At 68.2% G+C, this 113764-nt stretch carries 99 protein-coding genes (2 of these 99 running past the window's edge); 46 read left to right on the forward strand and 53 right to left on the reverse strand.

The window, feature by feature from the left end; translation table 11 throughout:
• A protein-coding gene (locus tag M673_RS17765) for a LysR family transcriptional regulator (RefSeq protein ID WP_061978047.1) crosses the window boundary here: on the reverse strand, positions 1-535 show its 5' portion. It extends 362 nt beyond the left edge of the window; only the first 535 of its 897 coding nucleotides appear in the window; its start codon is at positions 533-535; its stop codon lies beyond the left edge, outside the window.
• A 102-nt stretch (positions 536-637) separates the two neighbouring features.
• Between M673_RS17765 and M673_RS17770 the strand changes: the two genes are divergently transcribed.
• Positions 638-1507, forward strand: a complete 870-nt coding sequence (locus tag M673_RS17770) for an SDR family oxidoreductase (RefSeq protein ID WP_061978048.1) — start codon at positions 638-640, stop codon at positions 1505-1507.
• A 207-nt stretch (positions 1508-1714) separates the two neighbouring features.
• Here M673_RS17770 and M673_RS17775 read toward each other — a convergent pair whose 3' ends face one another.
• From M673_RS17775 to M673_RS17795, 5 genes are read right to left on the reverse strand one after another with little or no spacing between them, the layout of a single operon-like run.
• Positions 1715-3721 carry a CocE/NonD family hydrolase gene (locus tag M673_RS17775; RefSeq protein ID WP_061978049.1) on the reverse strand — a complete coding sequence of 669 codons (2007 nt, stop codon included), beginning with the start codon at positions 3719-3721 and terminating at the stop codon, positions 1715-1717.
• 53 nt (positions 3722-3774) lie between these two features.
• Positions 3775-5385, reverse strand: a complete 1611-nt coding sequence (locus tag M673_RS17780) for an ABC transporter ATP-binding protein (protein ID WP_061978050.1) — start codon at positions 5383-5385, stop codon at positions 3775-3777.
• Complete coding sequence (locus tag M673_RS17785) at positions 5382-6197, reverse strand: ABC transporter permease (RefSeq protein ID WP_187301352.1); 816 nt, start codon at positions 6195-6197, stop codon at positions 5382-5384. Before M673_RS17785 ends, M673_RS17780 begins: the two co-directional genes overlap by 4 nt.
• Before the next feature lie 5 nt (positions 6198-6202).
• Positions 6203-7150 (reverse strand): ABC transporter permease, encoded by a 948-nt coding sequence (locus M673_RS17790; protein WP_061978052.1) that lies wholly within the window; start codon positions 7148-7150, stop codon positions 6203-6205.
• Entirely contained in the window at positions 7150-8715 is a 1566-nt protein-coding gene (locus M673_RS17795; protein ID WP_061978053.1) for an ABC transporter substrate-binding protein, read from the reverse strand. Before M673_RS17795 ends, M673_RS17790 begins: the two co-directional genes overlap by 1 nt.
• 171 nt (positions 8716-8886) lie before the next feature.
• Here M673_RS17795 and M673_RS17800 point away from each other — a divergent pair, with 171 nt between their 5' ends.
• A complete protein-coding gene (locus M673_RS17800; RefSeq protein WP_061978054.1) occupies positions 8887-9135 on the forward strand; it encodes a CBU_0592 family membrane protein in 249 nt (82 codons plus the stop codon).
• A gap of 53 nt (positions 9136-9188) precedes the next feature.
• On the opposite strand, the gene M673_RS17805 is transcribed toward M673_RS17800, so the two are convergent.
• Positions 9189-10076 (reverse strand): LysR family transcriptional regulator, encoded by an 888-nt coding sequence (locus M673_RS17805; protein ID WP_061978055.1) that lies wholly within the window; start codon positions 10074-10076, stop codon positions 9189-9191.
• A 137-nt stretch (positions 10077-10213) separates the two neighbouring features.
• On the opposite strand from M673_RS17805, the gene M673_RS17810 reads away from it, so the two are divergent.
• Positions 10214-11611, forward strand: a complete 1398-nt coding sequence (locus M673_RS17810; protein ID WP_061978056.1) for a GntP family permease — start codon at positions 10214-10216, stop codon at positions 11609-11611.
• A gap of 330 nt (positions 11612-11941) precedes the next feature.
• On the opposite strand, the gene M673_RS17815 is transcribed toward M673_RS17810, so the two are convergent.
• Together M673_RS17815 and M673_RS17820 are read right to left on the reverse strand one after the other, a co-directional pair.
• Positions 11942-12751 (reverse strand): CpsD/CapB family tyrosine-protein kinase, encoded by an 810-nt coding sequence (locus tag M673_RS17815; protein ID WP_082639807.1) that lies wholly within the window; start codon positions 12749-12751, stop codon positions 11942-11944.
• A gap of 49 nt (positions 12752-12800) precedes the next feature.
• Entirely contained in the window at positions 12801-14354 is a 1554-nt protein-coding gene (locus tag M673_RS17820; protein WP_061978058.1) for a GumC family protein, read from the reverse strand.
• A 485-nt stretch (positions 14355-14839) separates the two neighbouring features.
• Here M673_RS17820 and M673_RS17825 point away from each other — a divergent pair, with 485 nt between their 5' ends.
• Positions 14840-16231 carry a polysaccharide biosynthesis/export family protein gene (locus M673_RS17825; protein WP_061978059.1) on the forward strand — a complete coding sequence of 464 codons (1392 nt, stop codon included), beginning with the start codon at positions 14840-14842 and terminating at the stop codon, positions 16229-16231.
• Positions 16232-16524: 293 nt separating this feature from the next.
• Positions 16525-18072, forward strand: coding sequence for an O-antigen translocase (locus M673_RS17830; protein WP_061978060.1), 1548 nt, complete (start codon positions 16525-16527; stop codon positions 18070-18072).
• A gap of 83 nt (positions 18073-18155) precedes the next feature.
• Here M673_RS17830 and M673_RS17835 read toward each other — a convergent pair whose 3' ends face one another.
• From M673_RS17835 to M673_RS17845, 3 genes are all read right to left on the reverse strand, one after another.
• On the reverse strand, positions 18156-18971 hold the full coding sequence (locus tag M673_RS17835) for a LuxR C-terminal-related transcriptional regulator (RefSeq protein WP_148640178.1): 816 nt from the start codon (positions 18969-18971) through the stop codon (positions 18156-18158).
• Positions 18972-19577: 606 nt separating this feature from the next.
• Positions 19578-19838, reverse strand: coding sequence for an acyl carrier protein (locus tag M673_RS17840; protein ID WP_061978062.1), 261 nt, complete (start codon positions 19836-19838; stop codon positions 19578-19580).
• Between the two features lie 10 nt (positions 19839-19848).
• Positions 19849-20487: a hypothetical protein gene (locus tag M673_RS17845; protein WP_061978063.1), complete on the reverse strand. Its 639-nt coding sequence runs from the start codon at positions 20485-20487 to the stop codon at positions 19849-19851.
• A 311-nt stretch (positions 20488-20798) separates the two neighbouring features.
• Between M673_RS17845 and M673_RS17850 the strand changes: the two genes are divergently transcribed.
• Genes M673_RS17850 through M673_RS17865 form a run of 4 tightly spaced genes read left to right on the forward strand, consistent with a single transcriptional unit; the run spans position 20799 to position 25444 of the window.
• Positions 20799-21668, forward strand: coding sequence for a hypothetical protein (locus tag M673_RS17850; RefSeq protein ID WP_244493123.1), 870 nt, complete (start codon positions 20799-20801; stop codon positions 21666-21668).
• 30 nt (positions 21669-21698) lie between these two features.
• A complete protein-coding gene (locus M673_RS17855) occupies positions 21699-23276 on the forward strand; it encodes an acyl-CoA ligase (AMP-forming), exosortase A system-associated (RefSeq protein ID WP_061978064.1) in 1578 nt (525 codons plus the stop codon).
• Entirely contained in the window at positions 23273-24499 is a 1227-nt protein-coding gene (locus M673_RS17860; RefSeq protein ID WP_061978065.1) for a pyridoxal-dependent decarboxylase, exosortase A system-associated, read from the forward strand. Before M673_RS17855 ends, M673_RS17860 begins: the two co-directional genes overlap by 4 nt.
• Before the next feature lie 24 nt (positions 24500-24523).
• Positions 24524-25444 carry a hypothetical protein gene (locus M673_RS17865; protein WP_148640179.1) on the forward strand — a complete coding sequence of 307 codons (921 nt, stop codon included), beginning with the start codon at positions 24524-24526 and terminating at the stop codon, positions 25442-25444.
• Here the strand turns inward: M673_RS17865 and M673_RS17870 are convergent, their stop codons facing one another.
• The gene (locus M673_RS17870; RefSeq protein ID WP_061978067.1) at positions 25445-26503 is read right to left on the reverse strand and encodes a glycosyltransferase family 2 protein; all 1059 of its coding nucleotides are present in this window, start codon (positions 26501-26503) and stop codon (positions 25445-25447) included.
• Positions 26504-26718: 215 nt separating this feature from the next.
• On the opposite strand from M673_RS17870, the gene M673_RS17875 reads away from it, so the two are divergent.
• Positions 26719-27498, forward strand: a complete 780-nt coding sequence (locus tag M673_RS17875) for a glycosyltransferase family A protein (protein ID WP_061978068.1) — start codon at positions 26719-26721, stop codon at positions 27496-27498.
• On the opposite strand, the gene M673_RS17880 is transcribed toward M673_RS17875, so the two are convergent.
• The gene (locus M673_RS17880) at positions 27481-28725 is read right to left on the reverse strand and encodes a rhamnosyltransferase WsaF family glycosyltransferase (protein WP_061978069.1); all 1245 of its coding nucleotides are present in this window, start codon (positions 28723-28725) and stop codon (positions 27481-27483) included. The genes M673_RS17875 and M673_RS17880 overlap by 18 nt on opposite strands.
• A gap of 232 nt (positions 28726-28957) precedes the next feature.
• On the opposite strand from M673_RS17880, the gene M673_RS17885 reads away from it, so the two are divergent.
• The gene (locus M673_RS17885; protein WP_187301353.1) at positions 28958-30403 is read left to right on the forward strand and encodes an O-antigen ligase family protein; all 1446 of its coding nucleotides are present in this window, start codon (positions 28958-28960) and stop codon (positions 30401-30403) included.
• Between the two features lie 43 nt (positions 30404-30446).
• On the opposite strand, the gene M673_RS17890 is transcribed toward M673_RS17885, so the two are convergent.
• From M673_RS17890 to M673_RS23745, 5 genes are read right to left on the reverse strand one after another with little or no spacing between them, the layout of a single operon-like run.
• Positions 30447-31304, reverse strand: a complete 858-nt coding sequence (locus M673_RS17890; RefSeq protein ID WP_061978071.1) for a glycosyltransferase — start codon at positions 31302-31304, stop codon at positions 30447-30449.
• Between the two features lie 12 nt (positions 31305-31316).
• Complete coding sequence (locus tag M673_RS17895; protein WP_244493122.1) at positions 31317-32054, reverse strand: polysaccharide deacetylase family protein; 738 nt, start codon at positions 32052-32054, stop codon at positions 31317-31319.
• Between the two features lie 10 nt (positions 32055-32064).
• On the reverse strand, positions 32065-33021 hold the full coding sequence (locus M673_RS17900) for a glycosyltransferase (RefSeq protein ID WP_061978072.1): 957 nt from the start codon (positions 33019-33021) through the stop codon (positions 32065-32067).
• Positions 33018-33920, reverse strand: a complete 903-nt coding sequence (locus tag M673_RS17905; RefSeq protein ID WP_061978073.1) for a glycosyltransferase — start codon at positions 33918-33920, stop codon at positions 33018-33020. The genes M673_RS17900 and M673_RS17905 overlap by 4 nt, the downstream gene beginning before the upstream one ends.
• Positions 33892-35340: a glycosyltransferase family 4 protein gene (locus M673_RS23745; RefSeq protein ID WP_082639813.1), complete on the reverse strand. Its 1449-nt coding sequence runs from the start codon at positions 35338-35340 to the stop codon at positions 33892-33894. The genes M673_RS17905 and M673_RS23745 overlap by 29 nt, the downstream gene beginning before the upstream one ends.
• 402 nt (positions 35341-35742) lie before the next feature.
• Between M673_RS23745 and M673_RS17915 the strand changes: the two genes are divergently transcribed.
• Genes M673_RS17915 through M673_RS17935 form a run of 5 tightly spaced genes read left to right on the forward strand, consistent with a single transcriptional unit; the run spans position 35743 to position 41776 of the window.
• Positions 35743-36774, forward strand: coding sequence for a Gfo/Idh/MocA family protein (locus M673_RS17915; protein ID WP_061978074.1), 1032 nt, complete (start codon positions 35743-35745; stop codon positions 36772-36774).
• On the forward strand, positions 36771-37892 hold the full coding sequence (locus M673_RS17920) for a DegT/DnrJ/EryC1/StrS family aminotransferase (RefSeq protein ID WP_061978075.1): 1122 nt from the start codon (positions 36771-36773) through the stop codon (positions 37890-37892). Before M673_RS17915 ends, M673_RS17920 begins: the two co-directional genes overlap by 4 nt.
• On the forward strand, positions 37876-38904 hold the full coding sequence (locus tag M673_RS17925) for an NAD-dependent epimerase/dehydratase family protein (protein WP_061978076.1): 1029 nt from the start codon (positions 37876-37878) through the stop codon (positions 38902-38904). Before M673_RS17920 ends, M673_RS17925 begins: the two co-directional genes overlap by 17 nt.
• Positions 38901-40127, forward strand: a complete 1227-nt coding sequence (locus M673_RS17930; RefSeq protein ID WP_082639815.1) for a DegT/DnrJ/EryC1/StrS family aminotransferase — start codon at positions 38901-38903, stop codon at positions 40125-40127. The genes M673_RS17925 and M673_RS17930 overlap by 4 nt, the downstream gene beginning before the upstream one ends.
• 32 nt (positions 40128-40159) lie before the next feature.
• Positions 40160-41776 (forward strand): GMC oxidoreductase, encoded by a 1617-nt coding sequence (locus M673_RS17935; protein WP_061978077.1) that lies wholly within the window; start codon positions 40160-40162, stop codon positions 41774-41776.
• A 6-nt stretch (positions 41777-41782) separates the two neighbouring features.
• On the opposite strand, the gene M673_RS17940 is transcribed toward M673_RS17935, so the two are convergent.
• Both M673_RS17940 and M673_RS17945 read right to left on the reverse strand, forming a co-directional pair.
• Positions 41783-42523 carry an acyltransferase gene (locus M673_RS17940; protein ID WP_061978078.1) on the reverse strand — a complete coding sequence of 247 codons (741 nt, stop codon included), beginning with the start codon at positions 42521-42523 and terminating at the stop codon, positions 41783-41785.
• Between the two features lie 4 nt (positions 42524-42527).
• The gene (locus M673_RS17945) at positions 42528-43043 is read right to left on the reverse strand and encodes an acyltransferase (RefSeq protein WP_061978079.1); all 516 of its coding nucleotides are present in this window, start codon (positions 43041-43043) and stop codon (positions 42528-42530) included.
• A gap of 395 nt (positions 43044-43438) precedes the next feature.
• Here M673_RS17945 and M673_RS17950 point away from each other — a divergent pair, with 395 nt between their 5' ends.
• Positions 43439-44206: a sugar transferase gene (locus tag M673_RS17950; RefSeq protein ID WP_082639816.1), complete on the forward strand. Its 768-nt coding sequence runs from the start codon at positions 43439-43441 to the stop codon at positions 44204-44206.
• Positions 44207-44277: 71 nt separating this feature from the next.
• Here the strand turns inward: M673_RS17950 and M673_RS17955 are convergent, their stop codons facing one another.
• The 6 genes from M673_RS17955 to M673_RS17980 form a co-directional block, all read right to left on the reverse strand.
• Entirely contained in the window at positions 44278-45396 is a 1119-nt protein-coding gene (locus tag M673_RS17955) for a LacI family DNA-binding transcriptional regulator (RefSeq protein WP_061978080.1), read from the reverse strand.
• A 21-nt stretch (positions 45397-45417) separates the two neighbouring features.
• Positions 45418-46434: a succinylglutamate desuccinylase/aspartoacylase family protein gene (locus M673_RS17960; RefSeq protein WP_061978292.1), complete on the reverse strand. Its 1017-nt coding sequence runs from the start codon at positions 46432-46434 to the stop codon at positions 45418-45420.
• Between the two features lie 92 nt (positions 46435-46526).
• On the reverse strand, positions 46527-47309 hold the full coding sequence (locus tag M673_RS17965; protein ID WP_061978081.1) for a transporter substrate-binding domain-containing protein: 783 nt from the start codon (positions 47307-47309) through the stop codon (positions 46527-46529).
• A gap of 37 nt (positions 47310-47346) precedes the next feature.
• On the reverse strand, positions 47347-48081 hold the full coding sequence (locus M673_RS17970) for an amino acid ABC transporter ATP-binding protein (protein WP_061978082.1): 735 nt from the start codon (positions 48079-48081) through the stop codon (positions 47347-47349).
• On the reverse strand, positions 48068-48718 hold the full coding sequence (locus M673_RS17975) for an amino acid ABC transporter permease (protein WP_061978083.1): 651 nt from the start codon (positions 48716-48718) through the stop codon (positions 48068-48070). The genes M673_RS17970 and M673_RS17975 overlap by 14 nt, the downstream gene beginning before the upstream one ends.
• 11 nt (positions 48719-48729) lie before the next feature.
• Positions 48730-49398 (reverse strand): amino acid ABC transporter permease, encoded by a 669-nt coding sequence (locus M673_RS17980; protein ID WP_148640180.1) that lies wholly within the window; start codon positions 49396-49398, stop codon positions 48730-48732.
• 219 nt (positions 49399-49617) lie between these two features.
• Here M673_RS17980 and M673_RS17985 point away from each other — a divergent pair, with 219 nt between their 5' ends.
• The 8 genes from M673_RS17985 (at position 49618) to M673_RS18020 (ending at position 58370) form a co-directional block, all read left to right on the forward strand.
• Positions 49618-50685 (forward strand): ABC transporter substrate-binding protein, encoded by a 1068-nt coding sequence (locus M673_RS17985; protein WP_061978294.1) that lies wholly within the window; start codon positions 49618-49620, stop codon positions 50683-50685.
• A 25-nt stretch (positions 50686-50710) separates the two neighbouring features.
• Positions 50711-52237 (forward strand): sugar ABC transporter ATP-binding protein, encoded by a 1527-nt coding sequence (locus M673_RS17990; RefSeq protein ID WP_061978084.1) that lies wholly within the window; start codon positions 50711-50713, stop codon positions 52235-52237.
• On the forward strand, positions 52234-53187 hold the full coding sequence (locus tag M673_RS17995; protein ID WP_061978085.1) for an ABC transporter permease: 954 nt from the start codon (positions 52234-52236) through the stop codon (positions 53185-53187). The genes M673_RS17990 and M673_RS17995 overlap by 4 nt, the downstream gene beginning before the upstream one ends.
• A complete protein-coding gene (locus M673_RS18000) occupies positions 53184-54131 on the forward strand; it encodes an ABC transporter permease (protein ID WP_061978086.1) in 948 nt (315 codons plus the stop codon). Before M673_RS17995 ends, M673_RS18000 begins: the two co-directional genes overlap by 4 nt.
• Complete coding sequence (locus tag M673_RS18005) at positions 54128-55084, forward strand: amidohydrolase family protein (RefSeq protein WP_061978087.1); 957 nt, start codon at positions 54128-54130, stop codon at positions 55082-55084. Before M673_RS18000 ends, M673_RS18005 begins: the two co-directional genes overlap by 4 nt.
• Positions 55081-56391, forward strand: coding sequence for an alanine racemase (locus tag M673_RS18010; RefSeq protein WP_061978088.1), 1311 nt, complete (start codon positions 55081-55083; stop codon positions 56389-56391). The genes M673_RS18005 and M673_RS18010 overlap by 4 nt, the downstream gene beginning before the upstream one ends.
• A gap of 17 nt (positions 56392-56408) precedes the next feature.
• Complete coding sequence (locus M673_RS18015; protein ID WP_061978089.1) at positions 56409-57590, forward strand: hypothetical protein; 1182 nt, start codon at positions 56409-56411, stop codon at positions 57588-57590.
• 363 nt (positions 57591-57953) lie between these two features.
• Positions 57954-58370 carry a MarR family winged helix-turn-helix transcriptional regulator gene (locus tag M673_RS18020; RefSeq protein WP_061978090.1) on the forward strand — a complete coding sequence of 139 codons (417 nt, stop codon included), beginning with the start codon at positions 57954-57956 and terminating at the stop codon, positions 58368-58370.
• A gap of 25 nt (positions 58371-58395) precedes the next feature.
• On the opposite strand, the gene M673_RS18025 is transcribed toward M673_RS18020, so the two are convergent.
• From M673_RS18025 to M673_RS18065, 9 genes are all read right to left on the reverse strand, one after another.
• Complete coding sequence (locus M673_RS18025) at positions 58396-60000, reverse strand: GMC family oxidoreductase (RefSeq protein WP_061978091.1); 1605 nt, start codon at positions 59998-60000, stop codon at positions 58396-58398.
• Positions 60001-60014: 14 nt separating this feature from the next.
• The gene (locus M673_RS18030; protein ID WP_061978092.1) at positions 60015-60311 is read right to left on the reverse strand and encodes a putative quinol monooxygenase; all 297 of its coding nucleotides are present in this window, start codon (positions 60309-60311) and stop codon (positions 60015-60017) included.
• A 9-nt stretch (positions 60312-60320) separates the two neighbouring features.
• On the reverse strand, positions 60321-61835 hold the full coding sequence (locus M673_RS18035; RefSeq protein ID WP_061978093.1) for an amidase: 1515 nt from the start codon (positions 61833-61835) through the stop codon (positions 60321-60323).
• 83 nt (positions 61836-61918) lie between these two features.
• Positions 61919-62620 carry an ABC transporter ATP-binding protein gene (locus tag M673_RS18040; RefSeq protein WP_061978094.1) on the reverse strand — a complete coding sequence of 234 codons (702 nt, stop codon included), beginning with the start codon at positions 62618-62620 and terminating at the stop codon, positions 61919-61921.
• The gene (locus M673_RS18045) at positions 62620-63348 is read right to left on the reverse strand and encodes an ATP-binding cassette domain-containing protein (protein WP_061978095.1); all 729 of its coding nucleotides are present in this window, start codon (positions 63346-63348) and stop codon (positions 62620-62622) included. Before M673_RS18045 ends, M673_RS18040 begins: the two co-directional genes overlap by 1 nt.
• A 1-nt stretch (position 63349) precedes the next feature.
• The gene (locus M673_RS18050) at positions 63350-64399 is read right to left on the reverse strand and encodes an ABC transporter permease subunit (RefSeq protein WP_061978096.1); all 1050 of its coding nucleotides are present in this window, start codon (positions 64397-64399) and stop codon (positions 63350-63352) included.
• The gene (locus tag M673_RS18055; RefSeq protein ID WP_061978097.1) at positions 64399-65265 is read right to left on the reverse strand and encodes a branched-chain amino acid ABC transporter permease; all 867 of its coding nucleotides are present in this window, start codon (positions 65263-65265) and stop codon (positions 64399-64401) included. Before M673_RS18055 ends, M673_RS18050 begins: the two co-directional genes overlap by 1 nt.
• Before the next feature lie 58 nt (positions 65266-65323).
• Positions 65324-66562 (reverse strand): urea ABC transporter substrate-binding protein, encoded by a 1239-nt coding sequence (locus tag M673_RS18060; RefSeq protein WP_061978098.1) that lies wholly within the window; start codon positions 66560-66562, stop codon positions 65324-65326.
• A gap of 122 nt (positions 66563-66684) precedes the next feature.
• Positions 66685-67728, reverse strand: coding sequence for a substrate-binding domain-containing protein (locus tag M673_RS18065; protein ID WP_061978099.1), 1044 nt, complete (start codon positions 67726-67728; stop codon positions 66685-66687).
• 360 nt (positions 67729-68088) lie between these two features.
• On the opposite strand from M673_RS18065, the gene M673_RS18070 reads away from it, so the two are divergent.
• Positions 68089-69045 (forward strand): sugar-binding transcriptional regulator, encoded by a 957-nt coding sequence (locus M673_RS18070; RefSeq protein WP_061978100.1) that lies wholly within the window; start codon positions 68089-68091, stop codon positions 69043-69045.
• A 51-nt stretch (positions 69046-69096) separates the two neighbouring features.
• Here the strand turns inward: M673_RS18070 and dhaL are convergent, their stop codons facing one another.
• The 10 genes from dhaL to M673_RS18120 form a co-directional block, all read right to left on the reverse strand.
• Positions 69097-70875, reverse strand: coding sequence for a dihydroxyacetone kinase subunit DhaL (gene dhaL, locus M673_RS18075; RefSeq protein WP_061978101.1), 1779 nt, complete (start codon positions 70873-70875; stop codon positions 69097-69099).
• 21 nt (positions 70876-70896) lie between these two features.
• The gene (locus M673_RS18080) at positions 70897-71901 is read right to left on the reverse strand and encodes an ABC transporter permease (RefSeq protein ID WP_061978102.1); all 1005 of its coding nucleotides are present in this window, start codon (positions 71899-71901) and stop codon (positions 70897-70899) included.
• The gene (locus M673_RS18085; RefSeq protein ID WP_061978103.1) at positions 71891-73420 is read right to left on the reverse strand and encodes a sugar ABC transporter ATP-binding protein; all 1530 of its coding nucleotides are present in this window, start codon (positions 73418-73420) and stop codon (positions 71891-71893) included. The genes M673_RS18080 and M673_RS18085 overlap by 11 nt, the downstream gene beginning before the upstream one ends.
• Positions 73421-73497: 77 nt before the next feature.
• Positions 73498-74445, reverse strand: coding sequence for a substrate-binding domain-containing protein (locus tag M673_RS18090; protein ID WP_061978104.1), 948 nt, complete (start codon positions 74443-74445; stop codon positions 73498-73500).
• 794 nt (positions 74446-75239) lie between these two features.
• Entirely contained in the window at positions 75240-76601 is a 1362-nt protein-coding gene (locus M673_RS18095; RefSeq protein ID WP_061978105.1) for an LLM class flavin-dependent oxidoreductase, read from the reverse strand.
• Positions 76602-76613: 12 nt separating this feature from the next.
• Positions 76614-77867, reverse strand: a complete 1254-nt coding sequence (locus tag M673_RS18100; protein ID WP_061978106.1) for an SfnB family sulfur acquisition oxidoreductase — start codon at positions 77865-77867, stop codon at positions 76614-76616.
• Positions 77858-79069, reverse strand: coding sequence for an SfnB family sulfur acquisition oxidoreductase (locus tag M673_RS18105; RefSeq protein ID WP_061978107.1), 1212 nt, complete (start codon positions 79067-79069; stop codon positions 77858-77860). Before M673_RS18105 ends, M673_RS18100 begins: the two co-directional genes overlap by 10 nt.
• Positions 79066-79719, reverse strand: coding sequence for a methionine ABC transporter permease (locus M673_RS18110; protein WP_061978108.1), 654 nt, complete (start codon positions 79717-79719; stop codon positions 79066-79068). The genes M673_RS18105 and M673_RS18110 overlap by 4 nt, the downstream gene beginning before the upstream one ends.
• Positions 79712-80875, reverse strand: a complete 1164-nt coding sequence (locus M673_RS18115) for a methionine ABC transporter ATP-binding protein (RefSeq protein WP_061978109.1) — start codon at positions 80873-80875, stop codon at positions 79712-79714. Before M673_RS18115 ends, M673_RS18110 begins: the two co-directional genes overlap by 8 nt.
• 25 nt (positions 80876-80900) lie before the next feature.
• Positions 80901-81704, reverse strand: a complete 804-nt coding sequence (locus M673_RS18120) for a MetQ/NlpA family ABC transporter substrate-binding protein (protein ID WP_061978110.1) — start codon at positions 81702-81704, stop codon at positions 80901-80903.
• Between the two features lie 529 nt (positions 81705-82233).
• On the opposite strand from M673_RS18120, the gene M673_RS18125 reads away from it, so the two are divergent.
• The 5 genes from M673_RS18125 to M673_RS18145 all read left to right on the forward strand — a co-directional run bounded on the left by M673_RS18125 (position 82234) and on the right by M673_RS18145 (position 86832).
• Entirely contained in the window at positions 82234-82782 is a 549-nt protein-coding gene (locus tag M673_RS18125; RefSeq protein WP_061978111.1) for a flavin reductase family protein, read from the forward strand.
• A gap of 44 nt (positions 82783-82826) precedes the next feature.
• On the forward strand, positions 82827-84002 hold the full coding sequence (gene ssuD, locus M673_RS18130; RefSeq protein ID WP_061978112.1) for an FMNH2-dependent alkanesulfonate monooxygenase: 1176 nt from the start codon (positions 82827-82829) through the stop codon (positions 84000-84002).
• The gene (locus M673_RS18135; RefSeq protein WP_061978113.1) at positions 83999-85456 is read left to right on the forward strand and encodes an FAD/NAD(P)-binding protein; all 1458 of its coding nucleotides are present in this window, start codon (positions 83999-84001) and stop codon (positions 85454-85456) included. The genes ssuD and M673_RS18135 overlap by 4 nt, the downstream gene beginning before the upstream one ends.
• 135 nt (positions 85457-85591) lie before the next feature.
• The gene (locus tag M673_RS18140; protein ID WP_061978114.1) at positions 85592-86383 is read left to right on the forward strand and encodes a DUF1684 domain-containing protein; all 792 of its coding nucleotides are present in this window, start codon (positions 85592-85594) and stop codon (positions 86381-86383) included.
• A gap of 257 nt (positions 86384-86640) precedes the next feature.
• Positions 86641-86832, forward strand: coding sequence for a hypothetical protein (locus tag M673_RS18145; protein ID WP_061978115.1), 192 nt, complete (start codon positions 86641-86643; stop codon positions 86830-86832).
• Between the two features lie 77 nt (positions 86833-86909).
• On the opposite strand, the gene mqo is transcribed toward M673_RS18145, so the two are convergent.
• Entirely contained in the window at positions 86910-88592 is a 1683-nt protein-coding gene (mqo, locus tag M673_RS18150) for a malate dehydrogenase (quinone) (protein ID WP_082639870.1), read from the reverse strand.
• Between the two features lie 383 nt (positions 88593-88975).
• Positions 88976-90016 (reverse strand): HWE histidine kinase domain-containing protein, encoded by a 1041-nt coding sequence (locus tag M673_RS25125; protein ID WP_274534678.1) that lies wholly within the window; start codon positions 90014-90016, stop codon positions 88976-88978.
• 557 nt (positions 90017-90573) lie between these two features.
• Here M673_RS25125 and M673_RS18160 point away from each other — a divergent pair.
• The 6 genes from M673_RS18160 (at position 90574) to M673_RS18185 (ending at position 97678) form a co-directional block, all read left to right on the forward strand.
• Positions 90574-92361 carry a chloride channel protein gene (locus tag M673_RS18160; protein ID WP_061978118.1) on the forward strand — a complete coding sequence of 596 codons (1788 nt, stop codon included), beginning with the start codon at positions 90574-90576 and terminating at the stop codon, positions 92359-92361.
• Between the two features lie 410 nt (positions 92362-92771).
• The gene (locus M673_RS18165) at positions 92772-93719 is read left to right on the forward strand and encodes an ABC transporter permease (protein WP_061978119.1); all 948 of its coding nucleotides are present in this window, start codon (positions 92772-92774) and stop codon (positions 93717-93719) included.
• Positions 93716-94570 carry an ABC transporter permease gene (locus tag M673_RS18170; RefSeq protein WP_082639817.1) on the forward strand — a complete coding sequence of 285 codons (855 nt, stop codon included), beginning with the start codon at positions 93716-93718 and terminating at the stop codon, positions 94568-94570. The genes M673_RS18165 and M673_RS18170 overlap by 4 nt, the downstream gene beginning before the upstream one ends.
• A complete protein-coding gene (locus tag M673_RS18175) occupies positions 94570-95394 on the forward strand; it encodes an ATP-binding cassette domain-containing protein (RefSeq protein ID WP_202814311.1) in 825 nt (274 codons plus the stop codon). Before M673_RS18170 ends, M673_RS18175 begins: the two co-directional genes overlap by 1 nt.
• Positions 95391-96248: an ATP-binding cassette domain-containing protein gene (locus tag M673_RS18180; RefSeq protein WP_061978121.1), complete on the forward strand. Its 858-nt coding sequence runs from the start codon at positions 95391-95393 to the stop codon at positions 96246-96248. The genes M673_RS18175 and M673_RS18180 overlap by 4 nt, the downstream gene beginning before the upstream one ends.
• Positions 96248-97678 carry an amidase gene (locus tag M673_RS18185; RefSeq protein ID WP_061978122.1) on the forward strand — a complete coding sequence of 477 codons (1431 nt, stop codon included), beginning with the start codon at positions 96248-96250 and terminating at the stop codon, positions 97676-97678. Before M673_RS18180 ends, M673_RS18185 begins: the two co-directional genes overlap by 1 nt.
• Before the next feature lie 13 nt (positions 97679-97691).
• On the opposite strand, the gene M673_RS18190 is transcribed toward M673_RS18185, so the two are convergent.
• On the reverse strand, positions 97692-98354 hold the full coding sequence (locus M673_RS18190) for a GntR family transcriptional regulator (RefSeq protein WP_244493118.1): 663 nt from the start codon (positions 98352-98354) through the stop codon (positions 97692-97694).
• Positions 98355-98689: 335 nt separating this feature from the next.
• On the opposite strand from M673_RS18190, the gene M673_RS18195 reads away from it, so the two are divergent.
• Genes M673_RS18195 through M673_RS18215 form a run of 5 tightly spaced genes read left to right on the forward strand, consistent with a single transcriptional unit; the run spans position 98690 to position 104906 of the window.
• Positions 98690-99964, forward strand: coding sequence for an NRAMP family divalent metal transporter (locus tag M673_RS18195; protein WP_244493117.1), 1275 nt, complete (start codon positions 98690-98692; stop codon positions 99962-99964).
• Between the two features lie 22 nt (positions 99965-99986).
• The gene (locus M673_RS18200) at positions 99987-100757 is read left to right on the forward strand and encodes a LamB/YcsF family protein (protein ID WP_061978124.1); all 771 of its coding nucleotides are present in this window, start codon (positions 99987-99989) and stop codon (positions 100755-100757) included.
• On the forward strand, positions 100754-101554 hold the full coding sequence (locus tag M673_RS18205) for a putative hydro-lyase (protein WP_061978125.1): 801 nt from the start codon (positions 100754-100756) through the stop codon (positions 101552-101554). The genes M673_RS18200 and M673_RS18205 overlap by 4 nt, the downstream gene beginning before the upstream one ends.
• A gap of 11 nt (positions 101555-101565) precedes the next feature.
• The gene (locus M673_RS18210) at positions 101566-103182 is read left to right on the forward strand and encodes an urea amidolyase family protein (protein ID WP_061978126.1); all 1617 of its coding nucleotides are present in this window, start codon (positions 101566-101568) and stop codon (positions 103180-103182) included.
• Complete coding sequence (locus M673_RS18215; RefSeq protein ID WP_061978127.1) at positions 103179-104906, forward strand: acetyl/propionyl/methylcrotonyl-CoA carboxylase subunit alpha; 1728 nt, start codon at positions 103179-103181, stop codon at positions 104904-104906. Before M673_RS18210 ends, M673_RS18215 begins: the two co-directional genes overlap by 4 nt.
• 528 nt (positions 104907-105434) lie before the next feature.
• On the opposite strand, the gene M673_RS18225 is transcribed toward M673_RS18215, so the two are convergent.
• Positions 105435-106358 carry a LysR family transcriptional regulator gene (locus tag M673_RS18225; protein ID WP_061978129.1) on the reverse strand — a complete coding sequence of 308 codons (924 nt, stop codon included), beginning with the start codon at positions 106356-106358 and terminating at the stop codon, positions 105435-105437.
• Between the two features lie 114 nt (positions 106359-106472).
• Here M673_RS18225 and M673_RS18230 point away from each other — a divergent pair, with 114 nt between their 5' ends.
• From M673_RS18230 to M673_RS18245, 4 genes are all read left to right on the forward strand, one after another.
• On the forward strand, positions 106473-107540 hold the full coding sequence (locus tag M673_RS18230; protein WP_061978130.1) for an aromatic ring-hydroxylating dioxygenase subunit alpha: 1068 nt from the start codon (positions 106473-106475) through the stop codon (positions 107538-107540).
• The gene (locus M673_RS18235; protein WP_061978131.1) at positions 107537-108649 is read left to right on the forward strand and encodes a 2Fe-2S iron-sulfur cluster-binding protein; all 1113 of its coding nucleotides are present in this window, start codon (positions 107537-107539) and stop codon (positions 108647-108649) included. The genes M673_RS18230 and M673_RS18235 overlap by 4 nt, the downstream gene beginning before the upstream one ends.
• Positions 108650-108809: 160 nt before the next feature.
• The gene (locus M673_RS18240; protein WP_061978132.1) at positions 108810-109934 is read left to right on the forward strand and encodes an aminotransferase class I/II-fold pyridoxal phosphate-dependent enzyme; all 1125 of its coding nucleotides are present in this window, start codon (positions 108810-108812) and stop codon (positions 109932-109934) included.
• Positions 109934-111367 (forward strand): FAD-binding oxidoreductase, encoded by a 1434-nt coding sequence (locus M673_RS18245; protein ID WP_061978133.1) that lies wholly within the window; start codon positions 109934-109936, stop codon positions 111365-111367. The genes M673_RS18240 and M673_RS18245 overlap by 1 nt, the downstream gene beginning before the upstream one ends.
• 222 nt (positions 111368-111589) lie before the next feature.
• Here the strand turns inward: M673_RS18245 and hutC are convergent, their stop codons facing one another.
• The 3 genes in view from hutC to M673_RS18260 are tightly spaced (at most 26 nt apart) and all read right to left on the reverse strand, a layout consistent with a single transcriptional unit that may run on beyond the window.
• Positions 111590-112315 (reverse strand): histidine utilization repressor, encoded by a 726-nt coding sequence (gene hutC / locus M673_RS18250; protein WP_061978134.1) that lies wholly within the window; start codon positions 112313-112315, stop codon positions 111590-111592.
• 26 nt (positions 112316-112341) lie between these two features.
• Positions 112342-113148 (reverse strand): amino acid ABC transporter ATP-binding protein, encoded by an 807-nt coding sequence (locus M673_RS18255; RefSeq protein ID WP_061978135.1) that lies wholly within the window; start codon positions 113146-113148, stop codon positions 112342-112344.
• Positions 113145-113764, reverse strand: the 3' portion of a protein-coding gene (locus M673_RS18260; RefSeq protein ID WP_061978136.1) for an amino acid ABC transporter permease. Its footprint extends 43 nt past the window's final position; 620 of the gene's 663 nt are visible here — the last part of the coding sequence; the start codon falls outside the window, past its right edge — the gene reads right to left on this strand; the stop codon is at positions 113145-113147. Before M673_RS18260 ends, M673_RS18255 begins: the two co-directional genes overlap by 4 nt.

Below are 113764 nucleotides of genomic sequence, written 5' to 3' on the forward strand. Positions count from 1 at the left end.
CGGGCGATCCCGCCGCTTGCGCCCGCAGGGTCGGGCTCGCCACGACCACCAGCCGGTCGCGCAGGAAGATGCGCCCCACGAGACTGTCGTCCGGCTCCGGGTTCACCCGGATCACGAGGTCGAAGGCTTCCTCCACCATGTCCACGGCGCGATCCTCCGTCGTGACCTCGAGCCGCACCTCGGGATGCTTCAGCGCGAACCCAGCGGCGAGCTTGCCCATGGCGGTCTGCGAAAAGAGCAGCGGCGCGCTGATGCGCAGCCGCCCGCGCGGCCGATGCCCGCCCGAGGCGATGGCGGACGCGGTCTCCTGAAGGTCGGTCAAAAGCACGGCCGTCCGCTCGAACAGGGCTCGCCCTTCCTCCGTCAGCTTCAGCGCGCGTCCACCGCGTTCGAACAAACGCAGGTCCAGGCTGGCTTCGAGTTCGGACACCCGGCGCGAGAGCGTCGCCTTCGGACGCCCCGTCGCGCGCGCGGCCCGGCCGAAGCCTTCGTGCCGGGCAACAAGGTTGAAATCGGCAAGCGCGAGAAGGTCCATCTGTTCCACCAGCGAGACGGCGTGTCCAAAAGCGGCGTCTATCGGGAGCTTAGTGGATCACCGATCTTGCGTCTGTCGTCAAATGCAAACCGGAGCTTTCCCATGACCATCCTCGTTACCGGCGCCACGGGCACCGTTGGCCGCAACGTCATCGAGCAACTCATCTCGCGAGGGGCCGATGTTCGCGCCCTCGTCCGCGATCCCGCAAAGGCCAATCTCCCCTCGAACGTCGATCTCGTGCAGGGCGACCTTCTGGATGTCGACGCGATCCGGCGTGCGCTGCGGGGCGTCTCGACGCTGTTTCTCCTCAACGCCGTCGTGCCGGAGGAATTCACGCAGGCGCTGATCACTCTCAACCTCGCCCGGGACGCGGGGGTCGAGCGGCTCGTTTATCTCTCCGTGATCCATAGCGACGTCTATGTGAACGTGCCGCATTTCGCGGGCAAGTTCGGCGTCGAGCGCATGATCGAGGAGGCCGGCTTCGGCGCGACCATCCTGCGCCCGGCCTATTTCATGAACAACGATCTCACGATCAAGGACGTGGTGACCGGCCATGGCGCCTACCCCATGCCCATCGGCGCCAAGGGCCTCGCCATGGTCGACGCGCGCGACATCGGCGAGATCGCGGCCATTGAGCTGATCCGCCGCGAGCGGTCGGCGCAGGCGCTGCCGCTCGAACGCATCAACGTCGTCGGCCCCGACACGCTCACTGGCCCGGATGTCGCCGGGATTTGGACCGAGCTGCTGGGCCGCCCGATCGCTTACGGCGGCGACGATGGTGCCGGGTTCGAGCAGAACCTGCGGCAGTTCATGCCGGGCTGGATGGCCTATGACATGCGCCTGATGGCGGAGCGCTTCGTGACCGACGGCATGGTGCCGCAAGCCGGCGACGTCGATCGCCTGACCGCGCTTCTCGGGCGCCCGCTGCGCACGTATCGCGACTTCGCGGCCGAGATCACGGCGACGGCCTGAGCGCTACCGTCCTGATAAAACCAAGCCAGGCATGCTGCCTTTCCCCGCCGATCGGTAGAACCTGCCGATCGGCGCGCCGTTACGCACGGGACTTGGATGGGGACCCCATCCGCCTTTTCTCGACCAGCCCGCAATCGGAGTCCAGGAAACCCGGTCAAGAAGAGACATGCTCGCAAGGGAGCCGATGCCGATCGGCGGTGCGGAGCCCTACAGATGGTCCCGGGCGATACGCTCGTCCCAGTCGCGCCGGTGGACCTCCTGACCGTTCTCGAAGGCCACATGCTGTCCGGTGAGGTGGAAGGTCTCGCGATCGGATGTGAGTTCGCAGCGGGTTTCGGTTCGCGTGCGCCAGCCCTCGCGGCCCATCTCGTAGCTTTGGGTCAGCACGTAGCGCGCCGAGAGCGGGTCGTCGTCGCGGATGGTCAGCTCGCGCCGCAGCGCGTGCGAGAGCTCGGTGCCGATCTCGTCGAAGCGCAGCACGCCTTCGCCGAACAGGCCGCCGACGCCCTCGGTGACATAGAGCGTCTCGCCGGTGACGTGATCCTGCGTCGACCAGCGACGCACCGAGCCGGGATCGAGCTGGGTGGTCGGCGTCGCCGATCCGCGCTCGGGCGGTGGGAAGGTGGGCGAAACGTCGTCGTCCCGCTCGCGCCGGGGCAGCTCCAGCCGGCTGGCGCCCGTGTCCACCGTCAGCGTCGCGGCATAGGGCGCCGGCCAGACCAGCGGCCAATAGGCCGTGGCGACGGCGAGACGGATACGGTTGCTGGCGGCGAAGCGATGCCCGCAATCGTTCAGCTTGATGCGGACATCGACCCACTCGCCGGGCGTCAGCGCCTCGGGCGCCTCGTGCCCGTCGCGATGGGCGAGGTTCAGCACCTGATAGGAAACGCGCACCGCTTCGCCGCCGGGCAGCACCTCGGACAGGCGCACGGCGATCTGCGCCTGCGGCGCGTCGGCCTTGAGGCGCAAGTGGAGAACCGGCGCGCCGAGAACCGGCAGGGCTGCCTCCAGGGGTGCCGTCTCGAACAGGAGCGCGCCGCCATCGTCCAGCCGCTGGTCCACCGGCATTTCGCCGACGCAGCCCGTGCCCATCCATTCGCCGCCGGCGCGGCCATGGCTCTGCGGCGAGCGGATGGAGCGCTCGCCCGCGATGGAGGTGCCGTCGAGGCGCAGCGAGCCGTCCGGCGCAAGGCCGAGGGCGAGCGGGCGGATCTGGGGCGAGGGGAGGGCGGGCTCGCCGACCCAGCGGCCCGGCGTCTCCCCGCGCGTGCCGTCCGGGGGGTAGGAGTCCGAGAGCCAGGCGCGCAGCATCGGCTCCCGCATGATGCCGCGATCCTGGCCTTTCAGCCAATGGTCCCACCAGCGCACGGCCTCCTGCAGGAAGCCGATGGCGGGGCCGGGCACGCCGTCCTGCGGATAGATATGGCCCCAGGGGCCGATGATGCCGAGGCGCGGCACACGGAGCTTTTCCAGAAGCCGCGGCACGGCATTGGTGTAGCTGTCGGCCCAGCCGCCGATGGCGAGCACCGGGCACTCGATGGCCGACCAGTCCTCCTGCACCGAGCCATGCTTCCAATACTCGTCGTAGCGCTGGTGGCGCATCCAGAGCGCGGGAAAGAAGGGCAGATGGTCGAGCCGCTTCAGCCAGCTTTCGCGCCAGGACGGGCCGACGATCTCGGGATCGAGCGGGCGCGACTGGTAGGCGAGCATGATCGCCCCCCACCAGAGATTGTCGTTGAGCAGGCACCCGCCCATGTAGTGGATGTCGTCGCGGAACCGGTCGTCGGTGGAATAGGCGGTGATGATGGCTTTGAGCGCCGGCGGACGGCGCGCGGCGACCTGCAACCCGTTGAAGCCGCCCCAGCTCTTGCCCATCATGCCGACCGCGCCCGAGCACCAGGGCTGCTCGGCGATCCAGGCGATCACCTCCAGCGCGTCGTCCTGCTCCTGGAGGAGATATTCGTCCTCCATCAGCCCGTCGGATTCGCCGGTGCCGCGCATGTCGACACGCAGCGCGGCATAGCCGTGCTCGGCGAAATAGCCGTGCATGGGCTCGTCGCGCCCGCGCGTGCCATCGCGTTTGCGATAGGGAATGTATTCCAGAATGGCCGGCACGGGCGCGGCCTCGGCCCCTTCGGGCAGCCAGAGGCGCGCGCCGAGGCGCGTTCCGTCGATAAGCGGAATCCAGAGATGCTCGATGGTTTGAACGGCCATGCTGGGACCTTGCGACCAGGAATGCGGTAGGGAATGTCGGTGATCGGGGCGGATCAGCCCCCAGTGGCGGCGCGTCGCGCCGTGAGCTCGTCGAGCCAGTCCGTTCGCAGTTCCGGGATGGAGGCGACGAGCCGTCCCGTATAGGGCTCGAAGGGCGGCTCGAAGATCGCCGCCGTGGGGCCGGTCTCCACCACCTTGCCGAGTTGCATGACCATGGTCCGGTCCGCCAAGCGGCGCACGACGCCGAGATCGTGGGTGATGAAGAGATAGGCGACCTTGAGTTCGTCCTGCAGCGCGCGCAGAAGGCGCAGCATCTCCTCGGCCACCAGCGGATCGAGCGCCGAGGTGACCTCGTCGCAGATGATGAGATCGGGCTTGGCGGCGAGCGCGCGGGCAAGGCACACGCGCTGCTTCTGGCCGCCCGACAGGGCGGAGGGCAGGCGGTCGGCGAACTCCACTGGGAGGCCGATCTGGCCGAGCAGCCGCTCGACCTCCGCCGCCAGCGCCTTGCCTTTCAGGTCGAAATAGAAGCGCGCCGGGCGGCCGATGATCTCGCCGACGGTCTGGCGCGGATTGAGCGCGACGTCGGGCAGCTGGTAGACGAGCTGGATGCGGCGAAGCTGGTCCTTGCTGCGCTTGCGATAGTTCGGCGCCAGGGCCTCGCCGGCAAAGCGCACTTCGCCCTGCGAGGGCGTCAGGAGGCCGGTGACGACGCGCGCCAGGGTGGACTTGCCGGAGCCGGATTCACCGACCACCGCCAGCGTCTCGCCCCGCGCGAGGCGGCAGGAGACGTCCCCCAGCACGGTCGTCTTGCCGTAGCCCGCCGTCACACCGGTGACTTCGAGCAGTGGCTCGCCCGCCTGATGCTGCGCGCCGGTGCCGGCCAGCGCCGCGCCACGCTCGGCGACGAGACGACGGGTGTAATCGGCCGTTGGCGCCGAGATCAGCCGCGCGGTCTCGCCGGTCTCCACGAGCTTGCCGTGGCGCAGAACCATGAGCCGGTCGGCCACCTGCGCCACCACGGCGAGATCGTGGGTGATGTAGAGCCCGGCCGTCCGGTAGCGCGCGATCAGGCGCTTCAGGAGCGCCAGAACCTCGATCTGCACGGTGACGTCGAGCGCCGTGGTCGGCTCGTCCAGCACGAGAATGTCGGGGCGGCAGGACATGGCCATGGCGATCATGGCGCGCTGCAACTGGCCGCCGGAAACCTGATGCGGATAGCGCTGGCCGAACGTCTCGGGCGAGGGGAGATCGAGCGCGCGAAACAGCTCCAGCATCCAGCTCTCCGCCTCGCGCCGGTCCATGATGCCATGGCGCAAGGGGCCTTCGATCACCTGCGCGCCGATGCGCATGGCGGGGTTGAAGGCGTCGGCCGCGCTCTGCGCGACATAGGCGACGCGGGCGCCGCGCACGCTCTCGCGCACGGCGCGCCCGCCCGACATGAGATCCTGCCCGCCGACCGTGATCTCGCCGCCGGTAATGCGGCAGCCGCCGCGACCGTAGCCGAGCGCGGCGAGACCGATGGTCGACTTGCCCGCGCCGGACTCGCCGATCAGGCCGAGCACCTCGCCGCGCTCGAGCGCCAGATCGATCCCGTCCACCAGCACCGCGCCGTTCGGCGCCTCGACGCGCAGGCCCTTGATCGCCAAAATCGTGTCGCTCATCGCCCTTCGCCCTGGATGCTGGTGCGGTTGGCTAGCAGCCAGTCCACCACGAGATTGACCCCGACCGTCAGAAGCGCGATGGCGCCGGCGGGAAAGAGCGGCGCATAGAGGCCGTAGAGAATGCCCTGCTGGTTGTCGCGCACCATTCCGCCCCAGTCCGCGAAGGGCGGCTGGACGCCGAGGCCGAGGAAGGAAAGGCCCGCAACGAAGAGGAAGGTGAAGCAGAAGCGCAGGCCGAACTCGGCCACCAGCGGCGCGAAGGCGTTGGGCAGGACCTCGCGGCGGATCAGCCACCAGAAGCCCTCGCCGCGCAGCCGCGCGCTCTCGGCATATTCCATCACCGCGATGCCCTCGGCCAGGACCCGCGACAGGCGATAGACGCGTGTGGAGTCGAGAAGCGCGATCGTGACGATCAGCACGGGAAGCGAGGAGCCCAGCGCCTGCAAGACGACCAGCGCCGAGATCAGCACCGGCACGCACATGACCGTGTCGACGAGGCGCGAGAGAACCGTGTCGAACCAGCCGCCGACCAGCGCGGCCAGGAAGCCGAGCGGAATGCCGATCGAGAAGGAAAGGAGCGAGGCCGCCAGCGACACGCCGATCGACATCTGGGCTCCGGCCAGGACGCGCGAAAGCATGTCCCGCCCGTTCTGGTCGAGCCCCAACCAATAGTCGGCCGAGGGCGGGTCGAAGGGCATGCCGACGATCTGCTCCTCGCCATAGGGGGCGAGGATCGGGCCGAAGAGAAAGGCGAGGAGATTGGCGGCCAGGATGAACAGGCCGATCCACGCGGTGACGGGAATTTTCTTCATGGAACTCAGCGGGGATGGCGCAGGCGCGGGTTGAGCGCGATCGCGGCGATGTCGGCCACCATGTTGAGAAGCACATAGACGGCGGCGAAGACCATGGCGGCGGCCTGGACGAGCGGGAAGTCGCGCTTCGACACGGCGTCCACCAGGAAGCGGCCGAGGCCGTTATAGTTGAACACCGCCTCCACCAGCACGACGCCGGTGATGAGATAGGCGACGTTGAAGGCGACGACGTTGGCGATCGGCGCCGCTGCATTTGGCGTCGCGTGGCACAGCACGACGCGGCGCGTCTGCAGGCCTTTTAGAAAGGCCGTCTCGATATAGGCGCGGTCCATCACGGCCAGCACCGCCGTTCGCGTCATGCGCATCATCTGAGCGACGGTCACGAGAAGCAGCGTCAGCATGGGCAGGGTCGTCGCCTCGATCCAGGCCGAGAAGCCCATGCCGGGATAGGTGTCGGCCAGACTCGGCAGCCAGTTGGTCTGCACCGAGAAGACCAGGATCAGGAGCAGGCCGAGGAAATATTCCGGCAGCGAGACGGCGGTCAGCGCCAGGACGTTGGCGGCCCGGTCGAACAGGCTCCCCCGGCGCACCGCCGTCAGGATGCCGAGCCCGACGGCGAGCGGCACGCCGATCGCGGCGGCATAGGCGGCGAGCGCCATCGTGGCCCAGAAGCGCGGCCAGAGCAGAGCCGAGACCGGCTGGCCGCTGGCCAGACTCTGTCCGAGATCGCCGGTCGCGAAGCCCTTCAGCCACTGAAGGTAGCGGACCACCGCCGGAGCATCGAGCCCGAGTTCGGTCCGCAGCCGGGCGAGCGATTCCGGCGTCGCGTTCTGTCCCAGGATGGTGGAGGCGATGTCGCCGGGCAGGAGCTGCGTCCCGGCGAAGATCAGCACCGAGACCAGCCAGAGCGTGACGAGGCCGAGGCCCAGCCGCTTCAGGATCAGTTGGGTCATCAGGCGTCCAACCAGACCTTCTCGGCCAGACGCGCGCCCATGAAGTTGAACATGGGATGGGGCGTGACGCCCTTCACCTTGGTCGAGACGGCGTCGAGATAGTCGCCGAACATCGGGATGACGGCGCCGCCATCGTTGGAGATCAGCTCCTGCAGATGGGCGTAGATCTCGCCGCGCTTGGTCTGGTCCAGCATGGCGCGCGCCTCGACGAGAAGCTTGTCGAACTCCTCGTTCTTCCAATGCGTGTCGTTCTGCGAGGAGGAGGACTGGTAGGCGATGGACAGCATCTGGTCCGCCGTCGGCCGCCCGCCCCAATAGGACATGCAGAAGGGCGCCTTCATCCAGACATTGTCCCAATAGCCGTCCGCCGGCTCGCGCTTGATGGAAAGGTCGATCCCCGCTCCGGCCGCGGCCGTGCGATAGACCGCCGCCGCGTCCACCGCGCCGGCAAAGGCGGCGTCGGAGGCCGAGAGCGTGACGGGCAGCGAATCCAGCCCCGCCTGCTTCAGATGGTACTTCGCCTTGTCCGGGTCGTAGGCGCGCTGGGCCAGATCCTTGGCGAAGAACGGATCGGTGGAGGGGATCGGATGGTCGTTGCCGATCCGGCCGTAGCCGCGCAGCGCGGTCTGCAGAAGCTGCTGGCGGTCGATGCCGTATTTCAGCGCAAGGCGGATGTTGTTGTCGGTGAAGGGCTTCTGCGTGCAGTCCATCAGGAAGGTGAAATGCTGCCCGCCGGCGGACTGGACGACCTGCAGGCGCGGGTTGCGCTTGAGAAGATCCACCGTCTTGAAGTCGACGCGGTTGATGGCGTGAACCTGGCCCGACATCATCGCGTTGGTGCGCGCCGAAATGTCGTTGATGACGATGACCTCGACCGCGTCGACATTGGCGCAGTTCGGCTTCCAGTAGCTCTCGTTGCGCTTGAAGCGCGAGCGAACGCCGGGATCGTAGGTCTCGAAAACGAAGGGGCCGGTGCCGACCGGCTTGGTCCAGTCGGTGAACCCGTCCGGCACGACAAGGAAGTGATAGTCCGACAGGACATAGGGAAGGTCGGCATTGCCGTCCTTCAGCGTGATCGCGATCTGCCGATCCGAAAGCTTCTTCACGTCCGCGATGCCGGCGGCCACGGCCCGCGCGGCGGAGGAGGTGTCGCCGCGATGCAGGTTGATGGAATAGATGACGTCCTCGACGGTCAGGGACTTGCCGTCGTGGAAGGTCACGCCCTGGCGCAGGTCGAAGACCCATTCCGTGGCGCCGGGCTTGGCCTCCCAGCGCTCCAGGAGTTCGGGAACGGCCTTGTTGTCCTTGTCGATCTCGACCAGCCCGTTCATCAGCATGAAGGCTTGGTTCACAGGAACCCAGTCGGTCAGCTTGCGCGGGTCCAGCGTGTCGGAGGTCGAGCCGCCGCCGATGCCGAGCTTCAGGACGCCGCCCTTGCGGGGCGTCGCCTCCTGCGCCCGCGCGCCGGGCAGGCCGGCGGGCAGGAGCAGCCCGGCGCCGAGGGCGGCGGTGGAGGCCAGGAACGCGCGGCGATCGAGAGTGGAGGTGAAGGGGGAACGGGCCATGGGTGATTCCTGCCGGGCGAGCGACTGCGGGCTGAGACGTGCAAACAGTTAAAGCAATGTCCAAAAAGAGGGCAATGCTTTCTATGCATATCCCCATGCCAAATCGTCGGCTCCCGGCCTTCCCCGAATCCGCTTATGGGGCTCGCCTCAGCATCCAGGAAAGCTCTTCTCATGACCGTCGCAGATCTCATCGGCTTGACTGGTGTGGCGGCCTATCTCACAGCCTATGCGCTCCTGCAGCTGCGCACGCTGGCGGTCGACGATCCGCGCTATCTCGGGCTCAACGCCTTTGGTGGTGTGACGCTGCTCTACTCCTTGATTTTCAACTTCAATCTGGCAGCGTTCGTGACCCAGACCCTGTGGCTCGCCTTCACCGCCATCGGCTACTTTCGCGGCCGCCGCCTGCGCTCTCTGGCCTGAGGCCGAGAGCGGGCGGGAAGTCCTACCGGCGCGTCACAAGCGCTGCGTGTCGCTCAATTCTCGGTGGCGTTGGAGGCGATCAGCCAGTCCTCCAACTCGCGCACGATCCGTCTCGTGTGGCGATGCGCCGAGCGAATGACGTAGAAGCCGCCGTCCGTCCGAAATCGATAGGAATGGGCGGGAACGAGGCGCCCTTCCGCGATCTGCTGCCCGATGATCCAGGTCCAGCCCAGCGCGATGCCGATGCCCTCGGCAGCCGCCTCCACCGCGAGCCGATAGTCGCCGAGGCGCCAGTGGCGCGTGTCGTCCGGCATGGCGAGACCGGCCCCGGCGCACCAGTCGGTCCAGCCCATCCACTCGCGGCGCGGGTCCTCGATCGAGAGAAGCGTCGGCGGGCGCCACTCGTCCAGCGGCAACCCGCCGGGGAGGGTGACCGGGACGATCTCCTCCTCGCCGAGTTTCACGGCATGGACGCCGCTCGGGCGGTGGCGCCGGTAAAAGATGGCGAGGTCGAACTCGTCGAGGCGCAGATGGTCGAAATCGTCGGTGACGCGCAGGCGCAGCTCCAGCTCCGGGATCTCGGCACTCATCCGTTTCAGCCGGGGCATGAGCCAGAGATCGCCGATGCCGCGCGAGCAGGCCAGCGTCACCTGGCGCGGCCCGCTCCAGGCCCGCACGCTGTCGGTGACGCCGGCCATCTCGTTGAGAAGCCGGACGATTTCCACCGCGTAGGTTTCGCCCGACGAGGTGAGGTGGACGCCGGACGGCGTGCGCACGAATAGGCTGGTGCCGACGAAGGCCTCGAGCTTGGCGATCTGCCGGCTCACCGCGCTCTGCGTGAGGGCCAGTTCGCGCCCGGCCCGCGAGAAGCTCCCGACACGCACAACGGCTTCGAAGACGACAAGCGCGTCGAGGGGAGGGAGGCGGCGGCCGAGAATCATGACGGGTCTGTCGCAAATCGCGGGTTGGCGCGCAACGATCCCTCTTTCCCACCGTGCCGGGCTGAGGTCCCTTCGCTTGACCGCGAACTGGCTCTATACGCTCGCTCGTCGAGCCCTCAACCCATCGCAGGCACGCCATGACCTCTGTCGATATCCAGCTTCTTGCAACGGCCGCCGGCGGGGTGCTGCTGCTGGTCGTTCTCATCGTCTCGCGCAGTCGGCTGCATCCGCTTCTGGCGCTCCTGATCACCTCGCTCGGCGTCGGGCTCGCTGCGGGAATGCCGAGCGAGACGGTTCTGAAATCCATCGAATCGGGCGCGGGCCATACGCTGGGCGCCGTCGGCCTCGTGGTCGCGCTCGGCGCCATGCTCGGCAAGATCCTGGCCGATGCGGGTGTCACCGAGAGCATTTCCGAGCTGATCCTGCGCAAGACCTCCGTCCGCCTCCTGCCTTGGGCGATGGCCGGCGCCGCGTTCGTGATCGGCATTCCCATGTTCTTCGAAGTGGGGCTTGTGGTTCTCCTGCCGCTGATCTTCGGCGTCGCGCGCAAGCTCGACGCCGCGTCGAGCATCAAGGGTTCTGCCTATGTCTATGTCGGGGTGCCGGTGATCGCCGCGCTCGCCGCCATGCACGGTATGGTGCCCCCGCATCCCGGCCCTCTGACGGCGATCGCGGCGCTGAACGCCAATGTCGGCGCGACCATGCTCTATGGTTTCATCGCCGCCATTCCCGCGATCGTCCTCGGCGGTCCGCTCTACGGCGCCCTCGTCACGCCGCGCATGAGCGTCACGCCCGACCAGACCCTTCTCGACCAGTTCGTGGCCAAGCGGGCGAGCGACGATTTCGGCGCGTCGCTGCCTCGGCCAAGCCTCGGCCTCGGTCTCCTCGCCACGCTTCTGCCCGCGCTCCTCATGCTGCTGAACGCGATGGCGGAGCTCGTCTTCGCCAAGGATTCGGCGATCGTTCACGCCACGGGCTTCATCGGTCACCCCGTGATCGCGATGCTTCTCGGCGTCTTGTTTGCGTCCCTCGTGCTGGTGCTGCTACGGGGCGGCGCGTCCGAAGCCCTGCGCGGCGCCCTGTCGGCCAGCGTCAAGCCGATCGCCAACGTGCTTCTCATCATTGCCGGCGGCGGCGCCTTTCAGCGCGTTCTGACCGATGCCAAGGTCGGCGACGCGATCATGCACATGAGCCAGCAGCTTTCGCTTTCCCCGCTCATTCTCGGCTGGATCATCTCCATGCTCCTATCGGTGTCGACGGGCTCGGCAACGGTCGGCATCGTCGGCGCGTCCGGGCTTCTCGCCCCGCTGGCCGCCAGCGGCGTGGCGGTCAACGCGCCCTTGCTGGCCTTGTCGATCGGCTGCGGATCGCTGTTCTTCAACTACGCCAACCATGCCGGCTTCTGGCTGGTGAAGGAATCCTTCGGCATGAGCATGGGAGAAGCGACCGCCACGATCTCCACCATCCAGTCGATCGTCTCGCTGGTCGGGCTCGCGATGGTGCTTCTCATGAACCTTCTTCCGCCGCTGGCCTGACGCGGCGAAGCAAGGCGTCTTCGCCCGTCAGTTCCGGCCGAGGAACCTCCACAGCACGACGATGCCCGCCAAGGCCGAAACCCAGCTGAGGGCGATCCAGCCCAGCATTCGGTATCCCTTGGGAACCCGATGCGAGCGGCGAGGGGAGACGCGCGGTCTGGCCTTTCTGGAGGAGAGCGGATCGGACGTGGCGCGTCTCCCATGGCGGTCCGGCCGTCCCGCCGGGGGACGGGCATTAAGGGTTGCGCCCATCTTATCCCCGGAACGTCCGGGGTCGAGAGAGAAATGGGCGTCCCGCTCAACCTGCGGCGGGACTTTCTCGGCCTGGGCTCACCGCCCGCCGGGCTCGTGGCATTTGTTGAGAACGACCCCCAGGAGATGGCTCTCCTCGTCCAGTTCGCGCTCGCAGGTGTCGATCTCGTATACCGTGCTGACCCCTGCCGCCGCGACGAGCAGGATGCAGTCGAGATGGGGAAGGAAGGCGAGCAACTCGTCGCTGGTGCGCTGGGGCGGCAGGTCGATCAGCATGATGTCGGGTTCCAGCGTCCGCTCCAGCGTTTCCAGCGCGCTTCCCGTCTGCCGCCCGTGCAGGATCTCCGTCGTGAAGCTCTCTGTGCAGCCATTGAGGCCGAGCGCCAGATTGTCGGCATGGCGCAGGAAGACGTCCTCGACCGCGCTTCTCCCCTGGAGAAACCGCGCCATGCTCGGCGCCTGGCCGACGCCGAACAGATCGGCGAGGCTGGTCCGGCTGAGATCGAGATCCAGAAGCGCGACGCGGCATTCCAGATGGTGGGCGAGGCTGAAGGCGAGATTGGCGCAGACCATCGTCTTGCCGCAGCCGGCGGTCGGGGAGGTGACGCCGACGCGCCGCCAGTTGTTCTCGCCCATGGTCTTGAGCATCCGGGTGCGCATGATGTCGAAGGCGACATGCGCGGGGTCGCGGCGCTCCAGCGTGACGATGCGCCGATCCGACAGGCGCGATGGTTCGAGCGGGATCGACCGCAGAGCCCGCCAGGCTTGCCGGACCTGCGCTTGGCCGGTGTCGGTCCGATCGACGCTCCCTTCCTCGTCCATGGCAGGGGCGGGAAGGAGACCCCGGGGCCGTGCCTTCAGGAGATTGGTCCGGGGACTGTCCATCATATTCGCCTCGCGGGGCACCAGAGCAACGAGCGGAAAAGAGCGGTCTCGATCAGCCGTAACCCATGCGGAACAGGATGCGGCTGGAGGCGGCGTCGATGATCTCGCGATGCGCCTCGATGGCGTAGAGCGCGACCGGGAGAACGGCGAGCAGCACCATGAGCGAAAGGGCCATGCCGACGCGCCGGCTGAAGCGCTCCTGCCGGGTGCGGATGAACGGGATCACCGCAAAAGTCTCGATCTCGGTTGCCTGTGCCAGTTCCAGGGGGCGGCGGACGCTCCGGTTGGTCATTTCCAGAAGCACCAGCAGGCCGAGGGAGAGGCCCATCCCGGCCGCGAAGCTGCCGAAGGCGATCTTGAGCCGGTTGGGCCTGATCGGATCGTGCGGCTGGACGGGAGGATCGACCAGCGCCAGCTTTTCGCCCTTGGCGCGCAGTTCGATCTGCTCCCCCGTGCTGGCGGCCGCCAGCCGGGCGACGGCGGAATCATACTCCGTCTGCGTGTTCCGGCTGGTGCGCTCGAGCGCGTTCAGGACCGAGGCGTTGCCCGGTGTGGCGACGATGGAGCGCGACAGTTCTTCGAGGGCGCTCGAAGTGGAGGCCCGCTCCTTGGCGATGAAGTCGAGCTGCCCGTCGATATCGGCCAGTTGCAGCGCCGTGGAAGAGGGCGGCGAACGGCCCTTGTCCGGGCTGGGATTGCCGAGGCGCTGAGCGCGCACCGCAGCTTCCAGCGCGGCGATCTGGCTCTGGAGGGACCTTATGCCGGGGCTGGCGTCCGTGAACAGCGCGCGCTGCGCCAGAAGGGTTCGCCGGTACTGGTCCAGCAACTGCTCCTCGGGCGTCAGGGCGGCGGTGGGGCCGAGGCTGGGTTCGGCCATGTCGGCGAACTGCTGGAGATTGGTGCGCCGGCTTCGCAAGGCCGCCGCTTCTCGTTCGAGCTGCAGGAGGCGCTCCTGCAGGGCGCCCTGCTCCTGGCGGCGGAAGTCCAGACTGTCGGGCAGCGCGTTCCGGTGCTCGTTCTTGAAGTTCAGGATGCGGCTTTCCTGGCCGCTCAGCACCGCGTCGAGCCGCTTCACCTCGCCCTGGAAGAAGGCCATCGTGTCCAAGGCGCGGTCGGTCCGGGTCCGGCTGTTCATGCGCAGGATGCGATCCACCAGCTCCTCGACGACCTGGAAGGCGATCTCGGGGCGGGCGGCGTCGAACGAGACGGCGAAGCTGATGGCATTGGAACCGGCCGCGCCATCCAGTCCGACCGGCTCGATCCCGGCGCGCGAGCGCATGTCGGCGACGATATCGAGCGCGGTCAGGTTGCCCCGATCGGGATAGATGTCGAAGCGATCGGCGAGGGCGAGGAGGCTCGGCCCGTTCAGAACTTGTTGCTGAATGATCTGCAACTGACCGGCCGTGTTGGGCGGGACGGTGGAGGGGGCGAGCGTTTCGGAAATCTGCGGCGGCTCCACCATCAGCGTCGCGGAGGAGCGGTAGGTGCGCGGCAGGAGATGGGCGATCGTGACGCCCAGCGCCGTGACGAGGCAGACGATGGCGACGATCATCGGCAGGCGCCGAAGAAGGATCGACAGGTAGAAACGAAGATCGAGATCGCCCATCGTCGCGTTCCAGCCTCGAACGCGGGGCCGCTCGCCCCGCTTGCCGCGGATCGGCAGACCGGGCTCGCCGTGTGGCGCGTCCGGTCTGCCGGGAGAAGCGTAGTCGCGGCGCGGGGTGCTGTATATCGACCCGGCGGGTCATCAATAGGAGGTAGGGCAGATTACGCCGCTCCCTCTTTTCGCGGGGGAGGCGACACGCCGGAGACGGGTCACGGGCTGGCGCGGCGCTGTTTTGAGGCGATCGCGCGGGCGCTAGAAGAGGGTGGCCGCGAGGCTGGAGGGGAGGGGGTGGCCTTCGCCGAAAGGCTGAGGCCGTCGCTAAAAGGTGGACCCCGCAGCCGTTTTGGCAGGGGCCCGGTCGATTGCCACGCGGCGCCGCCCGTCGCCATACTTCGCGCGTCTTCCACTTGATCGGGCATGGGACGATGCGTTCGACTTCGATGGCATCGGGCAGGCGATGGCCCCTTCTCGGCGGGTTACTCTGCATGGCGCTCCTGGCCGGCGCAGGAAGCGCTCCGGCCTATCCCCTGCCGCCCCAGACCAGGATTCGCCTCTCGGTGGTTCAGTGGAACCCGGCGCGGGGCGACTATGCCCGGTGGGACGCGGTCAGTGGCGACTATGTCGTCTCAGCGAACGAGACGATCCTGCTGCCCCTGATCGGCACGCTTGAGACCAAGGGTCTGGACGAAGCGGCGCTGGCCACCGAGATCGAGGCGCGGCTGAAGGACAAGGTCGGCCTCGTCGCCCTGCCGGATGCCCGCGTCGAGATCGCGGACTATCCGCCGTTCTACGTTCTGGGCAGCGTCGCCCAGCCCGGCGCCTTTCCGTTTCGGCCTGGGATCGACGCTCTCCAGGCCGTGGCCGTCGCGGGCGGCCTGTATCGGGCACAAGGCGAGGCGGGCGCGAGCGACGAGATCGGGCGCCTCGGCGACCTGCGAACCATGAAGGACGACATCCTGCGCATGCGCGGGCGGCTCGCGCGGCTTCAGGCCGAACGGGCGGGCGCCAAGGACATCACCTTTCCGGCCGAGCTGACCGACGGGTCGGGCGGGCCGCTCGCCGACGAAATTCAGGCGCAGGAGCGGCTGATCTTCACGACGCGCGCCAGCGGGCTGGAGCGCCAGCTGACCACGCTCGACGAGTTGAAGACGCTGTTCGCGGCGGAGATCGACGTGCTCGGCCAGAAGGGCCGGGCGCTGGAGCGCGCGCTGGAGACGATGCGGCGGGACCTGACCAATGTCGAGCGCTTGGTGGAACAGGGCGTCGCGACCGCCGGGCGGCGCTCGGACCTGGAGCGGGCCGTTTCCAGCCTGGACGCCGAACGCCTCGACCAGGTGACCGCGACCATGCGCGCGCGCCAGAGCCTCAACCAGGCGACGCGCGACGGGCTGAGCCTGCGCGACAAGCGCGCCACCGACATCGCCAGCGATCTCCAGAGCGTGCAGGCCGACATCCAAAGACTGCAGACGCGGCGCGACGTCGTGGAACGGCTGCTGTTGGCAAGTGCGCTGGAGTCCAGGGTGGGGGAAGCCGAGGGTCAAGCTCCGACGCTGCGCTACATCGTGGTGAGGAAGTCGGCCGACGGGACGCGAGAGATCGCGGCAGACGAGGCCACCGCGCTTCAGCCGGGCGATGTTCTGAAGGTCGATCTGGTGCCGCCGGCACGCGGCAACGGGCGCGGGAGCGGGCCGGTGGCACAGCGAGCCGCCCCGCCTCGCGAAGCGCCGGGCGCACGCGTCGAGGCCGACCTGGGCGGCCCGACGCGCCCTGCGCCCGGTCGTGGGACTTCGGCCGTCGCGATGTCCGGAACTGGCGGGGAGGCCTCGTTCACGACTGGCTTGCCTGAAGCTCGAATGGCGGCCGGGCTCGCGCCGTAGAAACACCTCTACGGCCGGGGCATCGTTCCTCGCTCGTCGCCATGGCGGGTACCTGCGCCCTGATGCGAAAAGCTGGCGTGTCGGGGGTTGGGAGCGCTCGGCTACAGGTCTGGGGGCTGGGTTGGCCGGGTTCATCGCCGGACCTTGTCGACGGCCGATCCCTGCCACCGGCATTGGGAGGGCGTCGCTCCCTGACCAAGGCCCCTCCTCGCCCGGGTCTTGCCGGCCCTTCTCGATCGACGTGGGCCGGCCTCCCCCACACACAGCTCCGACCCGCAGAAAAGGTCCGATCGATGAACCCGCAAGCGCCGCCGATCGATCGCCGGACCTATGGGCAGATCCTCAAGTCCACCGTGCTGATCGGCGGGTCGTCCCTCGTCAACATCCTGCTCGGCATGCTTCGGGCCAAACTCTTCGCCCTCCTCCTGGGGCCGGGCGGTGTCGGGCTGATGGGTCTCTACATGGCGGTGGTGGATCTCGCGCAGACCCTGGCCGGACTCGGCGTGCAGAGCAGCGGCGTTCGGCAAATCGCGGAAGCGGCCGGCTCGGGCGACCGGGCGCGGATCGCCCGCACGGCCCTCGTCCTCAAGCGCCTGTCCCTGGGGCTGGCCGTCGGCGGCGCCGGCCTGCTGGCGCTCTTCTCAGGGCCGGTGGCGCAGATCACCTTCGGTGATCAGACCCATGCGGGCGCCATTGCCTGTCTAAGCCTTGCAGTGTTCTTTCGTCTCGTGTCCGGGGCGCAGGCGGCGGTGATCCAGGGGCTTCGGCGCATTTCCGATCTGGCGCGGATCGGCGTTCTCGGCACGCTTCTCGGCACGCTCGCCACGATCCCGCTGATCTACGGCCTTGGCGAAAGGGGCATCGTTCCCTCGATCATCGCCATGGCGGCGGCCTCCGCCCTCGTGTCCTGGTGGTATTCGCGGCGGATCGATCTCGGCGCCTGCGAGCCCTCCGCCCTTCCAGTTCGCGGGGAAGTCGCAAGCCTCCTGAAGCTCGGCTTCGCCTTCATGGCCAGCGGATTCCTGACGATCGGCGCCGCCTATCTCGTGCGGATTCTAGTGGTGCAGCACGAAGGGGTCGCGCAAGCCGGCCTTTATCAGGCGGCCTGGACGCTCGGCGGGCTCTATGCCGGCTTCATCCTCCAGGCCATGGGCGCCGACTTCTACCCCCGGCTCACCGCCGCTGCGCAGAACAAGGACGAATGCAATCGTCTCGTCAACGAGCAGGCCGAGATCAGTATTCTCATGGCCGGCCCGGGCGTTCTGGCGACGCTCACCTTCGCGCCCCTCATCATGACCGTCTTCTATTCCGCCGAGTTCGGGCCGGCGGCCGGACTCCTGCGCTGGGTGTGCCTGGGCATGACCTTGCGGATCGTGGCTTGGCCGGTCGGTTTCATCTTTTTGGCGCGCAACGCGCAGGCGGTCTTCTTCTGCACCGAACTGGCGGCAGCCGTGGTTCACGTCGCGCTGGCCTGGCTCCTGATTTCACGGATCGGCCTCGACGGGGCGGGGCAGGCCTTTTTCGGTCTCTATGTCTGGCACACCGCCGCCGTCTATCTCCTTGCCCACAGGATGACGGGGTTTCGCCTGTCGGCCACCAACCGGCGGCTCGGCTTGCTGCTGATCCTCTCGATGGCGCTCGTCTTCGCCGCGTTCGAGCGCCTGCCGCTCTGGCCCGCCACATTCGTGGGAACGGCGGCCGTCCTCGCCAGCAGCCTCGTGTCCTTCCATGTCCTGATGCGGATCGTCTCGCCCGACGCCCTGCCGCCCATGCTGCGCGACCGCCTGCCCCGGCGCCTGTCGAACGCGCATCGGCGCATCCATTCAGGGCGGATCGGCTGACGGAAGGCGCGAGCAGAACACAAGGAAACGGCGCCGGCCGTTGCGACAGCCGACGCCCTCCAAGGCGATCTCTTCATCCCGCGTCAGTGCCCGCTCGAAAGCCGGGTCGGAGCTGAGACGACGAGGTCTTCGTCCGCGAACAGGGCGTTGGTGCGGAAGGCGACTTCCGTCCGGTTGCGGGCGTTGAGCTTGCGCATGATGTTGCGCACATGCACCTTCACCGTGCTCTCGCGCATGTTCAGTTCATAGGCGATGCGCTTGTTGGCCATGCCCTGCCGGAGCGCCCGGACGACCGCCGCCTGACGGTTGGTGAACAAGGCGTCGGCCTCGAAGCGCAGGTCCTTGGGCAGAACCGGCTCCGGCCGGTGATAGGACGAGATGCAGCTGGCCGGAATGAACATTCCCCCCGCCCTCACCATCTGCAGCGCCTCGACCGCCGCGCTGAGCGCCATATTCATGGCGATGTAGCCCTGCGCGCCGGCGTCGATGGCGAGCTTGATGCTGTCGATCCCGTCGCCTTCGGCAAGCACCACGAGGGGCACGGAAAGCCGGCTTTTCAGAAAAGCCATTTCCTCGCGCGTGGTGTCTTCTCCGCTGGCCCGGTTGCCCATGTAGAGCAGGATCAGCGCGTAGGGCGAAGAGGCGGTCAAGTCCGCGGCGAACTCGTCCACGCTCTCGAAGCATTGGATCTCGATATTGGGCGCCCTGACCCGAAGGGCCTGTTCGAGGCACTCCTGAAAGATCCTGCATCCATGGATCATGGCGATCGGCAGGTTGGCATCGCGGGGACCGACGCTGCCGAAAGGGGGCACGCTCTGGGTGCGGCTACTCAGGCTTGCGGAGGCTGTCGTGCCTACGGTGCCGTTGCTGTAATGCAGGTTCGACTGATGACTATTCACGCTGTCCTCCCGAATTAGGTTCGATGCTTCAAGATGATCGCCGCCCTGTATGGTTAAACATTTTTAACGATTTATCTATCCATATCGAAGGGTGTACCCCCATTTGCGTCGTCTTATGAAAATATCGTGTCGGGTGCTGTTGCTATTTAGCTGAGAATATAAAATTCGTTTGACCGATATCAGGTAGTAAACTTCCGAGCATTTGAATTCGCGGCGTGTCGGACTTTTCCCTACTTGAGATTCATTTTTCTATCGTTAGGTAAGAAAATAGTGATGCAGAAGCTTTAATACAATCATAGGTTGATTGCACAGAGCGGAAGGCCGCCGCATGTCGATGACGGTTTCTGCGGTGCGGAAAATTTTGGAGTGATGGGCGAAGGGTGGGCCGCGTCGCTCGCCTTGGAACGACGAGACAGCGAAGCGAGCAGTCTCGATCGGCGTCGAACGCCTGTCTCCTGCTCGCGAAGCGCGGAAGCCGCCCTCTCGTCGGAACAGCTGCGAGCCATCCGCTCTCTTGCGACGGCGCTTGACCCTGCCCCTATCAGGGACGCGGCGAACGATCGTGGCTGTCCGCCATGGAGAGGCCCGTGAAGCCTTGCGCGTTCGTCAATGCCGCTTGGCGTCGATGACGTCGGCGAGGTTGCCGAGCGTGTCGAAGGTCTCGGTGGTGAAGTCGTCGTCCTCGAGCTGGATGCCGAAACGCCGCTCGATGGCCCCGGCCAGTTCCACCACGCCGAAGGAGTCGAGCTCCGGCAAGCTGCCGAACAGGCGCGTGGAGGGGTTGGGGGGGCAGGCGTCCTGATCGATGCCCAGCGTGTCGACGACGACCGCGCGCACCTCCCACAAGATCTCTTCCGAACGGCTCATGGCGTGATCCTCAGCGCGAGTGGTGGAAGGCGACGCCATGCTCGGCGCCGCCGATCTGCTTTTCCCAGCGGTCGAAGGGTTGGAGCCAGGAATGGCGGCGGAAGACGTCGTCCTGGGAGGCGTCGGGATTGGCGAAGGCGAGACGCAGCGGCTGGCCGTCCCGATCCGCCCGAAGCTTCTCGAGGACGCGGTCCAGCGTCGAAGCGCCGAACGGATTGAACAGGAAGACCACCGTCGCGCGGGAATAGTCGAAGCTCTCGGCCAGGCCGTTGTGGACGGCGATCGCGGTCCTGCGCCCGCGCAGGCTTTCGGCGTTGCGGCAGGCGTCGCGGCACAAGTCCGGCGCGTATTCGATGCCCACCACCGAGCGGCAGGTTCGCCTTGCCGCGCAACACAGGACGCGGCCGCGCCCGCTTCCGACATCCACAAAGACGTCGTCCGGCCCCAGCGACAGAGCATCGACGATGCGCCCCACGAACCGATAGCCCATCGTCGCGTAGTGATTGGCGTCCGGCTTGGTCGTGGCGACGACGCCCCGCGTGCGAATGCCGAGCTGCCAATCCCATCGCAGATTGTCGAGACGATCGAGAAGATCTCGGGCCTTCGGGACGGTGGGCAGGATCGGGGCGGCTAGGAAATGGGACGGCAAGGCGACCTCCCGGCGTCGTAGGCTGACGGGCGGCCCGGGGCCGCGTTCGAGACCGGCAAGGGCGCCGGCGGCACGCCGTCAGGCTAGCCGACGGCGCGCGAACGGGTCCATCGGCCCATTCCGGCATCCCCTCATGCTTTGGGTGGAACGCCTTACGCCCATCGTCGGACGGACAGGCTCCGCCTTCCTCTTCGGAGGGCCCGAAGCCGTCGTTTTCTCGTCTTTCACGTCGGTTTTCTCGTCCCTAGCATAGGGCTCGAGAGGCCGGATCGCCCATTCCATCCGCCCATTCCATCCGAGGAGCTTTCTCCGTGCAGCCGAGCCGCGCCGCCCAGTTGCGCCCGATCGGGGAATCCGACCTTCCCGAGGTCGGCCGCTTTCTCCACGAGCATATGAACGCGCGCATTCCGGCGGAAAGCTGGGCCAGGGCGGCGAGGCCCACCTGGGCGATCGAGGCGCCGAATCACGGCTTCATGCTGGTCTCGGACGGGCGCATCGTCGGGGCGCACCTCGCCTTCTATTCGGAACGGCGCTCGGGCGAGAGCGTCCGACGCATCTGCAATCTTGCGGCCTGGTGCGTCCTCCGGGAGTTTCGCTTCGAGGGGCTACGGCTTCTCAAGACGCTGCTGTCGCAGCCGAACTACGAGTTCACCGATCTTTCGCCGAGCGGCTATGTCGTGCCGTTGAACGCGCGCCTTCAGTTCAAGCCGCTCGACACGGCCACCGCGCTGGTGCCGAACCTGCCCTGGCCGGCCCGGCCGGGGCGGGTGCGCATCGTGTCCGATCCCGCCGAGATCGAGCCGCTGCTGGAAGCGCGGGACCTCGACATCTTCCGCGACCATCGCCACGCCCAGGCCGCGCACCATCTGGCGATTCAGGCGCGCGGGCGAAGCTGCTACGTCATTTTCCGGCGGGATCGGCGCAAGAACCTGCCGCTCTTTGCCTCCATCCTCCATGTCGGCGAGCCCGCCCTGTTCGCGCAGGCCGGGCGGCATGTGTTCTCGCATATGCTCCTGCGCCACGGCATTCCAGCGACGCTGGCGGAACTGCGCGTAATCGGCGGCCGGCCCTGGCCCTCCGTCATGCTGCGCGCGCCCCGCCCCAAGATGTTCCGCAGCGAAGCGCTGGGGGCCGACCAGATCGACTATCTCTATAGCGAGCTGACCTGCGTCGCCTGGTGAAACCGTTCTCGGCAGAAGGTGCGTTCGATCATGCGGCTGTGTCTCCATCACCTGATCGAGGAATCGGCGGCCCGGGACGGCGCGGCGCCGGCGCTCGTCTATAGGACCCGGACCCTGTCCTATGCCGAACTCTGGCAGCAGGCGCGGGGCTTCGGCGCTGCGCTCGGCGCGCTCGGTCTGGAGCGGAGCGAGCGCGTCGCGATCTATCTGGAGAAGCGGATCGAGACCGTCGTCGCGATTTTCGGCGCCTCGGTCGCCGGCGCCGTCTTCGTGCCGGTCAATCCGCTGCTGCGGCCGGCGCAGGTCGGCCACATCCTCGCCGATTGCGACGTGCGCGTTCTCGTCACCTCGCCTGACCGTCTCGCCCAGCTGCGCGAGGCGCTGGGTGACTGTCCCGCGTTGGACCATGTGATCCTCGTGGACGAGGAGGCGGGCGACGGCGCGGCCGCCCGGCATGTGCCCTATGCGCTCCATGGCTGGGGCGAGTTCGGTCCCCGGGGAGACGCGGCGTTCCAGGCGCCCGCCCGCATCGATCTCGACATGGCGGCGATCCTCTACACCTCGGGCAGCACGGGAAAGCCCAAGGGCGTGGTTCTCAGCCACCGCAACCTTCTCGTCGGGGCCGAGAGCGTCAGCCATTATCTCGGCAACACGAAGGACGACGTCATCCTGTCGGTGCTGCCTTTGAGCTTCGACGCGGGTCTCAGCCAGTTGACCACCGGTTTCAGCGCCGGGGCGCTCGTCGTTCTCGCCAATTATCTTCTGCCCGGCGACGTCGTGAAACTCTGCGCCCGGCACGGCGTCACGGGCCTGACCTGCGTGCCCCCGCTCTGGGCGCAACTGGCCGCGCAGCGCTGGCCGGAGGAGGCGAGCGGCCGCCTTCGCTACTTCGCCAACACGGGCGGGCGCATGCCGGGAGCCTTGCTCGCCCGGCTGCGAGGGCATTTTCCGAAGGCGCGGCCCTTTCTCATGTACGGGCTCACCGAAGCCTTCCGCTCGACCTATCTCGACCCGGCGGAGATCGACCGGCGGCCGGATTCGATCGGCAAGGCCATTCCCAATGCCGAGATCCTGGTGCTGCGCCCCGACGGCTCGCCCTGCGAGGCGGGCGAGGAGGGCGAGCTGGTCCATCGCGGCGCGCTGGTGACGCTGGGCTATTGGAACGACCCCGTGCGCACCGACGAGCGCTTCCGGCCCTTGGGGGGCCAGCCTTCTGGGCTCCACGCCGAGCGGGCGGTGTTTTCCGGTGATGTCGTGCGCGCCGACGCGGATGGGTTCCTTTACTTCGTCGGCCGGCGCGACGAGATGATCAAGACCTCGGGCTACCGCGTCAGTCCGACCGAGATCGAGGAGGTGGCCTATGCCACCGGGCTGGTGCGCGAGGCCGCCGCCTTCGGCGTGGAGGACGAGGAGCGGGGCCAGCGCGTCGTGCTGGTGGCAAGCCCCACGGACGCGGGGCCGCTGGACGAGGCGGCGCTGCTGGTGGCGATGAGGCCGCATCTGCCCCATTACATGCTGCCCTCGCGGGTGATCGCGCGCGACGGGCTACCGATCTCGCCCAACGGTAAGTTCGACCGCGCGCAGCTGCGCATGGAGCTGGCGCCATGACGCTCCGCCCCGACAGGACGGGTTTCGACGAGGCGGACGGGCGCCTCGCTATCAGCGGAATGACGATCGACCGATTGGCCGAGCGGGTCGGGAGCACGCCCTTCTTCGCCTATGACCGGCGGTTCCTGACGGCCCGCGTCGGCCTGCTCCGTTCGATCCTGCCGAGGGGCATTCATCTCAACTACGCCGTGAAGGCCAATCCGATGCCGGCGATCGTGCAGCATCTGGCCGGCCTGGTGGACGGGTTCGACGTCGCCTCCGCGCAGGAAATGCGCACCGCGCTCGACACGCCGATCGACGCCGCGCATGTCGGCTTTGCCGGCCCCGGCAAGACGGATGCCGAACTCTCCCAGGCGGTGGCCTCCGGCGTGACGATCGAACTGGAGTCCCGAACGGAATCCCTGCGCGTCGCAGCAGCCGGGGAAAGGCTCGGCCTGCGCCCCCGGGTCGCGATCCGCGTCAATCCGGACTTTCGGATCAAGGGGTCGGGCATGCGGATGGGAGGCGGGCCGCAGCCTTTCGGGGTGGATGCGGAGGGCGTTCCCGCGCTGATGGCGGATCTCGCCGGTCTCGATCTCGATCTTCTCGGCTTCCATGTCTTTGCCGGATCGCAGAACCTCCATGCCGAGATCCTGTGCGAGGCGCAGCGTCGCACGGTCGATCTTCTGTTGGCGCTCGGCCAGCGGGCGAGGGTGCCGATCCGGTATCTCAATCTCGGCGGCGGCTTTGGCATTCCTTATTTCGAAGGGGATGCGCCGCTTGATCTGGACCCGATCGGCGCCAATCTGGCCGAGCTGATGGAACGGTTCATCCGGCCCGGGATGCCGGACGCTCGGGTGGTGATCGAACTCGGCCGCTATCTCATCGGCGAGGCCGGGATCTACGTGACCCGCATTCTCGATCGCAAGGCGTCGCGCGGGCGAACCTATCTGGTGGTCGACGGGGGCCTGCACCATCAGCTCGCCGCGTCCGGCAATTTCGGCCAGGTGATCCGCCGCAACTATCCCATCGCCCTGGCGAACCGGATGGGCGATCCGGCGGAGGAAACGCTGAGCGTCGTCGGGTGCCTCTGCACGCCGCTCGATCTCCTGGGCGATCACGTGCCGCTGCCGCGCGCCGAGATCGGGGATCTCGTCGTCATCTTCCAGGCCGGCGCCTATGGCCCGACCGCGAGCCCCACGGGGTTTCTCGGCCATCCGCCCGCCGTCGAAGTGCTTGTCTGAAACTCCATCGAGGAGGAAACACCGATGCCAGGTTCGTCACCAATCAGCCAGAAGGCCGGCGGCTGTTTCACTGGTCGATGGATCGTCGCCCTCGCCGGCCTGTGCGCGGTCTGCGCGCCCGCGCAAGCGCAGGGAAACGGTCCAAAACCCTTCCCCAACGCCGCCACGGCGGGCGTGCCGCCGGGCTGGCAGCCCAGGGACATCCGCGAGGGCGACGTGGTCGTCAGCCAGCCGGGCGCGGTGGTGGAGGATCTTCGCATCGTGGACGGCAATCTCCTGGTCGACGCCGAAAATGTCACTGTGCGGCGGGTGGAGCTTCTGGGCGGGCGCATCGTCAACGACCCCGCCAGCGCCTGCCGAAACGGGCTCACCATCGAGGACACGTCGATCCTTCCCTCGCCCGACAAGGGGAAGGCGAGCGAATATCCCGCGATCACCACCGGCGGCTACACTTCGCGCCGGGTGAGGATCGACGGTGTGGCGGAAGGGTTTCGCGTTGGGGGCGTCAGCCATGGCTGCGGGCCGGTGACGATCGAGGACAGTTTCGTGCGCGTCGTCTCGCCCGAGCCCTGCGGCGATTGGCACGGCGACGGCATCCAGGGCTATGACGGCCCGCCCCTGACGGTGCGCAACGTGACGCTGCACCTCGACGAGCGCCCCGGCTGCGGCGGCACCGCGCCCTTCTTCTATCCCGACAAACAGGGCAACACGTCCGCCCGGATCGACGGCCTGCTCGTCCAAGGCGGCGGCTACCTGTTTCGCCTCGGCGTGCCCGCATCGGTGCGGGGCCTCAGCATCGTGGCGCAGTCCTGGGGCTATGGGCCGATCGACGTCAAATGCTCGGCGGTCGGGACCTGGGAGGCTGAGATCGTGACGGCCGATGCCGACTACCAGCCCAAGGCCATCCTGCGCTGGCAGCGCTGCGACACGGAAGCGGGCAATTGATCAGGCCGGATGGGTCCCGGCCGCAGCCTTTCCCCGCGCGGAGGGCTTGCCCCGTGCGGAGGAAAGCGCGCCCTGCAACAGGCGCCAGCCGCGCGGGCCCGCCAGCCGCTTGGCCCCGAGCTTCAGCCAGGGCAGCGAGGTCCGCAGGCGCGGGTCGAGCGTGGCGGCGAAGCTCGACAGGGCCCACGAGGCGGAAAGATCGCCCGTGTTGAAGACCGAGCTCGCCCTTGTGACGGCGACCCTGGCGAGGTCGCGGTAGAGATGGGCGCGCCAGCCTTCCGGGTTCGCCAGAGCGTCGGCCTGCCGTTCCACGAACAGGTCGATCGCGAGCTTTCGCTGCTGGAGATCGGGCAGTCCGCCCGCCGTGTCGTAGCCCTGCGACATGTTGCGGTCGTGGCGGCGATAGACGCCTTGCGTCTCGTCCGTGAAGCCCACCGACCCATGGACGGCCAGTCGAAACCACATTTCCATGTCGCCGCTATGCGGCAGTTCGGGGAGATAGCCGCCGAGCCGCTTCTGCAGCGTGGTGCGGACCACGGCCGTCGGCGTCGGAACGATATTGGTCGCCCCGCAGCGCCGGATGAAGGTCTCTCCGCCGAACACCTGAGGCCCGCTGGGCGCTCCGCCGCCGAGCGGGCGCACCAGCTTGAGCGAGCCGTCCTCGAACAGCGAAAGGCAATTGCCGAAGCTGAAGCCGACCTCGGGACGGCGATCCATAAGCTGTGTGGAAAAGCGAAGCGTGTCCGGCACCAGCGCGTCGTCGGCCGACAGAAGCAGGAGGTAATCCGCCTCTGCCCATTCGATCCCTTCGTTGTAGGTCGCGATCGCGCCCTTGTTGGTGGCGTGGCGCACAAAGGTGACCGCCGCGTGCCGGCGCGCCAGCTCGGCGCCGACCTCCGCCGAACCGTCGGGCGAGGCATCGTCGATCACGATCGCGCGCGTCGCGACGCCCGCCTGCGCCAGGATGCTGCCCACGCACTCCTCCAGAAAGTGGCCGTAGCGGTAGCAGGGCACGATCACGTCGACCGATGCCGTCCTAGCGGGGTCAAGGAATGCCATGGCGAAAATCCCACGCGTGTTGAGCCTGTCGCGGGTCTGGCGCTTGCAGGTCGTGCCGGCGACAGGTTGTTTTATAGTAACCGTTGGTTGCGCGAGGGCGAGTGGCAAATAGGGGGATGCAGGATGCAGCCTGATACTGAAGACTTAAGGCCCGTCTCCCTCTTTCGTCGGACTGGGCAGACACGAAAGTGGGCCGCGAAAGGCGGTGGCGAGCCATGAGTTACTGCGCGCTCATCCGCACCTTCAATTCGGCCGGGACGCTTCCCGAGACCTTGGCCTCGCTGAGCCGGCAGAGCGTGCCGCCCCTGCGGCACGTCTTCGTGGATTCGGGCTCGAGCGACGGCACCCCGGCGCTCTTCCCGCCGGGGTCGGTGTCGCATCGCTATATCGGCGCGGCGTTCAACTATTCCGAGGCGCTGAACCAGGGGATCGGTTTCGTCGACACGCCCTATGTCCTCGTCGTCAGTTCGCACACCTCGCTCGCCAACGAGCAGGCGATCGGCTTCGCGCTCGATCTCCTGGCGCGGGACGATCGGCTCGGAGCGGCCTATTTCCTGCTTGGCCCCCCCGGTCCCTTCTCGTACGAGCGCGTGGACGGCGAGAGTTTCCATGGTTTCAACGGCGTCTGGAACACCTGCGCCCTCTATCGCACGGCGCTCTTGAAGCGGCGCGGATTTCGCCCCGAGGTCTTTTCGGCCGAGGATCAGGAATGGTCGCGCTGGCTGTTCGAGACGGAAGGACTGGGCATCGCGCGCATATCCGGAGGCGGCATGATCTATGACAGCCCCTTGCGCTATCCCTTAAGCAAATGGCTGCGCGAATATCTCGCCGTGGCAATGTACGCCAAGCCGTCGCTCCTCGGCTGGCGCGCGATCGCGCGGGTTGCGGGCCGGGTGGTCAAGCCGCGCACGACCGTGAGGGCGCGATGGTTCAACGCCGTCCTGTTCGCCTATTTCGTGCTTCACCGTCTTCGCGGGTCACGCCGTCGGGCTTGAGACCTGGGAGGCGGCAAGCGAGCGGCGGATGATCGCGTCCACCCTCGCGCCGGCATCGCTCCAGGTCAGACCCTCGACGCTCGCCGCCGCCTGCCGGGAAAGAGACGCGAAGTCGGGCGCAGAGACCACGGCCTCAAGTTCCGCCGCCAGTTCGTGCGGCGAAGGGGGCGCATAGCGAATATGCGGATTGCCCAGCACCATCCGGTTGTGGAGCGCGTCGTTCATCACGGGAATGCAGCCCGCCGCGAGCATTTCGAGCGGAACCAGCGAGACATTGGTCAGGGATAGGCTGAGTCCGGCGAAACACTGGTTGTAGATCGCGTTCAGCGCGTCTGGCGTGACCAGCCCGTGGTCCACGAACGGGAAGGGAAGGCGGCCGATCGTATCGCCATAGAGGTGGATGGTGATGTCGGGCCGGCGCCGGGCGAAGAGTTCCAGTGCCATGAGGCCGAGTTCGAAGCCCCGGCGCGTCGCGTTCGGCCGGGCATAGAAGGCGATGCCGGAGCGCGCCCTGTCGCCGATCCGCCTGTAGCGGGCGGTGTCGCAACTGAAGTCGAAATGATCGGCCTCCATCCCGTAGTCGCCGCGCAGCCGCTCCGCCAGCCAGCGCCCGGCCGTGATGGCGTGGAAGGGCATGCGATAGGTGTTCTCCGCCAGGATGCTGTCGCTGCTGGTCGCGTGGAACATCGGCTCGAAATCCTGGACGAGATAGAACCGCTTGCCGGCCGAGCGCGCGTTGAAGACGGGATAGGCGGTGGACCAGGTCGTGGCGACGATCCCGTGCGCATCCGCCATGCCCTCTTCCACCGGCGCGACGAGGCCGGCAAACCCATAGGCGTCGTGAACGATCTCCTCGTAGTATCGATGGTCGCCGCGATAGGGATCGTAGAAATAGACCCGGTTCCGGTAGCCGTTGGCCTCGAGATGGCGGATCAGGCGAAACAGCGTCGTGTGGCCGCCCGACCCCCTGGAGGGCGGCGACATCACCCAGTTGAGAGCGACGGGTTCGCCCTCCCGTAGCGGAGGCATGGAGACCCGTCGCGGATGGTGAAGATCGGCGGCCACGACATCGGCGGGGCGCACGGGCGACACGGCGATCTTCGGCCGGATGCGGTCGGCCAGCGTCGTGCGGACCCGGTCCGCGACCCAATAGGGCCCCTCCTGCCGCCAAGTGGAACGGACCTGCCGCGCCCGGCGCATGATCTCCCCCTGCCAATGGCTGTTCATCTTACGCCTTTCGAATAGAGGGACCTTGGTAACGGTGCGAAACCTCCGTCTTTGAGCGAAGCTTTCGTGGAGATGATCAGTCGAAGTAACGCTTAATGCTGGCCGGCCTGCCGTGTTGTTGCATTGATTTGGGCCCCGCGAACGCGGACTCTGCTGCCCGAGCAGTGTGGATGCTTTGGCAGGCCGCGCAAGTTCTCCCAAAGGCGAGGGGGCTGCGAGATCGCGAATGTCGGTGGACGCGCCAACGTATGAAGACCTCGATCGCGCCCGACTTCGACGTCGGCGCCCGCCGGGCCACGGCGCCCGCGCGCCCGAGCGCGCCGTCCGGCCGCCGCGCGGGCGCGGGCGGGTCGCGCCCCAGCCTCTGGAAGCGCGGCGCTCGCTCGCCTGGCCGGTGGTTCTTTTCCTCGTTTCGCTGACGATCCCTTGGATGATTCTGATCGGGCCGCTGGCCATGTCGATCCCGAGGGCGATCCTCGTCGTCCTCGTCGGGCCCTGCTTCCTGCGCTGGGTCCGAGGCCGGGCCGGGCCGATCCGGGCCGCCGATCTCTGCCTTCTCGCCTTCTGGGCCTGGTGCGCGCTGAGCCTTGCCGTGGTCCACGGGCCGGGCTTCGCCGTCCAGCCCAGCGGCATCCTCTTCGTGGAGACGATGGGCGCCTTTCTTCTGGCGCGCTGTTACATTCGCGATGCCGACGACTTCCTCGCGCTGGCGCGGCTTCTGTTTCGGATCGTCGCCTTTCTCATGCCCTTCGCGCTTTTCGAGGCGTTGACGGACCGCGACATTCTCCTCCAGTTCTTCGCCTCAATCCTCCCCTCCTACGCCGATGCGGGGGGCGACATGCGAGCCGGGCTCTACCGCGTTCAGACGGTCTTCGAGCACCCGATCCTGTTCGGTATCTGCACCGGCAGCGCGCTGGCGCTGACGCATCTCGTGCTGGGGCGGGGCCTCTCCGGCGTCTCGCGCTGGTGGCGCTCGATCGTGGTAGGGGGGACGGCATTCCTGTCGCTTTCCTCCGCGCCGATGGCGGCGCTTCTGGCGCAGGTCTTCCTGATGGTCTGGGGCTGGAGCCTGCGACGAAACCCGGCGCGCTGGAAGCTCCTCTGGGCTTTGGTCGCCGCGTCCTATCTCGTGGTCGCGGTCGGCTCCAACCAGACCCCGGTCCAGTTCTACATCTCGCGCTTCACCTTCGACCCGCACACGGGCTGGCACCGCCTCCTGATCTGGCAGTACGGCTCGGCCTCGGTTCTCCGGCATCCGCTCTTCGGGATCGGGTTCGGCGAATGGGTTCGCGAAAGCTGGATGTCATCGAGCGTCGACATGTTCTGGCTGCTCAACGCGATGCGGCACGGGCTTCCCGCCGGGCTGCTGATGCTCGGCGCGTTCCTTTCGGCGGTGCTGAGGGTCGGCTGGCGCAAGGGCCTGGACGATCGGCTGGCTGCCTATCGCACGGCCTATGTCATCGTGATGACCGGCTTCTTTTTGGTGGGATGGACCGTCCATTTTTGGGGCGTGTCCTACCTCTGGTTCATGTTCCTCCTGGGCAGCGGCCTGTGGCTTCTGGATGCGTCGGCCGAGGCCTCGCAAGCCCCCTCGCCCCGCCGGAGGGCGCGGGGCGAAGCTTCGCCGGACCGGTCTCGCCTGCGGCGCGGATTTGAGGAAACGAGGCCGAACGGGTGAGGACACGACGAAATTTCGCGCCTCCATGCTTTCATAACTGCCTCTAGCGCGACGCCCAGATCAGCTTGGCCCGGGTCAGGCCTTCGCGGCCGAGAACGCCCAGCGCCGCGCGCTTGACGGCGTGTCGGCCGGCCTCCCGAAGGGCGCGGATCGGCAGCGCCAGGAAAAGATCGAAGACGCGCTCGCGTGCCGTCGGCTCGGCGAGGTCGTCGACCAAGCCGGGAAAGCGGCACCTGTAGCACGAGGGTCGGGTGCGGGTGCCGCGAACCCTGTTGCTGACATTGCGGCCATGGATGACCTGGAGCCATCCCGGCGCACCGCCGAGCTCGATCACCGGCATGGATTGCCCCAGCATCGTGTGCCAGTCCGACCAGCAGGTGACGGGCGCGTCCCAGGGCTCGCGCACCGAGCAGAAAGCGTTGTGCGGATCGCGAAAGCGGTAGAGGCGCCGGCCCTGCCTGACGAGGCCCTGCGTGAGATAGATCGCCGTTCTCTCGCCCGCACGCCCCGACGCCTGGATGCGGGCCAGGGCATCGGCGGCGAGGCCGTCGTCATTGTCGAGATTGGTGGTGACGAGCTCGTCGCAGCCTGGCCCCACGACGTCGCGTATGTCGCCGCGCAGCTCCTCCCGGCTGACGGAGGCGCGAAAGATCGGCTGATAAAGGCCGAGCGCGCGATGCTCCTCGATCCGCGTCTTCAGCCAGTCCGGGCTTTCCGGGTCGAAATAGATGATCCAATGGACACCCGTCGCCGTCTGCGCGCGGACCGAGGGCAGGCAGTAGCGCTCGAACAGGGCCACGCGCTCCTGCAGCCAACCATCCCGGGCGCGAATGATCCGCTCGACGCTGACCGAGGGCAGGTTGAACCGCGTCAGCAGCACATGGGCGATGCGCGAAGTCATGTCCGCCCCCTTTCACATCCGCCGCTTGATCTGCATGGACACCATCCGGCGAAGCCGCCGGGCTAGCGGCAGGGCGCCGGTCAGAAGCGCCTCGCCCGCCCGCGCGGACATGTCGGCACGGATCGACGTGCGCGGCCGGGGAAAGTCCGCACGGCGGGCCGTGCCGCCGTCGCTGGAATAGGCGGCCTCGAAGCCAGCTTCGCGCAGGGCTTCGAGCACCCGGCGATCGTAGCGCCCGAAGGGGATCGCGGCGGCCGGGACCCGCCGGTCGCAGATCCGCTCCAGGACAGCCTTCGAGGCGGAAAGGTCGCGGGCAAGATTCGCCGCACCGAGCGTCGTCCAGTCCCGATGGTCGACGCCGTGGCTGCCGATGCCCATCCCCATCCGCGCGAGCTCTCCGACGTGATCCTCGCCCAGCGAGCCGCGCCGGCCCAAGCGTCCGGTCAGAACGAAGAACGTCGCCCGGAGCCCGCGCCGTTCGAGCTCGGGCGCGGCGATCGCCCAGTCGGAAAGATTGCCGTCGTCGAAGGTGAGGGGGGGACGATGCAAGGTCGGCAGGGCCGCGACCCGGTCGAGAAGCGCGCGGAAGCGTTCGACGCCGATCCAGAACGGCGCTTCGCCGGGGTCGAGCTCGCGCTGTGGCTCGCCGATCCCATGGAAGGTCAGGATCGGAGCGCGTTCGAGGACGTCCAGCCCTTGGATCTTAGCGGCGTCGGTGGAGAGCGTTTCCATTGCGGCGTGAGAGTCCATGAGCCTGTCCTCAACCCGAGTTCTCGGCGCGATAGGAAAGAGGAGGGCGCAACGGGTGCAGGGCGGTGCGAAGGGCCGTCCGATGGGTTCCCCCCTGAAAGGCGCGCACCGCCTCCCCGGCAGCAAGACCGAGGCGGAACAGCGCCGTGGAGAGCGCGCCATGGTGGCGGCGGAAATAGCGGATGCGATTGGAGACGAGCAGCGCTGTCAACTGGGGGTCGCTTCGGCAGGGGCCGCCGATATGCCGGAAGCGCGATCTGGCAACATAGGCGATCTGCAATCCGCCCTCTCGCACCCGCCGCTGATATTCGACCTCCTCGCTATAGAGGAAGAAGGATTCATCCCATTCCGGCGCGAGCCGGCGCGCCCGCGCCGCGATCAGAAGCGCGCAGCCCGAGGCCCAGTCGACGGTTCGCTCGTGTTCGTAGCTGCTGGCTTCCATCAGGACTTCACCGAAGCCGAGGCGCCCGGCGAGCCGGCCGCCCAGAAGGCTTTCCGCCCAGATCGAGGCGAGGGAAGGCTCGCGGCGAAGCGTCGGGTCGATCGCGCCGTCCACCATCAGATTGCGAGGTACGGCGATGCCGATCTCGGGCGCCTCGATCCGATCGAGAAGCGGCCGCACCGAACCCGGCGTCAGACGCACGTCGGGATTGAGAATCAGAACGTGCCGGCCGGGCGCGATGGTTCGCAAGGCGTGGTTGATACCGGCGGCGTAGCCGCCGTTCTCCCCGGTGCGGATGACCTTTGGAGCCACGGCATGGGCCTCTGCGATCTCGGCCGATCCGTCGCGGGAATCGTTGTCGACGACGACGATCTCGGGGGAAGCGATCCCTTCGAGCCCGGCCGAGAACGAGTCGAGAAGGCCGGGCAGCGTCGCGGCGCTGTTGTAGGCGACGGTCACGACGCTGAGGCCCGCGTCCCGCGCCGGCGCGCGGACGCGGCTTTTTGGGTGGAGGGGCGCGATCATGGCCGGTTCCACCGGGCGCTGAGGTCGGAGACATCGGCCCCGCCGGCGAGGGCAAGCATGACGCGCACGCGGTAGAAGCGGATCTGCACCACGCCCAGAAAGGCCAGCAGCCGCGCGCGGGCCCCGGTCAGCCGGTCGGAAACGAGGATGCGCCGGCACTCGGCCACGGGCGAAAGGGCCACGGCCGCACTGCGCAGGACCCAGCGAGGCCACCAGAACTGTTCGCCGCGCATTTCCGCGAAATCATGGGCGATATGCCGGTCCCACTTGCGGCTGAGCTCGGTGAAGGTCTTGCGCGCGGGGTGGTAGACGATCATCTCGGACGCGTAGCGGATGCGGAAGCCGAGCCGGCTCGCCCGCTGCCCCCATTCCGTGTCCTCGGCGATCGTGATGCCGCCGAAGGGGCCGACCGCGCGAAACACCTCGGCGCGCATCGCGAGATTGCCCCCGCCGGTGAAGCCGCGCTTCTCGATATATTCCTTCATCCGATAGGCGAAGACGCTCTCATAGGCTTCCAGAAGCGTGATCTGACCGGGGTCGTCGTAGAGAATGCGGACATTGCCGCCGAGGATCGTCGTTTGCGGCGATCCCTCGAAGCGCCGCTCGATCGTCGACAGCCAGGTCTCCTCGGCCACGCAGTCGGCGTCGATAAAGGCCAGGATGTCGCCTCGGGCGGTGCTCACGCCGAGATTGCGGGCGGGGCCCGGGCCGGGCTCGGGCTGGTGGAGCAGGACCACGCTGGGAAAGTCGGCGCAGACCTTGTCGGGTAGGACGAGCGAGCCGTTGTCGACGACGATGATCTCGGCGGGCTCGCGAAGGCCGCCCTGCTCGCACAGCGAGGCGAGGCACCTGCGAAGCGCCTTCTCCTGGTTAAGATGCGGGATGATAACGCTGATCATGGACGTGTCGTCCTTGCGAGAAGACCGCCTCGTAGGCGGCGAGATAGCGTGTGCGCTCGGTGGACCAGCGAAAGTCGCGGGCGGCCCGGGCAAGCCCGACCTTCGCCATGCGCTGGCGCAGGGCGGCGTTGTCGGCAAGGGCGAGGATGGCGTCGGCCAGCGCCTCCGGCGAATGGCGGCGCGCCACCAGCGCCGCCGCGCCCGCCTCGCGCCGCGCCTGGTCGAGGTCGAACTGCACGAAGGGCAGGCCGAGCATCATGTACTCGAAGACCTTGTTCATCGAGAGCTTGCGGTTGAACTCGTTCGGCGGGTCGGGGATGACGCCGATCTCCAGCGCCGATAGATGCGCCATTAAGGCCGGCCCCGAGAGATAGCCGGTGAAGCGGACCACGCCGTCGACTCCCAGCTCGCGCGACAACGCGCCGAGCCGTTGGAACTGCGGCCCGTCGCCGATGACGACGCAGGCGAAGTCGCCGCGCCCGCGCCCGTGCACGATCTCGGCCATGGCGCGCAGCAGGATATCCACTCCGTCCTGCTCGCCCATGATGCCGAGATAGCCGACGACATGGTGTCCGAGCCCGGCGAGCGCGGGGTCCGGGTCGGTCCGTTGGAAGCGGGCAAGCTCGGGATAGCTTTTCACGACGAAGACCTCGCGCGGGTCCATGCCGCCGCGTTTCACGGCGATCTCCCGGAACACCTCGTTGGTCGCGATGCTGGCATCGGCGAGGCGGAAGGTCCGGCGCTCGAGGAAGCAAAGGATTCGATAGAGGACGTCCTTGCGCCCGAACTTCGTCGCGTAGAGTTCGGGACTGAGATCATGGTGGTCGAAGACGAAGCGCGTTCCAAACAGCGTCTTGTGAACCAGCGCGACCAGAAACAGGAGATCGGGCGGGTTGCAGGCCTGGATGATGTCGATCGGCTGCCGGCGATGGACGCGGATCGAGAGGCGCAGCTGATGGGCGAGCGCGCCGAGATATTCGCGGGGGTAGTCGCGGGCGCGGCAGGCTTCCGCCAGGGGATGGCGATGGATCTCGATGCCGGTTCGGATCTCGAACGGCGCGTCGAACCCCTTGCCCGTCGGGCAGATCACCGAGACGGCATAGCCGGCGTCCGTCAGGGCGTTCGCCTCCTGCCAGACGCGCCGGTCGAAGGGAACGGGCAGGTTCTCGACGAGAATGAGAACATGGCGCCGGCCGCGCCTGTCGCCCTGCGCGCCCGCCTCTCCGCCCAAGGGAGCGACGGCGGCGCCGCTGCGATCCGGCACGACGCGAGGCGCGGCAAGCCTCGAAAGAGTGTGGAACGGCAGCCAGGTGCGAAGCGACGTGCCGGCCGCGCCCAGAGCCTGAGCCACACGAAGGGGCCGGCCGTTCCTGGTGGGGCTCGTTCTGTCGGTGCGGGGCGGAAGGGCCTGATCGACCATGGTATCCTCCGGCGCCCGGAATGCCGGGCTCTGGACCTGTCCGCCCGATCATCCGCGCCGGGAATCCACGGATCAATCTTGCACTTCGACCATCATCCCATGGGTCAGGGGGAGGCTTCCCACGCGCGGCCGAGGGCTCGCGGGAGGTAGCTCCTCGCCGTTCGGACGACCGCCTCCGCCCTTTTGCGGCCTGCGCGGGGCGCGGGGCGCCGGGCCTACCTCGCCCGAGGATCGGCCTCTTTCAGCGCTTTGCCGCGCGGCCTCGCCGCGTACTGTCGGGAGGACGTGTCGGGGCCGGCGGCTCGGCCTGGCGGCTCCGGCGCGGGCTTTGCAGATGGAGGGACGCGCGGCGGGCGCGGGGCGGAACGGCCCTCGGGCGCCGGCGAGACGGAGGGATGTCGAATGCTCGGTATCGGCCTGATCGGTTACGGCTATTGGGGGCCGAACCTCGCCCGCGTCGCCGCCCAGAACCCGCGAGCCCGGCTCCTGGCCATCGCCGATCGCGACGAGGCCGCTCTGGAGCGGGCGCGGCGGCAGCTTCCCGGCACGCGCCGGACCCGCGAATGGCAGGAGATCGTGGACAACCCGGAGATATCAGCCGTCCTGATCTCGACGCCCGTCAACAGCCATTTCGAGATGGCCCTCGCGGCGCTGTCGGCGGGCAAGCACGTGCTGGTCGAAAAGCCCATGGCCCGTTCCTCGGCCCAGTGCGCCTTCCTGGTCGGCGAGGCGGCGCAGCGCTCGCTGACGCTGATGGTCGACCACACGTTCCTCTACACGCCGGCGGTTCGGCGCATCAAGGAGATGACCGACGCGGGCGAGCTCGGGCGCATCCTCTACTACGATTCCACACGCATCAATCTGGGCCTCGTGCAGCGGGATGTGAACGTCGTCTGGGATCTCGCGGTCCATGACCTCGCGATCCTCGACCATCTGTTCGAGGCCGCGCCCCAGGCGATCTCGGCCAACGGGGGCGACATGCTGGGCGCCGCGCACGAGACGCTGGCCCATGTCACGCTCTACTACGGCGACGGCGCCATGGCCCATATCAACACCAACTGGCTGTCGCCGGTGAAGATGCGGCGCACGCTGATCGGCGGCACGCGCAAGATGGTCGTCTACGACGATCTGGAGCCCGACGAGAAGTTGAAGGTCTATGATCGCGGCGCCGCGCTCAACGCCTGCGAAACCGAGGATCGCCGCGCCCGGCTGGTGTCCTATCGGACGGGCGACATGTGGGCACCCCATCTGCCGCTCGGCGAGGCGTTGGCGATCGAGTTCGAGCATTTCGCCGACTGTATCGAGACCGGCGCCCGGCCGCTGACATCGGGCTCCATGGGCCTGCGGATCGTCGAGATGCTGGAGGCGGCATCCTGCTCACTCGCCCAGCGCGGGCAGCCCGTCGAGCTGCCCCGGTTTAGGATGGCGTCATGATCCCGTTTCTCGACCTCGCGCCGCAATATGGCGCCGTCGGCGCGGCGGTCGAAGCGGCGGCGCTCGCAGTCCTGCGCTCGGGCCATTATGTCGGCGGGCCGGACGTCGCCGAATTCGAGGAGGCCTTTGCCGCCTTCTGCGGCGTGCGCCACGCGGTCGGCGTCTCGTCCGGCACGGCGGCGCTGCATCTGGCGCTGCGCGCGGCCGATATCGGGGCGGGCGACGAGGTCGTCACCGTCTCCTCCACCTTCGTGGCTACCGTGGCGGCCATCGGCATGAGCGGGGCGAAGCCGGTTTTCGTCGACATCGACTCGACGAACTGGACCCTCGACCCCGATCGGCTGGAGGACGTGATAACGGGCAAGACCCGCGCTATCGTGCCGGTGCACCTGCATGGGCGGCTCGCCGAGATGGATCGCATCCGCGCCATCGCCGACCGGCACAAGCTCTTGGTAATCGAGGACGCGGCCCAGGCGCATGGTGCCGAGCGCGGCGGACGGCGGGCCGGGGCCTTCGGCGAGATGGGATGCTTCAGCTTCTATCCCGGCAAGAATCTCGGCGCCTGCGGCGAGGGCGGCCTGATCACGACCGACGACGCGGCCCTCGCCGCGCGTCTGCGCCGGCTGCGCGACTGGGGCCAGAGCGCCAAATATTGCCACGACGAGCCGGGCTTCAACGAGCGCCTCGACGCGCTGCAGGCGGCGATCCTCAGCGCCAAGCTGCCCTTTCTCGAAGATTGGACCCGCCAGCGCCGGGCGCGGGCCGCCCATTATCGTGAGCGGCTGTCGCGCTTCGCCGCGATTGGCCGCCCGGCGCCGGACGAAGGCGGAGACCATGCCTGGCATGTCTTCGCCGTGCGGGTGGCCGAGCGCGACCGCGTCCGCCAGCGGATGGGCGAGGCCGGCATCGCGACGTCGGTGCACTACCCCATGCCCGTTCATCTTCAGCCGGGCAGGGGCGCCGCCGGCTTCGCGCGCGGCAGCCTTCCTGTCACGGAACAACTGGCGGCCGAGACGCTCTCGCTGCCGCTCTGGCCCGAACTGCCCTTGGCCGACATCGACCGGATCGTCGAGCGGCTCGGATCGATCTGCGAGGTAAGCCATGAACGCGCCGCATGAGACCGCTATCGGACCCGCGCCCGGCGCCCTCGCGGCGCTGCGGGGGCGGCGGGTTCTCGTCACCGGCGGGGCCGGGTTCATCGGCTCGCATGTGGTGGACTTGCTGGTCGAGGCGGGCGCCCGCGTCACGATCATCGACGATCTCGTGCGGGGCTCCGTCGCCAATCTCGGCCGGGCGCTGCCGTCGGGCCGCGTGCGCTTCGTGGAAGGCGACATTCGCGACCGGCCGCTGATGGCCGAGCTGGTGGGCGAGGCCGAGATCGTCTTCCATATGGCGGCGCTGCGTATCACCCAATGCGCGGCCGAACCGCGCCGCGCGCTGGAGGTCATGGTGGATGCGAGCTTCGACCTGTTCGAGGCCTGTGCCGCGCGCGGGGTGTCGCGGGTCGTCTATTCCTCCTCGGCCTCCGTCTATGGCCTTGCCGATCGGTTTCCGACCCCGGAGGCGGCGGGCGGCTGGGACAATCGCACGCTCTACGGCGCGGCCAAGGCCTTCGGCGAGGGGATGCTGCGCGCCTGCCAGGATCTCCACGATCTCAAGCATGTGAGCCTGCGCTATTTCAATGTCTACGGTCCGCGCATGGACGTTCATGGCCGCTACACCGAAGTGCTGATCCGCTGGATGGAACGGATCGACGCCGGATTGCCGCCGGTGATCTTCGGCGACGGGCGGCAGACCATGGATTTCGTCCATGTCGAGGATGTCGCGCGGGCCAATATCCTGGCCGCCGTCGCGCCCGTGACCGACCGGGCCTTCAACATCGGGAGCGGGCGCGAGACCTCGCTCCTCGATCTCGCCCGCAGCCTCTGCGCCGTCATGGGGCGGCCCGATCTCACACCTCTTCACGAGGCCGAGCGCGGCGTAAACCCCGTGCCTCGGCGCCTCGCCGATGTCGCGATGGCGCGCGAGCATCTCCGCTTCGAGGCCCGTATCCCGCTCGAAGCGGGGCTCGCCGGCCTCGTCGCCTGGTGGCGCGAGCAAGAGGTTCTCCTGCAGGGAGCGGCGCAATGATCCCGATCGGCCAACCCCTAGTCGGCACCGCCGAAGCGGAAGCGGCGGCGGAAACCGTCCTGTCCGGCTGGCTGACGCAGGGGCCGCAGGTCGCCGCCTTCGAGGCGGAATTTGCCGCCTTCGTCGGCGCGCCCTTCGCCTGCGCGGTCAGCAATTGCACCACGGCGCTGCATCTTGCCCTCCAGGCGTGCGGCGTCGAGGCCGAGCGGGAGGTGATCGTTCCCAGCCACACATTCGTGGCGACGGCCAACGCGATCCGTCAATGCGGGGGGACGCCGGTCTTCGTGGACATCGATCCCGCGACCTTCAACCTCGACCCGAACCATGTGGCAAGGGCGCTGAGCGACAAGACGGCGGCCATCGTGTGCGTCCACCAGATGGGCATGCCCTGCGATCTCTCGCAGCTCGTTACGCTGGCGCGCAACCATGGCGTCCCGCTGATTGAGGACGCCGCCTGCGCGGCGGGCTCGCAGATCCGCATGGACGGCGAATGGCAGCGGATCGGCCGCCCGCATGGCGACGTCGCCTGCTTCTCCTTCCACCCGCGAAAGGTCATCACGACCGGCGATGGCGGCATGCTGACGACACGCCATCCCGAATGGGACCGGCTGTTCCGGCTTTGGCGCCAGCATGGGATGAGCGTGTCCGATACGGTGCGGCACGGCTCGGCCACGGTCGTGTTCGAGACCTATCCCGTCCGGGGATACAATTACCGGATGACGGATCTGCAGGCGGCCGTGGGGCGTGAGCAGTTGAAGCGCCTGCCCGAGATCGTTGCGGCCCGGCGCAGGCACGCCGAACATTACGCCGCGCTGCTCGAGGGCGTCACCGGCACGCTTAAGCCTCGCGAGCCGGACTGGGCGCGCAGCAACTGGCAGAGCTATTGCGTGCGCCTGCCGCCGCGCGTTTCGCAGCGCCGCGTCATGCAATCCCTGCTCGACCGGGGCATCGCGACCCGGCGCGGCATCATGTGCTGCCACCGCGAGGCGGCGCATGCCGACCTGCCGAAAGGCGATTTCGCCCATTCCGAAGCGGCGCAGGACCGGTGCATTCTCTTGCCCCTCTACGCGCAGATGAGCCGGTCGACCCAGGCCGAGATCGTCGAGGCGCTGGCCCTCGCGCTGATGCGGGAGGACCGGGTTCCGAGAACGCGCGCCGTGCCGGCATCCCCGCCGGGATCACCCCTGCCGGCCGACGATGAGACCGCCCCGCTTCACTCCTGACATTCCGGTATCTGCTATCGAGGGTTACGCCCGTGCCTCTCATCCCGCTTTCCGCCCATCCCCAAGACGCCGAGGAGACCGCCGAGATCTGCGTGATCGGCGCCGGGATCGCGGGTCTCCTGCTCGCCCGCCGCCTCGCCGGCAGGGGAAGACGGGTCGTCGTTCTGGAAAGCGGCGGCGCGACGCTGGAGCCGACGGCGCAGGCGCTCAACGAAATCGACAATCCCTCCGGCGCCTATACCCGCGCCCTGACGGGGCGCTATCGCGCGCTCGGCGGCTCCTCCGTCAAGTGGGGCGGGCGGATGCTCCCGATCAGCCGGCACGAGGTTTCTGCGCGGGACTATCTGTCCCTTCCCGGCTGGCCGTTGGACCGGAGCGAGCTCGACGCCTATCTGCCCGAGATCGAGAAGCTCTTCGGCATCGGCCCGAGTTCCTACGAGGCCGACCTTCTCGACACGGTGGACCGCGACGGCCGTTTGCCCCGCGACGACGGGAACCTGACGAGCCGTTTCGCCAAATGCCCCTCGTTCCGGCGCTCCAACGTGGCGACGCTTCTGGCGCGCGATATCGGCGCCCTTTCGTCCCTTCGCATCTGGCTCGACGCCACGGTCTGCGGGTTCCAGCTCGACCGTGTGGCCGGGCGCGTTCTATCCGTCGAGGCGCGCAGCCGCGCGGGGCGGACGCTGACGGTGCGGGCCGATCGCTTCGTCTTCGCGGCGGGCACGATTGAGACCACTCGCCTCCTGCTCTGGCTGGACGCCTTGTCCGAACACCGTGCCTTCGCGGATTGCCGCGTGCTGGGGCGCTATTTTCAGGATCATCTCAAAGTGAAGGTGGCCGAGATCTCGCGCGGCGACTGGCTCGGCACCAACCGGCTCTTCGCCTATCGCTTTCTGGAATCCGCGCGGCGGGACCTGCATCTTGAAACCACGGCTGCGGCGCAGCGCGAGGATGGCGCAGCCAGCGCCTTCGCCTATGTCACGATGGCGCTCAGCCAAAGCCCGCTCGGCATCGTCAAGAAGATCGTGCAGGACGTGCAGAAGCGCGACATGGACCCGCGCGACTGGGCCTCCCTCGGCCGGCACGTCCCCTTTCTCGCCCGGTCTGCCTATTGGCGCTGGGTGCGGCAGCAGCTTCTCGTGCCGCGCCATGTCGGGTTCGATCTTCAGGTCTGGATCGAGCAATTGCCTGACTGGAGCAACCAGATCCGCCTGTCGGAGAGCCGGGACAGCCTCGCCATGCCGAAGGTTCTCCTCGACTGGCGGCCGAGAGAGGCCGACGAGCGAACCTTCCGCTTCGCCATCGCCCGGATCGAGGCCTATTGGGCCCGTGCCGGGTTCGACCGAACCTGTCCCCTGTCTTGGACGCCCGCCGCATGCGACGCCTCCCGCCCGATCGCGCCACTGGCGGAAGCCTGCGCACATCCGTCGGGCACGACGCGCATGGGGACGGACCCGTGCGAGTCCGTGGTCGCCCCGGACCTCGCCTGCCACGCCATCCCCAATCTCAGCATCGCTAGCGCATCGACCTTCCCGACCGCCGGCAGCGCCAATCCGACCCTGACGATCATGGCCCTCGCCCTGCGGCTCGCCGATCATCTGATGGCCCGGCACCCCGAAGCCACGCAAAGGGCCACGATATCGGCTTGACCTTCGTTAGAGACGAGGTGGAGCGATCCTCTCGGCTTCCTGCGCGGTTGCCGGGTGATCGCCCGTCTCGTCGGCTCGCCAGCGGATGAAGCGGGCCGGCACGCCGGCCACGATCGAGAAGGGGGCGACATCGCCCGCCACCACGGCTCCCGCACCCACGATCGCCCCCTTGCCGACCGTGACGCCGGGAAGCAGGACCGCGTTCGTGCCGATATCGGCCCAGGGCTCGACCCGAACCGGCCCGATCCGAAGGTCTGTCTGCACGACCGGGATGGTGACGGGCAGCCCCGTATGAGCCGATCCCAGGACCTTGGCGCCTGGGCCCCAGCCCACGAACTCGCCGAGTTCGAGATCACGCGCGTCGAAATAGGCCTGCGGCCCGATCCAGACATGGTCGCCGATCACGCAGCGGCCGTCGAACCGCCCCTGCACGTAGACATCGGCGCCTATGAAGACGCCCTTGCCGAACTCGAAGGTCTCGGGATGCTTGAAGCCGGCGCCGCTCGAGACCTGCAGCCCGTCCGCGCAGCGGCGTGACAGGGCGCGCCAGATCAAGCGGCGCATCAGGGCGTCGACGAAGCCCTCGCCCGAAACGAAGCGGGCATAGAGATCGACCAGCCCGGCCGAGCCATAGGTGGCGGCCAGGGCTTCGCACAGGTCGCTCTCGTAGGCGGGGTCGGCCTCGACGGCTCGGCGTGCGTGAACCGCGCTGACGATCCGGCCGAGCCTGTTCCTCCCGAGCGACATGGGTCTACTCGGCCAAGGCCGCAGCCTGGCTGGCCTCGGCCGGCGCCGGTTTGTGGCGCGTGCTTCCGATGATCCGCGCCGGGACGCCTGCCACGATGGCGAAGTCGGGCACGTCGCGCGTTACGACGGCCCCGGCGCCGATGAGGGCGCCTTCGCCGATCGTGACCCCAGCCAGGATGGTGGCGTTGCTGCCGATCGAGGCGCGCTGTCCCACGCGGATGGGATGGACCTGCCAGTCGCTGTCGCCCTGCACCGTGCCGTCCTCGGTCACTGCGCTGGGATAGAGATCGTTGGTGAACATGACGCCATGGCCGATGAAGACGCCATCCTCGATCGTCACGCCCTCGCAAAGGAAGCTATGGCTGGAAATCTTGCAGTTGCGTCCGACGAAGGCGTTCCGCTGGATCTCTACGAAGGTTCCGATCCGAGAGCCGGCGCCGACATGGCAGCCATAGAGATTGACGAGATGCGGATGGTGGATCGTCACTCCATCCTCGAGGATCGGCGCCAGCGTTGTCATGATCTCACGAGTCCCCTCTGTGCTCGGTCGAAGTCGATCATGGGACGGGGATATCCGTAAAGTCGCCTTACGGAACGGAAGCGTACCGCTTTGGGCGAAGGGGGCGCCGCCTTGCTCCCAAGCGCTCCGGCAGGAGACGGGACCCTCTCGCGACCTGCCGCCTCCGGGGTCCGACGGAAGGCGAAGATCTGACCGGCGGGCGCGACGGACGCCGCCGAATGCGCACGCGCCTTGGCCTGCCTGTCCGCCGCCTTGGGAATAGCCCCGGCCGCCCTACGCCTTTTCGGCCGGGCAGGCGGGGAGCCATGACCGCCGAAGAGGGAAATTGACCGCGTTAACCAATATTTTACCAATGCTCCGACGGTTCAGACGAACCCGGATCAGGAGCGCCTGCGATGCTGACCGGACTTCCCACCCGCAACCTGGGTTCACGGTCGAACCCCGAACGGCTTACGGGAGAGCCGGCCATCGGCTGGAGCCGCTTCGGACTGTCGGTGCCCGGTCCAGACTCTCTCCTCCGGGTCCCGAGCGGCCGGTCTCTCCGGCGGGAGGAGGTCAGTCCCTATCTCCTTTCGAGGCGCAAGCGCGTTCTGGACCTGATGCTGGCCGTCGTGATCCTCGTCATCGTCCTGCCCCTGATGCTGCACATCGCGCTTCTCATCAAGCTCACCAGCCGGGGACCCGTCATCTACACACAGGAGCGCGGCGGGCTTCATCATCAGCCCTTCCAGGTCCTGAAATTTCGAACGATGATCGTCGCGCCGGAGAGGCCCGGCGGCTTTCTCCCGCAGGCCTGCCGGGGAGACCGGCGGGTGACGGCGGTCGGGCGCTGGCTGCGGCAGCTCAGCTTCGACGAACTTCCTCAACTCATCAACGTCATCCGGGGTGAGATGTCGCTGGTCGGCCCGCGTCCGCATGCGCTGAGCCACGATCTCTACTATCTCGGCCATGTCGCGGGCTACGCCAGACGCTATGCCTGCACCCCCGGCCTGACCGGACTGGCGCAGATCTCCGGCGCGCGGGGCGAGACCCTCCGCCCTTCCGACATGCAGCGCCGCGTCGCGCTGGATCTCCACTACATCCGGCACGCATCGGTCCTTTACGACCTGATGATCCTGTCCAAGACGATCGCGCTGACGTTCCACTGCCCGAACGCTTACTAGGCTGGGTCCTCGACAGGGCTCGGAGGGCAAGCCGCACGAAGCTTTCCACGAAATCTCGCCGTGCTCGGACGTCAGGTCGTCTCGCGCTGGATCAGGCGCAGCGGCAGGCATTCGCGACAGGGCGTGTCGCCGTTCGCCAGGAGGCGCCTGGACAAGAGCGCGCCCGCGCGCGCGCCGATCGCGCGACCATCTATGGCGATGGTGGAGAGGGAGGGGGACATCTCGGCGGCGAACTCGCTGTCGCCCATTCCCAGAATGGCGAGATCGTCGGGAAGCGCCAGCCCCTGCCGCCGGCTTTCCAGAACGGCGCCGATGGCAAGGAGATCGTTGGCGAAAAAGACGGCGTCGATCCTTTCGGCCGAGGCGATCAACTCGCGCAGGACGACATGGCCTTCCGACATGGAACGGACATGCTCGACCTCGCGAACGAGGGCGATCTCGGCGCCGAGTTCGCGCGCGCGCGTTTCGAAACCATGCAGCCGCAACCGCCCCCGGCCACCGCTGCGGCCGACGAAGGCGAGGCGCCTTCGCCCGCGCGCGACGAGATGCTCGGCCGCCATACGCCCGCCATCGGTGTTGGAAATGCCGACCAGCATGTCGATGGGATCGCGCGGATAGGCCCAACTTTCGACGATGGGAACGCCGAGCTCGCGCAAGGCCCGGCGATTGTCCTCCAGTTCCACCACCCCGGTAAAGAACACGGCGGCGGGCTTGAGCGCGCGCAGCGACTGAACCGCCGCCGTCTCGCGCGCATAGGAATAGGAGGTCTGGCCGATCATCAGCTGGTAGCCCGCCGCTTCCACAATCTCGGAGCAGGCGTCGGCGGCCTCGTTGTACTGCTGGCTGACGAGATTCGAGACGAAGGCGGCGACCACGGTAGACCGCCCCGATCGCAGCGCCGAGGCATGCGGATTGGAGACGTAGCCGGTGGTCTCAACCACGGCGCGCACCCGCTCCAGCGTCGCGGGCGAGACGAGGCCGGGCGAGCGCAGCGCGCGCGACACGGTGATGGGCGAAACGCCGGCCTCGCGCGCCACGTCCTCGATCCTCGGCGGACGGGCGAGGAGAGCGGCGTCATGGCCCCGCGCGGGCGCGGCGCGGCTGGCGGGCTGAACGCGAACCACCTCGTCGAATGTGGGGAGCGGCGTGGGCGCGCCCTGCGATGCCGGTTCGTTTCTCGCCTCCGTCATGCCGGGTCGCGTATCCTTTCGCTATTCGGCCGGGCCGACGATCCGCGCCACTTGGACCAGACAATCGCCGGATCGGCAATCGGTATGAAGACGGCGCGACAGGACGATGCCGCCGCGCTCGAAACGCAGCTCCGCCTCCGGCAGGTCGAGCCGTTCGAAATCGTGATACCAGCCGGCGAGATCGCCCGCCTCGACGCGGTCCCCCAGCGTCACCGCCGGCTCGAACCAGCCGCGCCGTGTCGCGAAGATCGCCTGTTCGTGGCTTTCCAGGGCGAGGATCGTCATCTCCTCGAAAGTGCCGGGATCGGTGCCGAAAGGCGGCGTCTCGACGAGGCCGAGCTTGACGAGGAGATTGTCGAGCGCGCGCTCGGTGCCCCTGACGCTGGCGCGGGTCGCCGTGCCGCCGCCGCCGAACTCGCCGGACAGGCCGATCGCCCCCGCGCGCGCCGCCGCCGCCATGGAGGTCGGCGCGTCGGCGCCGTTCTCGGCGATGAAACCGTAGGCGAGGCCCATGGCCTTCATGAGTCCCAGCGCGCGGGCGAAGCGCTCCGGCGGCCCCTGCCGCTCGATCAGCGCGCAGGGCAGATGCTCCATCGAGGTGCCGCCGGAATGGAGGTCCACCACCACATCATGGCGCGGGAAAAGCGTATGCTCCAGGAAATGCGCCATGCGGAAGGTCGGCGTGCCCGATGGGTCGCCCGGAAAGGCGCGGTTGAGATTGCCTTCGTCCAGCGGCGAGCGGCGGCGCGCCGCCATGACGGCGGGATGGTTGGCGAAGGGTAGGATCGTCAGCTCGCCTCGGATCATTTCCGGCTCGATGCGACGGATGAGGCGGGTCAGGCAAATCTCGCCCTCGTACTCGTCGCCGTGATTGCCGGCCATGAGCAGGACGCGCGGCCCGGCGCCGTTGCGAATGCGGCAGATCGGGACCTTGACCTGATAATAGGGCGAGCGATCGACCGAGAAGGGAATGCCGAGATAGGACAAGACCTTGCCGTTCCGCTCGAAGTCGATCGAATGAAAGAGACCGGTGTGCATGAAAGCCTCCGCCGGGGAGCGCATGCGCTCGCCCGGCCGTCAGGGGGAATCGGACGGCGGCGGTCGCCGCCGTCAAGGCACGAAGGCCGGGGTCACAGGGTCGGAAGCGGAGCGGCTTCCTTGAACCACTTCATCTGCAGCGCCTGCAGCTTGCCGTTCATGCGGTTGGTGAAGAGGTCGGTGTTCAGCCAGTTCAGAAGGTTCTGCTCTCCCTGCGCCACCGCCGCATGGGCTGGCGATTGGCGAATGGCGAATTTCAGCGCGACGCTGGCGTCCGCACCCGAAACGTTGAGCGCGATGGCGCTGTTCTCGGCGAACATCTCGACCTGGCCGGCGCGGAAGGCGGCGATGGCGCTCGGCGCATCCTCGAAGCGGACGATCTGCGCGCCCTTGGCGTTGTCGGTCAGCCAGACGTCGAGCGTCGAGCCCTTGGCGACCGCGATCGAATGACCGGCGAGGTCGTCGGGCTTCTCGAAGCTCGGCGTGTCCGCCTTGCCGTAGACGCCGAGCTGCACCGCGACATAGGGCTGCGAGAACATGACCTGCTGGGCGCGCTCGGGCGTGGCGCCGGCGGCGGCCACCAGCACGTCGATCTTGTCGGACAGGAGGCTGGGGATGCGGCTTGGGCCCGTCACTTCCACGATCTCGAGCGTCACGCCCATGTCGGCGGCCATCAGCTTGGCGAGTTCGACGTCGAAGCCCGTCAACTCGCCCGAGCCGTCCTTGAAGCCCCAAGGCGCGGAATCGGCGAGAACGCCGATGCGCAGCGTTCCGGCGGACAGGACGTCCTGCAACTTGTCGGCGAAGGCCGCGCCCGCCGGCAGGATGGCGAGGGTGAAGGCGGTGGCGGCGAGAAGGGTGCGGAAGGCGCGCATGGGCTGGGGTCCTGATGTGGGGGAAGGGAAGGGGAAATCAGTGCTGCGAGGCGCCGATGAAGCTTCTGAGCTCCGGCGTCTTCGGCCCGGCGAAGATCTCGGCCGGCGGCCCGTGCTCCCAGACGCGGCCTTCGTGCATGAAGACGATCTGGGAGGCGACGTTGCGGGCGAAGTTCATCTCGTGGGTGACGAGGATCATGGTCATGCCCTGGCGGGCCAAGTCCTCCATCACTTTAAGAACCTCGCCGACGAGCTCGGGGTCGAGCGCCGAGGTGACCTCGTCGAACAGCATGAGGTGCGGCTCCATGGCCAGGCACCGGGCGATCGCCACGCGCTGCTGCTGGCCGCCCGAAAGCTCGGCGGGATAGCTGTCGATCTTGGCTTCCAGCCCGACCTGGGCGAGCACGCGCCGCGCCAGCTCGCGCGCGGCCCCGCCCTTCGCCACGCGGCCGCGAAGGCCAGGGGCGAGCGTGATGTTCTTCTCGACGCTGAGATGGGGGAAGAGATTGAACTGCTGGAACACGATGCCGACGCGCTGACGCAGCTTCCGCAGGTCCGTCGTGCGGGCATGGACGATCTCGTTCTCGATGCGGATCTCGCCGCCGTCGATCGCATCCAGCCCGTTGATGCAGCGAAGCAGAGTGGATTTGCCCGAGCCGGAGCGGCCGATGATCGTGACGATTTCGCCCTTCTCGATCGGCAGGGTGACGCCCTTCAGAACCTCGAGCTTGCCGAAGGTCTTGCGGACGTCTCTGATGTCAACGAGCGCCATTGAGGCGATCCTCCAGGGAACGCGACCAGAGGGTCAGCGGGAAACAGATGGCGAAATAGACGGCGGCGACGCAGGCATAGGCGGCAAGCGGCTGGAAGGTCGCCGCCGAGGCGATCTGCCCGGCGCGCGCCAGTTCCACGAAGCCGACGATCGAGGCGAGCGAGGTGTTCTTCACGAGCTGGACGAGGAAGCCGACCGTCGCTGGCAGGGCGAGGCGGAAGGCCTGCGGTCCGATCACGTGGCGGAACTGCTCCCAGCCGGTGAGGCCCAAGCAGGCCCCGGCCTCCCACTGCGCGGCGGGAATGGCCTGGATCGCGCCGCGCCAGATCTCGCCCAGAAACGCCGCCGTGTAGAGCGCGAAGGCGACGGTGACCGAGGCCAGCGCCGAGACCTGCACGCCGGTCAGAACCGGCAGACCGAAATAGAAGAACATGATGAGGCCGAGAACCGGCACGCCCTGGACGATCTGGAGAAAGCCCGTGGCGATCCAGCGCGAGGCACCGGCCCGCGCGGTGCGCGCCAGCGCCAGCAGAAGCGCGAAGGGCGCACCGAGAGCGAGGCTGAGCGCGACGAGAACCAGCGTCCAGCGCAGGGCCGCGAGAATGGTGAGAACGTCCTGTGGGGTGAAGCCGCGCATGACCTGTTTCCTCAGCGCCCGGTCGGCCAGCGGAAGGCGAGGCGCTCCACCGCGAAGAAGGCGCCCCTCATGAGAAGAACGAGCGCCAGATAGATCGCGCAGACGACGGCATAGACTTCGAAGGAGCGATAGGTGCGGCTTTCCACGAAGCCGGCGGCATGGAACAGCTCCTCGGCCGAGACCTGCGATGCGAGCGATGTGCCCAGAAACAGGAGCACGATCTGGCTGGTCAGCGACGGGAAGACGTTGCGCAGAGCCGGCGGCAGGATGACGTGGCGAAACACCTCCCAGCGCGTCATTCCCAGACACTGGCCGGCTTCGAGCTGGCTGCGCGGAATGGAGGCCAGCCCGGATCGCAGGATCTCGGTGGCATGGGCGCCGAAATAGATCGAGAGCGCGGTCGCCGCCGCATAGACCGGCGGCAACCGCAGCCCGGCGAAGGGCAGCACGAAGAAGATCAGGAAGATCTGGATCAGCGTCGGCGTGTTGCGGATGATCTCGACATAGGCCCGCACGGCGAGGCGCAGGGACGCGAAACGGCTCTGGGCGGCGCTGGCGCACAGCGCGCCGATCGCAAGGCCCGCCACGGTCGCGATCAGGGTGAGGAGGAGCGTGACGAGGACGCCGTGCAGGAGCACGTCGTCATAGCGCCAGAGCTGGGAGAAGTTCAGTCGGTTCATCAGCCATCGGGTCAAGCGAGGGGGCAGGAGGCGGGGCGCTCTCGGAGGAGCGACCGGCACCGTGCGATGGACAAAAGGGCGACCCGTCCGACCAAATGGACAGATATTAGGCGGGCCACATTTTTCATCGTGACAACGTTGTCATAGCTGGCAGCACGATGATAACGTTGTCAAGCAGCCTCTCGTCCGAAACTTCATCACAAGCCTGTGGAGACGTTCATGACAGTGCAGTCCCCGACCTCACGCCGCATCGCCCTCCTGACAGCGAGCGCCGCCTGTCTGGCCTTCTCAGCAGGGCTTCTTGGAGCAAGCGGGGCCGAGGCCGCCGCCAACTGCGTCAAGGGCGACCGCAAGGCGCCCTATACCGTGGGCTGGGCCAACATCTATTCGGTGCCGACCTGGATGAAGCAGACCGAAGGCACGATCACCGCCGAGGTCGAGGAATTGAAGAAGGACGGTCGCGTCAAGGACTTGATGGTGACCGACGCGCAGGGCAACGCTCAGACGCAGATCCAGCAGATCCAGTCGATGATCGACGCCAATGTGGACGCGATCATCGTCATCGCCGGTTCCTCCACCGCGCTCGACCGCGTCATCTCGGACGCCTGCGACAAGGGGATCGCGGTGGTGAACTTCGACAGTTTGGTCGATACCGACAAGGTGACCGCGAAGATCAACACCGATTCCAACGAGTGGGGCTCCAAGGCTGCTCAATGGATGGTGGACCAGCTTGGCGGCAAGGGCCGGATCATCGTCATGAACGGTCCGGCCGGCGTTTCGGTCAGCGACGACCGGCGCAAGGGCGCCCAGCCCGTGCTCGACGCCAACAAGGGCCTCGAAATCATCACCGAGACCAACACCGAATACAACGTCGCCCCGGCGCAGGAGGCGATGACCAGCCTTCTCTTCGCCAATCCCGAGATCGACGGCGTCCTCTCGCTCGGCGGCGCGCTTTCGGCCGGCGCTCTGCTCGCCTTCGACCGGCAGGGCCGCGATCCCGTGCCGACCACGGGCGAGAACGCCCGCCAGTTTTTGGAGCTCTGGAAGGAAAAGGGCATCAAGGGCTGGGCGACGATGCAGCCCAACTGGCTGGGCGCGCTCGCCGTCTACACGGCGGTTCAGGCGCTGGACGGCAAGCCGGTGCCCGCCTTCGTCAAGGTTCCTCTGCCGGTGATCGACGATTCCACGATCGACACCTATCTCGCCCGCGCCAGCGAGTTCCCCGCCGACGGCTACATCTATTCCAGCTACGATAAGGCGCTCTTCGACAAGCTCCTGGCGCAGTAAGGCCGGCGGCTCGGGAGGGGTGGCCATGCCGGATCAGGCAAGGGAAGAGGACCGCGGAGCCGCGATCCTGGAGGCTCGCGGCGTGCACCGCGGCTTCTTCGGCAATCCGGTTCTGAAAGGCGTCGACATCGCGCTTCGCCCCGGCCGGGTTCATGCGCTGCTGGGCGAGAACGGCGCCGGCAAGTCCACGCTCATCAATCTCCTCTCCGGCGCGCTGGCGCCGGATGCAGGAGACATCCGCGTCGACGGGCGCCCGGTCACGGGCTTCTCGCCCGCCGCCGCGCGCGAGGCGGGCATCGCCGTGGTGAGTCAGGAACTCAGCCTCGCGGCCGATCTCTCGATCGCCGAGAATATCGGCCTCGGCGCCTATCCCCGCCGGTTCGGGCTGGTGGACTATCGGGCCCTGGGGGAGGGCGTCCAGCGGGTCTGCCGGCTCGTCGGCATCGAGGAGCCGCCGGAAACCCCGGTCGGCGCCCTATCGCTGGGGCGCCGGCAGATGGTGGAGATCGCCAAGGCCCTGTTCCGCCGGCCTCGCGTTCTCATTTTGGACGAGCCGACCTCCTCGCTCTCGGCCCATGAGGCCGGCATCCTCGCCGGTCTCGTACGGCAGCTGGCGGGGGAGGGGCTGGCGCTTCTCTACATCTCGCACCGGTTGAACGAGGTTCTGGCGCTCTGCTCCCATGTCACCATCCTGAAGGACGGCGTGGTGACGGCCGACCGCTCGCTTGAAGGCGTCGAGCCGGATGCGCTGGTGAAGCTCATGGTCGGGCGAGACGCCGATCATCTCTTCCCGGCCTGGACGCCCTCCCCCGGCGAGACGCTGATCCGGCTGGAGGGCTTCTGCGCCGGTGCCGTGCGGGACGTCGACTTCGAGGCGCGGCGCGGCGAGGTGATCGGCATCGGCGGCCTGGTGGGGCAGGGCCAGGAGGATCTTCTGCAAGGGCTCTACGGCGCCATTCCCGCCCGCGCCAAATCCGTGCAACTTGCCGGCGGCGCGGTGCTGCCCGGCAGCGTGGAAGCGGCCAATCGGCTGGGCCTTGCCTATGTCCCGGCCGACCGCAAGCGCGAGAGCCTCGTGCTTCCCCATTCCATCGCCGTGAACCTCACCCTTCCCTCCATCGCGCGCCTTGCCCGCTCCGGCTTTCGCGACCGGGCGGCCGAGGCCGGGCTCGTCGCCGATCTCTCGCAGCGCCTCGCCATCAAGGGCGATCCGTCGCGGCCGGTTCAGGCTCTGTCGGGCGGCAACCAGCAGAAGGTGGCGCTCGCCAAATGGCTGCCGCTTCGCCCTTCGATCCTCCTGCTCAACGACCCCACGCGTGGTGTCGATCTCGACACAAAACGCGAGATCTACCGCATGCTGCGGGACCTCGCCGCCGGCGGGACCCTGGTTCTGCTTCTCTCCTCCGACACGCCCGAACTCGTCCATCTCTGCGACCGGGTCACCGTGTTTCGCGAGGGGCGGGTGGCCGGCCACCTGAAGGGCGCCGAGATCACCGAGGAGGCCATCGTCGGCGCCGCGCTGGGCCTTGGCCAGCAGGAGACCGCCGCATGAGCCGCTCGCCTCGCTCCCTTTACGGCGCGGTCCAGCGCGGCCGAAACCGAGGTCTCGGCGGGCTCTATCTCCTCGTCGCCGCGCTGCTCCTCGTCTATGTCTGGCTCTTCCCCGGCGTGCTCGGCCTGTCCGGCTTTTCCAAGTTCACGCAGAACTGGCTGCCGCTGGCGCTCGTCACCATGGCGCAGGCGCTCCTGATGCTGAACGGCGGCATCTCGCTCGCCATCGGCCCCATGGTCAGCCTCGGCGCCGTGATCGCCGCCACCAGCATGGCGGGGCCGCTCGGCGTGCCCGGCGCGATCCTCCTCGTCGTTCTGGCGGGGCTCGGCATCGGCGCCGTGTTCGGCGCCATCGTCGCCCTGTTCCGCCTGCCGGCGATCATCGTCACGCTCGCCGGCTCCTTCATCGTCGGCGGGGGCGCGCTTCTCGTCCTGCCGCGCCCTGGCGGCTTCATTCCGGCCTGGTTCTCCGACGCGCTGGCCGGCCACCAGCCGACCGCCTTCGCCGTCCTGCTTCTCGTCGTCGCCGGCTGGAAGCTGTTTCTGGCGACGCCGCTCGGCCTCGGCCTCTATGCCGCCGGCGACAATCCGCTCGGCGCCTTCCGCTCCGGCGTGCCGGTAGAGCGCGTGCGCATCATGGCCTTCGCCCTGTCGGGGCTCCTCACCGCGCTCGCCGGGCTCTTCGTCGCGGCGCAGACCGGCTCGGGCGATCCGGTGATCGGCACACCCATGACGCTGAACTCGATTGCCGGCGCGGTGCTCGGCGGCGTCGGCTTTCTCGGCGGGCACGGCACGATGCGCGGGGCGCTTGCCGGCAGCCTGCTTCTCACGGTGATGATCAACGTCATGTTCTTTCTCGGCTTCCCGCCCGTCGCGCAATATGTGGCGCAGGGGCTCATCATCGTCGGCGCCGTGGCCGTTCCCGAACTCCTCGCCCGGTATGGCGCATGAGGCCCGCCCCGCTCGCTCGCCTTGCCGGGCGCCCCTGGCTCCTCACCTTCGCTCTCGTCGCCCTGGTCTGGCTCGTTGCCGGCCTGACCCTGCGGGGCTTCGGCAGCGGGGGCCATCTGCGCTATCTCCTCGAACTCAGCGCCGTGATCGGCATCGCCGCCGCCGGGCAGACGCTGGTGGTGATCGCCGGTGGCATCGACCTGTCGGTCGGTGCGGTCATCACGGTCTCGGCCATCCTCCTGCCGCTGCTTTCGCCGGCGGCCGATCCGACCGGCCTCCTTGGCGTCGTCCTGACGCTGGCGCTCGCCACGGGGATCGGCTGTCTCAACGGCGCGGGGGCGGCCTATCTGCGCGTGCCGCCCATCATCATGACGCTGGCCATGGCGACCTTTCTGCAAGGGCTGCTCATCATCGTGGCGGGCGGCAGCGCCGTTTCGGTGGGCAATCCGGCGGTGATCTGGCTGGGGTCGGCGCGGCCCTTCGGCCTGCCGGCGGGTGTCATCCTCTGGGCGCTCGTCTCGTTGGGGGTGCTTCTCGTCATCCATCGCGCACCCTTCGGCGCGCGGCTGATGGCGATCGGCGCCAATCCGCTGGCCTCGCGCCTGTCGGGCCTTGGCGTCGAGCGCGCGAGCCTTCGCCTCTACGCCGCCTCCGGCTTCTGTTCGGGCCTTGCCGGCATCCTGGTGCTCGGCATGAACCGGCAGGGCTACGCCGGCATCGGCGAGCCCTATCTGCTCACCTCGATCGCGGCGGTCGTTCTCGGCGGCACCTCGATCCTCGGCGGGCGCGGCACCTATGCCGGCACCATTCCCGGCGCGATCCTGCTCGTCACCACTTCGGCGCTGATCACCGTGGTGAACGCCTCGCCCGGCTGGCGCGCCATCATGTTCGGCTCGTTGATTCTGGCCTTGCTTCTGATCTCCGGCCGCGAGGCGCGCCGATGAGCGCCTATGCCGGGCCGGTGATCGACCCGCATCACCATCTCTGGGATCTCGCGCTCGACTGCCATCCCTGGCTCCGCAAGCGCCCGGAGGGCGGGGACATGGTCTTCGGCTCGATCGAGCCGATCCGCCGGACCTATCGCCGCGAACATTACGCCCGAGACGCCGCACGGCAGACCATCGTCGCCACCGTGCATGTGGAAGCCGGCTGGCGCGAGGACGATCCCTTGAGTGAAACGCGCTGGCTGGAGAGCCAAGCGGACGATCGGATCGCCCGCCGCCTCGTCGCCCGTGTTCCACTTGCCCACCCCCGAGCCGAAGCCTTTCTGGAAGCGGAGGCCGCGCGCCCGCGCGTCGTCGGCATTCGCGACATCGTGAGTTGGGACCTCGATCCCGCCAAGTGTTTCGCGCACCGCCCCGGCCTTATGAGCGATCCCGCCTGGCGAAACGGCCTGCGAGCGGCGACGCGGCTCGGCCTCGTCTTCGACCTCATGCTCTATCCCCCGCAGATGGCAGAGGCGCAGCGCCTCGTGGCCGACTTTCCCGATACGCTTTTTGTCCTGAACCATTGCGGGAGCCCGGCCGACCGGAGCCCGGAGGGGATGCGTCTTTGGGCGGAGGGTCTACGCGCGCTCGCGCAGGCGCCGAACCTGCGCCTCAAGCTCTCCGATCCCGTCGCCTACGATCCGCACTGGACGGAGGAGAGCCTGCGCCGGGTCATCGCGCATGGGATCGACTGTTTCGGGCCGGACCGCGCCATGTTCGCCAGCGACTTCCCCGTCACCGGCCTCCATGCCTCCTTCGACGCGATCTATGGCGTCTTCCGCGCTATAGCCGCCGACCTCTCGCCGAGCGAGCAGGCCGCGCTCTTCTTCGACACCGCCAACCGTACCTACCGGCTGGGCCTCCATCGCTCGGCCTTTCCCTCCAGAGATATCGCTAGAGACCCCGTATGAGCCAGTTGCTGCCCTTCGACACCGATCCGCTGATCGACGATCGCATTCGGGGCTTCCCGCCCGGCCACGCGCCGCTGCCACTGTCCGCGATCGGGGGCAGGGGCTGGCGCCCCGAGGGCGGAACCATGGCGCTGCCGCTCCTGTCGCTGGATCGCACAGCCTTCGACGGCAATGTCGCGCTCATGATGCGCGCCGTGCGCGAGGCGGGGGCCGCCATCGCCCCGCATGCCAAGACGCCCATGTCGCCCGAGCTGGCCCGCCGCCTTGTTGAGGCTGGTGCCTGGGGCACGACGGTCGCCGATATCCGGCAGGCCTCGGTGATGCTGAAGGCCGGCCTTAAGCGGCTGATCCTCGCCAACGAGATCGGCGGCGCGGCCGCCGCCCGTCGCCTCGCCGCGCTTTTGGCCGGCCATCCCGACGCGGAACTCCATATTTTCGTCGATTCGGTGGAACTCGTCCGGCATCTCGCGGAGGTCTGGGCCGCTCGGGACGATCTGCCGTCGCTCGGCCTCCTGGTGGAACTCGGGCTCGGACGCGCCGGCCTGCGCACGCCCGAGGCGGCGGAAAAGGTGCTGGCGGCGGCCTTGGCCGCCGAGACGCCGCGCCTGCGCGTTTCCGGCACGGGCGCCTATGAGGGTGCGGCGGCGACCGCCGATGCGGCTCAGACGCGCGCCCGCATCGACGCGCTGATGGCGGCGACGGCGGCGTTCCACCAAAGCTTGCGCGCGCGTGTCGGGCTGGAGCGCCCGCTGATCCTGACGGCGGGCGGCTCGGTCTTCTTCGATCTCGTCCTGTCCGGCCTGCGCGAGGTGTTGGCGGGCGACCCCGCGACAAGGCTCGTCCTTCGCAGCGGCGCCATCTTCTTCCACGATCACGGCATCTACGAGCGCGGCATGGTGGCTTTGGATGCGCGCGCCGGTCTGGTCGTGGACGGCAAGCCGGTGTCGGTCGCGCAAGGCTTCCGCCCGGCGCTACGTGTCTGGGCCGAAATCCTGTCGGTGCCCGAGCCGGGGCTCGCCATCGCGGGCATGGGTCTGCGCGACGTCGCGATCGACCAAGGCCTGCCCACGCCCCTCCGGAGCTTTCGCGACGGGGCTCTGACGCCGGGCGCGGAGGGCGCGAGCGTCCTTCGCCTCAACGATCAGCATGCGTTCCTGGCGATCGGGGAGGGCCGCGACATCCGGCCGGGCGATGTGGTCGAATTCGGCCTGTCGCATCCCTGCACCTGTCTCGACCGGCATGCCATCCTCTACGAACTGGGGGAGGACGGCACGGTCGCCGGGGCCTTGGCCCTGCGCTTCGGCTGAGAGGAGGGGACGCGGCAATGCAGAAATCGATCTGGACCTATGCCTGGGACATTCAGGATGTCGGCCTGCCTGCCTTTTTGCGCGACGTGACGGAGCGGGCCGGGTTGAACATGGTGAGCCTCGCCACGTCCTATCACGCCGGTCGTTTCCTTCAGCCGCGCAGCCCCGTCCGAAAAGCCTATTTTCCCGAGGACGGGACGGTCTACTACCGGCCCGACCCCACCCTCTGGTCCGACGCCTCGATCCAGCCGCTCGTCGCCCGCAATCTCGAAGAGGGCGGCGACATGCTGGCCGCGCTCTGCCGGGCGCGCGAGGCGGGCGGACCGGCCGTTTCGGCCTGGACCGTGTGCCTGCACAATACGCGGCTCGGGATGCTGCATCCCGGCGAGGTGACGCGCACGGCCTTCGACGATCCCAATTATTACGCGCTCTGCCCGTCGAGCCCGGCCGCCCGCCGCTATGTCACGACCTTGGTGCGCGACATCACGACCGGCTACCGGCCCGACCGGCTGGAACTGGAAAGCCCGAACTTTATGGGCTTCGCCCATGGCTACCACCACGAAAAGGACGGGCTCGGGCTCCTGGCGGAGGACGAGTTCCTACTGTCGCTCTGCTTCTGCCGGCATTGCGAGGCGAGGGCCGGGCGCGCCGGCGTCGATATGCCCGCTGCGCGCGCCGCCGTGCGCGGCTTCATCGCGGAGGCCTGCGAGCGCGAGATCCCGCAGGCGCGATGGCCTGACTTTTCCGAGCGCGGGATCGACGCTTTCGAGGGCTGGCCCGCGCTCCACGAATTGCTCCTTTGGCGGAGCGAGCCCGTCACGAGCCTCCTCGCCGACATCAGGGAGGCCGCCGATCCCGCCACTCGGATCGTGCTGGTCGACCTGCCCGAAGCCTGGGCCGGCGGCGTCGATCTCGCGGCGGCCGCGCGCATTCTCGATGGGCTTCTGCTGTGCGCCTACGACCGGACCCCGGTCGCCGTTTCGCAACTGGCGCGGCAAGGCCGGGCGCTGGTCGGGCCGGACGGCTTCCTTGGGCTCGGCTATCGCCTGTTCTATCCAGAAATGACAGGGGCATCGGACCTCGCCACGCGGGTCGAGGCCGCTTTCGAGGTCGGTGTCGATGGGCTCAACTTCTACAATTACGGCCTCGTGCCCGCCCGCCGGCTCGACTGGATCGCGTCGGCGCTGAGGAGTGTATGAGCCAGCTTCGTCCTTTTCGGGAAGGGCTGACCCTTGTCCATCCGATGTCTTGAGGCCAAGCGCTCCTGAACCGATGGCTCTGGCTCAGGAAGCCTGCATGGCGATCGTCGTGTCGTTCTGGCGATAGGGGAATTTGACGTCGATCGGGCCCGCCGTGTTCAACAGGGTGGCGGCAAGACGCTGGGGCGCGAAGATGTCGGCCAAACTCTGCAGGATGCCGCTCTCGAAGCGTCCATGAGACTCCTGAGTGTCATGGACGCTGATTGCGAGCCGAAGGTTCGCACCCTCGTGGTTGTTCAGGACGAAGCCTTCTCAAAGTCGGCCCTGGGTCCTAGATTGGCTCAGCCAGCAGATTTTGAGTCCATGTCGAAGCGTCTCCTGAACGACCACCTGTCGCATCTTCTTTCCCAAGCCAATCGACAGATGATGCGTCGGCTGGCAGCCGAAGGCGTTCCCGTCGATCAGTGGCGCGTGATGAAAGCCTTGTCGGAGCGGCAGGGCCTGACGATGGGCGCGATCGCGGAAGAGTTGGGGTTGAACGCGCCGACGGCAACGAAGCTGATCGATCGCATGGTGCAGGATGCGCTGGTCTATCGCGCGCCCGATCCGGCGGATCGGCGCCGCATCCTCGTCTTCCTGTCCGCCAAGGGCACGAGCCTTCTCGACACGCAAAGCCGACAGGTCAGCGAGCACGAGACCTGGGTCGAGGAGACCTATGGCAACGACGACGCGAAGCGACTGAAGGAAATGCTGGAAAGCTTCCTTCAAAGGCTGTCCTGACGGCTCCGTCGTTCGATCGACAAAATCAGCCCGCTTCGCCGCCGTTCCGCCCTGAACCCAGGACCTCCGCCGCCCGCTCGGCGACGAGGATCACCGTGGCGTTGAGATTGGCGGAAATCATTCGGGGAAATACGGAAGCGTCGGCGACGTGAAGCCCATCCAGCCCTCGCACGGCGAAGGTTCGGGGATCGACCACGGCCTCTTCGTCCGTTCCCATCCGGCACGTGCTCGACGGGTGGTAGAGCGAGGTGCAATGGCCGCGCACATGCCAGGCGATCTCCGCGTCCGTGCGGCATTCGGCGGACGGGGTAAGTTCGCGATCGATCACATCTTTCAGCGGGGACGTGGCGGCGATCTCGCGGTTGATCTTCACGCCCTCGACAAGGGTGCTGAGGTCCCGGCCCGTCGGATCGGACGAGAAGTAGCGCGGGTCGATCGCGGGGGCCTCCAGCGGATCGGCCGAGCGAAGGCGGATCTCGCCCCGGCTTTCCGGGCGCTGCAGCGTCGCATAGAGCGAAAACCCCGATCCGTGGTGGAGAAAGCGGGAATAGTCGCGGTGCGCGCTGGCCACGCCATAGAGCTGGATGTCCGGTTCGACCTCTGGACGCGATCGGACATGCCCGCCCGCCGACACCCAGTTCGATGTGCGCGGTCCCGTCCGGCTTCGGGTCCATTCCTCCATCGTTTGGTCGAGATCGGCCTCGTTCATCTTGCCCCATCCGATCGGTCGGTTGGCCGCGAAGGAGATCACGACGTTCGGATGATCCTGAAGGCTCTTGCCGACGCCGGGGAGATCGTGAACGGGCGCGACCCCGACCGCCCGAAGCTCGTCGGCAGGCCCGATCCCGGAGAGCATGAGGAGGTGCGGCGAGGCGATGGCGCCGGCAGACAGGATGACCTCCGAGGCGGCATAGGCCACCTGGGGGCGCCCTCCTCGAAGGTACTCGACGCCGACCGCGCGGCCGTTCTCGACGAGAATTCGGGTCGTCAGAACACCCGTCGCGACCGTCAGCCCCGGCCGGGCGAGGGCCGGCTCCAGATAGGCCTTGCCCGTGCCGAAGCGCTCGCCATGGCGGGTCGTCGTCTGGAAGAAGCCGACGCCGGCCTGGGAAGCGCCGTTGAAGTCGGGATTGCGGGCGTGGCCGGCGGCCATGGCGGCGGCGAGCCAGAGATGTTCTCCCTCGTCCGTATGCGAGGGGTCCTCGACGTCGAGCGGTCCGTCGGCGCCGTGCAGCGGGTCGTTGCCGAGACGGCGATTGCGCTCGAAACCGACGAAGCCCGGCAACACGTCGCGCCATCCCCATCCCGGGCAGCCCATGGCCTCCCAACCGTCATAGTCGGATGGAAGCCCCCGCATGTAGATCATGGCGTTGAGCGCGCCGGAGCCGCCGACCATCCGGCCGCGCGGCCAGAAGATGCGCCGGCCTCGACAGCCCGGCTGGCGCTCGGTGTGGTAGCCCCAGTCGACGGACGTGTCGAACATCGTCGTCCAGTCGGACGGGATGCGGGAGGCAAGCGGCGGCGGGCCGCCGGCTTCGAGGAGGAGAATGCGCCGATCGGGATCTTCCGAAAGGCGCCCGGCGAGCACGCAGCCCGCCGAGCCCGCGCCGACAATGATCGTGTCGTACATCGCTGCGTCCGGTCCTATTTGGCGAAGAGCTCGTCTGCGGTGACCAAGACGACCTCCGCCGCCAGGATGGGCTTGGCGATGGAGAAGAAGCGCGCGACGGTGGGCGAGGCATTGTGCCTCGCCATCGCCGCCTCGTCCGCGAACCGCTCGTAGGTGGTGAAAAGAGCGGGATCGGCGGGGTCCTGCGAGACGAAGAACCCGACCGTGTCGGGTTCGCTCGCTCGGACATGCGCGGCGACCTCGAGCAGGGCGCTGCGCATCGTCTCCTCCTGGCCCGGCTTGACCCGGATCACGGCGCTGATCGACTTCATCGCCCCGCCTCAGAAGCTCTTCCAGTCGCCTTCGGCCTCGAAGGCCGCCGCCGCCTGATAGATCGTCGCCTCGGAATAGTCCTTGCCTGTCAGCATCAGCCCGACGGGCAGCCCGTCCACGAGGCCGCAGGGGATCGACATGGAAGGGTGCCCGGTCACGTCCATCGGCGAGGTTGCCGACACCATCTCGAAGGCCCGCACGACCACCTCCTCCAACGGGGCGTCCTTGCCGGGGATCGGCGTGGCGACGCAGGGAAGCGTCGGGCACAGAAGAAGATCGTAGGAGGCGAAGACCGCCTCGTAGGCCGCCTTCATCTGGCGCGCCAGATTCTGGGCCTTGCCGTAGTACCGGCCGCGATAATGGGTCAGGCCCCATTGCCCCACCAGCATCGAGAGCTTCAGCGTCTTGGAGAGCTCGTCGGCCCGGTCGCGCCAGGCAGCGTGCGCGTCCATGAGACCGACATCGTAATAGCCTTTCCAGTTGAACCCCATGCCGTTGCCGAACATCATCTGCATGGTCAGGCCTTCCAGACCGATCGGGTTCCAGACGGCGGCCGTCAGCCTGTGTTCGGGGATAGAGACCTCCTCGACGATCGCCCCCATGGCCTCGAAGCGCGCGGCCCCGGCCCTGACCTTATCGGCCACGGCCGACTGCATACCGGGTATTTCGAAGCCTTCCTTCAGGATGCCGATCCTCAGGCCCTTGGCGCCCTTGCCGAGCGCCTCGGTGTAGGACGAGACCTCGGGGGCGTATTGGCGGGGGTCCATGCCGTCGGGGCCGGCCAGGACTTCGAGCAGCAGGGCGTTGTCGGCGACGTTGGCCGTCATCGGACCCGTATGGTCGATCGTGGATTCGATCGGCATGACGCCGGTATAGGGCACGAGCCCGTGCGTGCCCTTCATTCCGTAGACGCCGCAATAGGAGGCGGGGATGCGGATCGAGCCGCCCTGGTCGCCTCCGATGGCCATGTCCACCTCGCCCGCCGCCACCAGCGCACCCGACCCCGAGGAGGAGCCGCCGGCCGAATAGCCATGCTTGTGCGGATTGTGGACGGGGCCGGGGTCGGACGTGTGGCTGCCGCCCGAAAGGCAGAAATGCTCGCAGACCGCCTTGCCCATGATCGTGGCCCCGGCGTCCAGCATGCGGGTGACGATCGTGGCGTCGGCAAGGGGGATGAAGCCTTCCAGCGTTGCCGCGCCGTTCATCATCGGCACGCCCGCGAGGGAGACATTGTCCTTCAAGGCGACGGTCTTGCCCGCGAGCTTGCCCTCGGGCGCTCCTTTCACCTCGCTCTTGTAGTACCAGGCGCCAAGCTTGTTCTCCTCGCCCACCGGCCGGTAGCCCGGCGTGCGGGGATAGCGCACCGGCGGCACGAAGTCGGGCAGGGCGTCGACCGTGTCGTACGCGTCGAAATTGGCCTGCATCAGCTTGAGATAGGAGCCGGCCTCCTCCGGCGTCATGGTCATGCCGAGGCTGTCGGCGAGCGCCAGGACCTGGTCGGCATTCGGGCGGGTGATGGGCATACGGCCTCCTTCTCGCGGTGTGCGAGCTTGACGGGATGGGGTTGGGACGGGCGCCGGGCTAGCGGAGCGCGGCGGTGACGGGATCAGGCGGCGGCCATGCCGACGCGCCCGGCCAGGAGATCCTGGCGGCTGACCTCGCCCGTGATGCGGCCCTTGGTGATGCCGAGGACCCGGTCGGAGAGCGAGGTGATGAATTCGAGGTTCTGCTCGACGATGATCATCGAGAGGCTCCAGCGCTGCTTGAGACCGAGCAGCGTCTCGATGATCTCCTCGATGATCGAGGGCTGGATGCCCTCGGTCGGCTCGTCCAGGAGGATCAGCTTCGGCTTGGTGCAGAGGCAGCGGGCAAGCGCCAGAAGCTGCTGCTCCCCGCCGGACAGCGCGCCGCCGCGCCGGTCGAGGAGACGCACGAGACGCGGGAAATCCGTCAGCACGTCTTCGATGATCGCCGGGTCCTCCCGCTTCGAACTCGCCAGCCCCATGCGCAGGTTTTCGCGCACCGTGAGCGTGGGGAAGATCTCGCGCCCCTGCGGCACGAGGCCGAGGCCGAGGCGCGAGCGGCTGTGGGTCGATCGCTTCGTGATGTCCTCGCTGTTGAAGCGGACCGAGCCGCCGGTGGCGGCGAGTTGCCCCATCAGCGTCTTCATCAGGGTCGTCTTGCCCATGCCGTTGTGACCGAGAATGCCGAGGAACTCGCCCTGCGCCATGTGAAAATCGATGCCGGTCAGGATCGGGACGCGCCCGTAGCTGGCCTTGAGGCCGGAAACGTCGAGAAGCGCTTGCATCAGGCGGCCACCTTCTTGCCGAGATAGACGTCGCGAACGCGGGTGTCGGCCAGGACCTTGTCGATCGTGTCCTCCATCATGATCCGGCCCTGATGGAAGACCGTGACCGTCCGGGCGATCATCTTGATGAAAGCCATGTCGTGCTCGACCACGACGATGGCCCGCGTGAGATTGATCTCGTGGATGATCTCCGCCGTACGATGGGTTTCCTCGTCGGTCATGCCGGCGGCGGGCTCGTCGAGGAGAATGAGCTCGGGATCGCCGGCGAGCACGGTGCCGATCTCGACCCATTGGCGCTGGCCGTGCGACAACTGGCCGACGATGGCGTTCGCGTGAGGGCCGAGGCGGATCTTCTCCAGAATCTCGTCCACGATCGGGTTGATCCTGCGCGGCGTCGCCTTGCGGCGGGCGGCCAGCCAGATGTTCTCGCGCACCGTGAGGCCGTTGAAGACGTTGGGCACCTGCGTCTTGATGCCGATGCCCATGCGGGCGATTTCGTGCGAGGCCCTTCCCGCGACCGGCTGCCCGCGAAAGGCGATGGTGCCGGCGCTGGGGACGAGCTGCCCGGTAAGCATCTTGAAGAAGGTGCTCTTTCCCGCCCCGTTCGGGCCGATCAGGCAGCGAAGCTCCATTTCGCCGAGCGTGAAGTCGACCCCGTCATTGGCGACGACGCCGCCGAAGCGCATCGTCAGGCCTTGCGTCTGCAGAAGTGGAACGAGGGTGCTCATCTCACTTGGCTCCAGCTGCATGGGGTTCGCTCGCCAGCGACTTGGCGTCCCGGCGCGGCCGGCCCAAGCGCGCGAGGCGCAGGAGCCCGTCGCGGATCGTCGGCACGATGCCTTGCGGCAGGAGCAGGACGAAGGCCACGAGAATGACGCCGAGCACCAGATTGGCGTTGAAGGCCTGCTGCGAGCCGATCTGGCTGACGAGATACTGGATGAGGAAGCAGCCGACGATCGGCCCCAGCAGCGTGCCGAGCCCGCCGATCGTGATCCAGATGATGATCTCCGCCGAGATCGAGAGGGAGAAGATCGTGGGTCCGACGAAGGCGCCCCAATTGACGTAGAGCGCGCCCGCGAGCCCCGCGACCGCCCCGCCGACGACGAAGACGCCGAGCTTGATGATCCGCGGATCGTAGCCGAGCAGGGCGGCGCGCGTCTCGTTCTCCCGCACAGCGACGGCGACGCGGCCGAAGGAACTGGCCAGAAGAAGCCGCAGGAGAAGATAAACGCCGATCAGCGCGCCCGCCGTCACCCACCAGGAGGCTTCCGGCGAAAGGATGTCGCTGGGGCTATAGGGCATGTTGAAGGTCGGCACGGCCGGGATTCCGTTGAAACCGCCGAGCCGCGCGGTGCCGATCGTGTAGCTGTCGCCGGCGGTGGAGTTGACGACGTTGAACAGGATCAGGGTGACGGTCAGCGTGATGACGCCGAGATAGACTTCGCTGATGCGCCCGTAGAAGACGAAGTATCCCAGAGCCGCCGCGAAGAGGCCGGGTACCAGCACGGCCAGGAGAATGGCGTTGGTGCTGTCGCCGAAATTGATCGCGGCGATCGCGTAGGCATAGGCGCCGAGGCCGAAGAACGCGGTCTGCCCGAAGGAAAGAATGCCGCCGAAGCCCCAGATGAAAGCGAGGCTGAGCGACAGGACGCCCATCGCGGCGAACAGCGTCACCTGCATGAGGGTGAAGAGATCCATGTAGCTCGGCAGCGCGACGACGAGGAGGATCGCGGCCAGGAGGGCGAGCGACTGGAGGGCGAGCGAGGTCTGGCGCGTCATCACAGCGTGCCCTTGAAGAAGCGGCCGGAAATGCCCTGCGGCAGGAGCCGGATGAGCAGGATCGCGGACAGGAACAGGATGACCTCGCCATAGACCGGCGTGGTGAGATAGGCGCCCATCTGGTTGACGAGGCCGAAAAGCCCGGCCGCCGAAGCGGTGCCGGAGATGATCGCCGCGCCGCCGCCGACGACGGTGATGAAGCTCTTGGCGACGAAGGCCGAGCCCATGACCGGGGTGATGCCCGAGACGGGCGCCAGAAGCCCGCCGGCAAGGCCCGTGACGGCCGCGCCGAGGGCGAAGGTGGCCATGTAGATGTGGGCGGTGTTGACCCCCAGCGTGGCGGCCATGCCGGGGTTCTGCATCACGGCGCGAGCGACGAGGCCGAACCGCGTGAAGCGCATGACGCCGTAGACGAGGGCCATCATCGCCAGGGCCATCGCGACCAGGAAGATCGTGTACCAGGACGAGCGATAGGCGCCGATCTCGAAGCCGCCGAGCGGGGTGGGCACGCCGTTGATCGTGTTGCCGAAGAGAGTGGTCACCAGCCCGATCAGGAACAGGCTGAGGCCCCAGGTCGCCAGCATGGAATCCACGAGCCGCCCGTAGAGGAAGCGGATCAGGCAGCGCTCGATGACGAGTCCGACGAGGCCGACGAAGACCGGGGCGACCACCAGCATCGCGATCCAGATGTTGAGGCCGGCATTGGTGGACAGGACCGTGGCATAGGCGCCGAGCATCACGAACTCGCCATGCGCCAGATTGATGATCTTCATCATGCCGAAGATGATCGCGAGACCGAGGCAGAGGAGGAAAAGCGAGGCCGCGCCGTTCAGAACGTCGAGCGCGAGAATGACGGAAAGATCCATGGACAGAACCGCGTCGGGAGTGGGAGACGCGGGGGGCCATGCCCCCGCATGGCGAAGCTCAGATCGAAATCTCGTACTGCTTGTTGTCGCCGGGGTTCTTCACGAGGTCGCAGACGGCGGCGGTGTCGAGCGGCTTGGCGTCGGTGTAGGTCTCGAGGACGTTCCACTTCCGCTCTTTCACATCCGCCAGATAGGCGTTGCGCGTGGTGTGGTGGGTCGGATGATCGATCGTGACCTTGCCGCTCGGACCGTCGAAGGACAGGCCCGTCTCCAGGGCCTCGATCACCGCCATGCGCTCGATCGTGCCCGCCTTCTTCACGGCCTCGGCCCAGAGGTGGAAGCCCTCATAGGTGCCGCAGGCGAGCTCGCTGATATAGGGAATGGAGGGCGACGCCTTCTTCAGCGCGCCGACATAGGCCGTGCTGGCCGGCGTCGTCAGTTCCTCGAAATAGCCGTAGGCGCCGATGATGCCGTCGCTTTCGGCCGCGTCCAGCGTCGAGGGTTCGTTGACGAGGCCGAAGGTGGTGGAGGCGATCGGGATCTGGCTCTTCATCCCCGCCGACGCCCATTGGCGATAGAAGGCGGTGTGATTGCCGCCGACCAGCGCCGACAGGATGAGATCGGGCTTGGCGGCCTGAATCTTGGAGATGGTCGGCCCGAAATTGGTCACGTCCAGAGGAAAGAAGTCGACCGACAGGGTCTCCCCGCCATGGTCCTTGACGTATTTCTGCATCCACTTGGCGGTGATCTGGCCGTAATTGTAGTCGGCCGCGATGATGTAGACGCGCTTGCCGCTCTTTCCCATAGCGTAGGGCACGAGCTTCTCGACCGTCTGCGCCGGCGTCGTGCCGGTGCAGAACGTGTTGCGGTCGCACACGCCGCCTTCATAGAGCGTGTTGTAGAAGTAGAGCGTGCGAAAGCGCGAGAAGGTCGGCCGCACGGCCTCGCGGGAGGCGGAGGTGATGCCGCCGTGGACCACGGCCACCTTGTCGCGCACGGCGAGTTGCTGGGCATATTGCGAATACATCTGGATGTTCGATTGCGTGTCGTAATGCACCAGCTTGAGCGGGCGTCCCAGGAGCCCGCCGGCCGCGTTGACCTCCGAGATTCCGAGATTGAGGCTCTCCACCATCGGCACGCCGGATGCGGCGATCGGGCCGGACTGGTCGTGGAGGGAGCCGACGAGGATCGGATCCTCCTGGCCGAAGGCGCCGCGCGTGAAGATCGCCGGCGAAGCGAGCGTCGCAGCGGCGAAGGTCGCGGACGAGCGCAGGAAGTGACGACGGGAAATGACCATGTGAGCGTCCCGGAAAACGGAGCCGGACATCGGCGAACAAGGCCAGTTCAGTCAAAATTATTTCACTTGGCAAGTAATTATTGCGGTGCGGCTCCTAATTTTTTGGCGACGTATGAAAATGATTAACTTGTGGGCAGTACGGTGAAATCGTAACCGTCCACCCGCGCGAAATGGATCGGCTGCCGGGCGCCGGCGATGGGATCGCGATCCTCTCCGCGCGCCGTCCTATGCTGGCGCGTGCGGCCGAGTTCTCGCGAAACCGCACCCGCGTTGAGCGTGTTTGCCGCTTCGATCAGCGAGCCCAGGCAGTGGACGCCCTCGTAGCAGGACTGGCCGAAAGCGTTGGCGGGCGGTGGGGATTCGCCGTGCAGGCGGTGGTAGCGTTCCAGAAAGGCGCCGTTGTTGCGAGAGGCGACGGCGCCGAAATAGGCCGACGAGGCATAGAGATTGTCGGTCGCCCGCTCGCCGATCCCGTAGAGGATCGTCTCGTCCAAGGCGGGCGTGAACCGCAGGGCACGGGATGTAAGGCCCGCGTCCGAGAAGGCTCTGTGGAAGGCGATGGCTTCCGAGCCGAGAAAGAAAGGCAGAACCACGTCGGCCCGGCTGGCGGCGATGCAGGCCAGCAGCTCGTGGTAGCTCTGGTCGCCGAGCGGCAGGTAGCGCTCGCCGACGACGGAGCCGACCGAGGAGTGACCGATCATGGCGCGGGCGACGGCGAGGCTTGCGCGCGGCCAGATATAGTCGTTGCCGCAGAGGAAAAAGCGTTTGGGCGCGCCATGGCCTTTGAACCACTCGATGGCCGGCCCCAACAGTTCGCGCGCGGTTTCGCCGGTGGTCACGATCCCCTTGTCGCGCTCGAACCCCTCGAATTGCGGCGTATAGACGAAGGGGACGCGGCGACCGATCGCCCGCGCGACGGGCGTGCGCGCATAGCTTGGAAACATCCCGACGATCGCTTCAACGCCGCGCTCGCCGATGGCCTCTTCGGCGGCGGAGGCCGCGCTCGCGCCGCTCGCCCCCGCATCGATCGAGACGAGTTCGACCGGCTGGCCGAGGACGCCGCCCCGCTCGTTCAATTCGAGAACCGCCAGCTCCGCGCAGCAGATGGCCGACGCGGCCCAAAGACCGCTGGGGCCTTGTTGTGGAACGAGCAAGCCCAGTTTCATCGCCGAAGTTTCCTTCCCATGCCTGCGGGCGGAAGGCCATGTCTGACCCACGTCGCGGCATGCTGGTTCGCTGGCATGCAGATGTCGTGCCAACACCAAGGCGGGTCCGTTGCGACCGAACCCGGCCGAATGGCGACGTGCCAGATCGCTCGACTGTCTAGGGAGAACCGTCACGGCCGTTTTCGCGACAGCGGTCTCCTTCGCCGCCTGTTCGAAACGGTGCCGGTGCGCTGCATCGCGGAGGGGCGGACATTGGCTAAGAAGCGTTCGGTTCGGCCCGTCGCGACACTATAGTCGCCTTGTGGAAATTGATCCGCTTGCCGAGCGCCGACCGGCTTGTCCTGTGATAAGCACTCCGCCATGCGAGCGGATATCGAAGGATTGAACGACGAACTGGAACGCGCCCGGGTGGCCTGGTTCTACTTCGTCGGTGGATTGACCCAGCAGGAGATCGCCTCCCAGCTGAACCTCACGCGGCTGAAGGTGAACAAGATCATCGGCCAGGTTCGCGCCGACGGGATGGTTCATGTCGATGTGAAGCTCCCCTTGAGCGACTGCATCGCCCTAGGCGAAGCGGTGGGGGAGCGCTACGGGCTGGTGGAGGTGGTCGTGGTGCCCGACGTCTCCGACTATATCGAGCAGAAGAGGGTGATCGGCGAAGCGGCGGGAACCCTGACCGCCGCTCTGATCGAGGGCAAGGATCTCGGGATCGGCATCGCCAGCGGGCGAACCTTGAGCTTTGCCGTGCGCAAGATTCCGGCCAAGCCGCATCCGCGATCCTGGGTGGTCGGGCTGACGGGCGGCGTCACGCGCTCGTCGGGCACCAACACGTTCGAGGTCGCCACCAGCTTCGCCCGGCTGATGAGCGTCGAATGCCATTATCTGACCGCGCCGATCTACTGCGCGACCGCCGAAAGCCGGGAAGCCCTGCTCCTCAACGACGAGTTGACCGACGTTCTGGCCCGCACGGAAATCGCCGATTTCGGCATGACCTCCTGCGGAGCGCTGACGCAGGACACGACGCTGACCCAGATCCGCGTGGTCAAGGACCATCTCGACGACATCCTTCGCCTCGGCGCGGTGGGCGAGCTCATGGGATGCTTTCTCGACATGCAGGGAAGGCCGATCGACCATTTCCTGAACGAGTCGGTCATGGCGCTCAGTCCCGACAAGCTGAAGCTCAAGCCCTATTCGGTCCTGGTGTCGGGCGGGATCGACAAGATCCAGATCATCCGTGCGATCCTGCGAGGCGGCTACGTCAACCGCCTCGTCACCAACGAAGGCGTGGCGCGCGCCCTATTGGCCGGCCCGCGCTGAACGATCGAGGACCGGGGCGCCCACCCGCGAAAGGGGGCGCCCCGTCCGGGATCAGGCCGGCTGCGGCTCTGGCGTCGCGCCTTCGAGAGCCGCCGTCATGGCGCGCAGGATGACGAAGGACGAGGCTGCGCCCGGATCGATATGCCCCTTGGAGCGGACGCCCAGCTTGGAGGAGCGCCCGCGCCGCGACTCGAGGTCGGCGGTCGCCTTCATGCCGGCCTCGGCGCCGTCGCGCGCCGCCTGCAGAACGGAAAGCTCCGACGCGCCGCCCCCCGCCTGCTCCCTGGCGGCGGCGACAGCCGGCACCCAGGCGTCGATCATCGTTTTGTCGCCGGGTTCCGCCCGGCCGCGATCCTGAATGCCCTGCAAGGCGGCGGCGAGCCATGTGGCAATGCCTGCCCCGTCGAGGTTCAGCCGATCGCCGACCGCCGCCCCGGCGCGCAGAAACGCGGTGGCGTAGAGAGGCCCGGACGAAGCGCCGACCGCGTCCAGAAACGCCTTGGCCATGCGCTTGCAGAGGCCTTCGATCGTTTCTTCCTCGCGAACGTCTGCGAGCGCCGTCTGGACCGCCTTCCAGCCGATTTCCATGGTGACGCCATGATCGCCGTCGCCGATCACGCCGTCGAGCTCCGACAGCCAGTCCTTCTCGGCGATGATCTCGTCGCCCACGCGCAGCATCATGTGGCGGAAGAGGGCCGGCGTGACCGCGCCTTCGCGGCGCAGCGGCCGCTGGCTGGCGTCTTCTGTCGGGGTCTGCGCCGCGCTTTTCCTCGGGGAGGCGAGCGCCGTGCGAACCGAGGCGGTCGAGCCTGTTTCCGCCGATCCGACGGTGAGCGCGACCGACCGGCAGGGATGGTCGAGCAAGCCCGTCAATTCGTCGTCGAGCTTCAGGAGGGTGATCGAGGCGCCCGCCATCTCCAGAGAGGTCGCGTATTCGCCGACCCAGGAGCGATGGATCGCGATGCCGCGCGCGTCGAGCAGCTGCTTGACCCGGTTGAAGATGATGTAGAGTTCGACATAGGAGGTCGAGCCGAGGCCGTTCACCAGCACCGCGACGCGCGAGCCCTCAGGCGGCGCGAGCTCGTTCAGGATCGTTTCCATCAGCTCGTCGGTGACGGTATCGGCGGAGGCCAGGGTCTGGCGCCGCACGCCCGGCTCGCCGTGCAGGCCCATCCCGATTTCCATCTCGTCGTCGCCGATCTCGAAGTTCGGCTTGCCGGTCTGGGGCAGCGAGCAGGGGCCGAGCGCGACGCCCATCGACAGCGTCGCGTCGTTGGCCTTGCACGCCAGCGCCTCGACCCGCGCCAGGGGTTCGCCCTGGTCGGCGGCCGCGCCCGCGATCTTGAAGACGAAGAAATCGCCCGCGATGCCGCGCCGCTCGCCCCGTCGATCGAACGGCGCGGAGGCGACGTCGTCCGCCACGGCCACATGGCGGACCGGGACGCCCGAGGCTTCCAACTCCTCCGCCGCCATGGTGAAGTTCAGGACGTCGCCGGTGTAGTTGCCGTAGAGCAGGACCACGCCCGCTCCGCCGTCGGCCGCGCGCGCGGCGTCGAGGATGTGCTCGGGCGAGGGCGAGGCGAAGATGTTGCCGATCGCGGCGGCGTCCGCCAGACCCCGCCCGACATAGCCGGCGAAGGCGGGCTCATGCCCCGAGCCGCCGCCGACGACGACGCCGACCTTGCCGTCGCGCGGCCCGTCCACCGCGACGATGGCCCGGCCCGTCTGCCCTTCGACGCGCAGCAGATCGGAATGGGCGGCGGTCATTCCGCCGATCAGCTCGGCGATGATCGTCTCGGGGGCGTTGATGAGTTTCTTGGTCTTGGTCACGAGCTTGGTCTTTCGAGACTGTCAGGCCGCGTCGCGGCGGAGATAGCGGCGCGAGAGCGCGTCGAAGGAGATCGCGAGAACCACGATCGCGCCGGACACGATGCCCTGCCAGTAGGGGGACACGCCGAAGAGCACGATGATGTTCTCGATGATGGCGATGATGCCCGCGCCGAAGATCGCGCCGAGCGGCGAGCCGACGCCGCCCGTGGTCGCGACGCCGCCGATGACGGCCGCCGCGATGGGCGCGAGAACCCAGGTCTGTCCGATGGACGGCTGGGCCGTGCCGAGGCGCGCGACCATCAGTAGGCCCGCGAGCGCCGACAGAAGTCCCGCCAGGGTGAAGACCAGAAGCCGGATGCGATCCACCCGGATGCCGAGCATGCGCGCGGCGGCCGGATTGTTGCCGATCGCATACATGTAGCGGCCCATCGGCGTCTTCAGGATGAGAAAGAGCGCGATCGCCAGGACGACCAGCATGATGACGAACGGAACCGGTAGGAGGAGCACGTCGCCCCGCCCCAGGAACTGGATGTCGGCCGGGATGCCGGTGATGGCGACGCCTTTGGTGAGAACGAGGATCGCGCCCCCGTAGATGCCGGCGGTGCCGATCGTGAGCACCAGCGAATGGAGCCCGAGCCGGGTGACGAGGAGCCCGTTGAGAAAGCCGAGCGCCATGCCGAGAAACAGCGCCAGGGGAAGCGCGGCCAGCGGCGAAAGCCCGGCCTGGACCATCAGCATGCCCGACACGACGCCGCACAGGCCGCCGATGACGCCGAGCGACAGGTCGAGCTCGCCCAGGATCATCAGCGAGGACTGCGCGATCGTGATCAGCCCGACGAAGGCGAGCCCACGCGCGATCACCGACATGTTGTAGCCCGATAGGAAGTAGGGCGAAATCACAGCCGAGATCACGAAGATCGCCAGCAGCGCGGCGAAGACGCCGGCGAGCGGATTGCGCAGGAGGAGCGATAGCGCGCCGGCGCGCTCGGTCCTGGCGTCCTTGGTCGATGCGGCATCAGTTGACATGGGGAGCCTCCGACGGGACGTGTCCTGGAAGGATGGGGGAAGGGCCGGTGGCGAAGATCGCGCCGACAAGGGTTTCGGCGTCGGTGGTCGCGGCGTCGAAGCTGCCGGTGAGGCGGCCCGAATGCATGGTGACGATGCGGCTCGCGCAGCGGCGCAGCTCGGTCATCTCCGACGAGATCAGGATGATGCCGACGCCCTCCTCGGCGAGCGACTTCATGATCTTGTAGATCTCGGCCTTGGTGCGGATGTCGATGCCCTTGGTGGGTTCGTCGAAGATCAGGATGCGCGGCGTGGTCGCCATGGCCCGGCCGATGATGGCCTTCTGCTGGTTGCCGCCCGAAAGCTGCGAGATGCGCTTGCCCATGCCCGACGTGCGGATGCCGTAGTCGTCGATGATCCGCTGGACGATGCCGTGTTCCTTGCGCCTGTCGATCCCGGCGGCGCCGGTGGTCAGCGAGAGAACGGAGATGCCGATGTTCTCGCGGAGCGACAGGAGCGGGAAGATGCCGTGGTGCTTGCGCTCCTCCGAGAGGTAGAGCATGCCGCCCCGCACCGACGAGGCGGTGTCGTCGAGACGCCAGGGCTGGCCCTCGACGCGCACGGTGCCCCCGCCAGCCTTGCGGAAGCCGAAGATCGTCTGCATCAGCTCCGAGCGCCCCGCGCCCACGAGACCGGCGAAACCGAGAATCTCGCCGCGCCGCAAGGTGAAGCTGACATCCTGGAACATGGGGCCGGAAAGCCCTTCCACCTCCAAGATCGGCTCACCGAGGGGGCACTGGGGCCGGAAATGGTCGTCCATCGTGATCGCGCGGCCGGACATGGCCCGGATCAGTGCCGGCTCGTCGATGTCGGCGATGCGCCCGGCCTCGACCTTCTCGCCATTGCGCAGGACGGTGTAGTCGTCGCCGATGGCGAAGACCTCCTCCATCTTGTGCGAGATGAAGACGATCGCATGGTCGCTGTCGAGGAAGCCCCGGATGACCTTGAACACGCGCTCCACCTCGCGCGCCGTCAGCGCCGAGGTCGGCTCGTCGAGGATCAGGACCTTCATTTCCCGGTTGGTGGAGGCGCGCGCGATCTGCAGGAGCTGCTGGTCGGGTACGGAGATGTGGCGCACGAGATCGCCCGGCCGCGCCTCGATGCCGAACCGGTCGAGATAAGTCTGCGCCTCGGCCTCGAGGCGCCGCCGGTTCACAAGGCCGCCATGCCCCGTCCGATCGAAGGGCATGAACAGATTTTCCGCTACGCTGACGTCCGGGAACAGGGACAGTTCCTGCGGCACGTAGGCAATCTTGCGGAAGAGGTCGGGGCGCTCGGTCGGGTCCGCGCCGTCGATGCGGATCGCTCCCGCGCTCGCCCGGTCGGAGCCGGTGAGGATCTTGACCAGCGTCGACTTGCCCGCGCCGTTCTCGCCGGCCAGAATGTGGGTGCGCCCGAGCTCGATCGAGAGATCGACGTCGGTAAGCGCCTTTACGCCGGGGAATTCGCGGCTGAGCCCCCGTGTTTCGAGATAGGCCATGCTTCCTCCCGAGGTTGGCCGGTCGTTCGACGGAGCGGCGCGAGGGGCGGCGTCAGCCACCCCCCGCGCGCGATGGCTCAGCCGCCGACATTCGCCTTCGTCAGGAACGCGCTGCCGGTGTCGACATAGTCCGGCACGGGCGCGCCGGTGACCTGGGCCCACAGCAGCATGACGGACCAGTAGCCCTGCATCTCGGGGAGCGAGGCGGACGAGCTGTCGGCGACGCCCGAGCGGATCAGGTCCAGCATCTCGTTGAGATTGTCGAGGCCGACCATCTTCACCTTGTCCTGCTTGCCCGATTCCACGATCGCCTGACCGATGCCGATCGGGCCGGCCGCGTCCGACGCCACCCAGCCCTTGAGGTTCGGGTGGGCCTGCATGATCGCGGCCGCCTGGCTCTGTGCGGTCTCGATGCTGTCGTTGTCGATGCCCTCGGCCACGACCTTGATGCCGGGATGCGCGGCGAAGACGTCGCGGTGGCACTGGGCGCGGATCGAGTGGTTGGGGGCGGTCGGAACGCCCATCATGATCGCGACCTCGCCTTCGCCGCCCAGCATCTCGACCAGACGGTTCGAGGCGATCTTGGCCTGCTTGCAGAAGTCCATCCCGATCGTCGGGATCTTCATGCCCTCGGGCGCGACGGAATCGAAGACCACCAAGGGAATCTTCTGGCCCTGCGCCGCTTCCAGCGAGGCGCGGTTGCCCGAGGGGTCCAAGAGGTCGATCGCGATGCCATCGGGGCGGGTGGAGATCGCGCTTTCCACGATCTGAACCTGCTGCACGACGTCGGCCGTCTGCGGCGCGGAATAGACGATCTCGATATCGGACCCGGTCTGCGCCTTGAGGGCGGCCGCGGCCATCTGTGCGCCTTCGTTGACCTTGTCGAACCAAGGATGGACGACCTTCGGCACGATCAGGAAGCGGTAGCTGGCCTTCTTCATCGTGCCCGGCGCGTCCTGCGCGCTCGCGGTCAAAGGAAGCATCAGGGCCGCCGCGCCAGCCAGGGCGAGTGCCAGTTTCTTCATCGTTCGTCTCCCGTTCGTCCAGCGCGTCAACGCGCCCTCCACCATCGACACCCACCTCTCCAAACGGGCGCCGTCCCTATTCATACAGATGTAAAATAAAATTTACAATCGTATCTCAGCGTGTGTTTTGGGGAGTTCAGGAGGCGTTCCGCGCCGAAGAGAACCGCGGTCTTCGGAGGGTTCTTCGTCCGCGTTCTTGGAGTGTGAGCTGGGAAAAGCGGGCCGCGCGGTGATCGCGTACGCCGACATGGTGGGGAACGGGCGCGGCTTTCGGCTTGGCGCCGGGGCCATGAGGTCGGCCATCGGCTCAGTTTGCCTGGAGGGGTTCCGCGCTTGTCCATCGCCGTTGGCTGCGAGGAGGACAGCAACGGTGAGGCGGATGATGGAGCTCTCGTTGGAGAAAAGGCCGACGACGTCGGCCCGCCGCTTCCCCTCCTTGCTCAATCGCTCGGCGAGTCTGTCGAACGATTCCGGGCCAGGCGCTGACCGGGAAGGGCCAGATGCGCCAGCATGTCGGTTTTGCTATCGATGATGAAGGTGCCCATGCGTTGGGACACTATCCCCGGAGTCGGTCGGCTACGCGGCGCAACGCCCGAGCCGCGCTAGCGCGGCCGGGCTGGACGAAGGCGTGCCGCCAGTGCTCCGCCGGGCGCTCGGGACATAGGACAGGGCATTGCGCATCTGAACGTGGCAGCCCCACTGCCGCGATGCTGACCGGCGCCCGCACATGGGGGTTAGCAAGCCGCGAGCGGGGCCGGATCAGCCGTGCCCGCGCCCTTTGCTTAAGCCTTACGCTATGCCCTGGCCTGCCGACGGATCTCGCGGCCGCGATGGCGCTCCGTCAAGCCGTTTCCCCGTCCGAAAAGGCGTTGGCGCAGCGTGCCCTCGCTGTAGCCGGTCTTATAGAGGCCGCGCTCCTGAAGCGCGGGCACCACGAAGCGGACGAAGTCCTCGAAGCTTTCGGGGACGACGGTGCGTGTCAGGTTGAACCCGTCGATCTCGCCTTCCTCGATCCAGCGTCCCATCTCATCAGCCACCGTCTCGCCGCTGCCGACGATCAGAGGATAGCGCCCGCCGAGCGAGAGACCGTCCAGAAGCTGGCGTTTGGTCAGCCCGCGCTCGCGGGCAAGCGCTGTGGTGGATTGGATGGCGTTGGTCGGGCCGTAGGCGATCTCCTCGTCCAGATCGAAGCGCGAGAAGTCGATGCCGCTGCCGGCGGCGAAATGCGCAAGGCCCGCTTCGGGGTTGGCGTGACGGACATAGTCTTCGTGCCGCTCGCGCGCGGCCGCGTCGCTTTCGCCGGTGACGACGCTGAGGCCGACGAGGATGCGGATGTCGTCCGCCCGCCGCCCCGCCGCGACCACCGCCTCGCGAAGCTGGCGCGACAGGCGCCGGGCGGTCTGCGGATCGGGCGCGGAGATGAAGACGCATTCGGCATGGGTCGCGGCGAAGCGCTGGCCCCGGCCCGACGTTCCGGCCTGGAACAGGACGGGCGTGCGCTGCGGCGAGGGTTCGGAGAGATGCGTGCCGCGCGAGCGGTAGAACGGGCCGTCGTGATGGATCTCGTGGATGCGGGCCGGGTCGGCATAGACGCGGCCCCCCTTGTCGCGCCGCACGGCCCCGTCCTCCCAGCTCGTTTCCCAGAGCTTGTAGAGAAGATCGAGATAGTCGTCGGCCCGGTCGTATCGCGTGTCGTGCTCGGCCATGGCGTCGCGGCCCACGGCGCGCGCGGCGCTGTCGAGATAGCCGGTTACGATGTTCCAGCCGACGCGCCCGTCCGTCAGATGGTCGAGCGTCGAGAAGCGCCGGGCGAACGTATAGGGATGCTCGACGCCCGTGTTGACCGTGACGCCGAAGCCGAGCCCGCGCGTCACCGCCGCCATGGCCGGCACGAGAAGGGTCGGGTCGTTGACGGGAAGCTGGATGCTTTCGCGCGCCGTGAGGTCGATCGAATCCTGGTAGACGTCGTAGACGCCCACGATGTCGGCAATGAAGACCGCGTCGAACAGGCCCGCCTCCAGCGTGCGGGCGAGGTCGGTCCAGTAGGACAGTTTGGTGTAGTCGGCCGACCGGTCGCGCGGATGGGTCCAGAGGCCGTGATTGATATGGCCGACGCAGTTCATCGTGAAGGCGTTGAGGACGATCTCTTTCGGCATTCGCGGCTTTCTCTACAGGGCGCCGTGGCGTGGCGGGCGCTCGCCGGTCAGATGGTAGCGGCCGACGGCCTGGTATTTCCAGCGCACGGGATCGTGCAGCGTGTGGGTGCGCACGTTGCGCCAGTGGCGATCGTGATTGTCCTCGGCCAGCGTCGAGGAGGTGCCGGAGAGTTCGAACAGCTTGGTCGCCGCCAGAAGGCCGGCCTTTGTGGTGGCGATGCGCGCCTCGGCCACGGCGATCGAAGCCTCGGCCACGCTGTCTTCGGTCATCTCGCCCTGCGCCCGGTCGACGATCCGCCCGGCGCGGCGCAGTAGGGCCTCCGCGGCGCGAAGCCGGACATGGACCTCGCCCACTTCGCGGATCGTCAGCGGATCGTCCACCGCGCGCTCGACGCCGGAATCGATCCAGGGCCGGGCGCGGGCTTTGACGAAGGCGAGCATGTCGGCGAAGGCCTCGCGGCCGATGCCGAGATCGATCGCGGCATGCATGATCTGCGCGACGGGGCCGATCGTCGTGGCGCGCTCGAACGAGGCGCCGAAGGGCACGACCCAGTCCGGCTCCACCCGCACGCGGCGAAAGCGCACTGTCCCTGAGCCCGTTGTGCGCTGGCCGAACCCGTCCCAGTCGTCCACCACCTCGACACCCTCGGCCTCGCGCGGCACGAAGACGAGATGGGAAACGAGCCCGCCCTCCTCCTCGGCCATCGCAAGGGTCGGAATCCAATGGGCGTAGAGCGCGCCGGTGCAGTAGAACTTGTCGCCTTCGAGGAACCAGCCTTCGGCCTCGCGCAGCAGCCGGGTGCGGCGTTGGAAGTCGCGCGCGCCGATCTCGGCCAGGGCATTGCCGAAGCGCTCCCCGGCGAGCGCACGGGCGAAGAAGGCCTGTTGCTGCTCCCGCGAGCCGCCGACGCGCAGCACTTCCAGCGCGTAGAAATGGTTCTGCGGGATCTGCCCGAGCGAGCCGTCCGCCGCCGAGATCGTCGCGATCACCTCGGCCAGCACCGCGTTGGAGACGCCCGCGCCGCCATAGGTGCGCGGCACGGTGATGCCCCAGAGGCCGCTTTGGGAAAAGCGGTCGAGCTCGGGCCAGGGCAAGCGGCGCTCGCGGTCGCGCTCGCTCGCCCCGGCGCGGAATTCGGCGACAAGGTTGTGGGCGATCTCCAGCGCCTCGCTTTCGCTCGCAATGACATGAGCCGGAGCGACAGGGGGCGCGGCGGGTGGCTCGAAAAGGGGGCGCGTGTCCAAGGCGGTCTGTCTCAATTCCATTGATGGCGGCGGGGCAGGGCGCCGGTCAGCGCGTGGTTGCCGAGAAGATGCAACTTCCAGCGCACGGGATCGTGCAGCGTGTGGACGCGGGCGTTGCGCCAATGCCGGTCGAGATTATGGCCGGCGCGCGTCGCCGCCGAGCCGGCGAGGTCGAACAAGGCCTCGCTCGCCTCCAGCGCCGCTTCCGTGGTCAGCACCTTGGCCTCGGCGACGGCGAGCGAGGCCCGGGCGCTGGAAAGCTCGGTGACCGGATCGGCGGCCACGTCGTCCAGCACCTCGGCGGCCTCGCGCAGCACCGCCTCGGCGGCGTGGATCGAGGTCGCGAGCGCGCCGACCGAATGGCGGATCGTCGGGTCCTCCACGGCCCGCTCCACCCCGGAATCCACCCAGGGACGCGAGCGCTCGCGCACGAAGGCAAGCGTGTCGGCGAAGGCGCCGCGCGCGATGCCGAGATCGATCGCCGCCTGAATGATCTGCGACACGGGGCCGGCAAGGCCCGGCCGGTCCGCGAAGGCATGGACCGGCACGACGTTCCCGGGCTCGACCGGAACATCGGTGAAGGCCACCGAGCCGCTCGTCGTGGTGCGCTGGCCGAAGGAGGTCCAGTCGTCGATCACCTCGACGCCGAAATCCTCCCGCCGCACCCAGACCTGTACGGGCTTGTCGTCATCGTCCAGCGCGCGGGTCGGAATCCAGTGCGCGAACAGCGCGCCGGTGGAATAGAAGCGCCGGCCAGACAGGCGCAGCCCCTCGGGCGTCTGGCGAAGCCGCGTCTTCATGTGCAGCATCGAGGCGCCGCCCTTCTCGGGCCCGGCATTGCCGATGCGCCGCCCGGCCAGAACATCGGCGAAAAAGCGCCGCTTCTGGTCCGGCGTGCCGATGTCGCGCAGGAGCGCGACGACGCCGAACTGGTTCTGCGGGATCTGGCCGAGCGCAGGGTCGGCCGCCGAGAGGATCGCGAAGACTTCCGCGAGCGTCACGAAGGAGACATCGGCGCCGCCGTGGTCGGCCGGGATGGTGATGGCCCCGAGACCGCTCGCGGTGTAGCGCTCGATCTCGGCAAAGGGCAGGCGGCGCTCGCGATCGCGCAAGGGCGCATCACGCGCGAAGTCGGCTGCGAGCGCGGTCGCGACCTCGATCGCCTCGCCGTCGCTGCCGATCCAGCGCGGAGGAAGGGGTGTGTTCCCGCTCATCGCCGTCATCGGGCGCGAAGGCGACGGACGGCGAAATCGCCTGCGAACTGGACGAGGCAGACGAGCGCCACGAGCACGACGATGACCACGGCCATGACGGTGGTGTCGAAGCGCTGGTAGCCGTAGCGGATGGCGAGATCGCCGAGCCCGCCCGCGCCCACCGCGCCCGCCATGGCGGAGGCGCCGATCATGGTGACGATCGTGATGGTGAAGCCGCCGACGAGCCCAGGCAGCGCCTCGGGCAGGAGAACGTGGCGCACGATATGGCGGCGTCGGCAGCCCATCGCCTGGGCCGCCTCGATCAGCCCGCCATCCACCTCGCGCAGCGAGACTTCCGCAATGCGTGCGAAGAAGGGCGTGGCCGAAATGGCGAGCGGCACGATCGCCGCCGGAACGCCGATCGTCGTACCCGTCAGAAAGCGGGTGAGCGGCAGAAGCGCCACGAGAAGCACGATGAAGGGCGTGGCGCGAAAGCCGTTGACAACGGCGGCGACGGCCTTGTGGGTGCGCGGCGCCGACACGATGCCGCCGGGCTGGGAAAGGACCAGGAACAACGCGATCGGAATACCGGCCAGAAGCGCGATCAGCGCCGACAGGCCGACCATGGCGAGCGTGTCGAGAAGGGCCTGTGTGAGGCGCGCGATCATGGCGTCAGACATAGCCGAGAATCCTCGATTGGGGAGCAAGGTCGGATAGCTCGACGCCGAGGGGCGCTCCGCCCGCAACGCGCGCGGCGAGAAGGACCCGGCCGCTGGTGTGGCCGTCGATCCGGTCGAGCGCGGCGTCGAGAAGGCGCGCGCCGCGCGGGAAGGCGCCGGCGATGGCGCCGAGATCGGGTTCCCGGTCGCCGGTAAAGCGCAGCTCGACGATCGCCTCGCCGGAAAGGCTTGGCGCCGGCTCGGCGCGAAGCCGCGCGGCCAGATCCTCCGGCAGGCCTCGGGCGAGCGGCAGGAGAAGGGCCTGCGTTGCGGCATGGCGGGGATCGCCGAAGACCTGCCAGACGGGGCCGGTTTCGGCCACCTCGCCCTTGTCCAGCACCAGCACCCGGTCGCAGATTTCGCGAATGACGCTCATCTCGTGGGTAATGAGGATGATGGTGAGGCCCAGGCGTCGGTTGATGTCCTTCAGGAGCGCCAGAATCTGCAGCGTCGTCTCTGGATCGAGCGCCGAGGTCGCCTCGTCACAGAGCAGGATTTCGGGATCGCTGACCAGCGCGCGGGCGATGCCGACCCGCTGCTTCTGCCCGCCCGACAGGCGCGAGGGATAGGCGTCCTCCTTCCCCTCCAGCCCGACGAGGCGCAGCACCTCGTCCACGCGCCGGGCGATCGAGGCCTTGTCGACGCCCGCGACGACAAGCGGCAAGGCGACGTTCTGCCGGACGGTCTTGGCCGAGAGAAGATTGAAGTGCTGGAAGATCATGCCGACGCGCCGACGAAAGGCGACGAGTTCGTCGCCGTTCAGGGCGGCGATGTCCTCTCCGTCCACCAGAACGCGCCCCTCGGTCGGCTCTTCCAGCCGGTTGACGAGGCGGATCAGGCTCGACTTGCCGGCGCCCGAGCGCCCGATAATGCCGAAAATGCCGCCATCGGGAATGTCGAGATCAATGCCTTCGAGCGCGCGCACCGTGCCGCCTGCGCTCCGGTAGCTCTTGCCGACCGCTTCGAGGCGCACCGAGCCGGAGCGGCGTTTCGGCAGCTCGGCGCTCAAGGCAGTATGGGGCGCGAGGGCCGGCGAGGGCGCGCCGGGGCGGCGGGCGGGCGGCGCCGCGTCGGCCTCGCGCCGGGCGCGTTCGAAGATCCAGGTCGCATCCGTCATGGCCGGTTCCCTCTCAAGGCGCCGCTCAGTTCTGCCAGGCGATGGTGTAGAGCTTGGGATTGTCCGCGAAGGCCTTGCCGATCGCCTCGCGGACCTTCGGCGAGGTCTGGTAGATCGAGACGAACTTCTTCAGATCGGCATTGTCGGCATGGTCCTTGCGCACCACGAAGCGGATCGCGAACTGCCGGTCGTCGATGCCGGAATAGATGAGGCCCGACGCGGGATCGAAGGCCTTGGCGGCGACGATGAAATGGGGGTAGCCGAGCGCCAGATCGACATCGCCCGTGACGCGCACGAGCTGCGGCCCTTCGACTTCGGTGAAGGTCAGCTTCTTGGGATTCTCCACGATGTCGTCCAGCGTGCCCTTGAAGCCGACGCCCTCCTTCAGCTTGATGAGCCCTGCCTTTTCCAGAAGCAGAAGCCCGCGCCCCTGGTTCACCGGATCGTTGGCGATGGCGACGGAGCCGCCCTCCGGGATTTCATCGAAGCTCTTATGCTTCAGCGAGTAGAGGCCGATATTGGCGAGCGTGCCGACGCCGATATCGGTGAAGTCGTAGCCGCGCTGGGTGATGGCGTTGTCGAGAAACGGCTTGTGCTGGAAATAGTTGGCGTCAATGTCGCCCGAGGCCAGCGCGATGTTGGGCGTCGTCCAGTCCGAGAATTCCACCACCTCCACGTCGAGCCCCTGCGCCTTGGCTTCCTCGGCCGCGGTGGCGACGGAGTCGGCATAGGCGCCGGGCGTGACGCCGATCTTGATCGGGTCGGCCAGCGCCGGCGAAAGCAGAGCGAAGGCGGCGGTGGCAAGGCCGGCGAAAAGAAGCGTCTTCATGGGGCGAGGTCTCGAAGGGAGAGGGAAATCGGACGAGGCGGAAAGGGTGGTCGATCGGGTCAGGGCGCAGGGCCTGCGAAGGGCGGCGCGACGCTGCGAAGTCCGGCCGGCTGGGGTTTGAGAGGGCGGGCCGCGCTGGGGCTTCCCGCCGATCGTGATTGAACCCAGAGTAATTTCTATCAGTCCATAGAAGAAGTATAGATTTGCCGTTTCGAGCGCCGCTTGGGAAAAACCGTTCCGCATGCCGCGACACGGGCGAAGCGCGGCGACCGGGCGATTGACGAGGCCGGGCGGGTCCGGTGAACGAGTCGTGGTGCCATGGCGCGACACCCCCAATCGAGCAGCCGACAGTCGCCCCCGCACTCGCCCCGGTTCTGTCCCGCGCTGGGACGATCGTTCTCGCCCGCGCCGCGCGCGGGTCAGACGATCCGCTTCAATCCACAACTTTGGTATATTATTTTGCGGAGGGGACGGCTCGGCGTTTTAAGCTGGGAGCATTCCAAGGATAGGCAGACGCGAGGACGCCGTCATGACACTCGTTTCCCAGACATTCACCGCGCGGGCGCCCGGCCTCGTGTCCCTCGGCGGCGCGGTTCCCGCACCGGTGCTGAAGGACGCCATGCGCCATCTCGCCGGCGGCGTGTCGGTGGTGACGGCTGGAACCGGCGACGAGCGCACGGGCGCGACGGTAACCACCGCCCATTCGCTCTCGGTCGATCCCGAAACCATGATCGTCTCGATCAACCTGTCATCCTCCACCTGGCCGGTGATCCGGCGCTTCGGCCATTACTGCGTCAATCTCCTGGCGCAGCGGCAGCAGCCCATCGCCGACCGCTTCGCCGGGCGCGGCGGCGTGAAGGGCCGGGAGCGCTATCTCGGCGCGGACTGGACCGTCCTGGAAACAGGGGCGGGCGTCCTGGTGGGCGCGGTCGCCTCGGTGGACTGCGAGGTCGAGGAGATCATCGAGCGGCACAGCCACGCACTGATTCTGGGCACGGTGCGTGCCGTCGCCGTCTCGGGCGGCGAGCCGCTGGTCTACAGCCATGGCCGCTACGGCCGCGTCGCGCCCGGCGAGTGACGCGCCCGCGCCGCCTCCCTTTCCCGTTTGCCGAAAGCCCCACCATGCCATTCGAGACGCCCGACAAGATCAACGTCCTCTGGTTCCTGCCGACCCATGGCGACAGCCGCTATCTCGGCACGAGCGAGGGCGGCCGCGCGGTGGACCTTCCCTATCTCCGGCAGGTGGCGCAGGCGGCCGACCAGCTCGGCTATTACGGCGTGCTTCTGCCGACGGGTCGTTCCTGCGAGGATTCCTGGGTGGTCGCCTCGGCGCTGGCGCCGCTGACGGAGAAGCTGCGCTTTCTCGTGGCCGTGCGCCCCGGCCTTCAGTCGCCGACGCTCGCCGCGCGCATGACCGCGACGCTCGACCGCATCTCCGGCGGCCGGCTCCTCATCAACGTCGTGACGGGCGGCGATCCGCAGGAGAACAAAGGCGACGGCATCTTCCTCAGCCATTCCGAGCGCTACGAGGTGACGCGCGAGTTCCTGGAAATCTACAAGCGCGTCCTGTCCGGCGAGACCGTCGCGCACCAGGGTAAGCACTTCACGATCGAGGACGGGCGGCTTCTTTTCCCGCCGGTGCAGGCGCCCTATCCCCCGCTCTACTTCGGCGGCTCGTCGGAAGCGGCCAACGAGGTCGCGGCCGGCGAGATCGACAAATATCTGACCTGGGGCGAGCCGCCGGCGCTTGTGGCCGAGAAGCTGGACACGGTTCGCGCGCTCGCCGAGAAGCGCGGCCGCAAGCTCTCCTTCGGCATCCGCCTTCATGTCATCGTGCGCGAAACGAACGAGAAGGCTTGGGAAGCGGCGGACGAGCTCATCAGCCGACTCGACGACACCACGATCGCCGAGGCGCAGAAGGTCTTCGCGCGTATGGATTCGGTCGGCCAGTCGCGCATGAGCCAGTTGCACGGCGGCCGGCGCGACAAGCTGGAGGTGAGCCCCAATCTTTGGGCCGGCGTCGGTCTGGTGCGCGGCGGCGCCGGGACGGCGCTGGTGGGCGATCCCGATACGGTGGCCGAGCGGATCGACGAGTATCGACGCCTGGGCATCGACACGTTCATCCTGTCGGGCTACCCGCATCTGGAGGAGGCCTATCGCTTCGGCGAGCTGGTTCTGCCGCGCCTGCCGCTGGCTCATGCCGTCCCTTCGCGCCAGGCGAGCGTCAACACCGGGCCTTTCGGTGAGAGCATTGCCGGCGACCGCCGCCCGCAAGCCCGGCTCGCCAGCCAGTCGTGACGCGAAGCCCGGACTCCTCGCCGACCCTTGCCATCGTCGGCGGGGGCTTTTCGGGCGCGGCGCTCGCCTACCATCTGGCGCGGCGGGCGGATGCCGCGCATTGGCGCATCACTGTGGTCGAGCCGCGCGCCGTGCTCGGCGCGGGCCTTGCCTATTCCACGGGCGAGTCGACGCATCGCATCAACGTGCCGGCCGGGCGCATGAGCCTCGACACGGGCGATCCAGGCGCCTTCGAGCGCTGGCTGGAGGCCTCTGGCGCGATGGCGGGCGACGGCGAGGCCAAGGACGAACAGGGCCGGCCCTTTCCGCAGCGCGGCCTGTTCGGCCGCTATGTCCACGACCAATTGGTGCCCATGCTCCGCGCGGGGCGGATCGTCCACCACCGCGCGTGGGCCGAGCGCATTGAGCGGCGCCCCGAGGGCGGCTTCCGCGTCGCGCTGAGCGATGGCGCCGAGCTTGCTGCCGACGTCGTGGCGCTCGCCTGCACCCATCCGCTTCCCGCCGTCCCCTCCGCCCTGCGCCCCATCGCTCTTGCGCCCGGCTTTCTGGCCGATCCCTACGATGCCGACGCGCTGGCGAACGTTGCGCTCGGCGCGCGGGTTCTCGTGGTCGGCAACGGACTGACGGCGGCCGACGTGGTCGTGACGCTCGACCGGCTCGGCCATCGCGGGCCGATCGTCACGCTCTCGCGCGGCGGCCTTCGCTCGCGCGGCCACGCGCCGATGGCCCTCGAGCCGCGCGGCGAGTTTCTCGACCCGCCGGCACGAAGCGCTCTGGCGCTGCTGCGTCGCATCCGGCGCGAAATCGGCGAGGCCGCTCGCGACGGCGTGCCCTGGCAGGCCGTGATCGACGCCGTGCGCGGACAGGGCCAGTCCCTCTGGCAGGCGCTGCCCGAGAGCGAGCGGGCGCGGCTCGTGCGCCATCTGCGCAGCGTCTGGGACGTGCATCGGTTTCGCATTGCGCCGCAGGTTGAGGCGAGGCTTGACCGGCTGGAGGGGCAAGGCCGCCTCCAGCGTCTCGCCGCCTCGCTTCAGGGTTCGGTGATCACGCACGAAGGGCTGGCGCTGCGTTGGCGGCGGCGTCACCGGGCCGAGGTCGAGACCCATGTCTTCGATATCGTGGTCAACACGACGGGTCCGGCCCATCGAACGATCGTCGATCAGGCCCCCGCCGCCTCGCTTCATGCCGCCGGCCTTGTCCGCCTCGACCGGGTCGGCCTCGGGCTTTCCACCGCACCGGACGGGCGGGCGCTGGACAAGGACGACGCGCCTGTGCCCGGCCTCTACATCGCCGGCCCGCTGGCGCGCGGTACGTTCGGCGAGCTGATGGGCCTGCCGCAGGTGACCGCCTATGCCGAGGATCTGGCGGCCGAACTGGTTCGGGCAGTCGGGCGCCCGGCGGCCGACGGCGACACGGCCCCGTTCGATCCCGCCGCGCTGCGCCGCACGGCCTGAGGCGAGGGACGATAGGTCATCGCCCATCGAAAACCCTCGTCGCCGCCATGGCAAGATGCGTCTCCCCGCCCGATATCGACGCCAGGGCGGGCCGGACTTTTGGTGCGCCGACGCCTCTCGACCGGAAGGATAGTCATGAGCGATCTCGAAGCGGAGCACGAAGCCTGGAAGGCGAGGCGCCTGGCCTCGCTCGCCGCGCCGGACGGCTGGCTGAACATCATCAGCCGCACGCCGCTGGAGGAGGGCAGCGTCAGCATCGGGCGGGCCGAGACGAACGACATCGTCCTCCCGGCGGGGCCGGACGAGGTCGGGCGGCTGACGCAGGATGCCGAGGGCCATGTCACCTTCGCGCCCGCTGATCGTGGCGCTCCGATCCCGCTGCCGCTCAGCAAGTCGAAGCCGCCGCGCTTCACCGCCGGGACGCTGCTTCTGGAGGTCACGACGCTGAACGGGGAGAACGCCCTGCGCGTTCGCGACACGGCCTCGACGGCCGGCGCGGAGCGTGCGCCGCTGCCGAGCTTTCCCTTCGACCCGTCCTGGCGGATCAGGGCGGACTGGGTGCGCCTCGAAGCGCCCCACTCGGTCGAGATCGACACGAGCCGCAGCATTCGCACCGAGGTGGAGGCGACCCATAAGGCCGTGTTCGAGCGGGAGGGGCAGCGCTACGAGTTACTGGCGACGCACGGCACGGCCGAGTCCCCCCAGTTCGTGTTTCGCGATCTCACCGCGCGCGGCGGCGAAACCTATCCGGCCGCCCGCTTCCTGTTCGGCGAGGAGGTGACGAAGACGTCCATCCTTCTCGACTTCAACCGCGCCGTCAGCCCGCCCTGCGCCTTCACCGACTTCGCGGTCTGCCCGCTGCCGCCCCCCGGCAACGTCCTGCCGATCCGCATCGAGGCCGGAGAACTCGCGCCCGATCACGGTTGATGGGCATGGCGATGTGTAGGGGAGGCGGACGAGGCTTGGCCCGCAGTACCCCTGCCATCGCCAAGCTTGCGGTCTTCGACGCCAATCCGCCTTGGTCCCCTTTCGCGGAGGTCGAGATTCGAGACGACGCGCGCGCCGGCAGTTCGGCAGTGAGTGTGGAGCTAACGTCTGGGTCGCCTTGTCACGGAGTCTTCGCACGGCTGGGCGGAGCCATGCGCCACCTCACGCGTTTCCGAGCACCACACAGGAGACCCGACATGGCGAATGCCACCAAGACGCTCGCGCAGTTCCGCATCGTGCCGGCCGAAGACGGCCAGTCCGCGCAGCTCCATATCGAGGACGAGACCGGCGCGACGCTCGAACTGAAGGCGACGCGCGAGCAGCTCGACGTGATCGCGGACGAGATCGACACGATGCTGACCTCGACCGAGGAAGCCGACGAAGTCTGAACCCCCGTCGATCGGCGGTCCAAACCGCCATTGTTTCATCGGCCGGGTTTCGCACCCCGGCCGATGCGCTTCGTGCCTCAGGGTGCCAAGTCGTGGACCGGCTTGGCCTCCGCGTTGGCCGGGGCAACCGGCGCATTGCTGGCGGGCGTCATCAATTGGGCCGGGCTTTTGAGCGCGGCGACGTCGATCTGTGGCGGCGTCGGAAGCTGGAGATGCTCGGCCGTGTAGGCCCAGGTCGCCTGGACGCGCGCGGGGTCGTCGTTCAGCTTGGTGCCGTAGCTCGGCACGATCTGCCGGATCTTGGCCTGCCAGTCCGGCGTCGCGACCTTATCGGTGAAGACCTTCTCCAGGACCTTCAGCATGATCGGCGCCGCCGTGGAGGCGCCCGGCGAGGCGCCGAGCAGGGCCGCGATGCTACCGTCCTTGGCCGAGACGATTTCCGTGCCGAGCTTGAGAACGCCGCCCTTGTCGGCGTCGCGCTTGATGATCTGCACGCGCTGGCCCGCCTGCCACAGGCGCCAGTCCTCAGCCCTTGCCTGCGGGAAATACTCGCGCAGCGCCGCGATGCGGTCCTCGTCCGAGAGCATGAGCTGGCCGGCGAGATATTCCACCAAGGGATATTCGTCGATCCCGACCCGCATCATCGGCCAGACATTGCTGGTCGTGGCGGAGGAGAGAAGGTCGAAATACGAGCCTTCCTTCAGGAACTTGGTGGAGAAGGTGGCGAAGGGGCCGAACAGGATGACGCGCTTGCCGCCGAGCACGCGCGTGTCGAGATGGGGCACGGACATGGGCGGCGAGCCGACCGAGGCCTTGCCATAGGCCTTGGCCAGATGCAGCATCGTGACGTCCGGGTTCTCGTTCACCAGGAACGAACCGCCGACTGGGAAGCCGCCGTAGTCCTCGCCCTCAGGAATGCCGGCCTTCTGCAGGAGATGCAAAGCGCCGCCGCCCGCGCCGATGAAGACGAAGCGCGCGTCCACCGTGCGCTCCGACCCGTCCTTCAGATTGCTGTAAGTGACGCGCCAAGTGCCGTCGCCGTTGCGCTCGATCGATTCCACCTCGCTGGAGGTCTGGAGATCGAAGCCAGGCTGGCTGGAAAGATGGGAGACGAACTGGCGGGTGATCTCGCCGAATTCCATGTCGGTGCCGAGCGGCGTCCAGGTCGCGCCGATCTTCTGCCGGGGATCGCGCCCCTGCATCATGAGCGGCACCCACTGGCGCAGTTGCTCGGGATCGGTGGAATAGTTCATGCCGGCGAAGAGCGGGCTCGCCTTCAGCGCCTCGAAGCGCTTTTCGAGATAGGCGATGTTCTCGTCGCCCCAGACGAAGCTCATGTGCGGCGTGTGGTTGATGAAGGAGCGCGGGTTCTTCAGAACGCCGTTGCGCACCTGCCAGGCCCAGAACTGGCGCGAGATCTGGAAGGCCTCGTTGATCTCCACGGCCTTGGAAATGTCGATCTTGCCGTCGGCCTTTTCCGGCGTGTAGTTCAGCTCCGCCAGGGCCGAATGGCCCGTGCCGGCATTGTTCCAGCCGTTGGAGCTTTCCAGCGCCACGCCGTCGAGCCGCTCCAGCATCTGCATGGACCAGCCGGGCTCCAGCTCACGCAACCAGACGCCGAGCGTGGCGCTCATGATGCCGCCGCCGATCAGAAGCACGTCCACTTTGGAGGCGGCGGCGGTCGCCAGCGCCGGCGCGCCCGGCATTGCCGCCACCGCGAGGCCGGCCAGCGCGGTGCCGAGAACCTGCCGTCGGTTCATGGGAAGGGCTTGATGCAGAAGATCAGCGGACGGGCGGCCGTTGTTGTCGATCACGATGAAACCTGAATGCGTTGTCGGTGTGGCCGAATGGCTCTGCGGTCCCGTTATAGGAAAGGCACGGCCTAGACAATCATCCGGCCATTCCGCCAGTCGGAAAGGCGAGAGATAGCCTCATGCAGGGCTTAACTATTAGGAAAGACATTCATCTTTCGCAGGCGCCAGAGATCGAATACCAATTTCTCGCATTGCAGCATATCGTCTATGCTTTGAAGAACTCTAAGGAACGCATATGCGAAGAGCAGTGGCGTGCGCGCGTCAGGAAACCGGAGCCTGATCGGCTCGGTCCAGTGAGTCGTTCGGGATCGTGGAAGGCCGGCCAGCGGTCAGGGCGGCGTCCAGGCGGTGCGCTCGACCTCCAGCCCCACTGAGGGCGCCTCCAGGCGGAACACGAGGCCGGAGGGGGCGAAGTCGATCTGCGAACTGCCGCCGAACTCGGCCGCGAGCACGCGCTCCACGATGCGCCGGCCATAGCCGGTGGCGGTCGGCGGGGCGACGGGGGGGCCGCCCGATTCCCGCCATTCCAGCGCGAAGCGTCCGCCGCCCACCGTCCAGGTCACGTCCACCCGCCCGTCCGCGTTGGACAGGGCGCCGTGGCGCCAGGCATTGTCGCCGAGCTCGTGCATGGCGAGCGAGAGCATGGTGGCGATGCGCGGCTTCAGCCGCACGTCCGGGCCGCCGACGCGCAGGCGATCGCCCACCCGCTCGTGCAGCGGGTCGAGCGCGCCCTGCATCACGTCCACCAGCATGGCGCTGGCCCAGGCCTCGGCGGTCAGGACGTCGTGGCTGCGAGCGATGGCCTGCAGGCGGCCGGTGATGGCGGAGGCGACGCGCTCCGGAACGGCGCCGTCGCGCAGCGTCTGCAACACCACGGTCTGCACCGTCGCCAGCGTGTTCTTCACGCGGTGGCTCAGTTCGCGGTTGAGGAGAAAACTGTGCTCCTCGGCCCGCTTGCGCTCGGTCACGTCGAGCTGCGAGGCGAAGAAATAGGTCAACTCGCCCTTGGAGAAGACGGGGGAGATGAGCAGCGCGTTCCAGAAGGTCGTGCCGTCCTTGCGATAGTTCAGGAGATCGACCTCGATCGAGCGCCGCGCCGCGATCGCCTCCCGCACCCTTTGCGTATCGGCCTGACGCGTGGCGGGGCCCTGCAGGAACCGGCAGTTGCGCCCAAGGATCTCCTCACGGGAATAGCCGGTGAGATGCAGGAAGGCGTCGTTGCAGAAGACGATCGGATTGTCGGGCTGCTTGGGATCGGTGACGACCATGGGCATGCGCGTGGTGCGCACGGCGGAGGCGAACGGGTCCTCGCTGCCGCCCGTGGGAATGCCCAGTTCCGTTTCCACGCTGGGCCGGGCGTTGTCGCTCACGATCGAAACTCCTGGGCATTCGCAGTCGGCCTTGGGCAGGACGAGTCCTCCCATGGCGCGGCCGGACGATAGGCGAGGGCGCCCGCCCCGTCGAGGCCAGATTAACGGGCGTCCCCGGCAAAAGGTCCCACGCGCTGTGCGGTGCGTCAGCGAGGGGCGATCGCGGGGAGGAAAGGGCGAGGCACGGTTGGCCGGATGTCGAAAAGCGCCCGACGAAATCTTCAGGCCGGAGGATGGTCGGGCGATTCGGATCGGGGAGGAAGAGCGTCCCAAACGACCTTGTGGGGTCTTCCCCCGTAGCTTATCGCCCTCGAACGAGAATCCTCGACTATCTCGCGCCCGGAGGTTTTGTCAGACGCGCAAGAGACGAAGCGAGGGGCGCGTGCTTCTCCAAACGCGAACCTGCCACAGCGGGCAAATCGGGGCATGTCTCCATCCGAAATGCCGCCTTATGCTCGCCGAGCTTGATCCCGCGTCCCGCTTTGGCCATGGGACTGGGCAAGACGTGGCTGGGCAGGACAGGCGCGAGCGGGAGGGGAGGCCGGGCAGGCGTGGAGATGAAGGTTCCCAATGCCACGGCCGACGTGTCGGCTTCGGAGGCGACGGCGCGCGCGCCGGGTCGCTTTCGCTCGCTGGTGCGGCGCGAGGAGATCGCGCTCGTGGTTCTGGCCGCGATCGTCGGCGCCTGCGGGGGTCTGCTCGTCATGGGCATCTCGGCGGCCGCGCAAGCCCTGCATGTCGCCTTCTTCGCGCTGGCGCCGGGCGAGCGGCTGAGCGGGTCGCAGGCGCTGGCCTCGCCCCTGATGGCGCTGGTGCCCGCGATGGGCGGGGCGATCCTCGGTCTCATGCTGTTCTGGCAGGCGCGCGGCAAGGCGCGCGCCCTGATCGATCCGATCGAGGCCAATGCCCTGCATGGCGGGCGCATGTCGTTTCGCGACGGGATCGTGGTGGTCGCGCAGAATCTCGTGTCCAACGGGTTCGGCGCCTCGGTCGGGCTGGAGGCGGCCTATACGCAGATTTCGGCCGGGCTCGCCTCACGCTGCGGCGTCGCCTTCGAGATGCGGCGCGGCGACATGCGCACGCTGGTCGGCTGCGGCGCGGCGGCGGCCATCGCGGCGGCCTTCGACGCCCCGCTGACGGGCGCCTTCTACGCCTTCGAGCTCATCATCGGCACCTATGCCGTGGCTGCGCTGGCGCCCGTCGTCGCGGCGGCGCTGTCGGGCATGTTCGTTTCGCGCCTCTTGTCGGACAGTCCGCATCTCGTCGAGATCGTGGCGCCGGGCGCCCTGCCGGCCTCTGTCTGGCCCGCCGCGCTGGTGCTGGCCGCCTTCGCGGCGGGGCTCGGCATTCTCATCATGCAAGGGGTGACGCTGGTGGAACGCGGCTTCCGCCATACAAGGCTGCCCCAGCCGCTCCGCCCCTTTGCGGGCGGGCTTCTGCTCGGCGCCCTGGCGCTCCTGACGCCGCAGGTCCTCTCGTCCGGGCACGGCGCGTTGGAAATTCGCATCGACGCGGCCATGTCGCTGTCCTCGCTCGCGGTGATCCTGGCGCTCAAGGCGCTGGCTTCGGCGATCTCGATCGGCAGCGGCTTTCGCGGCGGCCTGTTCTTCGCCTCGCTGTTTCTCGGCGCCATGCTGGGGCGGCTCTTCGCCGATCTCGCCGGCCCGGTTCTACCCGGCGTCGAGCCCGTGGTCTTCGCCGTGGTCGGCATGAGCGCGCTCGCCACCGCGATCGTCGGCGGGCCGCTGACCATGACCTTCCTGGCGCTGGAGATGACCGGGGACTTTCCGATCGCCGCGCTGGTGCTGGCGGCTTCCGTCACCACCTCGCTCGCGGTGCGCCGGACCTTCGGCTATTCCTTCGCCACCTGGCGTTTTCACCTGCGCGGCGAAACCATCCGCAGCGCCCACGATGTGGGCTGGATCCGCAACCTGACGGTGGGGCGCATGATGCGGCGGGATCTTCGCACCGTGCCGACCGACCTCTCGCTGAAATCCTTCCGCCGCTCCTTTCCGCTCGGCTCGCAGCAGCGCGTTGTGGCGGTGGACCCGGCCAGCGACGCCTATGCCGGCCTCGTACTCGTGCCCGATGCCTATGCCGACGGGCTCACCGATCTTGACACCGAGGTCTCGACCCTGCTTCGCTTCACCGACGCGACGCTGCGCCCTTCCATGAACGCGCGCGAGGCCATGGCCCTGTTCGAAGCGACCGAGAGCGAGGCACTGGCCGTGGTGGACGGGGCGGAGGCGGGACGTGTCGTCGGCCTCCTCACCGAAAGCCATGTGCTGCGTCGCTACAGCGAGGAACTGGACCTGCGCCGACGCGAGGCGACGGGCGTGGCGTGAGGCCATTCGCCGGGCGCTTCGAGCCACAGGCCTCGCGCCGATCAGGTCGAGACGCGGTGGCGCTCTTGTTTTGCGATTGGGCTTGTCGGGCCCCGTGCGCCGATCGCCGCTTCGGAGAAGCGGACTCGCGGCGTCGCCCCCTTAGACGGATCGCTTAAATTCCACATAGCCATGAGAGGTGCAGTGCATCAATTTCACCGCGAAGGCTCGCACATCGGAGTGTGCACCGCTTATAGTAAGTTAGGCGGACGATTCGCGAGTTGTTTTCGTCCCCTTGGCTTTGGCCGACCGGCCCTCGCGCTGGCCGCGCCTGTCGCGATCGGGCCCCGGGTGTGGCAGAACTGATCCCGTCCCTCTGGCGGCCGGATCGCTATCGGCGGACGCGAGGAGGCGCGAGATCGGAGTTGCCCATGCTCATAGCCCTGGCCCGGCGCCTCGCCGGCTTCGCGCTGACCTTCTTGATCCTTTCGGTCTTCGTCTTCGCGGTGATGGAGGTCATGCCCGGCGATCCGGCGGCCACGATGCTCGGGACTTCGGCGACGCCCGAGACGTTGGCGGCGCTGCGCACGTCGATGGGGCTCGATGCCCCGCTTGTCGAGCGCTACGCCGCGTGGCTCGGCGGCCTTGCCACCGGCGACCTCGGCACGTCCTACACCTACGGCGTGCCGGTGCGCGACCTCATCGCCGAGCGCCTCGCGGTGACGCTGCCGCTCACCTTGATGGCGGCGACGCTGGCGGTTCTCGTCGCTCTGCCGCTCGGCACGTTCGCCGCTGCCCGGCCCGGCGGGGCGGTGGACATGGCGGCCACCTTCTATGCCCAGGCCGGTATCGCCGTGCCGAATTTCTGGATCGGCCTGCTGCTCGTCATGGGCGTGGCGCTGGGGCTCGGGCTCCTGCCGGCGGGAGGCTTTCCCGGCTGGGATGCCGGCGTCTGGCCCGCGGTTCGGGCGCTGATCCTGCCGACCGTGGCACTGGCCATTCCGCAATCGGCGGTCCTCGTGAACATCACGCGCGCCGCCGTGGTGGAGGTGCTGAACGAGGATTTCGTGCGCACCGCGAGGGCCAAGGGCGCCTCGCCCGCCAGAGCCCTGTGGCGCCACGCCGTGCCCAACGCGCTGGTGCCTGTGCTCACCATGCTCGGCCTGCAATTCTCGTTTCTGATCGCGGGCGCGGTGCTGGTGGAAAACGTCTTCAACCTTCCCGGCATGGGCCGCCTGGCCTGGCAGGCCCTGTCGCAGCGCGATCTCGTGGTGATCCAGAACGTCGTCCTGTTCTTTGCCGTGATCGTCATCCTCGTGAATCTGGTGGTGGACATCCTGCACACGATCGTCGATCCGCGCCTTCGCAGGCGCGCATGAGCACGCTGGCCTTGCCCTCCGCCCCCGTGCCCCGCTGCCTGTGGAACCGCTCGCTCCTGATCGGCCTCGCGATCACGCTGACGCTGGCCTCGCTGGCGCTCCTGTCGCTGGTCTGGACCCCGGCCGAGCCGGCCAAGCTCAACATCCTGCGCAAGCTGAAAGGGCCGCTGGAGGCGGGCTGGCTCGGCACCGACCAACTCGGCCGCGACATCGCCTCCATGATGATGGTGGGCGCGCGCAACTCCCTCTCCGTCGCGCTCGGCAGCGTCGGCTTCGGCGCCGCGCTCGGCACGCTGGCGGGCGTTTTCGCCGCCGCCCGGCCGGGCCTGTTCGACGCGGCCCTCATGCGGGTCTGCGACGCGCTGTTCGCTCTGCCGCCCATCCTTTCGGCGATCATGCTCGGGGCGATCCTCGGCCCCGGCTCGCTGACGGCGGCGACCGCCATCGGCGTCTTCATGATCCCCGTCTTCGCCCGCGTCACCCGCGGCGCGGCGCGCCAGATCTGGGCGCGCGAGTACGTTCTCGCCGCGCGGATGGCCGGTAAGGGCACCGCGCGCATCACCGCCGAGCATGTCCTGCCCAATATTTCCGGCCAGATCATCGTTCAGGTGACGATCCAGCTCGGGCTCGCGATCCTGACCGAGGCGGGCCTGTCCTTCCTCGGCCTCGGGCCGACCCCGCCGGCCCCGACCTGGGGGCGGATGCTGGCCGATTCCCAGACCTACCTCCTCCAGGCGCCGCACATGGCGGTGATCCCGGGCCTTGCGATCGCGCTGACCGTTCTCGGCCTCAATCTCACGGGTCGCGGGCTCGCCGCCCATCTCGACCCGCGCGGAAGGGAGGCCGCCTGATGCTGGACGTTCGTTCGCTTTCGGTCGCCTTCCACCGGCCGGAGGGCCTCGTTCGGGTCGTCGACGATCTGTCCTTCACGCTGGCACGCGGCGAAACGCTGGGCATCGTCGGCGAGTCCGGCTCGGGCAAGTCCATCACGGCGCTCGCCGCGATCGGCCTCCTGCCGCGCGGCGCGCGGGCCGAGGGGCAGATCCTGTTCGAGGGGCGGGACATGCTGGCCCTTTCGGAGCGCGAGCGCTGCGCCTTGCGCGGACGGCGCATCGGAATGATCTTCCAGGAGCCGATGACGGCTCTGAACCCGGCCATGACCGTGGGCGCGCAGATCGCGGAGGGCATTCGCCTGCACACGTCCGCCACGCGGCGCGAGGCGCGGGCCGAGGCTCTCGCGCTTCTGGAGCGGGTGCGCATTCCCGATCCCGCCCGGCGCATCAACAGCTATCCCCACGAACTCTCCGGCGGCCAGCGCCAGCGCGTCGGCATCGCCATAGCCCTGGCGCTTGAGCCTGACCTGCTGATCGCCGACGAGCCCACGACCGCGCTGGACGTGACCGTGCAGAAGGAAGTGCTCGACATTCTGGAGGAGCTGGTGGACGAGCTCGGCCTCGCGCTGATCCTCATCAGCCACGATCTCGGCGTGATCGCGCGGATCGCCGACCGCACGCTGGTCATGCTTCGCGGCCGGACGATGGAGGAGGGGCCGACCGAGCGCGTACTGCGCCATCCCGCCAGCAGCTACACCAGTGAACTTCTCGCCGCCCTGCCGCGCCGCGCCCGCGCCGGCCTCGCCTCCCCGCCCGCCGCCGATCGGGAGCCGGCGCGATGAGCGAGGCGAGAACCCCTCCCGTTCTCGACGTGCGCCATTTGTCGCGCGACTACCGCGTGCGCGGGGCGAACGGGGCGAGCCGCGCCTTTCGCGCCGTGGACGACGTGTCGCTGCGGCTGGAGCGCGGCTCGATCCTTGGGCTGGTCGGGGAATCGGGCTGCGGCAAGTCCACGCTGGCGCGCATCGCCATGGCGCTGGACCGCCCGACCTCGGGCGAGGTCCTGATCGAGGGCGAGGACCTCTTCGCTCTCTCGCCCCGCGCGCTCGCCGCCAAGCGGCGCGACTTCCAGATGGTGTTTCAGGACCCCTATGGCTCGCTCGATCCGCGCCACACGGTGGAGCGCATCGTCGCCGAGCCGCTCCATGTCGTGCCGGACGCGCCAAAGGGCCGGGACCGCACCGATCTCGTCGCGCGGCTTCTGGAAAGCGTCGGCCTGCGCGCGGCCGACGGGGCGCGCTACCCCCACGAGTTTTCCGGCGGCCAGCGCCAGCGCATCGCCATCGCCCGGGCGCTCGTCACGCAGCCGCGCCTTGTGGTGGCCGACGAGGCGGTCTCCGCGCTCGACCTTTCAGTCCAGGCGCAGATCCTGCGGCTGATCCTCGATCTTCGCGACCGACACGGCCTGTCGGTGCTCTTCATCAGCCACAATATCGGCGTGGTGGACGAGATCGCCGACCGCGTCGCCGTCATGAGCGCCGGACGCGTGGTGGAGGAGGGGAGCGTGCGGGACGTTCTCGACCGGCCGCAGCACGACTACACAAGACGGCTCCTCGCGGCCGAGCCGACGCTGCACACGATCGGCCGCCGCCGGCGCTCCCCGCCCGTTTCTCCAGCTTCTGCCCAGGCCCCGTGATGACCGATCTCCTATCTCTCGACGCCGCCGCTGTTCTCACCGCCTTCGCGGATCGGCGCCTGTCGCCGGTCGAGTATTTCGACGCGGTCACGCGCCGGATCGAGCTATGGGAGCCGCATATCTCGGCGCTCTATGCCTACGATCCCGAAGGGGCCTGTGCGGCGGCGAAGGCCTCCGAGGCGCGCTGGGCGAAGGGGGCGCCGACGGGGCCGCTCGACGGATTGCCGGTGACGGTGAAGGAACTGATCGCGACGGAGGGTACGCCGATCCCGCTCGGCACGGCGGCGACGACGCTTTTGCCGGCCGCAGTGGACGCGCCCTCGGCCGCGCGCCTGCGCGAAGCCGGCGCCATCCTCTTCGCCAAGACCACATGCCCCGATTTCGGCATGCTCTCGTCCGGCCTTTCCACCTTCCACAAGCTGACGCGCAACCCGTGGAACCTCGCCAGGAACCCCGGCGGCTCCAGCGCCGGAGCGGGCGCGGCGGCCGCTGCCGGCTACGGCCCGCTCCATCTCGGCACCGATATCGGCGGTTCGGTGCGACTGCCCGCCAACTGGTGCGGCCTGTTCGGCTTGAAGCCTAGCAACGGGCGCATTCCGATCGATCCCTATTATGTCGGCCGCTCTGCCGGGCCGATGACCCGCAGCGTCGCCGACGCCGCCCTGATGATGCCGGTCCTCTCGCTGCCCGACGCGCGCGACGCCATCAGCCTTCCCTACGAGGCGCTGGCCTGGGGCGATTTCGCGGTGGATGTCTCGGGCCTGCGGATCGGGCTGATGCTGGACGCCGGCTGCGGCCTGCCGGTGGACGATAGCGTGCGGGCAGTGGCAGAGGCGGCGGCGCGGCGCTTCGAGGCGGTGGGCGCGCGCATCGTCGAGGTGCCCGGCGTTCTCACACGCACCATGCTGGACGGGCTGGACGATTTCTGGCGCGCCAAGTTCTGGGGCGACATGGCGCTCTTGGACGAGGCGGCGCGCGGGCGCGTGCTACCCGCGATCACTGAGTGGGCCGAGCGGGGCGGGCGGCTTTCGGGCGTGGAGGTCGCGCGCGGCTTCAACCGGACGCTGGACATGGCACGCGCCTGCGCCGCCCTGTTTCAGGAGGTGGACGTCGTGCTTTCACCCACCGCGCCGGTGGTGCACTATCCCGCCGAATGGCCCTCGCCCACCAACGACCCCGCCGGGCGCCCCTTCGAGCACATCGCCTTCACCGTGCCCTGGAATATGAGCGGCCAGCCGGCCGCCTCGATCAATGCGGGCTTCACGCCGGACGGCTTCCCGATCGGGATGCAGATCGTCGGCCCGCGCTTCGGCGATCTCTTGGTGATGCGCCTGTCGAAGCTCTTCGAGAGCTGGCGGGCGCCGATCCGCTGGCCCGAGCCGCCGCGTGCCGTCGCCGCTGCGCCTCAGGACGCTTTCCTGCCGGCCTGACCCGTTCGGGCCTTCAACTCGTGGAGAGACGGGCGAGGGCTGCGAGGATCATGCGCTCGGAGCGGACGAGATAGCGCTCCATGGCGCGGCTCGCCTCTTCGGGCCGGCCCGCTTCCAGCTCGGCCAGGATCGACGCGTTCATCTCGATATAGGGGGCGTGCAAGCGCTCGGGATCGTCGAGCTGGCCGAAGCAAAGGCGCAGTTCGGCGGCGACCTGCGCGTAGAAGGACGACAGGCGCTGGCTGTCGGCCAGATCCACCACGGCGGCGTGAAAGCGCATATTGGCGCTGCCGACGCCTTGCCAGTCGGCCTCGGCATGGCGCGCCCGCGCCTCGGCCACGGCCTCGGCCATGCGCGCGGCGGCGGGGTGGCCGGGATAGGCCTGGGCCAGGGCCTGGCATTCCAGCATCCGGCGCACGCGATAGATGTCGAGGATCGAGGCGGCAGAGGGCACCGAAACGAAGACGCCGCGATTGGGCTCGTGGTGCAGCAGCCCTTCCTTGGTGAGGAGGCGGAACACCTCGCGCAGCGTGTTGCGCGACACGGCGAGATCGCCTGCCAGCGCCGTTTCGGACAGGCGCTGGCCGGGCAGAAGCTCGCCCGCGATGATGCGGTCGCGCAGCGCCTCGGCGATGCGCGCCGTCAGCGCCAGCGGATTGGCAACGACGGCGCTCAATCGGAAAGGCCGCGCCCAGAGCTGGCCCAAGCGGTCTTGGTCGTTCGCGCCGGCATCCCCGCTCCTTGGCCCGTGTCTCGAATCGTCGCGGACCATCGGCCAAGCCGGGGCCGACATCAAGCCTCGCGCGCACTCTGGGCGCAGGCGCAGGGCGGACTTTGCGCAAGAGCCGCGCAGGACGTTGCTCGCTTGTTGGACATGTTGCCGACGTTCTGCACAAATTGCAGGACAGTCATGCAAAAATCGTTGAACAATATTGACCTTGTCGTTCAATCGTCGGAAGCTGTCACCGCAATTCGGCCCCAATCCTCCGGCGCGCGCCGCCCCATGGGAGCATGACGATGGATCCAGTTCCTTCCCCCCGGCCGGCCGTGCCGGCCGCGTCCTCGACCTTCGGGCGGGGCAACGAGTCCAAGCGCTTCGCCCTGGTCTCGGCGGTCTTCCTGATGGCGACCGCCGCCAGCGGACCGGGCTTCATCACCCAGACCGCGACCTTCACCCAGACCATGGGCGCGGCCTTCGCCTTCGGCATTCTGGCCTCGGTGATCATCGACTACATCGTCCAGATCAACATCTGGCGCATCGTCGCCGCCACGCGCATGCGCGCCTCCGACATCGCCAACGCGGCGATCCCCGGCTCGGGCTATCTCCTGGCCTTCCTCGTCATCCTGGGCGGGTTGTTCTTCAACATCGCCAATGTCGCCGGCGCCGGCCTCGGCCTCAACGCGCTGGTCGGGCTCGACCCCAAGATCGGCGGTGCGCTCTCGGCGCTGCTGGCGATCGGCATCTTCCTCAACAAGCGCGCCGGCGGGGTCATGGACCGCACCATGATCGCGCTCGGTGTCATCAAGATCGCACTGATCCTGTTCGTCGCCTATTCCGCCAGCCCGCCGGTCGGCGAGGCGCTGCGCCAGACCGTCTGGCCCGACACGATCGACTTCCCCACGATCACCACGATCGTCGGCGGCACGGTCGGCGGCTATCTCACCTATGCCGGCGCCCACCGCCTTCTCGACAAGGGGCTGGTCGGCAAGGAGAATATCCCCTCCGTCACCAAGGCCGCGCTGAACGGCATCACGGTGACAGGCATCATGCGCTTCATCCTGTTCCTCGGCATTCTCGGCGTCGTGTCGTCAGGCGTCACGCTGGACCTGTCGGGCCGCACCGCCAACCCCGCCGCCCAGGCCTTCGGCCATGCCGTCGGCGAGTTCGGCTTCCGCGTCTTCGGCTTGATCTTCTGGGCCGCCGGCATGAGCTCGATCATCGGCGCGGCCTATACGTCGGTCTCGTTCATGACCGCCTTCAAGACCGGCATGAGCGATCGCGCCCGGTCCTACGCCACCGTCGTCTTCATCTCCGTGTCGCTCGCCATCTTCCTGCTCATCGGCACCACGCCCGCCGCGCTTCTCGTCTTCGTCGGCGGCTTCAACGGGCTTGTCCTGCCGATCGGCCTCACCATCATCCTCTACGCTGCCTGGGCGCGGCGGGATCTGATGTGCGACTATCGCCATCCCATCTGGCTCTTCGGCCTCGGCGTCGCCACCGCCGCCTTGACCTGGTGGATGGGCTATCGCTCCATCGGCCCGATCTTCGCCTTCCTCAGCCGCTGATCCGCGAAAGGACGAAACGCCTATGTCCGCCATCGACCTCAACAGCGATCTCGGCGAAAGCTACGGCGCCTGGGCCATGGGCGACGACGCGGCGATGCTCTCCATCGTGTCCAGCGCCAACATCGCCTGCGGCTTCCATGCCGGCGATCCTGCCGGCCTGCTTCGCACCTTGCGCGAGGCGGCCGAGCGGGGCGTCAGGGTCGGCGCCCATGTCTCCTATCCCGATCGCGTCGGCTTCGGCCGGCGCGACATGGACGTGGCGCACGAGGATCTCTTGGCCGACGTCGTCTACCAGATCGGCGCGCTGCAGGGGCTGGCCCGCGCCGCCGGCACCTCGGTCACCTACGTCAAGCCGCATGGCGCGCTCTACAACCGCATCGCCGGCGACGCGCGCCAGGGGCGGGCGGTGATCGAAGGGATCAAGCTCGCCGACCCCGCGCTGGTCCTGATGGGGCTCGCCGGTGCGCCGATCCTCACGCAGGCCCGCGAGGCGGGGCTGGCGACCGTGGCCGAGGCCTTCGCCGACCGCGCCTATACGCCGGAGGGCACGTTGGTCTCGCGCCGCGAGCCGGGCGCGGTGATCCACGATCCCGAAACGGTCGCCCGCCGCATGGTGCAACTCGCTCAGTCCGGCACGCTGGAGGCCATCGACGGCTCCACCGTGCGCCTCACCGCGCAGTCGATCTGCGTTCATGGGGACAGTCCTGGCGCGGTCGCCATCGCGCGCGCCGTGCGCGAGGCCTTCGAGGCTTCCTCCATCGCCGTGCGGCCTTTCACGGGAGAGCGGGCATGAGTGCCGTCGCCACGCAGGCGCAGCTGGAAAGCGCCCGCGCGGCGCGGCTTCGCTACCGCGCCGGAGAAGTGGCGCCGACGGCCGGCGTCGCACCGGGCCTGACGCAGGCGAACATGATCGTCCTGCCGCGCGACTGGGCCTTCGACTTCCTGCTCTACGCCCAGCGCAACTCCAAGAGCTGCCCGGTGTTGGACGTCACGGATGTGGGGTCGGTCACCACCACGCTCGCGCCGCAAGCGGACCTTCGCACCGACCTGCCGCTGTACCGCATCTGGCGGGACGGCAAGCTGGCCGAGGAAGTGCCGGACGCGACAGCCGCCTGGGCCGAGCACCCCGATCTCGTCGCCTTCCTGATCGGCTGCTCCTTCACCTTCGAGACGCCGCTGGTCGAGGCCGGCATCGAGGTGCGCCACATCACCGACGGCACCAATGTGCCGATGTATCTGACCGACCGCGCCTGCCGCCCGGCCGGGCGGCTCAAGGGAAATCTCGTCGTCTCCATGCGCCCCGTTGCGGCCGAGCGCGTCGCGGATGCGGCGATGATTTCGGGGCGCTTTCCCGCCGTCCACGGCTCGCCCGTCCATGTCGGCGCGCCGGATCGGATCGGCATATCGGACCTCGCCAAGCCCGATTTCGGCGATCCCGTTCGCATCGAGCCCGGCGAGATCCCGGTCTTCTGGGCCTGCGGCGTCACCCCGCAGGCGGCGGTCATGGCCTCCGGCGTGCCCTTCGCCATCACCCATTCGCCGGGCCACATGTTCGTGACCGACATTCCCGACGCGGCCTATCACGTTTGAGAGTTCTTCCGATGCGCATCCTGCCGGTCAGTCTTCGCGTGGTGCTGGTGGAGCTTGCCGATCTCGGCGAGACGCTGGCGCTTTTCGCCTCGCTCCAGGCCGAACCGCTGGCCGGCGTCGACGAGGTGCTGCCGGCGGCCCGCACGCTGATGATCCGCTTCCAACCCGAAATCCTCTCGCCCGAGGCGCTGACTGAAGCCCTGCGCGCGCGCGATCTGACCGCCCGGCCCGACCGCGGCGGCGCTCTGGTCGAGGTGCCGACGGTCTATGATGGCGAGGATCTCGGCGAGGTGGCGGCGCTGACCGGGCTTTCCGTCGAGGAGGTGATTCGGCGCCACGCGGCCTCCGAGTTCACGGTCGCCTTTTCCGGCTTCGCGCCGGGCTTCGGCTATCTCGTCGGCGGCGACGAGGCGTTGCACGTGCCGCGTCGGCAGAGCCCGCGCACGCGCATTCCGGCGGGCTCGGTGGCGCTGGCCGGACCGTTCAGCGGAGTCTACCCGCAGCCGAGCCCCGGCGGCTGGCAGCTCATCGGCACGACGCCGGTGCCGATGTGGGATCTCGCCCGCACCCCGCCGGCCTTGTTCCAGCCGGGAGACCGGGTGCGCTTCGTCCCCATCGCGCCGGTCGAGGCCGAGCGGCTTCGCGAGGAGGCCGCGGCCACCGCGCCCGCGGCGGAGGCGCAGGCGCGGGCAGGGGGCTTGGCCGTTCTCGCCGCGGCCATGCCCGCCTTGTTTCAGGATCGCGGCCGCTTCGGCGAAACGCGCCAGGGCGTTTCGGCCTCCGGCGCGCTGGACGGCGGCGCTATGCGCGCGGCCAACCGCTTGGTCGGCAACCGGACCGACGCACCGGTGCTGGAGATCACCGGCGGCGGCTTTCGGCTGGAAGCGCGCGAGAGCGCCGTGGTGGCGATCGCCGGCGCGCCCGCGCCGCTGTCGCTGATCGACGCGGCTGGGCGCAATGTCCCGGCCGAGACGTGGCATACGCTGGCCCTGGAGCCCGGCGATAGGCTGGAGATCGCCGCGCCCAAGGCCGGCGTGCGGACCTATTTGGCGCTGCGCGGCGGCTTCGCCGTCGAGCCCGTTCTCGGCAGCGCCAGCACGGACACGCTCGCCCATGTCGGCCCGCCGGTGGTGACGGCGGGGGCCGTGCTGCGCGCCGACCCGGTCGCGCGCACGATCGTCGGCGCGGTGACCCCCGCGCTCGAAGCACCCTTCCTTTGCCCGGCGCGCGGCGAGACCGTGGTGCTCGACGTCGTGATGGGGCCGCGCACGGACTGGTTCACCGACGAGGCCGTCGCGCTCCTGGCGTCTCAGGTCTTTGAGGTCACGCCGCAGTCGAACCGCGTTGGCATCCGGTTGGAGGGCGCCGTCCCGCTCTCCAAGCGTGAGGGGATGGGTGAGCTGCCAAGCGAGGGCACGGCGACCGGCGCGATCCAGGTGCCCCATAGCGGCCAGCCCGTCCTGTTCCTGGCCGACCATCCGTTGACCGGCGGCTATCCCGTGATCGCGACGGTCGCCGAATACCATCTCGACCTCGCGGGCCAGATTCCGGTTCATGCCCGCATCCGCTTCCGTCCGATCCGCCCCTTCGCCGAGATCGCGCCTCTCGCTCACGAGACCACGCCATGAAAAAAGTCCTCATCGCCAATCGCGGCGAGATCGCCCTTCGCATCGTCCGTGCCTGCCGCGACGCCGGGCTCGGCTCGGTCGCCGTCTATGCCGACGCGGATGCCGACGCGCCCTTCGCCCGCGCCGCCGACGAGGCCTATGCGCTGGGCGGCGACAAGCCGGCCGACACCTATCTCGACGGCGTGAAACTCGTCGCGATCGCCTTGAAGGCCGGCGCCGACGCCGTCCATCCCGGCTACGGCTTCCTCTCGGAGCGGGCGGATTTCGCCAAAGCCGTGATCGACGCCGGCCTCACCTGGATCGGCCCCGACCCGGCGGTGATCGAGGCGCTGGGCGATAAGGTCGAGGCGCGGCGCATCGCCGAGCGCGTCGGCGCGCCGCTGGTGGCCGGCACGGACGGCCCGGCCGCCTCCGCCGAGGAGGTTCTGGCCTTCGCCCGCGAGCACGGGCTCCCCATCGCCATCAAGGCCGCCTTCGGCGGTGGCGGGCGCGGGCTGAAGGTCGCCTGGGAGATGGACGAGGTGGCCGAGCTCTTCGAGTCGGCCGTGCGCGAGGCGACCAGCGCCTTCGGGCGCGGCGAGTGCTTCGTGGAGCGCTTCATCGACCGGCCGCGCCATGTGGAAGCGCAGGTCCTGGCCGACCGGCACGGCCATGTCGCCGTGCTCGGCACGCGCGACTGCTCGCTCCAGCGGCGAAACCAGAAGCTGGTGGAAGAAGCGCCCGCGCCCTTCCTCACCGACGAGCAGCGCGCCCGCATCCACGAATCCGCCCGCGCCATCTGCGCGGAGGCCGGCTATACCGGCGCGGGAACGGTGGAGTTCCTGCTCGGTCGCGACGGGATCATCTCCTTCCTCGAGGTCAACACGCGGTTGCAGGTCGAGCATCCCGTGACCGAGGAGACGACGGGCATCGACCTCGTGCGCGAGCAATTCCGCATCGCCGACGGCCTTCCTTTGTCCTTTTCGGAGGTTCCGGCGCCGCGCGGCCATTCCATCGAGTTCCGCATCAACGCAGAGGACCCCGCGCGCGGCTTCCTGCCGACGCCGGGGGAGGTGACGCGTTTCGACCCGCCTTCCGGCCCCGGCATCCGGCTCGATAGCGGTGTCATCGCCGGCTCGCGCGTTCACCCCGCCTTCGACTCCATGCTGGCCAAGCTGATCGTGACCGGCGCGACGCGCGAGGAGGCGCTCGCCCGCGCGCGCCGGGCCTTGGGCGAGTTCGCGATCGAGGGCGTCGCCACGGTGCTGCCGTTCCACCGCGCGGTTCTCGATGCGCCGGCCTTCACAGCGGAAGACGGTTTCGGCGTTCACACGCGCTGGATCGAGACGGAATTCGCCGACACGCTGGCCGAGCAGGCGCGGCCCGCGCCGCTCGGCGAGGCGCCCATGCTGCGCCTACCGGTCGAGATCGACGGACGCCGCGTCCTGCTCGGCCTGCCGGCCGCCTTCGCCGCAGGCTTCAACCCGCTTGCCGCGCCCGCGCAAGCCCCGGCACCGAGTGCCGTGGCTGATCCCGGCGCTGTCGCGGCGCCCGTCGCCGGAACGCTGCAGGCCTGGCGCTTCTCGGACGGCGACGCGGTGGAGCCAGGCGCGATCCTCGTCACGATGGAAGCCATGAAGATGGAAACCAACGTGACGGCGCCGCATGCGGGCCGCCTGCGCATCCTCTCCAAGGACGGATATCAGGAGGTTGGCGCGGTTCTGGCGCGGATCGAGCCCGCCTGAAACGGGTGCCGCACAGCGTGTGCGAGGCGTCGGGGCAACGTCGGCCCGACGCCTCCGTTCGCCGAAAGCCGACACTTTGCTGAAATCGGGCGACCGGTGTCGGCGCTTGAGGGCGTTCGGCTCGTGCTCTTGCATAAGGGGCGGCTTGCCACTTGGCTCTGCCTACGGCACTTTGGACGTGTCAGCCTGGATGCGGCGATCTTGATCGGTCCGCACCGGGCTTCTTGGGCAACGGACTGCCAGCTGACACTCACCCCATTATTCGTGTTCCATAAGACAAATTATGAAGCTTCGGTTTTTCTTACCCTAATCAGAGGGTTGTGCGAGCGGGGTACCATAGAGAATTTGGCCGAGCAGTTCGCGGAGTTGACGGTCAGGGCGAAGTATCTCCGATCCCGATGACGCAATCTCAGCCGGCGCGGCCGGGACTTGACCCGTCATCGGTGAGCATCCCGCGACCTCGCCGACCGGCCCCGTCGGCATTTGAACGTCTCCTCAGTGATTTGCGATCGATAGCTCCCCGTCAAACTATTGCGGCACCGGCGCCGACAGCGCCCCTTGCCGGCGTCCCTTGGCGATGAGCCAGCGGTGGAAGTCCCGCGCGAAGGGCTTGTCCAGCGAGGGCGGGCTCCAGGCGAGGAAGTAAGGAGCGGCCAGCCGCAGCCGGCGATCGAAGGGAACGACGAGGCGGCCGCTTTCCAACTCGTCCGCGATCATCGACATCTGCGCCAGCACGAAGCCCCGCCCCGCCACCGCGGCGTCGATCGCGCTGGAGGACAGCATGTAGGAAAGGTCGCGCGGAATTTCGCCCGCCGGCGCGCCCACCTCCGCCGCCCAGTCCTCCCAACTCGGCGCCAGCGAGGCAGCGCCGGCCCAGACGATGTGAAGCAGCGGGAAGCTCAGGATGTCGGCGCCCTCTCGCAGCCTGTGCCCCTCGATCAGGCGCGGCGAGCAGGCTGGCACGGCCCAGTCGGTGAAGAGTTCCGCCGCGTGGAGATAGCGCGGCTGAGGCCCGTAGAAGATACGAAAGTCGATCCCGTCCCGTTCCAGATCGGGCTCCTGTTCCGTGCCGACGAGCTGCACCACCGAGCCCGGACACAGCGCGCGCCACTCGAAAATCTCCCGCCCGATCCATTTGCCGAGCACCGAGGTGAGCGCGCTGAGGCTGAGCGCCGTGTCGCCCCGCGCCCGGCGCACGATCTCCACCGCCCCAGCCAGCCGCGCGAAGCCCGCATGGATCTCGGCATGGTAGAGCCGGCCCCAGCGCGTCAGCTCCATCCGCCGGCCGCGCCGCTCGATCAGCGAAAGGCCCAGATGCTCTTCCAGCTTCTGCAATTGCTGCGTCACCGCGCCGGGCGAAACGCCGAGTTCGCGCGCCGCCTCGCTCACGCTGCCATGCGTGCCAAAGGCGGCGAAGGCCTGAAGCGCTTTGAGATGCGGGATGGGCGCCATGGTCCTCAAGCAGTTTGGATTTAGAATAACTAAAACATAGCACAGTTTTCAGCCGGTTGCCCCGCCTGCCGAAAGTTTCGACAATGTTGGGAATGGGACGGTGAGGATCGATCGATGTTTCTGCGAAACGCCTGGTATGTCGCGGCCTGGGATCACGAAGTCGCCGAGGGGCTGATGCCCGTCCGCGTGCTGGGCGAAAACATCGTCCTTTATCGCCGCCGCGACGGCGCGGTCGCCGCGCTGGAGGATGCCTGTCCGCATCGCAAGCTCCCCCTCTCCATGGGCCGCATCAAGGGCGACGATGTCGAGTGCGGCTATCACGGCCTCACCTTCGACGGCACGGGCACCTGCACCCGCGTTCCCGGCGCCGAGCGCATTCCGCATGTGGCGCGCGTTCGCGCCTACCCCATCCACGAGCGCTACGGCCTGCTCTGGATCTGGATGGGCGAGGCGGAAAAGGCCGACCCGGCCGAGATTTTCGCTGTGGAACACTGGGGCGACCCGGCCTGGGGCATCAATCGCGGCGAGTCCATGACGCTTGCCTGCAACTATCTCTACATGACCGACAATCTCCTGGACCCCTCGCATGTCGCCTGGGTCCACCAGAGCTCCTTCGCCAGCTCGGCCTGCGAGGAGACGCCGCTGGAAACGACGGTCGCGCCGAACGGCGTCACGGTCTGGCGCTGGATGATCGATTCCGAGCCGGCGCCCTTCTACGCGCCCTTCCTGAAATTCAGCGGCCATTGCGACCGCAAGCAGCACTACGAGGTGCGCTATCCCTCGAACGCCATCATCAAGGCGATCTTCGTGCCGGCCAACAGCTATCGCGAGGGCGAGCCGCTGCACGAGGACGTGTTCCTGATGGACAGCTACAATTTCATGACGCCGGTCGACGAAGGTCACACCAAATATTACTGGTTCCAAATGCGAAACTTCGCGCCGGACGACGCCGAGGTTTCCGCCCGCTTCGCCAAGTCGGTGCGCGGCGCCTTCGAGGAGGACCGCGTCGTTCTGGAGGCGGTCGACTATGGCATGGCCAACAAGCAGACGCCCAATCTCGATCTCAAGATCGATGTCGGCCCCTTGCGCTTCCGCCGCCGGATGCAGCAGCTGATCGAGGCCGAGCGGGCGGCACTCGCCTCCAATGCACCTCCCGCCCCCGCTTCCGTCGCGGCCGAATGAGCGAGGCCCCCTTGGCCGCCCCCGCCGGCTTCCGGCGTCTGCGCCTGCTGGACGCCCGGCGCGAGAGCGCGGCCATCACCTCGTATTTCTTGGAGCCGGTGGACCCCGGCGGCTGGGCGCCCTTCGCGCCGGGGCAGTTCCTCGTGTTCCGCCTGCCCGACGCCGCCTCTCCAGGCGGCTGGGCCTTGCGCAACTATTCCATCTCCGGCCCCTCGGACGGGCGAACCTACCGCATCTCCGTGAAACGCGAGCCTTGCGCGCGCGGGGCGGACGGCGCGGGCCTGGGGTCGGGCCATTTCCACCATCGCCTTCGGCCCGGCGACGAGGTCTGGGCGAGCGCGCCGCGCGGCGAGTTCGTGCTGGACGAGACGAGCGGACGCGCCGTCCTTCTCCTGTCGGGCGGCGTCGGGATCACGCCTCTGCTGGCGATGCTGCACCATCTGACCGAGCGATCCGACCGGCCCGTGCATTTCGTCCATGCCTGCGAGGACGGGCGCAACCATGCGCTGGCCGACGAGGTGGAGGCGCTGGCGGCCGCGCGCGCCGGCATAAGCGCCCATTTCGTCTACCGCGCGCCGACGGCGGAGGACGAGGCGCGCGGCCGTCATGTCGCCTCGGGCCTCGTGACGCGCGCGCTTCTCCGGTCGCTCCTGCCGTTGGACGATTACGACGTCTATCTCTGCGGGCCGACGCCCTTCATGCAGGCGCAGTATGCGACGCTGCTGGGCCTCGGCGTCCGGCCGGAGCGGATCGCCACCGAGTTCTTCGGCCCCGCCTCGCTGCTCGGCGCGGCCCCTGCCCCGGCCCCCGTCGCGCCCGCTCCGGTCGCGCCGGAACCCGCCTCCGCCGGCGAAGGGCCGCTCGTGTCCTTTGCCCGCTCCGGCGGCGCGACGGTCTGGCGCGAGGGCGCGGGCTCGCTTCTGGAACTGGCGGAAGGCGCCGGCCTCTCGCCCGCCTTCAGCTGCCGCTCGGGCGTCTGCATGACCTGCAGCGCCGCGCTCCTGTCGGGCGAGGTCGAGTACACCGAGGAGCCGTTGGACGAGCCCGCGCCCGGCCAGGTTCTTCTCTGCTGCACACGGCCGCGCGGCGACGTCACGCTGGACATCTGAGCATCCGTCCCGAGACCCGAGCGGGTAGAGCCTCGACGCCGCGCCCTCGCATCAAGCCATCGACGCCTCGCCCGCGACAGGAGGTCCCGCAAGAGGTCCCCACCGCCGAGGGCTTGAGCAGACGCGTCCCCTGCCCTTCCCGAACCGATCGGAGTCCTTCTTGAGCGAGTTTCCGCAACCTGCCGCCGAGGCCCCGCTTCAGCTCAACCCGCATGTGGCGGCCCTGCCGGCCTATAATGCGGGACTCAGCCTTGCGGCCGCGCGCCAGGCCAGCGGGCGGGAGGACATCGCGCGGCTGGCCAGCAACGAGAATCCCGACGGCTGCTCGCCGCGCGTTCTGGAAGCGCTCGCGGGCTACGATCCCTCGCGCTACGCCGACCCGGCCTGCAACGCCCTGCGCGGGGCGCTGGGTGCCTTTCTGGACGAAGAGCCCGACCGCATCGTCTGCGGCAACGGCTCGGAAGAGATGATCGCCGCCCTTTCGCGCGCGGCGCTGCAACCGGGGCGCGAGGTGCTGACCGTCGCGCCGAGCTTCGGCCTGCACGAGATCGAGCCGCTGGCGGCCGGCGCGCGGGTGCGCAAGATCGCCATGCGCCCCGATTTCGGCTTCGACCTCGACGCCCTGGCGGCGGCGCTGGCGCGCGGGCCGGCGCTCGCCTTCCTTTCCTCGCCCTGGAACCCGGTCGGCCCCGCGCTGGACGAGGCCGCGCTGACGCGGCTGGCCGAGTCGGCGCGCGGGCGCGGCACGCTCTTCGTGCTGGACGAGGCCTATTTCGAATATGGCGGCGACGCGCTGCCGGACGCGCGGCGCATTCTCTCACGCGCCGGCCTGCCCTTCGCGATCCTGCGCACCTTTTCCAAGGCCTATGGGCTGGCGGGCCTGCGCGTCGGCTATGCCATCGCCTCCAGTGCGGCGCTCGCCCGCGCCATCGCGGCGGCCAAGACGCCGTTCAACGTCAACGGCGCGGCGCAGATCGCGGCCCTTGCCGCATTGGCGGACCAGGACTGGATGCGCGCCTCCGTCCGCCGCCTGGAAGCGCGCCGCGCGGCGCTGGCGCAAGGGCTGGAAGCGGCCGGTTTTCGCACGGCTCCGTCCCACACCAACTTCCTGTTCGTGGACTGCGGCGGCGACAGCGCCTCGGCGTCGTCGGCGCTTCTGGCGGACGGTATCATCGTCAAACCCTGGCGCGAGCCCGGCTTCGAGCGCTATCTGCGCGTGACGATCGGCACGCCGGCCGATAATGAGCGCTTTCTCCGCGCCCTCATCCGTTGGAGCCAGACCTGATGCCAGACCGGACGCCAGACCCGATCATCGCAGCCGCCCCGGCCCTTCCCGCCGGTTTCGAGAATCGGCTGCGCGCCCTGCTCGGCCCCGCCCATGTGCGAACGGGCGAGGCGCTGGCCGCGATCGACCCCGGCTGGAACAAGGACAATCTGAAAAGCGGCTGCCTCGCCCTGCCCGGCTCGACCGAGGAGGTCGCGGCCGTTGTGCGCCTCTGCCGTGAGGCGGGCGTCGCCATCGTGCCGCAGGGCGGGCGTACGGGCCTTGTCGGCGGCTCGGTCTCGGCGCCGGGGCAACTCGTCGTCTCCACCGCAAGGCTCAACGCCGTGGAGCGGCTCGACCCGATCGAGCGCACCGTCACGGTGGGCTCGGGCGCCACGCTGCAATCGGTGCAGGAGGCCGCCGCCGCTCATGGGCTGGAGCCCGGCATCGACCTGCCCTCGCGCGGCACGGCAACCATCGGCGGCATGATCTCCACCAATGCCGGGGGCATCATGGCCTTCCGCAACGGCGTCATGCGCCACCGCGTCTTCGGGCTGGAAGCGGTGATGCCGGACGGAACCGTGATGAGCGATCTGACCCGCGTGGTGAAGACCGCCGCCGGCTACGATCTCAAGCATCTCCTGATCGGCGGCGAGGGCACGCTCGGTATCGTCACTCGCGCCGTCCTGAAGCTCGACCCGCTGCCGGAGGCGAGCGCCACGGCGCTGTTCGGCCTGCCCTCGGTGGAGGCGGTGCTGGAGGTGATCCGCCTCGCGCTGGCGCTTCCGGGCGTCGCCCTGCGCGGCGCGGAGGCCATGTGGAAGCCCTTTCTCGACCACACGGCGGGTGCGCTCGGCTGGGAGAGCGAGGCGATCGACCGCACCGCGCCGGTCTATCTCCTCCTGTCGATCGGCGGCGCCGAGGGCGGCCCCCTTCCGGCCGCGTTCGAGACCCTGTTCGAGACGGTGGTGGAGCGCTTTCCCGAGGCGTCGGGCCTCATCGCCCAGTCCCTGCGGCAGGAGCGCGATCTCTGGCGCCTGCGTGAGGACACCGACCTCGTCTACCACACCTATCCCGCCGCCCCGTCCTTCGACGTGTCGCTGCCGCAGTCGGAAATTCCGGCCTATCTCGATCGGCTCCTGCCCGAGCTGAAGGCGATCGACCAAGGCTTTGCGCCCTTCGTCTTCGGCCATCTAGCGGACGGAAATTTGCATCTGATCCTGAACCGCCCCGGCCCGCTGGAGCCCGACCTCATGGCGAAGGTCGAACATGCGCTCTATCGCGACGTCAGCCAGCGCGGCGGCTCCTTCTCGGCCGAGCACGGCGTCGGCACCAAGCGCATCGGCCCGATGGAGGCGACCGCCGACCCCGGCAAGCTCGCCTTCATGCGGGTCCTGAAATCTAGCCTCGATCCGGCCGGGCTGATGAACCCGGGCGTCGTCATCCGTCGCTGAGCGAACTGAGAGCGCCTAACAATACCTCCGGGCGGAGAGCCGGCGAGGACCTTTTCGTCACCGCGGGGAGCCGGGCGCAGCCCATGCAGCGCATGGGCGAGTACCGGCGACGGTCCAATCGGACGGGCGGGACATTTGCCGCGCTCGCGCGGCATGGCTTGCTCTGGGACGGAGGCGGAAAGGGACCGGCGGATCGACCTGACCGAGTTTCCAAACGGGCTCTTAGGCCCCCGGCGAGGGCGTGAAGCGGGCGACGAGCTCGTGCGCCTCGCCGGGATAGGTGATCTCGACGGCGGTGACGCTCGCCTCCGAGTTCCAGGTGCGCCGGTCGATGACGAGGCAGGGCGTGCCGGGGTCGAGGAGAAGCGCGGAGGCGGTGGCCGCATTGGCGCCCGCCGCGCGGATCGTGTGCTCGGCACTCGTCCATGGCACGCGCGCCATGAGCCAGGCACCCGGCGGTTCGGCGGCGAAATCCGTCTCGGCCGCGTCCGGCACCACGGCGAGATCGATCAGCCGGTTTTCGAGGCAGAAGGGCTGGCGCGCGGCGAAGTGGCGGCAGAGGATGGAGAGCACGGGATGCGGCTCGGCGAGGCCCAGCCGCGTCTGGTCGGCGCCCGAGGCTTCGCGACGCTCGAGCCGCATCATCTCGAACCCGTAGGCGAGGCCCAGCGTCTCCACCTCGCGGCGGATGTCGGCGATTTCCATCACGGCGGAATAGGACTGGGGCCGGCGCACGAAGCTGCCGGCCTTGCGCCGACGCTCGATCAGCCCGGCTGAGACGAGCTCGCCCATCACCTTGTTGACCGTCATGCGCGAGCAGCCGAACTGCGCGGCGAGCGCCTGCTCGAAGGGAAGCTGCGTGCCCGGCGGCCACTCGCCCGAGAGAATGCGGCCGCGCAGATCGGCAAGGATGGTCTGGTGCAGCGAAGGGCGCGTGGCCGATGTCATGCGCGCTGGATCAAGGCCCGCGCCGCTCACGGCGCCTGAAGCAGCATGGCCGCGCCGCGATCGAGATAGGTTTCCAGGAACTGCGTCAGGCGCGGGTGGCGCGGATGGGCGAAGACCTCGCCCGGCGCGCCGACGAGCAGCAGCTTGCCGCCGTCGAGAAAGGCGATCTGCTGGCCGACCGAGGCGGCAAAGCCGATCTCGTGCGTCACCACGACCATAGTCATGCCCTCAGTGGCGAGATCGCGCATGACGTTCAGCACCTCGCCCGTCAGCTCCGGGTCGAGCGAGGAGGTGGGCTCGTCGAACAGCATGATGGCGGGCTGGAGTGCCAGGGCGCGGGCGATGGCGACGCGCTGCTGCTGGCCGCCCGAGAGCTGCGAGGGGTAATGCCCGGCGCGCTCGCCAAGGCCGACATGGCGAAGCTGCTCCATGGCGCGCGCCTCGGCCTCGTCCCGCTTCAACCCGCGCACGCGCTTCAGGGCTTCCGAGACGTTGCCGAGCGCGGTCATGTGCGGCCAGAGATTGAACTGCTGGAACACCATGCCGATATGGCCGCGCACCTCGCGGATCGAGCTTTGCGGCAGGCGCACGCGCCGACCGCTTCCATCCTCGGTGAAGCCCAGCGGCGCGCCATTGACATGGATCGTGCCGCTCGTCGCCTCCTCCAGAAAGGCCATGCAGCGCAAAAGCGTGGATTTGCCCGAGCCCGAAGGGCCGATCAGGCAGGTCGTGGAACCGCTGGGAACTTCGAGGTCGATCCCTTTCAACACCTCGGTCTGACCGAAGCGCTTGGTGAGATTGCGGACGGCGATGGCGGGAATGCGCGTGCTCATGAGAACCTGAACTTGGAAAGCCGACGTTCGCTGAAGCGGCCGAGCCACCCGCAGATCTCGACCAAGAGCCAGTAGAAGAGGGCGAGAAGGAACATGGCCTCGACGAAGGCATATTGCTGCGAGCCGATGGCCCCGATCACCATGGTCATTTCCGGCACGGTGATGATGGAGAGGACCGCCGTTTCCTTGACCAGAAGGATGGTCATATTCACGCATTGCGGCAGGACCAGCATCGTCATCTCCGGCAGGAGAATGCGCAGGACGATCTGCCGGCGCGTGAGGCCGACGCATTCGGCGGCCTCGACATGGCCGGGCGGAATGGCGCGGAATCCGGCGCGGAAGATTTCCGAGAAATAGGCCGCGCCGTAGACGGTGAGGCCGATCAGCCCGGCGGGGATGGGATCGAGCCGCAGGCCGATGGCCGGGCCGCCGAAATAGAGGAGGAAGATCTGCACCAGAAAGGGCGTGCCGCGCAGGATTTCTACCACGACCCGCAGGAGCGCGCCCGCCCAACCCGGGCCGAACTGGCGCACGGTGGCGACGAGAAAGCCGAGAAGGAGGCCGCCAAAGGTCGAAGCGACCCAGATAAGCACGGTGAGGCGCAGGCCGGACAGGA

It is taken from the genome of Aureimonas sp. AU20, assembly GCF_001442755.1.
In the GTDB taxonomy this organism is placed as follows: Bacteria; Pseudomonadota; Alphaproteobacteria; order Rhizobiales; family Rhizobiaceae; genus Aureimonas.

Excerpts from the sequence above, each read along its gene's own strand:
- M673_RS17770 (WP_061978048.1), top strand. The coding sequence starts at position 638 with ATGACCATCCTCGTTACCGGCGCCACGGGCACCGTTGGCCGCAACGTC.
- M673_RS17775 (WP_061978049.1), bottom strand. The coding sequence starts at position 3,721 with ATGGCCGTTCAAACCATCGAGCATCTCTGGATTCCGCTTATCGACGGA.
- M673_RS17780 (WP_061978050.1), bottom strand. The coding sequence starts at position 5,385 with ATGAGCGACACGATTTTGGCGATCAAGGGCCTGCGCGTCGAGGCGCCG.
- M673_RS17785 (WP_187301352.1), bottom strand. The coding sequence starts at position 6,197 with ATGAAGAAAATTCCCGTCACCGCGTGGATCGGCCTGTTCATCCTGGCC.
- M673_RS17790 (WP_061978052.1), bottom strand. The coding sequence starts at position 7,150 with ATGACCCAACTGATCCTGAAGCGGCTGGGCCTCGGCCTCGTCACGCTC.
- M673_RS17795 (WP_061978053.1), bottom strand. The coding sequence starts at position 8,715 with ATGGCCCGTTCCCCCTTCACCTCCACTCTCGATCGCCGCGCGTTCCTG.
- M673_RS17800 (WP_061978054.1), top strand. The coding sequence starts at position 8,887 with ATGACCGTCGCAGATCTCATCGGCTTGACTGGTGTGGCGGCCTATCTC.
- M673_RS17805 (WP_061978055.1), bottom strand. The coding sequence starts at position 10,076 with ATGATTCTCGGCCGCCGCCTCCCTCCCCTCGACGCGCTTGTCGTCTTC.
- M673_RS17810 (WP_061978056.1), top strand. The coding sequence starts at position 10,214 with ATGACCTCTGTCGATATCCAGCTTCTTGCAACGGCCGCCGGCGGGGTG.
- M673_RS17815 (WP_082639807.1), bottom strand. The coding sequence starts at position 12,751 with ATGATGGACAGTCCCCGGACCAATCTCCTGAAGGCACGGCCCCGGGGT.
- M673_RS17820 (WP_061978058.1), bottom strand. The coding sequence starts at position 14,354 with ATGGGCGATCTCGATCTTCGTTTCTACCTGTCGATCCTTCTTCGGCGC.
- M673_RS17825 (WP_061978059.1), top strand. The coding sequence starts at position 14,840 with ATGGCGCTCCTGGCCGGCGCAGGAAGCGCTCCGGCCTATCCCCTGCCG.
- M673_RS17830 (WP_061978060.1), top strand. The coding sequence starts at position 16,525 with ATGAACCCGCAAGCGCCGCCGATCGATCGCCGGACCTATGGGCAGATC.
- M673_RS17840 (WP_061978062.1), bottom strand. The coding sequence starts at position 19,838 with ATGAGCCGTTCGGAAGAGATCTTGTGGGAGGTGCGCGCGGTCGTCGTC.
- M673_RS17855 (WP_061978064.1), top strand. The coding sequence starts at position 21,699 with ATGCGGCTGTGTCTCCATCACCTGATCGAGGAATCGGCGGCCCGGGAC.
- M673_RS17860 (WP_061978065.1), top strand. The coding sequence starts at position 23,273 with ATGACGCTCCGCCCCGACAGGACGGGTTTCGACGAGGCGGACGGGCGC.
- M673_RS17865 (WP_148640179.1), top strand. The coding sequence starts at position 24,524 with ATGCCAGGTTCGTCACCAATCAGCCAGAAGGCCGGCGGCTGTTTCACT.
- M673_RS17870 (WP_061978067.1), bottom strand. The coding sequence starts at position 26,503 with ATGGCATTCCTTGACCCCGCTAGGACGGCATCGGTCGACGTGATCGTG.
- M673_RS17875 (WP_061978068.1), top strand. The coding sequence starts at position 26,719 with ATGAGTTACTGCGCGCTCATCCGCACCTTCAATTCGGCCGGGACGCTT.
- M673_RS17880 (WP_061978069.1), bottom strand. The coding sequence starts at position 28,725 with ATGAACAGCCATTGGCAGGGGGAGATCATGCGCCGGGCGCGGCAGGTC.
- M673_RS17890 (WP_061978071.1), bottom strand. The coding sequence starts at position 31,304 with ATGACTTCGCGCATCGCCCATGTGCTGCTGACGCGGTTCAACCTGCCC.
- M673_RS17895 (WP_244493122.1), bottom strand. The coding sequence starts at position 32,054 with ATGGACTCTCACGCCGCAATGGAAACGCTCTCCACCGACGCCGCTAAG.
- M673_RS17900 (WP_061978072.1), bottom strand. The coding sequence starts at position 33,021 with ATGATCGCGCCCCTCCACCCAAAAAGCCGCGTCCGCGCGCCGGCGCGG.
- M673_RS17905 (WP_061978073.1), bottom strand. The coding sequence starts at position 33,920 with ATGATCAGCGTTATCATCCCGCATCTTAACCAGGAGAAGGCGCTTCGC.
- M673_RS23745 (WP_082639813.1), bottom strand. The coding sequence starts at position 35,340 with ATGGTCGATCAGGCCCTTCCGCCCCGCACCGACAGAACGAGCCCCACC.
- M673_RS17915 (WP_061978074.1), top strand. The coding sequence starts at position 35,743 with ATGCTCGGTATCGGCCTGATCGGTTACGGCTATTGGGGGCCGAACCTC.
- M673_RS17920 (WP_061978075.1), top strand. The coding sequence starts at position 36,771 with ATGATCCCGTTTCTCGACCTCGCGCCGCAATATGGCGCCGTCGGCGCG.
- M673_RS17925 (WP_061978076.1), top strand. The coding sequence starts at position 37,876 with ATGAACGCGCCGCATGAGACCGCTATCGGACCCGCGCCCGGCGCCCTC.
- M673_RS17930 (WP_082639815.1), top strand. The coding sequence starts at position 38,901 with ATGATCCCGATCGGCCAACCCCTAGTCGGCACCGCCGAAGCGGAAGCG.
- M673_RS17940 (WP_061978078.1), bottom strand. The coding sequence starts at position 42,523 with ATGTCGCTCGGGAGGAACAGGCTCGGCCGGATCGTCAGCGCGGTTCAC.
- M673_RS17945 (WP_061978079.1), bottom strand. The coding sequence starts at position 43,043 with ATGACAACGCTGGCGCCGATCCTCGAGGATGGAGTGACGATCCACCAT.
- M673_RS17950 (WP_082639816.1), top strand. The coding sequence starts at position 43,439 with ATGCTGACCGGACTTCCCACCCGCAACCTGGGTTCACGGTCGAACCCC.
- M673_RS17955 (WP_061978080.1), bottom strand. The coding sequence starts at position 45,396 with ATGACGGAGGCGAGAAACGAACCGGCATCGCAGGGCGCGCCCACGCCG.
- M673_RS17960 (WP_061978292.1), bottom strand. The coding sequence starts at position 46,434 with ATGCACACCGGTCTCTTTCATTCGATCGACTTCGAGCGGAACGGCAAG.
- M673_RS17965 (WP_061978081.1), bottom strand. The coding sequence starts at position 47,309 with ATGCGCGCCTTCCGCACCCTTCTCGCCGCCACCGCCTTCACCCTCGCC.
- M673_RS17970 (WP_061978082.1), bottom strand. The coding sequence starts at position 48,081 with ATGGCGCTCGTTGACATCAGAGACGTCCGCAAGACCTTCGGCAAGCTC.
- M673_RS17975 (WP_061978083.1), bottom strand. The coding sequence starts at position 48,718 with ATGCGCGGCTTCACCCCACAGGACGTTCTCACCATTCTCGCGGCCCTG.
- M673_RS17980 (WP_148640180.1), bottom strand. The coding sequence starts at position 49,398 with ATGAACCGACTGAACTTCTCCCAGCTCTGGCGCTATGACGACGTGCTC.
- M673_RS17985 (WP_061978294.1), top strand. The coding sequence starts at position 49,618 with ATGACAGTGCAGTCCCCGACCTCACGCCGCATCGCCCTCCTGACAGCG.
- M673_RS17990 (WP_061978084.1), top strand. The coding sequence starts at position 50,711 with ATGCCGGATCAGGCAAGGGAAGAGGACCGCGGAGCCGCGATCCTGGAG.
- M673_RS17995 (WP_061978085.1), top strand. The coding sequence starts at position 52,234 with ATGAGCCGCTCGCCTCGCTCCCTTTACGGCGCGGTCCAGCGCGGCCGA.
- M673_RS18000 (WP_061978086.1), top strand. The coding sequence starts at position 53,184 with ATGAGGCCCGCCCCGCTCGCTCGCCTTGCCGGGCGCCCCTGGCTCCTC.
- M673_RS18005 (WP_061978087.1), top strand. The coding sequence starts at position 54,128 with ATGAGCGCCTATGCCGGGCCGGTGATCGACCCGCATCACCATCTCTGG.
- M673_RS18010 (WP_061978088.1), top strand. The coding sequence starts at position 55,081 with ATGAGCCAGTTGCTGCCCTTCGACACCGATCCGCTGATCGACGATCGC.
- M673_RS18015 (WP_061978089.1), top strand. The coding sequence starts at position 56,409 with ATGCAGAAATCGATCTGGACCTATGCCTGGGACATTCAGGATGTCGGC.
- M673_RS18020 (WP_061978090.1), top strand. The coding sequence starts at position 57,954 with ATGTCGAAGCGTCTCCTGAACGACCACCTGTCGCATCTTCTTTCCCAA.
- M673_RS18025 (WP_061978091.1), bottom strand. The coding sequence starts at position 60,000 with ATGTACGACACGATCATTGTCGGCGCGGGCTCGGCGGGCTGCGTGCTC.
- M673_RS18030 (WP_061978092.1), bottom strand. The coding sequence starts at position 60,311 with ATGAAGTCGATCAGCGCCGTGATCCGGGTCAAGCCGGGCCAGGAGGAG.
- M673_RS18035 (WP_061978093.1), bottom strand. The coding sequence starts at position 61,835 with ATGCCCATCACCCGCCCGAATGCCGACCAGGTCCTGGCGCTCGCCGAC.
- M673_RS18040 (WP_061978094.1), bottom strand. The coding sequence starts at position 62,620 with ATGCAAGCGCTTCTCGACGTTTCCGGCCTCAAGGCCAGCTACGGGCGC.
- M673_RS18045 (WP_061978095.1), bottom strand. The coding sequence starts at position 63,348 with ATGAGCACCCTCGTTCCACTTCTGCAGACGCAAGGCCTGACGATGCGC.
- M673_RS18050 (WP_061978096.1), bottom strand. The coding sequence starts at position 64,399 with ATGACGCGCCAGACCTCGCTCGCCCTCCAGTCGCTCGCCCTCCTGGCC.
- M673_RS18055 (WP_061978097.1), bottom strand. The coding sequence starts at position 65,265 with ATGGATCTTTCCGTCATTCTCGCGCTCGACGTTCTGAACGGCGCGGCC.
- M673_RS18060 (WP_061978098.1), bottom strand. The coding sequence starts at position 66,562 with ATGGTCATTTCCCGTCGTCACTTCCTGCGCTCGTCCGCGACCTTCGCC.
- M673_RS18065 (WP_061978099.1), bottom strand. The coding sequence starts at position 67,728 with ATGAAACTGGGCTTGCTCGTTCCACAACAAGGCCCCAGCGGTCTTTGG.
- M673_RS18070 (WP_061978100.1), top strand. The coding sequence starts at position 68,089 with ATGCGAGCGGATATCGAAGGATTGAACGACGAACTGGAACGCGCCCGG.
- M673_RS18080 (WP_061978102.1), bottom strand. The coding sequence starts at position 71,901 with ATGTCAACTGATGCCGCATCGACCAAGGACGCCAGGACCGAGCGCGCC.
- M673_RS18085 (WP_061978103.1), bottom strand. The coding sequence starts at position 73,420 with ATGGCCTATCTCGAAACACGGGGGCTCAGCCGCGAATTCCCCGGCGTA.
- M673_RS18090 (WP_061978104.1), bottom strand. The coding sequence starts at position 74,445 with ATGAAGAAACTGGCACTCGCCCTGGCTGGCGCGGCGGCCCTGATGCTT.
- M673_RS18095 (WP_061978105.1), bottom strand. The coding sequence starts at position 76,601 with ATGCCGAAAGAGATCGTCCTCAACGCCTTCACGATGAACTGCGTCGGC.
- M673_RS18100 (WP_061978106.1), bottom strand. The coding sequence starts at position 77,867 with ATGGAATTGAGACAGACCGCCTTGGACACGCGCCCCCTTTTCGAGCCA.
- M673_RS18105 (WP_061978107.1), bottom strand. The coding sequence starts at position 79,069 with ATGACGGCGATGAGCGGGAACACACCCCTTCCTCCGCGCTGGATCGGC.
- M673_RS18110 (WP_061978108.1), bottom strand. The coding sequence starts at position 79,719 with ATGTCTGACGCCATGATCGCGCGCCTCACACAGGCCCTTCTCGACACG.
- M673_RS18115 (WP_061978109.1), bottom strand. The coding sequence starts at position 80,875 with ATGACGGATGCGACCTGGATCTTCGAACGCGCCCGGCGCGAGGCCGAC.
- M673_RS18120 (WP_061978110.1), bottom strand. The coding sequence starts at position 81,704 with ATGAAGACGCTTCTTTTCGCCGGCCTTGCCACCGCCGCCTTCGCTCTG.
- M673_RS18125 (WP_061978111.1), top strand. The coding sequence starts at position 82,234 with ATGACACTCGTTTCCCAGACATTCACCGCGCGGGCGCCCGGCCTCGTG.
- ssuD (WP_061978112.1), top strand. The coding sequence starts at position 82,827 with ATGCCATTCGAGACGCCCGACAAGATCAACGTCCTCTGGTTCCTGCCG.
- M673_RS18140 (WP_061978114.1), top strand. The coding sequence starts at position 85,592 with ATGAGCGATCTCGAAGCGGAGCACGAAGCCTGGAAGGCGAGGCGCCTG.
- M673_RS18145 (WP_061978115.1), top strand. The coding sequence starts at position 86,641 with ATGGCGAATGCCACCAAGACGCTCGCGCAGTTCCGCATCGTGCCGGCC.
- mqo (WP_082639870.1), bottom strand. The coding sequence starts at position 88,592 with ATGAACCGACGGCAGGTTCTCGGCACCGCGCTGGCCGGCCTCGCGGTG.
- M673_RS18160 (WP_061978118.1), top strand. The coding sequence starts at position 90,574 with ATGAAGGTTCCCAATGCCACGGCCGACGTGTCGGCTTCGGAGGCGACG.
- M673_RS18165 (WP_061978119.1), top strand. The coding sequence starts at position 92,772 with ATGCTCATAGCCCTGGCCCGGCGCCTCGCCGGCTTCGCGCTGACCTTC.
- M673_RS18170 (WP_082639817.1), top strand. The coding sequence starts at position 93,716 with ATGAGCACGCTGGCCTTGCCCTCCGCCCCCGTGCCCCGCTGCCTGTGG.
- M673_RS18175 (WP_202814311.1), top strand. The coding sequence starts at position 94,570 with ATGCTGGACGTTCGTTCGCTTTCGGTCGCCTTCCACCGGCCGGAGGGC.
- M673_RS18180 (WP_061978121.1), top strand. The coding sequence starts at position 95,391 with ATGAGCGAGGCGAGAACCCCTCCCGTTCTCGACGTGCGCCATTTGTCG.
- M673_RS18185 (WP_061978122.1), top strand. The coding sequence starts at position 96,248 with ATGACCGATCTCCTATCTCTCGACGCCGCCGCTGTTCTCACCGCCTTC.
- M673_RS18195 (WP_244493117.1), top strand. The coding sequence starts at position 98,690 with ATGACGATGGATCCAGTTCCTTCCCCCCGGCCGGCCGTGCCGGCCGCG.
- M673_RS18200 (WP_061978124.1), top strand. The coding sequence starts at position 99,987 with ATGTCCGCCATCGACCTCAACAGCGATCTCGGCGAAAGCTACGGCGCC.
- M673_RS18205 (WP_061978125.1), top strand. The coding sequence starts at position 100,754 with ATGAGTGCCGTCGCCACGCAGGCGCAGCTGGAAAGCGCCCGCGCGGCG.
- M673_RS18210 (WP_061978126.1), top strand. The coding sequence starts at position 101,566 with ATGCGCATCCTGCCGGTCAGTCTTCGCGTGGTGCTGGTGGAGCTTGCC.
- M673_RS18215 (WP_061978127.1), top strand. The coding sequence starts at position 103,179 with ATGAAAAAAGTCCTCATCGCCAATCGCGGCGAGATCGCCCTTCGCATC.
- M673_RS18225 (WP_061978129.1), bottom strand. The coding sequence starts at position 106,358 with ATGGCGCCCATCCCGCATCTCAAAGCGCTTCAGGCCTTCGCCGCCTTT.
- M673_RS18230 (WP_061978130.1), top strand. The coding sequence starts at position 106,473 with ATGTTTCTGCGAAACGCCTGGTATGTCGCGGCCTGGGATCACGAAGTC.
- M673_RS18235 (WP_061978131.1), top strand. The coding sequence starts at position 107,537 with ATGAGCGAGGCCCCCTTGGCCGCCCCCGCCGGCTTCCGGCGTCTGCGC.
- M673_RS18245 (WP_061978133.1), top strand. The coding sequence starts at position 109,934 with ATGCCAGACCGGACGCCAGACCCGATCATCGCAGCCGCCCCGGCCCTT.
- hutC (WP_061978134.1), bottom strand. The coding sequence starts at position 112,315 with ATGACATCGGCCACGCGCCCTTCGCTGCACCAGACCATCCTTGCCGAT.
- M673_RS18255 (WP_061978135.1), bottom strand. The coding sequence starts at position 113,148 with ATGAGCACGCGCATTCCCGCCATCGCCGTCCGCAATCTCACCAAGCGC.